The 115,343-nt window shown below is 72.2% G+C and carries 102 protein-coding genes (2 of these 102 cut by a window edge); 65 read left to right on the top strand and 37 right to left on the bottom strand.

The features are described from left to right. Positions 1-249: the 3' portion of a sigma-70 family RNA polymerase sigma factor gene (locus AAH991_RS10610; RefSeq protein WP_169985453.1), read on the top strand. 378 nt of this gene lie to the left of the window's left edge; only the last 249 of its 627 coding nucleotides appear in the window; its start codon lies off the left edge, out of view; the stop codon is at positions 247-249. Continuing rightward, positions 246-461 (top strand): anti-sigma-D factor RsdA, encoded by a 216-nt coding sequence (locus tag AAH991_RS10605; protein WP_346225596.1) that lies wholly within the window; start codon positions 246-248, stop codon positions 459-461. The genes AAH991_RS10610 and AAH991_RS10605 overlap by 4 nt, the downstream gene beginning before the upstream one ends. Here the strand turns inward: AAH991_RS10605 and AAH991_RS10600 are convergent. Further along, on the bottom strand, positions 422-799 hold the full coding sequence (locus AAH991_RS10600; protein WP_169951881.1) for a DUF5319 domain-containing protein: 378 nt from the start codon (positions 797-799) through the stop codon (positions 422-424). The two genes, AAH991_RS10605 and AAH991_RS10600, sit on opposite strands and share 40 nt — an antisense overlap. A 187-nt stretch (positions 800-986) precedes the next feature. Continuing rightward, positions 987-1,991 carry a helix-turn-helix transcriptional regulator gene (locus tag AAH991_RS10595; protein WP_346225595.1) on the bottom strand — a complete coding sequence of 335 codons (1,005 nt, stop codon included), beginning with the start codon at positions 1,989-1,991 and terminating at the stop codon, positions 987-989. Positions 1,992-2,593: 602 nt separating this feature from the next. Between AAH991_RS10595 and guaB the strand changes: the two genes are divergently transcribed. Continuing rightward, a complete protein-coding gene (gene guaB, locus AAH991_RS10590; protein ID WP_169985234.1) occupies positions 2,594-4,075 on the top strand; it encodes an IMP dehydrogenase in 1,482 nt (493 codons plus the stop codon). 32 nt (positions 4,076-4,107) lie between these two features. Next, the gene (locus AAH991_RS10585; RefSeq protein WP_346225594.1) at positions 4,108-5,226 is read left to right on the top strand and encodes a GuaB3 family IMP dehydrogenase-related protein; all 1,119 of its coding nucleotides are present in this window, start codon (positions 4,108-4,110) and stop codon (positions 5,224-5,226) included. A gap of 147 nt (positions 5,227-5,373) precedes the next feature. Here the strand turns inward: AAH991_RS10585 and AAH991_RS10580 are convergent, their stop codons facing one another. Both AAH991_RS10580 and AAH991_RS10575 read right to left on the bottom strand, forming a co-directional pair. Next, on the bottom strand, positions 5,374-6,036 hold the full coding sequence (locus AAH991_RS10580; protein WP_346225593.1) for a response regulator: 663 nt from the start codon (positions 6,034-6,036) through the stop codon (positions 5,374-5,376). Continuing rightward, a complete protein-coding gene (locus tag AAH991_RS10575; RefSeq protein WP_346225592.1) occupies positions 6,033-7,148 on the bottom strand; it encodes a sensor histidine kinase in 1,116 nt (371 codons plus the stop codon). Before AAH991_RS10575 ends, AAH991_RS10580 begins: the two co-directional genes overlap by 4 nt. A gap of 219 nt (positions 7,149-7,367) precedes the next feature. Between AAH991_RS10575 and AAH991_RS10570 the strand changes: the two genes are divergently transcribed. Then, a complete protein-coding gene (locus AAH991_RS10570) occupies positions 7,368-7,790 on the top strand; it encodes a DUF6223 family protein (protein WP_346225591.1) in 423 nt (140 codons plus the stop codon). 26 nt (positions 7,791-7,816) lie between these two features. Here the strand turns inward: AAH991_RS10570 and AAH991_RS10565 are convergent, their stop codons facing one another. Then, positions 7,817-8,800, bottom strand: coding sequence for a LysR family transcriptional regulator (locus tag AAH991_RS10565; protein WP_346225590.1), 984 nt, complete (start codon positions 8,798-8,800; stop codon positions 7,817-7,819). Between the two features lie 71 nt (positions 8,801-8,871). On the opposite strand from AAH991_RS10565, the gene AAH991_RS10560 reads away from it, so the two are divergent. After that, positions 8,872-9,930 carry an SDR family oxidoreductase gene (locus AAH991_RS10560; RefSeq protein WP_346225589.1) on the top strand — a complete coding sequence of 353 codons (1,059 nt, stop codon included), beginning with the start codon at positions 8,872-8,874 and terminating at the stop codon, positions 9,928-9,930. 57 nt (positions 9,931-9,987) lie between these two features. Here AAH991_RS10560 and nagA read toward each other — a convergent pair whose 3' ends face one another. Beyond that, a complete protein-coding gene (nagA, locus tag AAH991_RS10555) occupies positions 9,988-11,121 on the bottom strand; it encodes an N-acetylglucosamine-6-phosphate deacetylase (protein ID WP_346225588.1) in 1,134 nt (377 codons plus the stop codon). A 174-nt stretch (positions 11,122-11,295) separates the two neighbouring features. On the opposite strand from nagA, the gene AAH991_RS10550 reads away from it, so the two are divergent. Then, on the top strand, positions 11,296-12,063 hold the full coding sequence (locus AAH991_RS10550; RefSeq protein WP_346225587.1) for a class I SAM-dependent methyltransferase: 768 nt from the start codon (positions 11,296-11,298) through the stop codon (positions 12,061-12,063). Positions 12,064-12,286: 223 nt separating this feature from the next. After that, positions 12,287-14,047 carry a glycerol-3-phosphate dehydrogenase/oxidase gene (locus tag AAH991_RS10545; protein WP_346225586.1) on the top strand — a complete coding sequence of 587 codons (1,761 nt, stop codon included), beginning with the start codon at positions 12,287-12,289 and terminating at the stop codon, positions 14,045-14,047. A gap of 335 nt (positions 14,048-14,382) precedes the next feature. Here AAH991_RS10545 and AAH991_RS10540 read toward each other — a convergent pair whose 3' ends face one another. Beyond that, a complete protein-coding gene (locus AAH991_RS10540; RefSeq protein WP_346225585.1) occupies positions 14,383-16,329 on the bottom strand; it encodes a beta-propeller domain-containing protein in 1,947 nt (648 codons plus the stop codon). Positions 16,330-16,446: 117 nt separating this feature from the next. Between AAH991_RS10540 and AAH991_RS10535 the strand changes: the two genes are divergently transcribed. The 7 genes from AAH991_RS10535 to AAH991_RS10505 all read left to right on the top strand — a co-directional run bounded on the left by AAH991_RS10535 (position 16,447) and on the right by AAH991_RS10505 (position 25,056). Next, complete coding sequence (locus AAH991_RS10535; RefSeq protein WP_346225584.1) at positions 16,447-17,040, top strand: TetR/AcrR family transcriptional regulator; 594 nt, start codon at positions 16,447-16,449, stop codon at positions 17,038-17,040. Continuing rightward, a complete protein-coding gene (locus tag AAH991_RS10530) occupies positions 17,037-17,873 on the top strand; it encodes an alpha/beta fold hydrolase (protein WP_346225583.1) in 837 nt (278 codons plus the stop codon). The genes AAH991_RS10535 and AAH991_RS10530 overlap by 4 nt, the downstream gene beginning before the upstream one ends. 63 nt (positions 17,874-17,936) lie before the next feature. Further along, positions 17,937-19,493 carry a succinic semialdehyde dehydrogenase gene (locus AAH991_RS10525; RefSeq protein WP_346225582.1) on the top strand — a complete coding sequence of 519 codons (1,557 nt, stop codon included), beginning with the start codon at positions 17,937-17,939 and terminating at the stop codon, positions 19,491-19,493. A gap of 16 nt (positions 19,494-19,509) precedes the next feature. Next, the gene (locus AAH991_RS10520; RefSeq protein WP_346225581.1) at positions 19,510-21,231 is read left to right on the top strand and encodes an FAD-dependent oxidoreductase; all 1,722 of its coding nucleotides are present in this window, start codon (positions 19,510-19,512) and stop codon (positions 21,229-21,231) included. Between the two features lie 55 nt (positions 21,232-21,286). Continuing rightward, positions 21,287-22,183, top strand: a complete 897-nt coding sequence (locus tag AAH991_RS10515) for a class I SAM-dependent methyltransferase (protein WP_346225580.1) — start codon at positions 21,287-21,289, stop codon at positions 22,181-22,183. 42 nt (positions 22,184-22,225) lie between these two features. Next, positions 22,226-23,773 (top strand): glutamine-hydrolyzing GMP synthase, encoded by a 1,548-nt coding sequence (gene guaA / locus AAH991_RS10510; RefSeq protein WP_346225579.1) that lies wholly within the window; start codon positions 22,226-22,228, stop codon positions 23,771-23,773. A gap of 62 nt (positions 23,774-23,835) precedes the next feature. Beyond that, a complete protein-coding gene (locus AAH991_RS10505) occupies positions 23,836-25,056 on the top strand; it encodes an acyltransferase family protein (protein WP_346225578.1) in 1,221 nt (406 codons plus the stop codon). On the opposite strand, the gene AAH991_RS10500 is transcribed toward AAH991_RS10505, so the two are convergent. Continuing rightward, on the bottom strand, positions 24,995-25,732 hold the full coding sequence (locus AAH991_RS10500; RefSeq protein WP_346225577.1) for a polysaccharide deacetylase family protein: 738 nt from the start codon (positions 25,730-25,732) through the stop codon (positions 24,995-24,997). The two genes, AAH991_RS10505 and AAH991_RS10500, sit on opposite strands and share 62 nt — an antisense overlap. A 219-nt stretch (positions 25,733-25,951) precedes the next feature. On the opposite strand from AAH991_RS10500, the gene AAH991_RS10495 reads away from it, so the two are divergent. From AAH991_RS10495 to AAH991_RS10485, 3 genes are read left to right on the top strand one after another with little or no spacing between them, the layout of a single operon-like run. Further along, positions 25,952-27,985 (top strand): glycosyltransferase family 2 protein, encoded by a 2,034-nt coding sequence (locus tag AAH991_RS10495; protein WP_346225576.1) that lies wholly within the window; start codon positions 25,952-25,954, stop codon positions 27,983-27,985. Further along, positions 27,982-29,667, top strand: coding sequence for a glycosyltransferase family 2 protein (locus tag AAH991_RS10490; protein ID WP_346225575.1), 1,686 nt, complete (start codon positions 27,982-27,984; stop codon positions 29,665-29,667). The genes AAH991_RS10495 and AAH991_RS10490 overlap by 4 nt, the downstream gene beginning before the upstream one ends. Then, positions 29,555-33,127 carry a bifunctional glycosyltransferase/CDP-glycerol:glycerophosphate glycerophosphotransferase gene (locus AAH991_RS10485; RefSeq protein ID WP_507185142.1) on the top strand — a complete coding sequence of 1,191 codons (3,573 nt, stop codon included), beginning with the start codon at positions 29,555-29,557 and terminating at the stop codon, positions 33,125-33,127. Before AAH991_RS10490 ends, AAH991_RS10485 begins: the two co-directional genes overlap by 113 nt. A 193-nt stretch (positions 33,128-33,320) precedes the next feature. Here the strand turns inward: AAH991_RS10485 and AAH991_RS10480 are convergent, their stop codons facing one another. Further along, complete coding sequence (locus tag AAH991_RS10480) at positions 33,321-33,569, bottom strand: RICIN domain-containing protein (RefSeq protein WP_346225573.1); 249 nt, start codon at positions 33,567-33,569, stop codon at positions 33,321-33,323. Between the two features lie 200 nt (positions 33,570-33,769). On the opposite strand from AAH991_RS10480, the gene AAH991_RS10475 reads away from it, so the two are divergent. Next, a complete protein-coding gene (locus AAH991_RS10475; RefSeq protein ID WP_346225572.1) occupies positions 33,770-36,691 on the top strand; it encodes a bifunctional glycosyltransferase/CDP-glycerol:glycerophosphate glycerophosphotransferase in 2,922 nt (973 codons plus the stop codon). Continuing rightward, the gene (locus tag AAH991_RS10470) at positions 36,688-38,301 is read left to right on the top strand and encodes a glycosyltransferase family 39 protein (RefSeq protein ID WP_346225571.1); all 1,614 of its coding nucleotides are present in this window, start codon (positions 36,688-36,690) and stop codon (positions 38,299-38,301) included. The genes AAH991_RS10475 and AAH991_RS10470 overlap by 4 nt, the downstream gene beginning before the upstream one ends. Here the strand turns inward: AAH991_RS10470 and AAH991_RS10465 are convergent, their stop codons facing one another. From AAH991_RS10465 to AAH991_RS10450, 4 genes are all read right to left on the bottom strand, one after another. Beyond that, positions 38,302-38,949 (bottom strand): hypothetical protein, encoded by a 648-nt coding sequence (locus AAH991_RS10465; RefSeq protein ID WP_346225570.1) that lies wholly within the window; start codon positions 38,947-38,949, stop codon positions 38,302-38,304. Positions 38,950-38,956: 7 nt separating this feature from the next. Continuing rightward, positions 38,957-40,921 carry a M48 family metalloprotease gene (locus tag AAH991_RS10460; protein WP_346225569.1) on the bottom strand — a complete coding sequence of 655 codons (1,965 nt, stop codon included), beginning with the start codon at positions 40,919-40,921 and terminating at the stop codon, positions 38,957-38,959. 3 nt (positions 40,922-40,924) lie between these two features. Then, on the bottom strand, positions 40,925-41,419 hold the full coding sequence (locus AAH991_RS10455; protein ID WP_346225568.1) for a hypothetical protein: 495 nt from the start codon (positions 41,417-41,419) through the stop codon (positions 40,925-40,927). Between the two features lie 146 nt (positions 41,420-41,565). Next, positions 41,566-43,149 carry a stealth family protein gene (locus tag AAH991_RS10450; RefSeq protein WP_346225567.1) on the bottom strand — a complete coding sequence of 528 codons (1,584 nt, stop codon included), beginning with the start codon at positions 43,147-43,149 and terminating at the stop codon, positions 41,566-41,568. Between the two features lie 155 nt (positions 43,150-43,304). On the opposite strand from AAH991_RS10450, the gene AAH991_RS10445 reads away from it, so the two are divergent. Together AAH991_RS10445 and AAH991_RS10440 are read left to right on the top strand one after the other, a co-directional pair. Then, on the top strand, positions 43,305-44,195 hold the full coding sequence (locus AAH991_RS10445) for a CDP-alcohol phosphatidyltransferase family protein (protein WP_346225566.1): 891 nt from the start codon (positions 43,305-43,307) through the stop codon (positions 44,193-44,195). Between the two features lie 125 nt (positions 44,196-44,320). After that, a complete protein-coding gene (locus AAH991_RS10440) occupies positions 44,321-45,361 on the top strand; it encodes a sulfotransferase family protein (protein ID WP_346225565.1) in 1,041 nt (346 codons plus the stop codon). Between the two features lie 12 nt (positions 45,362-45,373). Here the strand turns inward: AAH991_RS10440 and AAH991_RS10435 are convergent, their stop codons facing one another. The 3 genes from AAH991_RS10435 to AAH991_RS10425 all read right to left on the bottom strand — a co-directional run bounded on the left by AAH991_RS10435 (position 45,374) and on the right by AAH991_RS10425 (position 48,486). Further along, positions 45,374-46,468, bottom strand: coding sequence for a LacI family DNA-binding transcriptional regulator (locus AAH991_RS10435; protein WP_346225564.1), 1,095 nt, complete (start codon positions 46,466-46,468; stop codon positions 45,374-45,376). A 12-nt stretch (positions 46,469-46,480) separates the two neighbouring features. Then, positions 46,481-47,380: a PfkB family carbohydrate kinase gene (locus AAH991_RS10430; RefSeq protein ID WP_346225563.1), complete on the bottom strand. Its 900-nt coding sequence runs from the start codon at positions 47,378-47,380 to the stop codon at positions 46,481-46,483. Positions 47,381-47,481: 101 nt separating this feature from the next. Next, positions 47,482-48,486, bottom strand: coding sequence for an SIS domain-containing protein (locus tag AAH991_RS10425; protein ID WP_346225562.1), 1,005 nt, complete (start codon positions 48,484-48,486; stop codon positions 47,482-47,484). Between the two features lie 331 nt (positions 48,487-48,817). Here AAH991_RS10425 and AAH991_RS10420 point away from each other — a divergent pair, with 331 nt between their 5' ends. The 4 genes from AAH991_RS10420 (at position 48,818) to AAH991_RS10405 (ending at position 52,827) form a co-directional block, all read left to right on the top strand. Continuing rightward, positions 48,818-50,143 carry an ABC transporter substrate-binding protein gene (locus AAH991_RS10420; RefSeq protein WP_346225561.1) on the top strand — a complete coding sequence of 442 codons (1,326 nt, stop codon included), beginning with the start codon at positions 48,818-48,820 and terminating at the stop codon, positions 50,141-50,143. Positions 50,144-50,168: 25 nt separating this feature from the next. Next, positions 50,169-51,047, top strand: a complete 879-nt coding sequence (locus tag AAH991_RS10415) for a carbohydrate ABC transporter permease (protein ID WP_346225560.1) — start codon at positions 50,169-50,171, stop codon at positions 51,045-51,047. Continuing rightward, entirely contained in the window at positions 51,041-51,877 is an 837-nt protein-coding gene (locus tag AAH991_RS10410; protein WP_346225559.1) for a carbohydrate ABC transporter permease, read from the top strand. The genes AAH991_RS10415 and AAH991_RS10410 overlap by 7 nt, the downstream gene beginning before the upstream one ends. A gap of 110 nt (positions 51,878-51,987) precedes the next feature. Next, positions 51,988-52,827: a sugar phosphate isomerase/epimerase family protein gene (locus tag AAH991_RS10405; RefSeq protein ID WP_346225558.1), complete on the top strand. Its 840-nt coding sequence runs from the start codon at positions 51,988-51,990 to the stop codon at positions 52,825-52,827. Positions 52,828-52,867: 40 nt separating this feature from the next. Here AAH991_RS10405 and AAH991_RS10400 read toward each other — a convergent pair whose 3' ends face one another. From AAH991_RS10400 to AAH991_RS10380, 5 genes are all read right to left on the bottom strand, one after another. Next, complete coding sequence (locus AAH991_RS10400; RefSeq protein ID WP_346225557.1) at positions 52,868-55,480, bottom strand: FtsX-like permease family protein; 2,613 nt, start codon at positions 55,478-55,480, stop codon at positions 52,868-52,870. Further along, a complete protein-coding gene (locus tag AAH991_RS10395; protein WP_346225556.1) occupies positions 55,477-56,262 on the bottom strand; it encodes an ABC transporter ATP-binding protein in 786 nt (261 codons plus the stop codon). The genes AAH991_RS10400 and AAH991_RS10395 overlap by 4 nt, the downstream gene beginning before the upstream one ends. Then, positions 56,259-56,795: a PadR family transcriptional regulator gene (locus AAH991_RS10390; RefSeq protein WP_346225555.1), complete on the bottom strand. Its 537-nt coding sequence runs from the start codon at positions 56,793-56,795 to the stop codon at positions 56,259-56,261. Before AAH991_RS10390 ends, AAH991_RS10395 begins: the two co-directional genes overlap by 4 nt. 117 nt (positions 56,796-56,912) lie before the next feature. Continuing rightward, positions 56,913-57,119: a hypothetical protein gene (locus AAH991_RS10385; protein WP_346225554.1), complete on the bottom strand. Its 207-nt coding sequence runs from the start codon at positions 57,117-57,119 to the stop codon at positions 56,913-56,915. After that, entirely contained in the window at positions 57,109-59,082 is a 1,974-nt protein-coding gene (locus AAH991_RS10380; protein ID WP_346225553.1) for a PspC domain-containing protein, read from the bottom strand. Before AAH991_RS10380 ends, AAH991_RS10385 begins: the two co-directional genes overlap by 11 nt. A 143-nt stretch (positions 59,083-59,225) precedes the next feature. On the opposite strand from AAH991_RS10380, the gene AAH991_RS10375 reads away from it, so the two are divergent. The 5 genes from AAH991_RS10375 to AAH991_RS10355 all read left to right on the top strand — a co-directional run bounded on the left by AAH991_RS10375 (position 59,226) and on the right by AAH991_RS10355 (position 64,153). Continuing rightward, positions 59,226-60,401 (top strand): ATP-binding protein, encoded by a 1,176-nt coding sequence (locus AAH991_RS10375; protein ID WP_428833969.1) that lies wholly within the window; start codon positions 59,226-59,228, stop codon positions 60,399-60,401. After that, positions 60,398-61,036 carry a response regulator gene (locus tag AAH991_RS10370; protein ID WP_169985309.1) on the top strand — a complete coding sequence of 213 codons (639 nt, stop codon included), beginning with the start codon at positions 60,398-60,400 and terminating at the stop codon, positions 61,034-61,036. Before AAH991_RS10375 ends, AAH991_RS10370 begins: the two co-directional genes overlap by 4 nt. A gap of 43 nt (positions 61,037-61,079) precedes the next feature. Further along, the gene (locus tag AAH991_RS10365; protein WP_346225551.1) at positions 61,080-62,540 is read left to right on the top strand and encodes a glutamate-cysteine ligase family protein; all 1,461 of its coding nucleotides are present in this window, start codon (positions 61,080-61,082) and stop codon (positions 62,538-62,540) included. 71 nt (positions 62,541-62,611) lie between these two features. Then, on the top strand, positions 62,612-63,301 hold the full coding sequence (locus tag AAH991_RS10360; protein ID WP_346225550.1) for a neutral zinc metallopeptidase: 690 nt from the start codon (positions 62,612-62,614) through the stop codon (positions 63,299-63,301). A gap of 51 nt (positions 63,302-63,352) precedes the next feature. Continuing rightward, on the top strand, positions 63,353-64,153 hold the full coding sequence (locus tag AAH991_RS10355) for a CPBP family glutamic-type intramembrane protease (RefSeq protein ID WP_346225549.1): 801 nt from the start codon (positions 63,353-63,355) through the stop codon (positions 64,151-64,153). Here the strand turns inward: AAH991_RS10355 and AAH991_RS10350 are convergent. The 4 genes from AAH991_RS10350 to AAH991_RS10335 form a co-directional block, all read right to left on the bottom strand. Next, a complete protein-coding gene (locus tag AAH991_RS10350; RefSeq protein WP_346225548.1) occupies positions 64,117-64,794 on the bottom strand; it encodes a response regulator transcription factor in 678 nt (225 codons plus the stop codon). The genes AAH991_RS10355 and AAH991_RS10350 overlap by 37 nt on opposite strands. Next, a complete protein-coding gene (locus tag AAH991_RS10345) occupies positions 64,791-65,981 on the bottom strand; it encodes a sensor histidine kinase (protein ID WP_346225547.1) in 1,191 nt (396 codons plus the stop codon). The genes AAH991_RS10350 and AAH991_RS10345 overlap by 4 nt, the downstream gene beginning before the upstream one ends. 9 nt (positions 65,982-65,990) lie before the next feature. Continuing rightward, a complete protein-coding gene (locus AAH991_RS10340; protein ID WP_346225546.1) occupies positions 65,991-66,485 on the bottom strand; it encodes a hypothetical protein in 495 nt (164 codons plus the stop codon). Between the two features lie 152 nt (positions 66,486-66,637). After that, positions 66,638-67,372: a PIG-L deacetylase family protein gene (locus AAH991_RS10335; protein ID WP_346225545.1), complete on the bottom strand. Its 735-nt coding sequence runs from the start codon at positions 67,370-67,372 to the stop codon at positions 66,638-66,640. A 49-nt stretch (positions 67,373-67,421) separates the two neighbouring features. On the opposite strand from AAH991_RS10335, the gene pcrA reads away from it, so the two are divergent. Beyond that, positions 67,422-69,695, top strand: a complete 2,274-nt coding sequence (gene pcrA / locus AAH991_RS10330; RefSeq protein WP_346225544.1) for a DNA helicase PcrA — start codon at positions 67,422-67,424, stop codon at positions 69,693-69,695. 239 nt (positions 69,696-69,934) lie between these two features. Here pcrA and AAH991_RS10325 read toward each other — a convergent pair whose 3' ends face one another. Beyond that, positions 69,935-70,837 carry a hypothetical protein gene (locus AAH991_RS10325; protein WP_346225543.1) on the bottom strand — a complete coding sequence of 301 codons (903 nt, stop codon included), beginning with the start codon at positions 70,835-70,837 and terminating at the stop codon, positions 69,935-69,937. A 173-nt stretch (positions 70,838-71,010) separates the two neighbouring features. On the opposite strand from AAH991_RS10325, the gene AAH991_RS10320 reads away from it, so the two are divergent. From AAH991_RS10320 to AAH991_RS10300, 5 genes are all read left to right on the top strand, one after another. Next, positions 71,011-71,454, top strand: a complete 444-nt coding sequence (locus tag AAH991_RS10320; RefSeq protein WP_346225542.1) for a MarR family transcriptional regulator — start codon at positions 71,011-71,013, stop codon at positions 71,452-71,454. A gap of 88 nt (positions 71,455-71,542) precedes the next feature. Beyond that, positions 71,543-71,944, top strand: a complete 402-nt coding sequence (gene icmB, locus AAH991_RS10315; RefSeq protein ID WP_346225541.1) for a coenzyme B12-dependent isobutyryl CoA mutase small subunit — start codon at positions 71,543-71,545, stop codon at positions 71,942-71,944. Between the two features lie 157 nt (positions 71,945-72,101). Beyond that, a complete protein-coding gene (gene sucC, locus AAH991_RS10310) occupies positions 72,102-73,283 on the top strand; it encodes an ADP-forming succinate--CoA ligase subunit beta (protein ID WP_346225540.1) in 1,182 nt (393 codons plus the stop codon). Continuing rightward, positions 73,283-74,158: a succinate--CoA ligase subunit alpha gene (gene sucD, locus AAH991_RS10305; RefSeq protein ID WP_346225539.1), complete on the top strand. Its 876-nt coding sequence runs from the start codon at positions 73,283-73,285 to the stop codon at positions 74,156-74,158. Before sucC ends, sucD begins: the two co-directional genes overlap by 1 nt. A 189-nt stretch (positions 74,159-74,347) precedes the next feature. Further along, positions 74,348-75,988 (top strand): cell division protein PerM, encoded by a 1,641-nt coding sequence (locus tag AAH991_RS10300; RefSeq protein WP_346225538.1) that lies wholly within the window; start codon positions 74,348-74,350, stop codon positions 75,986-75,988. Positions 75,989-76,115: 127 nt separating this feature from the next. Here AAH991_RS10300 and AAH991_RS10295 read toward each other — a convergent pair whose 3' ends face one another. Further along, on the bottom strand, positions 76,116-76,520 hold the full coding sequence (locus tag AAH991_RS10295; protein WP_346225537.1) for a hypothetical protein: 405 nt from the start codon (positions 76,518-76,520) through the stop codon (positions 76,116-76,118). A gap of 167 nt (positions 76,521-76,687) precedes the next feature. Between AAH991_RS10295 and purN the strand changes: the two genes are divergently transcribed. The 4 genes from purN (at position 76,688) to AAH991_RS10275 (ending at position 80,047) form a co-directional block, all read left to right on the top strand. Further along, positions 76,688-77,344: a phosphoribosylglycinamide formyltransferase gene (gene purN / locus AAH991_RS10290; RefSeq protein WP_346225649.1), complete on the top strand. Its 657-nt coding sequence runs from the start codon at positions 76,688-76,690 to the stop codon at positions 77,342-77,344. Beyond that, on the top strand, positions 77,341-78,882 hold the full coding sequence (gene purH, locus AAH991_RS10285; RefSeq protein ID WP_346225536.1) for a bifunctional phosphoribosylaminoimidazolecarboxamide formyltransferase/IMP cyclohydrolase: 1,542 nt from the start codon (positions 77,341-77,343) through the stop codon (positions 78,880-78,882). Before purN ends, purH begins: the two co-directional genes overlap by 4 nt. A 144-nt stretch (positions 78,883-79,026) precedes the next feature. Continuing rightward, a complete protein-coding gene (locus AAH991_RS10280; RefSeq protein ID WP_346225535.1) occupies positions 79,027-79,176 on the top strand; it encodes a hypothetical protein in 150 nt (49 codons plus the stop codon). Between the two features lie 25 nt (positions 79,177-79,201). Next, entirely contained in the window at positions 79,202-80,047 is an 846-nt protein-coding gene (locus tag AAH991_RS10275; RefSeq protein ID WP_346225534.1) for a bifunctional methylenetetrahydrofolate dehydrogenase/methenyltetrahydrofolate cyclohydrolase, read from the top strand. A gap of 72 nt (positions 80,048-80,119) precedes the next feature. On the opposite strand, the gene AAH991_RS10270 is transcribed toward AAH991_RS10275, so the two are convergent. After that, positions 80,120-80,368 carry a hypothetical protein gene (locus AAH991_RS10270; RefSeq protein ID WP_346225533.1) on the bottom strand — a complete coding sequence of 83 codons (249 nt, stop codon included), beginning with the start codon at positions 80,366-80,368 and terminating at the stop codon, positions 80,120-80,122. Between the two features lie 220 nt (positions 80,369-80,588). On the opposite strand from AAH991_RS10270, the gene AAH991_RS10265 reads away from it, so the two are divergent. Further along, positions 80,589-82,427, top strand: coding sequence for a phosphatidylglycerol lysyltransferase domain-containing protein (locus AAH991_RS10265; protein WP_346225532.1), 1,839 nt, complete (start codon positions 80,589-80,591; stop codon positions 82,425-82,427). Between the two features lie 61 nt (positions 82,428-82,488). Here AAH991_RS10265 and AAH991_RS10260 read toward each other — a convergent pair whose 3' ends face one another. Together AAH991_RS10260 and AAH991_RS10255 are read right to left on the bottom strand one after the other, a co-directional pair. Further along, positions 82,489-83,145: a hypothetical protein gene (locus AAH991_RS10260; RefSeq protein WP_346225531.1), complete on the bottom strand. Its 657-nt coding sequence runs from the start codon at positions 83,143-83,145 to the stop codon at positions 82,489-82,491. A gap of 87 nt (positions 83,146-83,232) precedes the next feature. Further along, on the bottom strand, positions 83,233-83,487 hold the full coding sequence (locus tag AAH991_RS10255) for a hypothetical protein (RefSeq protein WP_346225530.1): 255 nt from the start codon (positions 83,485-83,487) through the stop codon (positions 83,233-83,235). A 56-nt stretch (positions 83,488-83,543) separates the two neighbouring features. On the opposite strand from AAH991_RS10255, the gene AAH991_RS10250 reads away from it, so the two are divergent. Genes AAH991_RS10250 through AAH991_RS10235 form a run of 4 tightly spaced genes read left to right on the top strand, consistent with a single transcriptional unit; the run spans position 83,544 to position 86,761 of the window. Next, on the top strand, positions 83,544-84,881 hold the full coding sequence (locus AAH991_RS10250; RefSeq protein WP_346225529.1) for a hypothetical protein: 1,338 nt from the start codon (positions 83,544-83,546) through the stop codon (positions 84,879-84,881). Between the two features lie 17 nt (positions 84,882-84,898). Further along, a complete protein-coding gene (locus AAH991_RS10245) occupies positions 84,899-85,729 on the top strand; it encodes a hypothetical protein (protein ID WP_346225528.1) in 831 nt (276 codons plus the stop codon). Next, entirely contained in the window at positions 85,726-86,307 is a 582-nt protein-coding gene (locus tag AAH991_RS10240) for a hypothetical protein (protein WP_346225527.1), read from the top strand. The genes AAH991_RS10245 and AAH991_RS10240 overlap by 4 nt, the downstream gene beginning before the upstream one ends. Further along, a complete protein-coding gene (locus tag AAH991_RS10235; RefSeq protein ID WP_346225526.1) occupies positions 86,300-86,761 on the top strand; it encodes a hypothetical protein in 462 nt (153 codons plus the stop codon). The genes AAH991_RS10240 and AAH991_RS10235 overlap by 8 nt, the downstream gene beginning before the upstream one ends. A 99-nt stretch (positions 86,762-86,860) precedes the next feature. Here the strand turns inward: AAH991_RS10235 and AAH991_RS10230 are convergent, their stop codons facing one another. Then, positions 86,861-87,529, bottom strand: coding sequence for an FHA domain-containing protein (locus tag AAH991_RS10230; protein WP_346225525.1), 669 nt, complete (start codon positions 87,527-87,529; stop codon positions 86,861-86,863). Between the two features lie 181 nt (positions 87,530-87,710). On the opposite strand from AAH991_RS10230, the gene AAH991_RS10225 reads away from it, so the two are divergent. The 4 genes from AAH991_RS10225 (at position 87,711) to AAH991_RS10210 (ending at position 92,778) form a co-directional block, all read left to right on the top strand. Further along, complete coding sequence (locus tag AAH991_RS10225) at positions 87,711-88,832, top strand: citrate/2-methylcitrate synthase (RefSeq protein WP_346225524.1); 1,122 nt, start codon at positions 87,711-87,713, stop codon at positions 88,830-88,832. Positions 88,833-88,874: 42 nt separating this feature from the next. Further along, on the top strand, positions 88,875-89,159 hold the full coding sequence (locus AAH991_RS10220; RefSeq protein ID WP_346225523.1) for a DUF3017 domain-containing protein: 285 nt from the start codon (positions 88,875-88,877) through the stop codon (positions 89,157-89,159). A gap of 108 nt (positions 89,160-89,267) precedes the next feature. After that, positions 89,268-90,485 (top strand): NADP-dependent isocitrate dehydrogenase, encoded by a 1,218-nt coding sequence (locus AAH991_RS10215; RefSeq protein WP_346225522.1) that lies wholly within the window; start codon positions 89,268-89,270, stop codon positions 90,483-90,485. Between the two features lie 190 nt (positions 90,486-90,675). Next, positions 90,676-92,778 (top strand): protein kinase domain-containing protein, encoded by a 2,103-nt coding sequence (locus AAH991_RS10210; RefSeq protein WP_346225521.1) that lies wholly within the window; start codon positions 90,676-90,678, stop codon positions 92,776-92,778. Between the two features lie 24 nt (positions 92,779-92,802). Here the strand turns inward: AAH991_RS10210 and AAH991_RS10205 are convergent, their stop codons facing one another. Then, positions 92,803-93,339: a PadR family transcriptional regulator gene (locus AAH991_RS10205; RefSeq protein ID WP_346225520.1), complete on the bottom strand. Its 537-nt coding sequence runs from the start codon at positions 93,337-93,339 to the stop codon at positions 92,803-92,805. A 55-nt stretch (positions 93,340-93,394) separates the two neighbouring features. On the opposite strand from AAH991_RS10205, the gene AAH991_RS10200 reads away from it, so the two are divergent. Together AAH991_RS10200 and AAH991_RS10195 are read left to right on the top strand one after the other, a co-directional pair. Further along, entirely contained in the window at positions 93,395-94,822 is a 1,428-nt protein-coding gene (locus AAH991_RS10200; RefSeq protein WP_346225519.1) for an MDR family MFS transporter, read from the top strand. A 141-nt stretch (positions 94,823-94,963) separates the two neighbouring features. Then, on the top strand, positions 94,964-95,839 hold the full coding sequence (locus AAH991_RS10195; protein ID WP_346225518.1) for a CARDB domain-containing protein: 876 nt from the start codon (positions 94,964-94,966) through the stop codon (positions 95,837-95,839). A 39-nt stretch (positions 95,840-95,878) separates the two neighbouring features. Here AAH991_RS10195 and galE read toward each other — a convergent pair whose 3' ends face one another. Further along, complete coding sequence (gene galE, locus AAH991_RS10190) at positions 95,879-96,832, bottom strand: UDP-glucose 4-epimerase GalE (RefSeq protein ID WP_346225517.1); 954 nt, start codon at positions 96,830-96,832, stop codon at positions 95,879-95,881. Between the two features lie 156 nt (positions 96,833-96,988). Here galE and AAH991_RS10185 point away from each other — a divergent pair, with 156 nt between their 5' ends. After that, the gene (locus tag AAH991_RS10185) at positions 96,989-98,305 is read left to right on the top strand and encodes a hemolysin family protein (RefSeq protein ID WP_346225516.1); all 1,317 of its coding nucleotides are present in this window, start codon (positions 96,989-96,991) and stop codon (positions 98,303-98,305) included. A gap of 40 nt (positions 98,306-98,345) precedes the next feature. Here AAH991_RS10185 and AAH991_RS10180 read toward each other — a convergent pair whose 3' ends face one another. Together AAH991_RS10180 and AAH991_RS10175 are read right to left on the bottom strand one after the other, a co-directional pair. Further along, positions 98,346-99,281 carry a CU044_5270 family protein gene (locus AAH991_RS10180; protein WP_346225515.1) on the bottom strand — a complete coding sequence of 312 codons (936 nt, stop codon included), beginning with the start codon at positions 99,279-99,281 and terminating at the stop codon, positions 98,346-98,348. Further along, on the bottom strand, positions 99,278-99,856 hold the full coding sequence (locus tag AAH991_RS10175; protein WP_346225514.1) for an RNA polymerase sigma factor: 579 nt from the start codon (positions 99,854-99,856) through the stop codon (positions 99,278-99,280). The genes AAH991_RS10180 and AAH991_RS10175 overlap by 4 nt, the downstream gene beginning before the upstream one ends. A 132-nt stretch (positions 99,857-99,988) precedes the next feature. Here AAH991_RS10175 and trpS point away from each other — a divergent pair, with 132 nt between their 5' ends. Further along, on the top strand, positions 99,989-101,002 hold the full coding sequence (trpS, locus tag AAH991_RS10170; RefSeq protein ID WP_346225513.1) for a tryptophan--tRNA ligase: 1,014 nt from the start codon (positions 99,989-99,991) through the stop codon (positions 101,000-101,002). 79 nt (positions 101,003-101,081) lie between these two features. Next, entirely contained in the window at positions 101,082-102,044 is a 963-nt protein-coding gene (locus AAH991_RS10165) for a YihY/virulence factor BrkB family protein (protein WP_346225512.1), read from the top strand. A gap of 30 nt (positions 102,045-102,074) precedes the next feature. Here the strand turns inward: AAH991_RS10165 and AAH991_RS10160 are convergent, their stop codons facing one another. Continuing rightward, entirely contained in the window at positions 102,075-102,680 is a 606-nt protein-coding gene (locus AAH991_RS10160; RefSeq protein WP_346225511.1) for a TetR/AcrR family transcriptional regulator, read from the bottom strand. Positions 102,681-102,799: 119 nt separating this feature from the next. Here AAH991_RS10160 and AAH991_RS10155 point away from each other — a divergent pair, with 119 nt between their 5' ends. Next, a complete protein-coding gene (locus tag AAH991_RS10155) occupies positions 102,800-103,663 on the top strand; it encodes an SDR family oxidoreductase (RefSeq protein WP_346225510.1) in 864 nt (287 codons plus the stop codon). 34 nt (positions 103,664-103,697) lie between these two features. Here AAH991_RS10155 and AAH991_RS10150 read toward each other — a convergent pair whose 3' ends face one another. Beyond that, positions 103,698-104,963, bottom strand: coding sequence for a D-alanyl-D-alanine carboxypeptidase (locus tag AAH991_RS10150; RefSeq protein WP_346225509.1), 1,266 nt, complete (start codon positions 104,961-104,963; stop codon positions 103,698-103,700). Positions 104,964-105,056: 93 nt separating this feature from the next. On the opposite strand from AAH991_RS10150, the gene AAH991_RS10145 reads away from it, so the two are divergent. The 9 genes from AAH991_RS10145 to AAH991_RS10105 all read left to right on the top strand — a co-directional run. After that, positions 105,057-105,257 carry an SCO4848 family membrane protein gene (locus AAH991_RS10145; RefSeq protein ID WP_169985388.1) on the top strand — a complete coding sequence of 67 codons (201 nt, stop codon included), beginning with the start codon at positions 105,057-105,059 and terminating at the stop codon, positions 105,255-105,257. A gap of 66 nt (positions 105,258-105,323) precedes the next feature. Then, positions 105,324-106,496, top strand: a complete 1,173-nt coding sequence (locus tag AAH991_RS10140; RefSeq protein ID WP_346225508.1) for a glutamate--cysteine ligase — start codon at positions 105,324-105,326, stop codon at positions 106,494-106,496. 238 nt (positions 106,497-106,734) lie between these two features. After that, positions 106,735-107,976, top strand: a complete 1,242-nt coding sequence (locus tag AAH991_RS10135) for an amidohydrolase (RefSeq protein ID WP_428833967.1) — start codon at positions 106,735-106,737, stop codon at positions 107,974-107,976. Positions 107,977-108,022: 46 nt separating this feature from the next. Then, positions 108,023-109,519 carry a serine/threonine-protein kinase gene (locus AAH991_RS10130; protein ID WP_346225507.1) on the top strand — a complete coding sequence of 499 codons (1,497 nt, stop codon included), beginning with the start codon at positions 108,023-108,025 and terminating at the stop codon, positions 109,517-109,519. A 95-nt stretch (positions 109,520-109,614) separates the two neighbouring features. After that, the gene (locus AAH991_RS10125) at positions 109,615-110,643 is read left to right on the top strand and encodes a BMP family lipoprotein (RefSeq protein ID WP_346225506.1); all 1,029 of its coding nucleotides are present in this window, start codon (positions 109,615-109,617) and stop codon (positions 110,641-110,643) included. A gap of 168 nt (positions 110,644-110,811) precedes the next feature. Continuing rightward, positions 110,812-111,879, top strand: a complete 1,068-nt coding sequence (locus AAH991_RS10120) for a BMP family lipoprotein (protein WP_346225505.1) — start codon at positions 110,812-110,814, stop codon at positions 111,877-111,879. A gap of 101 nt (positions 111,880-111,980) precedes the next feature. Next, the gene (locus AAH991_RS10115; protein ID WP_346225647.1) at positions 111,981-113,519 is read left to right on the top strand and encodes an ABC transporter ATP-binding protein; all 1,539 of its coding nucleotides are present in this window, start codon (positions 111,981-111,983) and stop codon (positions 113,517-113,519) included. After that, entirely contained in the window at positions 113,516-114,646 is a 1,131-nt protein-coding gene (locus AAH991_RS10110; protein ID WP_346225504.1) for an ABC transporter permease, read from the top strand. Before AAH991_RS10115 ends, AAH991_RS10110 begins: the two co-directional genes overlap by 4 nt. Before the next feature lie 49 nt (positions 114,647-114,695). Continuing rightward, on the top strand, positions 114,696-115,343 hold the 5' portion of the coding sequence (locus AAH991_RS10105) for an ABC transporter permease (protein WP_346225503.1). It continues 624 nt past the right edge of the window; the window shows 648 of its 1,272 coding nt (coding positions 1-648); the start codon lies at positions 114,696-114,698; its stop codon lies off the right edge, out of view.

Genomic DNA, 115,343 nt, shown 5'->3' with positions numbered 1-115,343 from the left:
GACGGGCCGGACGAGGGCCCCGGGCCGGAGGAGACGGTGGTGCGCTACATCGAGGCGCAGCACGCCAGGGATCTGCTGTCCCGGCTTCCGGACACCCAGCGCGAGCTCCTCATTCTGCGGGTGGTCTCGGGCCTGTCCGCCGAGGAGACGGGTAATGTACTCGGCATGTCACCGGGTGCCGTCCGGGTCGCGCAGCATCGCGCGCTCGCGAGGCTCCGGCAACTGGCCGAGTTGGAGTCGATTGCGTGACCACGAAACGTCGTCGTACGGCGCGCCACCTGCGGTCGTACGGCGATGCCGACGTGGAGGGCGACGTAATGCGGACGGACGCCGTCCTCGACGCGCTCGCCCGCCGCGAGCCGGTCGGCGGCACGGACGCCGCCGTCCGGTTGCTGGGCGCGCTCGTGGCCGACGTGGACAGTCAGCGGCTCTCCTCGGTGTCGATCACGCCGTCCACGTAGCCCCGGGCGTACTCCCAGCTGACGTAGTCGGCCGGATCGGGCTGGTAGGCCGGCTCGTGGACCTGCGGCCGGCCGTTGTCGATCATCTGGCGCAGGTTGCCGCGCAGCAGGTCCCAGTCGAAGTAGTGCTGCTCGCCGCATTCCGGGCAGTCGAGAACGAGCCCGAGCACACCCTGGGGTTCGAGCAGGGAACGGAAGACCTCCACGTCGGCGAGATCGGTCAGCGCCTCGTCGCGCTCGGCGAGCGTCAGCGGCTCCACGTCGTCGGGCGTGCCAAGCTCCGCCGCGGGGTCGTTGGGGTCATCCGCGAACGGGTCGCGGGGGACGTCTTCCAGCACGCATCCCACCTTATGACCACCGCCCCCTCCACGAGGATAAGTGCGCTCCATCTGCTCGTCGGGCCGCGGCCCGGGACTCCGGTGTCCCATCCTCGGCGACGCTGACCTGGCGACACAGACCTCGTCGTCGCAGCCTTGACGTGCCCCGCGCCCCGCGTCACAGCGGGCCCCGTCACAGTCGGCCGCGTCACAGCCAGCCCCGGCGGGCGGCCTCCACCCCCGCCTGGAAGCGGGACTGCGCCCCGAGCTCCGACATCGCCTCGGCGAATCTGGCCCGCACCGTGCGCACGGACACCCCGAGGTGGCGGGCCACGGCGTCGTCGGACAGGCCGTGGGCGGCCAGCCGCAGCACCTGCAGCACGTTGTTGTGCGGGGAGATCGGCGCGGCCCGGGCCCACAGCTCCTCGAACAGCGCCCGCAGCGCCCCCACCGCCACCGGAGCGTGGACCAGGTAGCAGTTGTAGGAGTGCTCGGGCAGCGGGACGCCCCACTCGGCGGGCAGCCCCGCGGCGCCGTCGCCGAGCGCGAAGAACCAGCTCGGCACCGCGTCGAGGGCGCGCAGCCTCGCGCCCGCCGTGGACAGACGCCCGCACGTCTCCCGTACGGCGGGTGAGGACAGGGCGTCGAGCGCCACGACGATCCGCAGGCGCAGGATGCCGTCGGCGGCGGCCTGGAGCCACTGGCCGCCGTACCCGTCGGCGAACCGGGCCATGGTGCGGCGGTCCGGCACGGCCATGACCAGCTCGGCGGGGGGCGCCTGCAGCGCGAGGCCGATCACGCTCTCGCACAGCTCGTCCGCACCGCTCATCGGCTCGACCGTGAACCGGCCGCTGCGCCAGTCGCGGCCGGCGTCGTAGTGATGGGCCAGGCGTCCGGCCGCGGCCAGCACCTCGTCGATCTGGCGGGTCTCCCTGGCCATGCGGTCCAGCCTCTCGGCCACCAGCCGTCCGATCGCCGCGGCCGGATGCCGCGCGAGGAACTCCTCCCGCCGCCGGTTCACCGCGCCGAGCCGTACGAGCCCGTCCAGGGCGTCGAGCACGTCCTCGGCGGGCCGGCCGACCGCCTCGGCCAGCTCCGTGAGCGTGGCGCGGTGCAGCCGCAGCATGGCCGTGTAGAGGGCCGCCTGGCCGGGGGACAGGCCCAGGCTTTCGAGGGGGCCGGTTCGAGAATCGGCGTTGCGCGTCGTACTCATGCTCGCTCCGTCGGTGGTCGCGCCGGTCTCAGGGCGCTGATCGCGTCGCACTGATCACGTCGCACTGATCACAACGCGCTGGTCGCATTGGCCGGACCGGTCGCATTGGCCGCACCGGTCCATCGGTCGAAAACGTCTCCCGGCGTCCGGCGCTCCGACTTCGGTCCTCATCTCGCCTCGCTCCGCGTGACAATAGCGTGGCTTTTCCCTGTTGTCCGTCCTGTTCGCACATTCGGCACGGTTGGAACGTGGCGGCTTTTGTATGGATGTGAGTGATCGCATTTTGTTTCGGTCGCAGTTTCGAAGCGCGAAATGCATCTTTGTGCAGTTGCACGTTACGCCATTGCGCATGGACGCTGTGTGACGCATCCTTGACCCAGCGTTAGCCGGGAACGCCGCGTCTGCCGGGCGCGGAGGGGGGCTCGACGGGCGTGGCAGGCGCGACGCGGGGAAGTGGGGGGACCGGGAGCCGGTCCCCCCACTTTTTGTGCCATCCCTCTTGACAGGTCTGCCGGATGCGGTTTGGGGCGCCCACTAGACTGACCTCGGGTCTGGCGAGGGACCCACGCGCGAGGGACCCACGGCGCAGGAGGGTGCAGCAGATGGCCAAGTTCACCGAACCGGGACTCACGTTCGACGACGTGCTCCTGGTTCCCGCCTATTCGGACCTGCAGCCGGGGGAGGCCGACACGGCGACGCGGCTGTCCCGGAGCATCACCCTGCGGATCCCGCTGGTGTCGGCCGCGATGGACACGGTCACCGAGGCGCGCATGGCGGTCGCCATGGCACGGCAGGGCGGCATCGGCATCCTGCACCGCAACCTCTCGATCGAGGAGCAGGCGCAGCAGGTCGATCTGGTCAAGCGGTCCGAGGCGGGGATGGTCACCAACCCCGTGACCTGCTCACCCGAGGACACCCTCGCCGACGTCGAGCGGCTGTGCGCGACCTACCGGATCTCCGGGGTTCCGGTCACCGACGCGGACGGCGTGCTCGTGGGCATCGTCACCAACCGCGACATGCGGTTCGAGAGCGACCAGAGCCGGGCCGTGCGCGACGTCATGACCCCCATGCCGTTGGTCACCGCGCCGGTGGGCGTCGACCGCGACGAGGCCTTCCGGCTGCTGCGGCAGAACAAGGTCGAGAAGCTTCCGCTCGTGGACGAGGCCGGTCGCCTGCAGGGGCTCATCACGGTCAAGGACTTCACCAAGAGCGAGCAGTACCCGATCGCGACCAAGGACGCCGACGGCCGCCTCATGGTCGGCGCGGCCGTGGGCGTCGCCGGCGACGCCGAGGAGCGCGCCATGACGCTGATCGAGGCGGGCGCGGACGTCATCATCGTCGACACCGCGCACGGGCACTCGCGGGGTGTGTGCGACATGATCGCCAAGATCAAGGCCAACGGCCGGGTCGACGTCATCGGCGGCAACGTCGCCACCCGCGCCGGCGCGCAGGCGCTGGTCGACGCCGGCGCCGACGCGGTCAAGGTGGGCGTCGGGCCCGGCTCCATCTGCACCACCCGGGTCGTCGCGGGCGTGGGCGCCCCCCAGCTCACCGCCATCTACGAGGCGGCGCTGGCGTGCGGCCCCGCGGGCGTCCCGGTCATCGGCGACGGCGGCCTGCAGTACTCGGGCGACATCGCCAAGGCGCTGGCCGCCGGGGCCGACACGGTCATGCTGGGCTCGCTGCTGGCCGGCTGCGAGGAGTCGCCCGGCGAGCTGATCTTCATCAACGGCAAGCAGTTTAAGTCGTACCGGGGCATGGGCTCGCTGGGCGCGGTGCGCAACCGCGAGCGCGGCGGCGCGTCGTTCAGCAAGGACAGGTACGCGCAGGCCGAGGTGTCCGGGGAGGACAAGTACATCCCCGAGGGCATCGAGGGTCAGGTGCCCTACCGCGGCCCGGTCGCGGCGGTGGCCCATCAGCTGGTCGGCGGCCTCCGGCAGGGCATGTGGTACACCGGCTCCCGGACGATCCAGGAACTGCACGAGAAGGCGCAGCTCATGCCGATCACGGCGGCCGGGCTCAAGGAGAGCCACCCGCATGACATCCAGATGACGGTCGAGGCCCCGAACTACCACGGGCGATAGTCGTACCGGAAGAAACGGAAAGAACAGGCGATATGACACAGGTGGAGATCGGGCGCGGCAAGAGCGGACGGCGTGCCTACGCGCTGGACGAGATCGGCATCGTGCCCTCCCGGCGCACCCGCGACCCGGAGGAGGTGTCGATCTCCTGGCAGATCGACGCCTACCGGTTCGACTCTCCGCTCGTCGCGAGCCCGATGGACAGCGTCGTGTCGCCGCAGACGGCCATCGAGATCGGGCGCCTGGGCGGCCTCGGCGTGCTCGACCTCGAAGGGCTCTGGACCCGTTACGAGGACCCCGCGCCGCTGCTGGAGGAGGTGGCCACCCTCGACCGGGAGGCCGCGACCCGGCGGCTGCAGGAGATCTACACCGCGCCGATCAAGGACGAGCTGATCGGCCGGCGCATCGAGGAGATCCGCGCCGCCGGCGTCACGACCGCCGTACGGCTGTCGCCGCAGCGCACCGTGCAGCACCACAAGGCCGTGATCGACGCGGGCGTGGACATCTTCGTGATCCGCGGCACGACGGTCTCCGCGGAGCACGTGTCGGGCCGGGCCGAGCCGCTCAACCTCAAGCAGTTCATCTACGAGCTCGACGTCCCGGTCATCGTGGGCGGCTGCGCGACGTACACGGCGGCGCTGCACCTCATGCGGACCGGCGCGGCCGGCGTGCTGGTCGGCTTCGGCGGCGGCGCCTCGCACACCACCCGCAACGTGCTGGGCGTGGTCGTGCCGATGGCCACCGCGATCTCCGACGTGGCCGCGGCCCGCCGCGACTACATGGACGAGTCGGGCGGCCGGTACGTCCACGTCATCGCCGACGGCGGCATGGGCGGCTCCGGCGACATCGCCAAGGCGATCGCCTGCGGCGCGGACGCCGTCATGGTGGGCTCGCCGCTCGCGCGGGCCAGCGAGGCCCCGGGCCGCGGGTTCCACTGGGGGTCCGAGGCGCACCACCCCGAGCTGCCGCGCGGCAAGCGGGTCGAGTTCGGCACCATCGGCACGCTGAAGGAGATCCTGCACGGCCCGTCGTCGCTGGCCGACGGCTCGATGAACCTGCTCGGCGCGCTGCGCCGCACGATGGCCACGGCCGGATACTCCGACCTCAAGGAGTTCCAGCGCGTCGAGGTGGTCGTCGCCCCGCCGCAGCGCTGAGCCGTCACCCGGAGCGGGGCCCGGCCCCGCTCCGGGCGCCCCGGCCCCGCTCCGGGCGCCCCGGCCCCCGCTCCGCGCCTTCGGCGCTGCTCAGAACGCCCGGCCCCGGCCTCGGGGCGCGGGCTCCCCTCGAACTCGGGCGCCGCGTCAGCGCCCGCGCGGGGTCACCAGGCCGGACTCGTAGGCGAAGACCACGAGCTGCGCGCGGTCACGGGCGTGGAGCTTGGCCATGGCCCGGTTGACGTGGGTCTTCGCGGTCATCGGGCTGATCATCATGCGGTCGGCGATCTGGTCGTTGGACAGGCCGTGGGCGACCAGGGCGACGGCCTCGCGTTCGCGGTTGGTCAGCTCCGCCGGTTCCGGGCCGGCGCCCGTGTGGAGCGGCTGGGTGACGTACCGGTCGATCAGCTTGCGGGTGATCGACGGCGCGAGCAGGGCGTCGCCGCGCGCGGCGACGCGCACGGCGTGCAGGAAGTCTTCCGGCAGGATGTCCTTGACGAGGAAGCCGGCCGCGCCGGCCCGCAACGCGTTGAAGACGTACTCGTCCAGGCCGTAGTTGGTCAGGATCACGACGTGCACCCCGGCCAGCGCCGGGTCCGCGGCGATACGCCGGGTCGCCTCGATGCCGTCGACGCCCGGCATCTGGATGTCGATGAGAGCGACGTCGGGCAGGTGCCGCCTGACCAGAGCCAGGCCCTCCCTCCCGTCGCCGGCCTCGGCGACCACCTCGATGTCGTCTTCGAGGTCGAGAAGCGCGCGGAATCCGCCGCGCAGGAGCGGCTGGTCGTCGACCAGCAGGACCCGGATCACGGCGTCCGCTCCACCGGGAGCTCGGCGTGGACGGTGAAGCCGCCCTCGCCGCGCGGCTCCGCGCGCAGCCGACCGCCGAGGGCGGTGACGCGTTCGCGCATCCCGAGCAGTCCGACGCCGGGCACGGGCGCGGTGCCGGGGGTGGCCTTTCCGTCGTCGTCGACCCGTACGACCAGGGCGTCCGGACGGTAGTCGATCCGGACCGCCGCGCTGGTGGCGGCGGCGTGCCTGGCGATGTTGGTCAGTGACTCCTGGACGATTCGGTAGACCGTCCGGTCCACCGCGGCCGGCACGTCGTCGCGGTGTCCCTCGATCGTCAGCGTCGCGTCGAGGCCGGTCGTCCGGGCCCGTCGCACCAGGTCCGGCACGTGGTCGAGCCCGCGCGCCGGGTTGTCGCCGTCGTCACGCAGCGCCTCGAGGGTCGCCCGCAGTTCGCGGGCCGCCTCACGGCCGGCCTCCCGGATCGCCAGCAGGGCCTCCGGCACCTGTTCACCCCGCTTGCGCGCCACGTGCACGGCGACCTCCGCCTGCACCTTGATGACCGAGATCTGGTGGGTCAGCGAGTCGTGCAGCTCCCGCGCGATGTGCAGCCGCTCCTCGTCGGCGCGGCGCCGCGCGGTCTCCTCACGGGTGCGCTCGGCCTCCTCCGCCCGGCGCTCGGCCTGCCGCAGCGCCTCGCCCGCCGCGCCGGCCGCGATCAGCCAGGCCAGTTCGAGGGCGCCACGGGCGTGCGCGAGCGCCGCGCCCGCGTCGTGCAGGCCCGACGCCAGGGCCGCGAGGGGGAGAGCGGCCAGCGTCGTCACGCTCGCCGCCACCGTGATGGCGCGGTGTCCCGCCCGCATCGCGGCGTACACCGCGAACAGGTACGCGACGGCGGGCACGTCGAAACCGGCCGCCTGGTAACCCACCGCGCACAGCCCCGTGACGGCCAGGACGGGAACCGGCGCCCTGCGGCTCGCGGCCAGTGCCAGGCCACCGGCCACCAGCAGCGTGTAGCCGACCGGATCGAGGCCGGTCGCCTGGTGTTGCTTGGACAGCCCGGTCACGAGCAGCGCCGCCGCCACGCAGACGGCGATCGCCCAGTCTCTGACATCGGACCGGACTGACCTCATGCGCGCACCCTAGCCTGATGCCGGCGCGGGAGGCTCCTCCGCGCGGATGATCGGCCGCCTACCGCGTCCGCGGTACTTCCACCGCTGCTGCGGCGCCCGCGGCAGCCGGGTGCGGCACCGGCGGCAGCGCCGATCGCCCGCTCGCGGCGGACGACCGGCGGCGGGTCCGGCGGACATGCTCGGGTGAGGTTCCGTCGTACGAGGAGAAAGAGCACCCTCATGTCCGTCCGTCACCTGTTTTCCGCCGCCCCGACCGTCCTGCTCCGACACGCCGGGCGTGCCACGCCGTCGGCGGCGCTTCTCCTGGTCCAGCCGGCCGGCGTCGGCGCCTACGCCATGACCGCCGGACGTCTCTGGTCCTTGGTGGCCATAGTGCTGGGGCTGGCCGGCGTGGTCGTCGGCGGGCTGGCCCTGGCCCGCTCCGCGGGCCGTATCGGCATCGGCGACGCGAGAAGCGGGGCCGTCGTCGCCCTGGTGGCCGCGCTGGCCTGCACGGTCATCGGCGGGCTGGTCGTGGCCGCCGCCGAGGGTGGTCCCGGCACCGGCTACGGAATCGTCGGGGGCTGGGTCGCCCTGGTGGTGGGGCCGGCCGGCGTGGTCGTCGGCTGGCTCGCCCTGACCCGCGCCCGGCGCGCCGGCTGACCGGCCGCGGCCGTCCGCCGGGTTCCTCAGCGGAGGGCGCGTACGTGGGCGGGCACCAGGCACGCCGCATGCCCGAGCGTCGCGATGAAGGCGGCGGCGAGAGGATCGGGGCGGCCCCGCGTGTAGGCCGTCATGAGGCGCTCCACGGGCGGCCGGGGCCACAGCACGCGTCCGTCGAAATGGGGAGGGATGACGTTGGCGGGCACCAGGGTGGGACCCAGCCCGGCGGCGGCGAGGACGGGCGCGGCGGCGGTCTGCTCGGTGCGCACGGCGGCCCGCGGCTGGAAACCGGCGGCCGCGCACGCCTGGTCGAGGATCTCGCCGAGCCCGTTGCCCGGCGCGAAGTGCACCCAGTCGCGGTCGGCCAGCGCCGTCAGGTCCACAGTCTGCGCGCCGTCCGAAGCGTCCGCGCCGTCCGGACCGTGTGCGCCGTGCGTGCTGTCCGCTCCCCGCACACCGTCGGCGCCGTCGCCCGGGCGGCCCGCCGGGTCGTCGGCGGGCAGCACGACGAGGAACGGTTCGGTGCCGAGCGGCGTGACGGGGCCGTCCCAGTCGCGCGGGGCCGGCCCGATGGCGAGGTCCGCCTGGCCGGCGACCATCGCCTCGCGCAACTGCTCGGCGTGCGAATGCTCGAACAGCCTGACCCGTACGCCGGGATGCGAGCGCCGCCAGGCACGCAGCGCGGGCGGCAGCACGCCGAGGCTCACCGAATAGAGGGTCGCGACCTGGAGCTCCCCGGTCTCCAGGCCGCCGGCCTGTCGTGCCGCGCACCGCGCCCGCTCCGCGTCGGCCAGCGCGGCCCGGGCGTGCGGCAGCATCGCCCGGCCCATCGCGGTGAGCCGTACCGCCCGGGGAAGACGTTCGAGGAGCGGGCCGCCGACTTCGCGTTCGAGCGCCCGCACCTGGTGGGACAGCGCGGGCTGGGACACGTGGAGGAGCTCGGCCGCCCTGGTGAACGACCCCTCCTCCACGATCGTGACCAGGTACTCGAGCTGCCGCAGGCTTGCCATGAACATATGTTATGGGACATGTGAAAGACATGTCTTGGACTTATCACTGGTGCTTGCCCGAAGCTTGAGCCATGAACACGGACAACAAGGTCGCCCTTGTCGTCGGGGCGAACGGCGTCATCGGCCGCAACCTGATCGACCACCTCGTGGAGCTCGGAGACTGGGACGTGATCGGCCTGTCCCGCCGGGGCGGGACCGACGCGGGCCGGATCCGGCACATCGCCGTGGACCTGCTGAACGCCGAGGACTGCCGGGAGCGGCTGCGCGGCCTCGACCGCGTCACACACGTCTTCTACGCCGCCTACCAGGACCGGCCGACCTGGGCGGAGCTGGTGCCGCCCAACCTCGCCATGCTGGTCAACGTCGTCGAGGCCGTGGAGGCCGCCTCGCCCGTCCTGCGCCACGTCAGCCTGATGCAGGGCTACAAGGTGTACGGCGCGCACCTCGGGCCGTTCAAGACACCGGCGCGGGAGGACGACCCCCACCACATGCCGCCGGAGTTCAACGTGGACCAGCAGAACTTCCTCGAAGAACGCCAGAAGGGCAAGGCCTGGACCTGGTCCGCGCTGCGCCCCTCGGTGGTCTGCGGTTTCGCCCTCGGCAACCCGATGAACCTCGCCATGGTGATCGCGGTGTACGCGGCGATCTCCAAGGAACTGGGCCTGCCGCTGCGGTTCCCCGGCAAGCCCGGGGCGTACCGCACGCTGCTGGAGATGACCGATGCGACGCTGCTGGCCAAGGCCACGGTGTGGGCGGCGACCAGCGAGGCGTGCGCCAACCAGGCGTTCAACATCAACAACGGCGATCTGTTCCGGTGGGAGGAGATGTGGCCGGAGATCGCCCGCTTCTTCGACCTGGAGGTGGCGCCGCCGCTGCACATGTCGCTGGCGGAGGTCATGGCGGACAAGGAGCCGCTGTGGGACGCGATGGTCGAGCGGCACGGCCTGGCGAAGCACTCCTACCAGGAGGTGTCCTCGTGGGCCTTCGGCGACGCGGTCTTCTCCTGGGACTACGACTTCATCGCCGACGGCTCGAAGGCGCGGCGGTTCGGTTTCCACGAGTTCGCCGACACCCGGCAGATGTTCCTGGACATCTTCGCCGGCTTCCGCCACCGCCGGATCATCCCCTGAGCGCGCCGCGCCCCCACCGGGAGGCACGGCACGGCGAACGGTCTCGCGGCCGCCGGATCAGGGGTGGCGAACCCAGGCGCCCCGCCGCATCACGCCGGCGACGTTCAGATCGTCGTCGAGCACGACCAGATCGGCGTACTTGCCGACCGTGATCGAGCCGGCCTCGCCGTCCAGGCCGAGGACACGGGCCGGGGTCAGAGAGGCCATGCGGGCGGCGTCCACCAGCGAGCGCCCGACCTCCCGCACCGTGCGGCGGAAGGCCACGTCCATCGTGAGCGTGCTGCCGGCGATCGAACCACCCTCGGCGAGGCGGGCCACGCCGTCCTTCACGTCCACCGTCATCGGGCCGAGCGGGTAGCGCCCGTCGCCCATGCCCGCGGCCGCCATGGCGTCGGTGATCAGCGCCGTACGGTCCGCGCCCGCCGCGTCCATGGCCAGGCGCAGCATGGCCGGGTGGACGTGGACCCCGTCGTTGATGAGCTCGACCGTCACCCGCTCGTCCTGTAGCAGGGCGGCGATCGGCCCCGGCGCGCGGTGGCCCAGCGAGGGCATCGCGTTGTAGAGGTGGGTCGCCACGCTCGCCCCCGCCTCGATGCCCTCGAGCGTCTGCTCGTAGGTGGCGTCGCTGTGACCGAGGGCGGCGACGATCCCCTCGGCGGCGGCGTCCCTGATCACGTCGAGCGCGTTCGGCAGTTCCGGGGCGATCGTCAGCATCCGCACATGCCCGCGCCCGGCCTTGACCAGCGCACGGAACTCCGCCCGGTCCGGTTCGCGCAGCAGCGTGGGCTCGTGCGCGCCGCACCGGGACCGGGCGATGTACGGCCCCTCGAAATGAATGCCGGCGATGAGGCCCTGCTCGCACAGGTCGGCGAGCGTGGCCGCGGCCCGCGTGAGCGTGTCGGGCGCGGCGGTGACCAAACTGGCCACGAGAGTGGTCGTGCCGCATCCGAGGTGGAAGGCGGCGACCTCGGCGGCGCTCGCGGGGTCGCCGTCGGGGAAGCTTCCGCCGGCTCCGCCGTGGCTGTGGATGTCGACGAAGCCGGGGACGACCGTACGCCCGCCCAGGCCGAACCCGTCGCGTGGCGCCCGCCCGCGCCCGATGTGGGTGATCCTGCCGTCCTCGATGGTCAGCCAGCCGTCGTGGACGCCGTCGGGAGTGACGACGCGGGCATCGGAGAGAGTCACGCTCATGCCGCCATCCTCGCGTGTGCGGCCCGCGCTCGCCGCTCCGGGTCCGGGCGCTCCCGCCGTACGGGAACGTCCCGATTCCCGGGAAAAAGCAGTCATTAGTGCAATAAGTCCTCTTAACAGCGCGAAATGCCAACCCTGTACACAGGGATGAGCCGGAGGTAAAACCTTACGGTGGTGAATCCGCGTGCGAACTACGGTGTGGACGCTCCCGGCGTGCTGGCCGGGCTGGCCCTGGGCGGTATCGCCGAGCTGGCACTCGCCGCCGTGCTGTTCGGGATCGGCCTGCCCGTTCCGGCCGTCGTGCTCCTCGTGGGCGGGATCGTGCTCGCCGCCGGTGCGGCGTTGTTCGCGCACACCACTTCGCGCGGGAAGTCCAGGGTGTGGGACGCCGAACTCGACCGGCTCGGGCTGAAGGGGGACGAGCAGGTCCTCGACCTGGGCTGCGGCCGGGGGCTGGTGCTGCTGAAGGCCGCCGCGCGGCTTTCCGGCGCCGGCCGGGCCACCGGCGTCGACCTGTGGGTGACGAAGGACCAGTCGGGCAACAGCCAGGACGCCACCCTGGCCAACGCGCGCGCGGAAGGGGTCGCCGACCGGGTGGACCTGGTCACCGGCGACATGCGCGACCTGCCGTTCGACGACGCCGCGTTCGACCTGGTCGTCTCCAGCCTCGCCGTGCACAACATCGTGCAGGAGGAGGGCCGTGCGGAGGCGGTGCGCGAGGCCTTCCGCGTGCTCAAACCGGGCGGCCTGCTGCGGATCGCCGACTTCCGCAACGCACGCCGGTACGCGGAGGTGCTGACCGAGTGCGGCGCCGCCGACGTCGAGGTCTACGACCTCGGCTGGCGGTTCTGGTACGGCGGGCCGCACGCCCGGACGTCGATGGTCGCCTGCAGGCGCCCCGGTGACCCGGACGAGGGGCGGTCCGCCGAGCCGGCCGCGTAGGGCGGCGTAGAGGTCATCGACGTCACGGCGGCGCGAGGAGCGCGGCGGGGCCGCGGCGTTCCGCCCCGGGGCGTGCCGCGGCCGTGGCGTGTCGGTGTGTGGGGAAGAGTTCACCGACATTTCCGGAGATCATTGGGAAAGGCGGCAGAAAGGATGGATTCCCGGGTAGCTACTCGTGGGTAGATTTACTCGACAGAGGTGAAAGCGGTACAGAAGGAGCCCTATGACGGCGAGGATGGGCACGGCACGACTCGGCCCGGCGGAGCGCACCGCCGCCCTGGCGCGGATGGAGGCGCAGGAACTCGACGTGGTCGTGATCGGCGGTGGCGTGGTCGGCGCCGGCGTCGCGCTCGACGCCGCGACCCGGGGGCTCTCGGTGGGGCTCGTCGAGGCGCGCGACTTCGCCTCCGGCACGTCGTCCCGGTCGTCCAAGCTGATCCACGGGGGGCTGCGCTATCTGGAGCAGCTCAACTTCGACCTGGTCAGAGAGGCCCTGCGGGAGCGGGCCCTGCTGCTCAAGCGGATCGCGCCGCACCTGGTCAGGCCGGTGCCGTTCCTGTATCCGCTCACCCACACGGGCTGGGAGCGGCCGTACATCGGGGCGGGGCTCGTGCTCTACGACACGCTCGGGCTGTCCTTCGGCCTCACCCGGGGCGTGCCGGGGCACCGCCACCTGACCCGCCGCCAGGCCCTCCGGGTGGTCCCGTCGCTGCGGCGGTCGGCGTTCACCGGCGCCGTGCAGTACTGGGACGCCCAGGTGGACGACGCCCGCTACGTGATGACCACGCTGCGCACCGCCGCGACGTACGGCGCGCACGTCGCCTCGCGGGTGCAGGCGATCGGCTTCCTCCGGGAGGGGGAGCGGGTCACCGGCGTGCGCGTGTGCGACCTGGAGACGGGCGCGGAGCTGGACGTGCGGGCCCGGCAGGTCGTCAACGCGACCGGCGTGTGGACCGACGACATCCAGCAGCTCGTCGGCGGCCGGGGGCAGATCCACGTGCGGGCGTCCAAGGGCATCCACCTCGTGGTGCCGCGCGACCGCATCCACTCCCGCAGCGGCCTGATCATGCGCACCGAGAAGTCCGTGCTGTTCGTCATCCCCTGGGGGCGGCACTGGATCATCGGCACCACCGACACCCGCTGGAACCTGGACAAGGCCCACCCCGCCGCCTCCCGGGCGGACATCGACTACCTGCTCGACCGGGTCAACTCGGTGCTGTCGGTGCCGCTGACCAGGGACGACGTCGAGGGCGTGTACGCCGGGCTGCGACCGCTGCTGGCCGGGGAGTCGGAGGAGACCTCCAAGCTCTCGCGCGAGCACGTCGTCGCCCACCCCGTGCCGGGGCTGGTCATGGTGGCCGGCGGCAAGTTCACGACGTACCGGGTCATGGCGGCCGACGCCGTCGACGCGGTCGCGCTCGGCCTCGACCAGCGCGTGCCGCCGTCGTGCACCGACCAGGTGCCGCTCGCCGGCGCCGAGGGCTACCAGGCCCTGTGGAACTCCCGCCATCGGATGGCGCGCGCCTCCGGGCTGCACGTGGCCAGGATCGAGCACCTGCTGGAGCGGTACGGCTCGCTCATCGACGAGGTGCTCGCGATCATCGAGCGCGACCCCTCGCTCGGCCGGCCCCTCGACGGCGCCGACGACTACCTGCGCGCCGAGATCGTGTACGCCGCGACACACGAGGGCGCCCGGCACCTCAACGACGCGCTGACCCGGCGCACCCGCATCTCGATCGAGACCTTCCACCGGGGCACGGCGGTCGCCCGGGAGGCCGCCGAGCTCATGGCCGGCCCGCTCGGCTGGGACGGCGAGCAGGTCAAGCGGGAGGTCGAGTACTACACCAAGCGGGTCGAGGCGGAGCGGGCCTCCCAAGAGCAGGACACCGACCAGGAGGCCGACGCGATCCGCCTCGGCGCGCCGGAGATCGTCCCCGTCGCGCCCCCGCGCGACCTCGCGAAGGCACGTGGGGAGGCGGGCTGACCCTCGCCGATCAGGCGCGACCGTACAGCGCCGGCAGGTCCACGAGGAGGACGGCGGGCTCCCGCGCGGCCTCGGCCCGCAGGTCGTCGTCGAAACCGGCTCCGCCGAAGTAGAACCGCCGAGAGTCTCGGCCAGGTTCTTGAGCAGGAAGGCCTTTCCCCGCCTGCGGCGGCCGCTGACGACGCCGAAGGCCACCTCCGGCTGCGTGCCGGTCGCGAAGGAGGCGAGCGCCTCCCACTCCCAGTCCCGAGCGAAGATGGGTGCCGGCTTGGTCACCACAAGCGATCACCTCGCTACTGAAATCGCTTGACCGTATTTCAGTAGCGGGTGCGTCGTCAGGCGAAGGGGATCCACGCCCGATCGGTCAGCGTGCCCGCGTCGCTGACCTTGAGGCCGGCGTCGGACAGGGTCCACAGGTCGTCGCCGATGACGAGGGATCGGCGGATGCCCTGGTCGGCGGGGGCGAAGTCGCTCCTGGCGGGCTGCCGCGGGTGGCTGACGACGCCCAGCTTGGTGATCTCATGGTCGCCCACCCGCAGGGCGAGGGCGGCGCTCCCCGCGATCCCGCCGTCGGCCCAGTTCGCGAGCGGGAGCACGGCCAGCCCGGTGGCGGGCCAGTAGAGGAAGGCGTGCGGGTCCCACTCGGCCTCGGAACCGGACTGCTCCTGGTGGAACCGCGACAGCACGGCGGGCGCGGCCGGGTCGGCGACGTCGAACAGCGAGATCTGCGTGCCGAGCATGCGGCCCTCCCCGCTCGCCTCCTGCCCGACGCCGATCAGCCGCCCCTCGCCCGCCGGGTGGAGATAGGCGGAGAAGCCGGTGATCTTCAACTCGCCGGTGACCTTCGGCGCGGCCGGGTCCCGCAGGTCCAGCGCGTAGAGGGGGTCGGTCTGGCGGAACGTCACCACGTAGCCGAGGCCGTCCATGAACCGCACCGAGTGGATCCGCTCGCCCCTGCCGAGGCCCGTCACCGAGCCGGTCTGTGCGAGCGTGCCGGCGTCGAGCACGTACACGCCGCTCTCGCTGCCGCCCGGGCTCGCCCCGAACACCTCCGCGCCGCTGGTCGTCGCCACCCGCAGATGGCCGTCGTACTCCGACAGGGAGTACTGGTTCAGCAGGCGGCCCGGCACAGAGCCGGAGGTGACGTAGCGGGGGGCGCCGGGGGCGGAGACGTCGAAGCGGTGCACCTCCGTGCGCTCGGGCGGCGCCTGCGGCGTCGACATGGCGGCCGAAGTCTCGGGGATCGGCACCACGTCGACCGGGCGGGCCGCCCACCACCGGGGATTGCTGGTGACATAGAGGCTGCCCGCCGTGCCGTACACCGTGTCGCCGTCGGCCGCGACCGCGATCGGGGTGAGTGCGCCGAACGGCGTGGCGGCGGCCAGGTCGATCGTGTGGATGGTCAGCATCGAGGTGCCGGTGAACTGCTCGGGGTGGCTGACCCGGTCGCAGCCGACCCGCCCGGTGCGGCTCGCGCCGCCGGACTCGACGTCGTACGACGGCAGCCACGCGTCGGCGGGGGCGGACAGCACGGCCTGGCGGTTGGCTTCGAGCAGATCCTTCTCCGGCTCGTTCCCCTTCGGCGCCGGGAAGGCGATCGCCGGCTGGGACCGGACGACGAGCCGCACCGTGGAGCCGGTCTGCCGGGCGTCGACGTGCTGTCCGGTCACGGTAATCGCGCCGAGGACGCGCGGCTCGCCGGACAGGTCCACGAGGACGTATCTCGGGCCGCCGGCGCCGGCCCTGGTCTTGGCCGTCGCCCCGAACGGGATGATCCCGCCGCCCTGGAACAGCACGAGCGCGCGGTCGCCCTGGACCAGCAGGTCGGCCTGGGCCCACGACTGGTCCTCGGCGACGAGCCGCAGCGTTCCGGTGACCTTCCGGCTTTTGGCGTCCACGACGCGCAGCACGCCCCTCGTGACCGTGATCACCCGGTTGCCGTCGGTCTTGACCAGGTCGGGCTCGTCCACGCCCGCCTCGTGCGTGTTCGTGGTCGAGTGCGACGGCTGCCCGGCCGTCGTCTCCTTGGCGGCGGCGACGTCCGAACGGGCGGCGAAGAGCATGTTCTCCCCGAATCCCCAGGGGGTCACGTTCCGCGCGGCCGCCTGCCGCAGCCCTTCGGTCAGCTCGTCACAGTCGCTGTAGGCGACGAGCCGCACCCTGCCGGTCAGGTCGGCCGGGGAGGGCGGGAAGTCCTGTGCCGTACGGCCACCCGCGCAGCCCGTGGCTCCCGTGGCCAGCAGCGCGGCGAGAACGCCCGCCGTACGAATCGATGTCCTCATGCCCCCAAGACGGATCGGATCCCGCACCGGTTCGACGTTCCCGGGTGCCTTGGAACCCAAGCTACAATCTAGGGCTATTAGGAAATAGCTAATTGCCTTAGGAAGAGGAGCGGGCGGATGGGGCGGGCCGGGTTGACGGCGGATCGGGTGACGCTCGCCGGCGCCGAGCTGGCGGACGAGGTCGGGCTCGACCACGTGACCATGTCGGCGGTGGCGCGCCGGCTCGGGGTGAAGGACGCCAGCCTCTACGCGCACGTACGCAACCTCGAGGACCTGCGCGGGCGGATCGCGCTGCTGGCGGCGGACGAGAAGACCCTCCGTATCGCGGAGGCGATCGCCGGGCGGGCCGGGAAGGACGCGCTGGTGGCGTACGCGAACGCCTGGCGGCAGTACGCCCACGACCACCCGGGCCGATACATGGCGACGCAGATCCCGATACAGATCGATCCCGAGCTCGTGGCCCGGGCGCCCGGACCACGACGCGCCGTCGAGCTGACCTACGGCATGCTGCGCGCCTACGCGCTGGCGGAACCCGACCTGACCGACGCGGTCCGGCTGATGCGCAGCACACTGCACGGCTTCACCAGCCTCGAGGCCGCGGGCGGGTTCGCGCACGCGCGCCCGGCGGAGGACTCCTGGGTCCGCTGCCTCGACGCCCTGCACACCCTCCTCGAGCACTGGCCCCCGCACGACGAAGGAGACCCCGCATGACCAGCCCGACCACCGGCCGCCTGCGCGTGGACGGCGCCACCCTGCACTACGAGGTGCGCGGCACGGGCCCGCTCCTGCTGCTGATCCCCGGCGGCACGGGCGGCGCGGCCGCCTACGACGGGGTCGCCGACGACCTGGCCGCCGATTACACGGTCGCGTCCTACGATCCGCGCGGCCTCACCCGCAGCCCGCTGGACGACCCGGAGGCGGGGCAGTCGGTCGCGCGGCACGCCGACGACGCGGTGCGGCTGCTTGACCTGCTGTCCCCGGACGCGCCCGCCCTCGTGGCCGGCTGCAGCTCCGGCGCGATCGTCGCGCTGCACCTGCTCACCACCCACCCCGAGCGCGTCGAACGCGTCGTGGCGCACGAGCCGCCGGTGGTCGAGGTGCTGCCGGACGCCGCCGAGCACCGGGCGCTGCTCGCCCGCGTCCGGGACACGTTCCGCCGGGAGGGACTGATGCCCGCCGCCGCGGTGTTCGCGGCCGGTCTCAGGCGGCCCGGTGACCCCGTCGAGCCCCCGGCGGCCGCCGAGCTGCCGCCGCAGGCGGCGGCCCGAGCCGAGCGGACGATGGCGGATATGTCCTACTTTCTCGGGCGAATCGTGCCGAGCTTCATGGCGTACACGCCGGACGTGGACCGCCTGGAGACCCTGTCGGACCGGCTCGTGCTCGCGGCCGGAGCGGACTCGCGCGGTGAGCTGCCCTACCGTCCCGCCGCCTTCCTGGCCGAACGCTTCGGCACGGAGCTCGTCCACTTCCCCGGCGGCCACGTGGGGCTCACCACGCATCCCGCGGAGTTCGGGAAGACGCTCCGCGCGGTGCTGAGCGCGTAACCGCGGCGCGAGGGTCGTTACCTACCGGTAGCCACGAGCGGAGCTCCGGAATATTCTTCCGCCATGGGTGCCATGAATCGGACGCTCGACGCGGCCATGGTCGACCGGATCCTCACGCACGTCTCCTCGGAGGGCAAGACGCGGGAGATCCTCGCGCCGTTCACCGGCGAGGTCCTGGCCGAGGTTCCGATCTCCACGCCCGAGGACGTGCGGGCGGCGTACGCCAGGGCCAGGCAGGCGCAGGAGGCCTGGGCGGCGCTGCCGGTCCGTGAGCGGATCAGGCCCTTCCTGCGGCTCCACGACGCGATGCTCGACCGGCGCCGGGAGCTGCTCGACGTGGTGCAGTGGGAGACGGGCAAGGCGCGCCGCCACGCGTACGAGGAGCTCGCGGACGTGGTGGGCTGCACGCTCTACTACGCGCGGCGGGCGTCCGGGCTGCTGGAACCGCAGCGCAGGCAGGGCATCTTCCCGATCGCCACCCGCACGACCGAGCTGCGCCACCCCAAGGGCACGGTCGCGGTGATCAGCCCGTGGAACTACCCGCTGGCCCTCGGTGTCACCGACGTGGTCCCCGCCCTGATCGCGGGCAACGCCGTCGTGCACAAGCCGGACACCCAGACCCCGCTGTCCACGCTGTGGACGATCGACCTGCTGGTCGAGCTGGGCATGCCGCGCGACATCTGGCAGGTCGTGCTCGGCGATCCGGAGGACATCGGCGACCCGCTGATGGACGGCGCCGACTACGTCGCGTTCACCGGCTCGACGCGCGGCGGGCGCAGGATCGCCGAGGAGGCGGCCAAGCGGCTCATCGGCTGCTCGCTGGAGCTCGGCGGCAAGAACCCGATGATCGTGCTCGACGACGCCGACCTCGACGTCGCCGCGCAGGGCGCGATCCGGGCCTGCTTCACCAACGCCGGGCAGCTGTGCATCTCGATCGAGCGTCTCTACGTGCACGAGGCCGTCGCCGGCGCCTTCCGCGACAAGTTCGTGCGGGCGGTGCAGAACATGAAGATCGGCCCCGGGCTCGACTGGGACCCGCAGATGGGCTCGCTCACCTCGCAGCGGCAGCTCGACGGCGTCGCCGCGCACGTCGAGGACGCGGTCGCCAAGGGCGCCACGGTGCTGACGGGCGGCCGCCCGCGTCCCGACCTCGGCCCGTTCTTCTACGAGCCGACCGTCCTCGACGGTGTCGGCGAGGACATGGCCGTCTGCCGGGACGAGACGTTCGGGCCGGTCGTGTCGCTCTACCGCTTCAGGGACGAGGACGAGGCGGTCCGCGCGGCCAACGACACGGCGTACGGGCTGAACGCCTCGATCTGGACCGGGGACGTCGCGCGGGGCCGCCGCCTCGCCGCCCGGATCAAGGCGGGCACCGTCAACATCAACGAGGGGTACGGCTCGGCGTACGCGTCCTACGACGCGCCGATGGGCGGGATGAAGTCGTCCGGGCTCGGCCGCCGCCACGGGACCGAGGGCCTGCTGAAGTACACGGAGGTCCAGACGGTGGCGAGCCAGGCCACGTGGCTGGGCTTCGAGCCGATCCTCGGCATGACCTACGACAGGTACGCCGACACGCTCGCGGGGCTGCTCAAGACCATGAAGCGGCTGCACCTCAAGTGAGAAGGAAGGCGGGACGTTGGACTACGACGTCGCGGTGATCGGGTCGGGGTTCGGCGGGAGCGTGACCGCGCTGCGGCTCACCGAGAAGGGCTACTCGGTCGGCGTCCTCGAGGCCGGCCGACGGTTCGACGAAAAGACCCTGCCGAAGACCTCGTGGCGGGCCAGGGACTTCCTGTGGGCCCCCGCGCTCGGCCTGAAGGGCATCCAGCGCATCCACGTCCTGCGCGGCTCCAACGGCGTGATGGTGCTGGCCGGCGCGGGCGTGGGCGGCGGCTCGCTCGTCTACGCCAACACGCTCTACGAGCCCCTCGACCCGTTCTTCCAGGACCCCCAGTGGTGCCACATCACCGACTGGAAGGCGGAGCTCGCGCCCTACTACGACCAGGCCAAGCGGATGCTGGGCGTGGTGGAGAACCCCACGGTGACCGCCGCCGACGAGGTGATGAAGAAGGTCGCCGAGCGGATGGGCGTCGGCCACACCTTCCACCTCGCCCCGGTCGGGGTGTTCTTCGGCGAGCCCGGCGTCGAGGTCGACGACCCCTTCTTCGGCGGCGTGGGGCCGCGCCGCCGCGGCTGCGTCGAGTGCGGCGAGTGCATGACCGGCTGCCGGCACGGCGCCAAGAACATGCTGATCAAGAACTACCTCTACCTGGCCGAGAAGGCCGGGGCGAAGGTCCACCCCGAGACCACAGTGACCGGGGTGCGGCCCGTCGAGGGCGGTTACGAGATCACGGTGAAGCGCACCGGGGCCCTCTTCGGCCCCACCCGCACGCTGACCGCCGCCCAGGTGGTCTTCGCCGCAGGCACGTACGGCACGCAGCACTTGCTCCACCGGCTCAGGGCGACCACGCTGCCCCGGATCTCGCCCCGGCTCGGCGCGCTGACCAGGACGAACTCCGAAGCGCTGCTCGGCTTCGAGCGGCCGACGGCGAAGGGCGGCAAGCTCAACCACGGCGTGGCGATCACCTCCTCGATCCATCCGGACGCGGAGACGCACATCGAGCCGGTCCGGTACGGCGACGGCTCCAACGCCATGGGCCTGCTGCGCACGCTGCTCGTGGACGGCGGCGGCCGGGCCCCGCGCTGGCTGAAGTTCCTCGGCGCCGCGCTGCGGCGGCCGCACCTGCTGCCCCGGCTGTTCAACCACCGCAGGTGGTCCGAGCGCACGGTCATCGCCCTGGTCATGCAGGCCAAGGACAACTCGATCACGCTGTCCCTGAAGGGCGGCAGGCTGCGGGCGGGACCGGGCCACGGCGAGCCGAACCCCACCTGGATCCCCGCCGGGCACGAGGCCGTCCGCCTGGCGGCCGAGGAGATCGGCGGCCTTCCCGGCGGCTCCTGGCTCGACCTGTTCGACGTACCGGCGACGGCGCACTTCCTCGGCGGCTGCGCGATCGGCGACTCGCCCGAGACCGGCGTGATCGACCCCTACCACCGGGTCTACGGATACGAGGGCCTGCACGTCGTGGACGGCTCGGCCGTGTCGGCCAACCTCGGCGTGAACCCCTCCCTCACGATCACCGCGCAGGCCGAGCGGGCGATGGCGCTGTGGCCCAACAATGGTGAGCCCGATCTTCGGCCCGCCCTCGGCTCGCCGTACGCGCGGCTCACGCCGGTCGCGCCCGTGCGGCCGGTCGTCCCGCCGTCCGCCCCGGCCGCGCTCCGCCTGCCCATCGTGGAGATCACCCACCGCGAGGCCCCCGGCTCCCCACCCCCGGCGGAGCCCGCGCCCTCCTGATCCGGCAGCCGACCGGCCCATCGTAAAGATCTTCACGGCGGTTTACGCTCGACGCGTGCAGGCCGAGGGACCCAGCGGGACGGCGCTTCACGCGGCGGCGGCGCGCGCCGCGCACCTGATCGTCGACGGCGAGCCGGTCGTCTTCCGTGATCCGCTGGCATACCCCCTGCTCGGGGAGTGCGCGGAGGAGCTGGTGGGCCTTCATCGCGCGACGGGCGCTCATCCCGTGCTCGCCGGGCTGCGCGCGGCCGTCGTCACCCGGAGCCGCTACACCGAGGACCGCCTGGCCGGCGCCGTACGGCGCGGCGTCCGCCAGTACGTGATCCTCGGCGCGGGACTGGACACCTACGCCTGCCGGTCGGCCTCGGGTCCCGTGCGGGTCTTCGAAGTGGACCACCCGGCCACCCAGCGCTGGAAACTGGAGGCGATGGAGCGCGCCGGTCTCCCGGCGCCGCCCCGCCTCACGTACGTCCCCGCGGACCTGGAGGCCGACCGCGCGGCCGACCGGCTGGCCGCGCACGGCTTCGATCTCGCCCGGCCCGCGTTCGTGAGCTGGCTCGGCGTCACCGCGTATCTCACCCGTGAGGCCGTCGCCCGTACGCTGGCCGGGCTCGGCCGCCTCGCCCCCGGCAGCGAGATCGTCGTCGACCACCTGCTGCCCGAGGCCTCGCGCGGCCCGCGCGCCCGGGCGTACGCCGAGACCCTGATGCCGCTGGTGGCCGGGCACGGCGAGCCCTGGCTGACGTTCCTGAGCCCGGCGGAGGCGGCGGACCTGCTGGAGGAGCACGGCTTCGAGGTGATCGAGCAGGCGCCGGAGCGCGACGCCGTCGATCCCGCGTTCTGGGCGCGCACCGACGCGCTGGCCTCCAGTGAGATCTCGGTGCTGACCCGCGCCCGCCCGCCCGGCCGCCCGCGTGGTGCGGCCGGGCGGGACGCGTCACCGCGCCGATAGACTGGCGTTACCGCCTCGCTGCCTTCATGGGGGTCCTTTCCAGTGTCTGAGTTCGACACGGTCCTCGTCGTGGACTTCGGCGCGCAGTACGCGCAGCTGATCGCACGACGGGTGCGTGAGTGCCACGTCTACTCCGAGATCGTCCCGTCGACCATGCCGGTCTCCGAGATGCTGGAGAAGAAGCCGAAGGCGATCATCCTGTCCGGCGGTCCGTCGTCGGTGTACGCCGAGGGCGCCCCGCCGGTCCCGGACGGCCTGTTCGAGACCGGGGTGCCGACCTTCGGCATCTGCTACGGCTTCCAGGCGATGGCCCGGGCGCTCGGCGGCGAGGTCGCCAGGACCGACTCCGCCGAGTTCGGCGGGACCGCGCTCCAGGTCCTCAAGGAGGGCCTGCTGTTCGCCGGGCTGCCCGTGGCGCAGACCGTCTGGATGTCGCACGGGGACTCCGTGGTCGGCGCCCCGGCCGGGTTCGCCGTCACGGCCGCCACCGACGCCACCCCGGTCGCCGCGATGGAGGACCCCTCCCGCGGCCTGTACGGCGTGCAGTTCCACCCCGAGGTGCTCCACTCCGAGCACGGGCAGCAGGTGCTCAAGCACTTCCTGGAGGCGGCCGGGTGCCGTCCCTCCTGGACCATGCTCAACATCGTCGAGGACGCCGTCGAGGCCGTGCGCGCCCAGGTGGGCGACGGCCGGGCGATCTGCGCGCTGTCGGGCGGGGTCGACTCCGCCGTCGCCGCCGCCATCGTGCAGCGGGCCATCGGCGACCGGCTCACCTGTGTCTTCGTCGACCACGGGCTGCTGCGCAAGGGCGAGGCCGAGCAGGTCGAGCGCGACTTCGTCGAGGCGACCGGCGTCAAGCTCCGCGTCGTGGACGCCGCCGAGCGCTTCCTCAAGGCGCTGTCGGGCGTCACCGACCCGGAGGAGAAGCGCAAGATCATCGGACGGGAGTTCATCCGGGTCTTCGAGGACGAGCAGCGCGCGATCCTCGCCGACGGGCCGGTGGACTTCCTCGTGCAGGGCACGCTCTACCCGGACGTGGTCGAGTCCGGCGGCGGCACCGGCACCGCGAACATCAAGTCGCACCACAACGTCGGCGGGCTGCCCGAGGATCTCAAGTTCGCGCTGGTCGAGCCGCTGCGCACGCTGTTCAAGGACGAGGTGCGGCGGGCCGGCGAGGAGCTCGGCCTGCCCCCGGCCATGGTCTGGCGCCAGCCGTTCCCCGGGCCCGGCCTCGGCATCCGGATCATCGGCGAGGTCACCCGCGAGCGCCTCGACCTGCTCCGCGAGGCCGACGCGATCGCCCGCGAGGAGCTCACCCGCGCCGGTCTCGACCGCGACATCTGGCAGTGCCCTGTCGTGCTGCTGGCCGACGTCCGCTCGGTCGGCGTGCAGGGAGACGGCCGCACCTACGGCCATCCCGTCGTCCTGCGGCCGGTGACCTCCGAGGACGCCATGACCGCCGACTGGTCGCGGGTGCCGTACGACGTGCTGTCGCGTATCTCCACCCGCATCACCAACGAGGTCCGCGAGGTCAACCGCGTGGTCCTCGACGTGACGAGCAAGCCGCCGGGCACCATCGAGTGGGAGTGATCCGGGATCGATGAGTGGAGATCAACCGGATTGATCCCGGCCGTGCCGGATAGGGTATCGCGGTGATTGCCACTCAGCCCGACACCGCTCGCTCCGGCGCCAAGGCCACCAGGCTCGCCTGGCTGGACGCCCTGCGGGGGATCGGCGCGATGGCGGTGGTCGCCGAGCACGCGCTGCCCTGGCTCATGCCGTCGTTGCGCCCCTACTGGTTCAGCCTCGGCATGTACGGCGTGCTGGTCTTCTTCCTGGTCAGCGGGTACATCATCCCCGCGTCCCTGGAGAACAGGGGCGACGTCGGGGCGTTCTGGGTCAGCCGGGTCTTCCGGCTGTACCCGCTGTATCTGCTGGTGATCGCCCTCGTGCTCGCGATGGCGTTCTGGGTTCCGGTGCGCCAGGAGGTGCCCCGGGACCCCTCGGCCGTGGCCGCGCACGTGACCATGCTGCTCGACGTCGTGCACACCGGCGCCCTCGCCGACCCCATGTGGACGCTGTCGTACGAGATGGTGTTCTACCTGCTGGTGACCGCGTTGTTCGTGGGCGGCGTGCACCGGCGCAGCGGGACGCTGGCGATCGCCTTCGGCGTCGTGGCGGTCGGCGCCGGGCTGGTGCTGTCGGCGCCGCTGCTGCCGGGGCCGTGGCCCGCCGTCGCCACCGGTGTGCTGTTCGTCGCGGGCCTGGCCTGCCTGATCACCGGCCGGTTCCGGACGGTCGCGGCGTACGCGCTGGGTCTGACGGCGCTCGTGCTGCTCGTGTTCGGCAGCTTCGTGCCGTGGTTCGGCGCGGCCATCCTCGCGGTGATGTTCACGGGGACGGCGCTGTACCGGTGGGAGCGGGGGACGGCCGGGCTCGGCCCGGTCGTGGCCGCGGCGGCCCTGGTGGCCGCCGCGCCGGTGTGGTCGATCCAGGCGGGCTGGTGGTGGGTGCAGCCCGACGTGTGGATCATCACGATGGTCCTCGCCGGCGGGACGTTCGCGCTCGGCATGGCGCTGCGCGGGCGGCGCGTCCCCGGCGTGCTGACCTGGCTCGGCCTGATCAGCTACTCGGTCTACCTGCTGCACCACCCGCTGCTCAAGTATCTGAACGTGCTCGCCGGCGACCTGCGGTCGCTCGCGCCGACCGGCCGGACGGCTCTCGCACTCGGCTATCTCGTGGCGCTGCTCACGCTGAGCTGGCTCACCTACCGCTTCGTCGAGGCGCCGGCCCAGGCGCTGGGCCGCAGGATCATTCGACGGCGGCGGTCGTCGCCGTCCCCGAGCGGTCGGGATATACCTGTCCCGGGGTGAGCTCCTCGCCCTCCAGCAGGGTGGACACCGTCACGAAGCTGTAGCCCTCGGCGGTCAGCGTCTGGAGCACCTCGGGCATCGACTGCACGGTCTCCTTGACGGTCTCGTGCATCAGCACGACCTCGCCCTCGCCGGCCACGTCGAGGGCCCGGCCGGTGAGCAGGTCCACGTGCCGGTAGTCCTTGATGTAGTCCTTCGTGGCGGTCGTGCCGGGCACCTGGAGGAGCCCGAACTTGGCGGTGATCTCCTGCACTCCGCCGTTGCGCAGCCCGCCGGGGGCGCGGAAGAGCTTCGGGGCCTTGCCCGTCGTCTTCTGGATCAGCCGCTGGGTGTCGCCGATCTTCTTGTTGATCTGGGCGTACGTGAGCTCGGTCAGGTAGCTGGCGTCCCACGAGTGGTTGCCGATCTCGTGGCCCGCCTTGGCGATCTGCTGAGTGAGCTTCGGATGCTTCTTCACCTCCGTCCCGATGACGAAGAACGTCGCCTTGGCCTTGTATTCGGCGAGGGTCTTCAGCAACGTCTGGGTGTACGGCCCCGGACCGTCGTCGAAGGTCAGGGCGATGCACTTGTGGGTCGCGCAGTACGGCTCATCGGTCCCGCGAGCCTGCGCGGGAGTGGCGGTGGCCGCCGCGAGGGCGCACGCGACGGCCACAGGGATCAGACGACGTACAGCCATGGGGATACTCCTCGGGAATCTATAACGCGGCATCGTAACGTGCTTCGCGGCACTTCCTCCTCGTCAGTCCGGTTCCGTACCGCCGGAAAACCCGCGCCCACCTGCGGCGGGGAGCGATTAAACCTTCGGCCAAGGAAGGGGCTAAGGCGGCCCCGTCCGGAGCGGGGTTCGCGATGCTGGGCCGGTCGGAAGAGGAACCGGGCAGTGTGAGGAGGGCGGGTGACGCGAGCCGCCTCCCGGTCGGCGTGGGGGACGTGGATCGGGTTCGAGTCCTGTCCCGCGCTGCTCGGCCGCCTCGTCGAGGACTTCACCGGTCCCTGGACACCGCTGGAAGACGTCCCCGTTCCCGTGCCGCCGCCGCTTGCGGCGGGCGACGCGGACGCGAGCCCCGGCGCCTACTCCGCCCTGCCGTGCGCGAACGGCACGAAGGGTGGGAAGGGCGCGGACGGCAGTGATGGCGCGAACAGCGGGGACGGCGCGGATCGTGCGGACCGGCCGCCGGACGGCACCGGTGCGATCGGATGCGTCGTGCTCGCCGTGCGGTCCCCGGCCGATCTGCGCAGGGCGGTGCCGCTGCGTGGCCTGCTGCCCACGGCGACACGGGTGCGGATCGCCGTCGCCGACGTGCCGCCCTGGGCGGCCCAGCCCCTGCCGGTCGCCACGCCGGGCGCCTGCTGGCGTCACCTGGCCGAGCTACGGGTCACCCGCCGCAGGCGCGGCTGGCACCTGGACGCCGCCTTCACCGAGCCCGTGCCGGCCGGCGACGTCGTGGCCCACGTGGCGCGCGGCCTGTTCGGCGCGTGCGGGGCGACGACTCCCGTCGCGGGCCTGGAGGGCGGCGGCACGGCCGACTGGCGGCCCGGCGACCCGAACGTGACGTTGTCGCCGCCCGGCGGGCCGGTGCCGGACCGCCGCGACGCCCCCGGCTGCGACCTGCCGCTGCGCCGGGCGCACGCGGACGGCCCGGTGGTCGTCGGCCCTCTGATCGACGGCCGGACGGATGGCGGCCCGGTGGTCGGTGGCCCGGTGGCCGGCGGGCCGGTGGAGGACGGTCTGGCGCCGCCGCTGGACGAGGCCGTGGTCAACCCCATCGGGTTCCGCCGGCAACCCTCGCGGGGGATGGCGGCGCTCGCCGCGCACCGGGACGGGTTCGCCGTCGCCCTCGGCGCGGACAGGCTCGTACGGATCCCGGCCGCGGGACGGGTCACGGATGTGGACGTCGCCCGGCTGCGGGACGTACGCGGGATCGAGGTGCCCGCGATCGGCCCCCATGCGGGGGAGGGGCGGGCGAGAGCGGTCGCCCGCGTCGTCGCCGCCCTCGCCGCCGCCGGGATCCCGGTGCTCGCCGCACCCGATCCCGCCCGCGACCGGGCGCTCGGCCCCTGCCTGTCCGCCGCGCTCGCGGCCGTGACCGGCGAGGCGATCGCGTCCGACCTGCGCCGTGAGGAGCTGAGCATCCGCCTGCGCAGGGCCGCGCTGCGCGAGCACGGGGCCGCCGCCCGCTGGCGGCGTCTCGCCCCGGCCGCCGGCCTGCCGGTGCCGCCGGAGCCGCGGGTCTCGATCCTGCTGTGCACGCGCCGCCCGGAGATGGTGCCGTTCGCGGTCGGGCAGATGGAGCGCCAGCGCGGCGTGAGCGCCGAGCTGATCGTGGGCCTCCACGGCTTCACGGCGAGGGAGACGGCGATCCCCCGCACGCGGCTGCCGCTCACCGTGATCGAGGCCCCGGCCACCACGCCGTTCGGCGAGGTCCTGAACCGGATGGCGGCCGCCGCGTCCGGGTCGTACCTGACGAAGGTGGACGACGACGACTGGTACGGCCCCGACCACCTCGCCGACCTCCTGCTCGCCCGGCACTACAGCGGCGCCGACCTCGTCGGGACGGCGGCGGAGTTCGTCTACCTGGAGTCGCTCGACGTGACGATCAGGAGATGCATCGGCACCGAGCGGTTCGCGCCGCTCGTGGCCGGGGGCACGATGCTGGTCACCCGGGCGGCGTTCGAGGCGGCCGGCGGGTTCCGGCCGCTGGCGAGGACCGTGGACGGCCAGCTCCTGCAGGCGGTGGAGGCCGTCGGCGGCCGGATCTACCGCACCCACGGCCTCGGCTACGTGCTGCGCCGCCGCAGCGCGTACGGCCACACCTGGCGCCAGCCCGTGCAGTCGTTCCTCGCGGCCTATCAGGAGCAGTGGCGCGGGCTGGTCTTCAACGAGCTGATGGAGGACGGTGCCCCATGGCGGGCGGAGGTGAGGACGTGACGGGGGCTGTGCGCATCCCGCTCAACGACTACGGGGTGCTCGGGGAGCCGCCCGCGCCCGGGGAGTGGACCCCCACGCGGACGGTGAGCGTGGTGATCCCCGCCTCCCGCGCGGAGCGCACGCTGCCGCTCACGCTGGCCGGCCTGGCCCGGCAGACCTACCCGGCCCACCTCATGGAGGTCCTGGTGGTGGACGACGGCGACCGGCCCATGGCGCCGCTGCCCGACTCGTCGGCCGGGCCGCTGCCGGAGCGGCTGCGGGTGGTCCGCCCGCGCGGCGGGGCGTGGGGCAGGGCGAGCGCCTGCGCGGCGGGGGCCGAGGCGGCACAGGGGGAGGTGATCCTCTACCTGGACGCCGACCTCGTGCTGTTCCCCAAGCACGTGGAGGCCCAGATGCGCTGGCATCACCTGGCCGACTACCTGGTCGTGCTCGGGCACCTGCGGTTCGTGCCCGGTCTGGACGAGGTCCCGGCGAGCGAGGTGCTCGCGGCCGTCGAGGCGGGCGCGGTGCACAAGCTCTACGCAGAGGAGGACGCCACGCCGCAGTGGACCGAGCGGCGCTGGGACCAGACCGACGACCTGCGGGCGGCCGGGTTCAACGCCTTCTCCGTCATGGTCGGGGCCACCGCGTCGCTGCCGGCCCGCCTGCTGCGCGCCGCCGGCGGGCTGGACGCCTCGCTGGTCCTCGGCGAGGACACCGAGCTCGGCTACCGGCTGGCCCAGGCGGGGGCCGTGTTCGTGCCCGACCGGCACAGCCGGTGCTGGCACCTCGGCCGGTCCACCGTCATGCGCAGGGAGGCCGACGTGAAGCGGCACAACTGGCCCCACCTCGCCGAACGCGTCCCGAGCTTCCGCTGGCTGCGCAGGCACCCCCACCGCTCCTATCTGGTGCCGTACGTCGACGTCGTGGTCGAGGTGGGGGACGCGTCGTTCGAGGAGGTCAGGGCGACCGTCGACGCCGTGCTCGCCGGGCGCCTGCCCGACGTGCGGGTGACCGTCGTCGGGCCCTGGGGGCGGCTCGGCGGCGGACGGCGCGACCCGCTCGGCGATCCCTCCCTCGACCTCCGGCTGGTGCTCGCGTGTTACCGGGGCGAGCCGCGCGTGCGGTTCCTCGAGGCCGTGCCGGACGACTGTTTCCCCGTGCCGTTCCGCTTCCACTGCCCGGCGGGCTGGGTGCCCTCGCGGGGCACCATCGGGTCGGTCGTGAAGCACGCCGACCGGCAGCGGCTGGGCATCGTCTCGCTGGCGCTGGACGAGCGGAAGGACGGCCGCGTGGTCAGCGCCCGGCTGGAGCGCACCGCCGCGATGAGCCGCGCCCGGCGGTGCGCCGGGCCGGGGGACGACCTCGACGACCTGGTCCACGAGATGTACGGCACGGTGTGGGACGCGGGTTCCACGTGGGGCTTCCTGCCCGCCGCGCTCGCCGCGGCCACGGTGCCGCCGCTGCCCGGCCGCGCGTCGGCGAAGGCTTCGGGCGAGGCGGGTGCTCCGCGTGCGGCCCGCTCAGTGCCGTCGCTCCGCTCGGTTTCTGAATCGCTTCGCTCGATGCCGAAATCGCTCCGCATGGTGCGTGGATCGCTTCGCTTGGCGCCCAAACCGCTCACCCGCTCGGTGCCCAGGCCGCTGCGCCGCACCGCGCGGGTGCTCCGCAGGCGCCTGCGTGCGCTCGTGCGCCCGGCCTGAGCCGGGCCGACCACCGAAATCCGACCACCGAACTCCGACCACCGAACTCCGACCTCCGACCTCCGATCGCCGTTCCGCCGACTCGCAAGGACCAGCCATGTCCCGCCTGAGCGTGATCGTCCCCATCTACGACGTGGAACCGTACCTCGCCGGATGCCTGGCCTCGGTCGCCGCGCAGACCTGGCAGGACGTCGAGGTCGTCATGGTCGACGACGGCTCACCGGACGGCAGCGCCGAAATCGCCGCCGCCTTCGCGGCGCGGGACCGCCGGTTCCGGCTGGTCCGCCAGGCCAACGCGGGGCTCGGCGCGGCACGCAACACGGGGGTGCGGCACGCCACCGGGGACTACCTGATGTTCCTCGACAGCGACGACCTGCTGCCGGCGCACGCCCTCGAATACCTCCTGGCGTCCCTGGAGCGTACGGGCTCGGATCTCGCCACGGGCAACGTGCTGCGCCTCGACGGGCGCGGCGCCCGTCAGTCGGCCATGCACCGGGCCGTGTTCGCCGACGCCGCCGCGGCGACCCACATCACCCGGACGCGCACGCTCCTGCGGGACCGCCTGGTGACCAACAAGCTGTGGCGCCGCTCGTTCTGGGACGCCCACGGGTTCGCCTTCCCCGAAGGCGTGCTGTACGAGGACATCGCCGTGGCCCTGCGCGCCCACTTCCTGGCGCGGGCCGTGGACGTGCTGCCCGCGCCGGTCTACCTGTGGCGGCGGCGCGAGGGCGGCGGCCGTTCGATCACGCAGGACAAGACGCGCGCGGCGCATCTGGAGGACCGGTTCGCCGCCGTCACCGAGGTCCGCCGCTTCCTCAGCGAGCACCACTTCACCGCGCACATCCACGCCTGGGACCACGCGGTCCTCGACGGCGACCTCACGAACTTCCTCGACGTGCTCGACCAGGGGTCCCCGGCGTTCCGGGAGCGCTTCCTCGACCTCGCCGCCCTCTACCTGGAGGACGTGGCGCCCCCCGTGCTCGACGGGCTGCCCGCCCTGCGGCGTCTGCAGTGGCATCTGGTGCGGCTGCGCCGCCAGGCCGACCTGCTGGAGGTCCTCGCCTGGGACCGGGAGGTGCACCCCGACCGGCGGCTCGTCCGCAGGATGGGCGGTCACCACCTGAACGTGCCCCTCGCGCGCTCCGCCGAGATCCCCGCCGCCGTCACCAGGGCCAGGGACGAGCTCGTCCCGCGGCACCGGATCGACGCGATCCGGTGGGAGGACGGCGTGCTCGTGGTGGAGGGCCGCGCCGCCGCGCCGTTCCTGCGGCCCACCCGGCGCGTGCACCAGCAGGTCTTCGCCGCCCTCGTCCACGAGCGGACCGGGCGGCGCGTCCGGGTGCCGGCCTCGGTCGTCAGGACCCGGATCTCCGCGAAGTCGAAGGAGCGCGACTGGGGCGGCTTCCGGTTGACGATCGACCCCGCGGAGCTGGCCAGGCCGGGCCGCCTCGGGCGGTGGCACGTGGAACTGCGTGTGCTCCACCGGGGCGTCCTGCGGCGCGGACGGCTGACCGACCCGCGCGCCGCCGCCTCGATCGCCGAGCAGGCGGGATACCGCGCCGTGGGCTCCGACCACTACGTCGCGCCGCTGCTCGGGGAGACCGGCGACCTCGTGCTCCGGGCCGGACGGGAGACCGCCCGGGTCGTCACCCACGAGGTGCGAGACGACCGGCTGCGCCTGGTGGGCCACGTCGTCAACGACCTCGGACCGAATCCGCTGCTCGAGGTCACCCGGCGTCCCGGCGGCGTCCCCCGCGCCTGTCCCGTGCACGTGGACCGGCGGACGTTCGAGGCCGTCGTCGACCTGCGCGACCTGCTGCCCGCGGGCCGGACCACCGCGTTCCGGGAGGCCGCGCCGGCGGAGGTCGCCGCGCCCGAGGTCTGGTGGGAGGTCGCGGTGCGGGCCGCCGACGGCACGGTCACGCCGGTGACCCTCGCCGAGGACGTGCCCATCGGCCGCTACGGCCTGGCCGGCCGGGAGATGGTCGTGTCGCGGGACCGCACCGGCGGCCTGATCCTGCGAGACCAGCCCGTCGCGGCGTACGCCGACCTCGCCGAGTGGCTGCCGGGCGGCGAGCTGCTCGTCGAGGGCGGCCTCGCCGTGCCGTACGAGATGTCGGCGCTGGTGGTGACCGCACTGAAGCCCGTTCCGGGGCGCGGGGAGTGGCTGCTGCCGATCGAGGGCGCGGGAACCCGCTTCCGGGCACGGCTGACGCCCGAGCGGGTGGGTTCGCCCGCCGGGCCGCTGCCGCTGCCGCGCGGCCGGTACGCCCTGTCGATCCGGGCACGCGCCGCCGAGGGAAGCTGGGCCGACCTGCCGCTGGAGTTCGACACGGACGTTCCGGCCGCTCACCAGACGGCCCGCCGTACGTTCGGGATCGTCACGACGGGCCCCGGCCGGGCCCTGCTGACCGTGAGCGGCGACCTGACCGCCGACGAGCGCGGCAGGAAGGCGCAGCGGGCGCTGCGCACGACGGCCTATCCCCAGATGAGGGACAGGCCGCTGCGGGACGCCGTCCTGTTCGACGGCGGCGCGGGCACCCGCTTCGGCGGCAGCCCGAGGGCCGTCTGCGAGGAGCTGCGCCGCCGGGGGTTCGACCTGCCGCTGCTGTGGAACGTACGGGACGGCCAGGTCGCCCTGCCGGGCGACGTCGAACCGGTGCGCACGCTGGGACGGGAGCACTACGAGGCCCTCGCGCGGTGCCGGTACGTCGTCACCGACGCGCCGCTGCCGCCGTGGTTCGAGCGCAGGCCCGGTCAGGCGGTGGTGCAGACCTGGCAGGGGCCCGTGTATCCGGGCAAGGACGCCTCCGGCGGCTTCGGGGCGGGTCAGTGGACCCATCTCGTCTCTCCGGGCCCGTGGTGGACGCCGCTGCTGCGGCGGACGCTCGGCTTCGACGGGGAGGTGCGGGAGACCGGACTGCCGTGCGACGACCTGCTGACCGGGCCCGGCGCCCGCGAGCGCGCCGGCGAGGTGCGGCGCCGCCTCGGCCTGCCGGAGCCCGCCCGCGTCCTGCTGTACGTCGCGGGGGAGCACGACACGCTCGACGCCGGGCGCCTGGCGGCCGGGCTCCCTGAGGACCACGTGCTGCTGGTCCGCCGTCCCTCGGCAGCCGGGCCGGACGACGCCCGGCTCCGCGACCTCACCGGCCATCCGGACCCGCACGAGCTGTACCTCGCCGCGGACGTCCTGGTCGCCGGGGAGGTGACGGCGGTGTTCGACTTCGCCGTGACGGGGCGGCCGGTGCTCCTGCACGCCGGCCGGCCGCGGGACCTGTGGCTCCTGCCCGAGGCGCCGGGGCCGGCGCTGCTGCGGGAGGCGGAGGTGCTCGACGCGGTCGCGCACCTCGACGAGGTCGCCGACAAGCACCGGGACGCGTACGCCGCGTTCCTGGCGAGGTACCGCCCGCTGGCCGACGGGCAGGCCGCCCGCCGGGTGGTGGACGGCCTGTTCGGCTGACCGCGGCGCCCGCGCCCTCCACGAGAAGTGGGCGGCCTGGGGAGCATCGGTCCGAGTGGTGGCACGACCAGGGACTGTGAGCGGAAGAGAGGCCCGGCAGTCGTACGACTGCCGGGCCTCCTTCACAGGTCCTGCACGTCGCCCCCCCGAACGCCGGGCTGCCGAGCCGGGGCGCGCCGTCACCTTCCGCGGGTCAGGCGAGCCGCCACTCCTGGTTGGGCCATCCGTTGCCGCAGGTCCACTGCACGATCCTCGCCTCGTCGGCGGTGCTCCGGCCGTAGACGTCCAGGCACTTGCCGCTGTGCCGGGCGACCAGATTGGCGACGAACTTCGCCTTGAGCCGGTCACCGCCGGCGGCGGTGGCGGCCGGCGCCAGGGTGAGCGAGCCGGCGAGCAGACAGGCGGCCACCGCGAGTGTCCGACCGGTCAGCGTGAATGCCATCGAGCCTCCTGAACTCGTGGGAGATCATGGAAGCTCTTGCCTACCACGCGTTATTACTCACTGTAACGTCGTTCTTTACTGTCCGTAGTCAAAGTGCGGGGCGGGTTACGGAGGGCTCGTGGGTCAAGAGGCGGCCAAGGGAGGGTAAGACGGTGTGGATCGGCCGGGTGCCGCCCGCCGCGCGTCGGCATGCTGACGGCGTGACGGTGCCTCCCAGCCTCTCGGTGGTCGTCCCCCTGCACGGCGGGGAGGAGCACGCCGAGGAGTGCCTCGAATCCCTGCGCGACCAGACCCTGGACGACCTGGAGGTGATCCTGGTCGGGCGCCCGCGGGGCCTGCGTCCGCCCGACCACAGGTTCACGCTCCTCACGCTCGGCGACGGCGGCGACGACCCCGGTGTCACGCGCAACGCGGGCGCGGCCTTCGCCACCGGGCGCTACCTGACCTTCGCCGACCCCGGCTCGGTCGTCCCCGCGGACGCCTACCGCACGCTGGTCGGCGCCCTCGACCACACCGGCTCCGACCTCGCCTGCGGCCGCATCCGCAGCTGGACGCCGAACGCGCAGGACACGGCTCAGAAGGCCAAGGAGTTCCTGCGTACGCACATCACCCGGCATCCGAAGCTGCTGGACGACCCGAGGGCGGGCGGCACGGTGTTCCGCCGGGAGTTCTGGAACCGGCACGACTTCGCCTTCCCCGCGGGACTGGGCGAGGACTTCCCGGTGACGATCCCCGCGCACGTGCTGTCCACCTCGGCCGACGTGCTCGGCAGCGTGGTCTGCCGCACGCGCGGGTCCCGGCCGCCCGCCGATCCCCTGTGCCGCCTGCGGGCGATGCTGGAGGTGTCGGACCTGCTCGGCCGGCACGCGCCCGCGTTGCGCGCGGCGTACGACCTGCGCCTGGCCGAGGGGCCCGACCTCGAGGCGGTGCTGGACGCCGTACGCGACCGCGTCCCGGACGGGCTCGCCGAGACCCTGGGCCGCCTGGACCCCGGTGCGGTCGAGCGGCTGCCGGTTCTCAGGCGGCTCCAGATCCACTTCGCCGTGCACGGGATGACCGGCGAGCTGGCGGAGCTGCGGATGTTCGCGGCATCGGAGATCAGGCACCGGGGCGTGCTCCGGCGGGGGCTGCGGCGCCGCCGCTGGTATCTCGACTACCCCTTCCGGCGCGACCCCCGGCTTCCGCGCTCGCTGTTCGACGCCACCCGAGACCTGCGGCTCGTGGCCCGCGTGGACGACGTCCGCCACACGGACGACAGGCTCGTCCTGGCCGGTCACGCGTACATCGCCTATCTGGACAGCGGGCGCAGCCGGATCGAGCTGTGGCTCCAGCGGGGGGAGGAGCGGATCACCCTGCCGGTACGGCGGACCCGCAGGCCCGACGTGACCGCCGACTCCCGCCAGTCGGCCGCCTGCCACGACGACTCCGGCTTTGAGACCGTGGTCGCCCTCGACGCGCTGCCTCCCGGCCGGTGGGCGCTGCACGCGCGGGTCCGGGCGCGGGGCGTGACCCGGGCCGGGCGGGCGGCCGGGGGCGCGAGCGAGCGCGTCTTCGACGCCGGGGACGTGCGCGTCTGCCTCACCCGAGACCGCGGGCTCACGCTGGGCCCGACCGCCGTGGGCGGCCCCGGTCGCGATCCGGTCAGCGTGAGCGCGATCCGGTGGACGGACTCCGGCGAGCCGGTCCTGGAGGGGACGGGACGGTGCCCGTCCGGCCCAATCGTCCTCGAGTGCGGCACGGAGCGGCACGCGTGGCCCGTCCGCCAGGACGAGGCGGGGTGGACCGCCGCCGTCGGCACGACGGCCGAGGGACTTCCGCTCCGCAGCGGGACCTGGCGCGTGCTCGCCGTGACACCGGAGGGCGGGCAGGAGCGGGTGCGCCTGAGCTCCGCGCTGATCGCCGACCCGCCGCGGCCGCGTGTCACCGGGTTCCACGAGGTCTCCGTCCGCACCTCCCGCGACGGCGACCTGAGCCTCGCGGTGCGGCCCGCGCTCGGCCCGCACGAGCGCGGGCCGTACGCGACGCGCAGACGCAGGGCCGCCGCACGGTCCTGGCCAAGGGGACGCGCCGCTCTGCGGAACGCCGCGCTGTTCGACAGTTACGGCGGCGGGCAGTACTCGTGCAACCCCCGGGCGGTCTCGGAGGAACTGGCCCGCCGCCACCCGGACGTGGAGATCGTCTGGGTCACCCGCGACGGGCAGTTCGCGGTCCCGCCGGGCGTGCGCCTGGTCCTGTTCGGCTCGCGCGAGCACGAGGAGGCGCTGCACACCAGCCGCTTCGTCGTCGCCAACCGGCGCACCCAGCCGGGGTGGTACCGCAAGCCGCGGGGACAGACGTTCGTGCAGACCTGGCACGGCACGCCGCTCAAGCGCCTGGGGCTCGACCTGGAGGGCATGCCGTACGCGCAGCGGGTGCCGCGCGGGGAGCTGGCGCGGCAGGTGGCGGCCTGGGACCTGCTGCTGTCGCCGAGCCCGTTCGCCACCGCGGCGCTGCGGGGGGCGTTCGGCTACGAGGGGGAGATCCTGGAGTCGGGCTACCCGCGCAACGACGTGCTCTTCGACCCCGCGCGGGCCCGCGCGGCGCGGCGGCGGCTGGGCCTGACCGGCGACCGGCGGGTCGTCCTGTACGCGCCGACGTGGCGGGACGACGAGGCCACCGGGCGGTTGGCGCTGGACCCGGTCCGGGCGGCCGGGGCGCTGGGCGACGACGACGTGCTGCTCGTGCGGGCGCACTACCTGGTGGCGCGGGACATGACGATCCCGGCCGGAGACCGCATCCACGATGTCTCGAATTTTCCGGATATGGCGGATCTCCTGGCCGCCGCGGACGTGCTCGTCACCGACTACTCGTCGGCCATGTTCGACTTCGCGTGCACCGGGAGGCCCATGGTGTTCCTCGCCCACGACCTGGAGCGCTACCGGGACGAGGTGCGCGGCTTCTACTTCGACTTCGAGGCCGAGGCTCCCGGGCCCGTCCTGCGGACCGGCGACGACGTGCTCGACGTGCTGCGCGGCGGCGACCTCGGACGGTTCGCGGAGCGCTACGAGCGCTTCGCCCGCAGGTACTGCCCCTGGGACGACGGGCACGCCTCGGCGCGCGTGGTCGCGCGCATGCGGTCATGACCCGCGCCTCCCGGCGCACCGCGCCGCAAGCGCCGCAGCCACCCCGGCGGCCCGCGTCGGGCCCGGCCGAGGCGCCCGGACGGCCCGGGTGGCGGGACCGGCCGCTTGTCGTGACCGTCGTGCCCGCTCTCGTCGCGCTGGCCGCCGGGCTGTGGGACCTCGGCGGGCCGCCGCCATGGCGGGACGAGGCGGCCACCGTCAGCGCGGCCGGCCGGACCCTTCCCCAGCTGGCACACCTGCTGCAGTCGGTCGACGCCGTGCACGGCCTGTACTACGCGTTGGCGCACGTCGTCGCGGACCTGTCCGGCACCGCCGAGGTGGCGCTGCGGATGCCGTCGGTCGTCGCGGGGGCGCTCGCCGCGGCCGGGACCGGCGCGCTCGGTCGCGCGCTCGGCTCCCCCCGGGCGGGCCTGTACGGCGGCGTGCTGCTGGCCCTCATGCCCATCTTCTCCAGGTACGTCCAGGAGGCCCGGCCGTACCCGATGGCGGCCGCGGCGGCCGTCGGGGTGACCCTGCTGTTCCTGCGCCTGCGACGGTCGCCGACGTCGGGGGTCCTTGCGGCGTACGCCGCGGCGCTGACCGTGCTGGCCTATCTCAACCTGTTCGCGTTCCTGGTCGCGGGGGCACACGGCGTCACCCTGATCCTGTCCAGGGGACCGCTGCTCCGGTGGGCGTGCGCGGCGACGCCGGCACTGGCGGCCGTGGCGCCGCTGGCCTGGCTCGGCTCCCGGCAGAGCGCGCAGGTGGGCTGGATTCCCCGGCCGGAGGCGGCCGACGTGGGCAGGCTGGCCGTCCAGTTGTCCGGCGACCTCGGTGGGGCGACGGGCCCGGGGGTGGCCCCGCTGACCTGGGCGCTCGCGATCTTCGGCCTCGCGAGTGCCGCGGTCGCGGGCGTGCGCCGGGCTCGCGCCGGGCGCGGCGTGGAGGAGCCCGCGACACGTCACGCGGAAAGGTCCTGCGCGGCGGACTCGGCTCCCTTGGCCGGCGGACACGGGGCGCTCGTGCGGCTGACGCTGCCGTGGCTGCTGGTGCCCGCGCTGGTGCTGCTCACGGTCTCCTGGACGCTCCATCCGGTGTACGTGTTCCGGTACGTCTTCTGTTGCGTCCCGGCCGCGGCGCTGCTCGCCGGGGCGGGCCTGGCCGCGCTGCCCCCCGGGCTCGCCGCCGCCGTGCTGGCCGCCTGGCTCGGCCTGTCGGTGCCCGGGCAGCTCGCCACGCGCGGGCCGGACGGCAGGCAGGACGATCCCCGGCCGGTCATGGCGCTGCTCGCGGCCGAGGCGAGACCCGGGGACGGGGTGCTGTTCGTCCCCGCCAAGGTCAGGAAATACGCCGTGGTCTACCCCTCGGTCTTTGGCAGGCTCGACGACGTGGCGCTGGCCCGGTCACCCGAGCGGGACGGCAGCTTCCCTGGCCGCGAGGTGGGCCCCCGGGCGCTCGCCGCCCGGCTCGACGGGCTGCGCACGCTCTGGGTGGTCGGCCATACCGGCAAGAACGCGATGCCGGCCCGTCGGCGCGCCCTGGTCGACCGTTCGTTCGCCCCGGCCGGCCGCTGGACCTTCCGCGGCCTGTTCGTCGCCCATTACCTGCCACGGAGCCGGCCGGCACCGTGATCAGTCCGCCACCGCGCCCATCTTCCGGGCGGCGCGGGCGGCGATCCCGTCCGCGGTCTGCGGGCTGGGCGCCTTGAAGGCGAGCTGACCGAGGATCATCATCACGTCGCCGGTCCTGGCCAGCACCAGCACCTCGCCGTACGCCCACGACCCGTCGCTGACGGTGATCCACACTGCCCTGCTCTGCCCGCCCACCTTCGGCATCGCGATGGGCTGGATCGTCATCGTGATCTCGGCCGGCTTCTTGCCGGAGTACGCGATGCGGAACGACGAACACCCGGACAGGGTCTTCAGGGCTCCGTCCAGGTCCTTCTTCGCGGCGTGCGCGCTGGGGTAGCGTCGCAGGGTCTCCGTGATCCACGGGCCGAACTGCCCCTTGGTGAACGCCGTGGACGCGTACTCGACGCCCTTCCGCCGGGGTTTGCTGAAGTCCAGCTCGTCGAGCAGCGCGGCGCACCGCGGGCTGCTCGCCTTGTCGTACGGCTTGTGGGTGGGCCGGAAGGCGACATATCCCTTCGGCAGGTCCGCGGTGGTGAGCAGTCCGTAGGAGAGCGCGGGGCGGGCGGACGCGCGGGCCGCGCCGGGAAGGAACGCGGCGACGAGGGTGAGCGCGGCCACCGGACAACCGAGGGCTCGGGTGAGGCGCATATGGAGATCACCAGCTTTCGACGGGGAAGGGCGGGGTGGGCCGGGGCACCGGACCGGTCGGATACCGCCTGATCTGGTCGCACCGCCGGACGAAGGCGGTCCACGCCACGGCGGCCAGGTCGGTGGAGCGGCGGTCCGCGCTGTCCAGGAACAGGCCCCCGACCTGCCGCAGCAGCGCGTCGTCGGAACCGCGCAGCAGCGCGCCCATCCGTGCCCGTGCGGGATGGTCCGCGGGATCGCCGTAGGCCGCGGTTCCCGTGGTGAACAGGCCCAGGCAGATCACGCCCGCCTGCGCGGAGTCGGGCAGCGCGGCCGCGGGAGGCGGCGCGGCCTCGCGGGCCGCCGGCTCGGGGAGCGACGCCATCCCGGCCAGGGCCGTGACGAGCAGCACGGCCGGCACCATGACGACGGCCGGCCGCGATCTGCGGCCTCGCAGCGGCCGCAGGGCGAGCGCGCACAGCAGTACGAGGACGGCCAGGACGACCGCCACCTGCGGTGTGACGACGAGCCAGGCGAGGCGCCCCGCCGGCACTTCCTCCCCGGCCGCCAGCCGGACGGCGACGAACCAGGTGCCGGACACGACCGCGATCACGGCCACGGCGACGGGCGCGGCGTACCGCCACGCGGACGGGCCGCGCGCCGGCAGCCAGGCCCGGGCCGCGAGGGCCAGCCAGCAGGTGATCGCGGTGCTCAGCAGGAGGACGGCGGCGAGGAGCCATGCCGTGGTGCCGAGCGGGATCCGGCCGGGCGTCAGGTTCGCCGCGGCTTCGGGCGCGGTCGTGAGCCAGAGGATCCACTCGGCGCTCGCCCGCGGGGACAGGACGGCGCCGGCCGCGAACCCGGCCCCGAGCGCGAGCCCGGTGGCGGCGACGCGGGGCCGTACTGCCGGTTTCGCGGGCTCGGCCAGGACCGCCCGCCAGACCCCCAGCCCGACGACCTGGACGACCGGCACCGCGACCAGCAGCCCGGCGATCCAGTAGGCGGTGATCGGCGGTATGGGCAGCGCCGTCTGCAGGGGCACTCCCAGTTCGGTGACCACGATGCCGGCGGCGACGCCGGCGGTCAGGGCCTCGCCGGGTGACGCGCGCATGTGCGGTGCGGGATCGAGCAGGACCCGCAGACGGGACGCGAGGGAAGGGTGGATCGGCACCGGCCACGGCCGCTCCTGCCGCCCGGTGGACAGCCAGGCGCGCACCTCGTCGGGGTGGGATCGGGCGGCGCGCAGGTCGGCGTCGTGTTCGCGGGCCCGGACGACCGCCGCGAAGGTGCCGGCGACCAGCAGCGTGACGACCGCGGTCCGCCAGGCGACCGCCCGTGCGGGCGTGCCGTCCATCGTGAGAGCGGCCGACAGGCACAACGGCACGGCCGCCACCAGGACGAAGCAGACGGTGGCGAACACGGCGAGGTAGGACCGGTCGGCGTCCCGGTTGCGCAGGTGACCGAGCTCGTGCGCGAGCATCGCGACGGCGGCGGGCTTGGCCTGCTTGCCGGACAGGGAGAACCCGGCGGCCGCGGAGAGCATGACCCGGTGCCGGGGGTGGCGGCCGTACACGAACATGCGGTCGCGCAGGAGGTCGCGCGCGCTCTGCATGAGCACGGGCCGCCGGGTCAGTCCCGCCGCCCGCACGGCCGCCTCGACGACCTCGGGCCAGTCGGCGAACGGCGCCGCCCGGTGCCGCCGGGTGATGACCAGGGGCGCCAGGGCATGGGCCAGGGTCATCAGGGCCGCCACCAGCAGGGGGCCGGACCACGGCGCCAGAGACCGCACCACCATGACCCTGGTCGAGCAGCCGAGGAAGGCCGGGACGTCGGCGAGCCGGCCGCAGGCGAGGGTCCGGTCGCGCCAGACGTCCCCCGCCAGCACCAGGAACCAGTGACCGGCGAAGAACGACCCGGCCGCGACGGTGAGGAAGAGCAGGCGCAGCCGAGCGGTGCTCGGCGGGGGCAGGGCGAACGGGTCGGCCGCGCCCACGGGTCACCCCTCCAGGGGAGGGGTAGTGCTCTCACGGAGCAGTTCGCCCGTCACCGCGTCGGCGAGAAGCTGGGCCTTGTCCTCCGGCAGCCCCAACGCGAGTGCCTTGGAGCGGACGGACCGGGCGATGCGGGCCTGTTCGGCGTCGTCGAAGGGCGGCAGCGGTTCGGCGAGCACCTCCCGCATCGCCTGGCGTCGCCGCCGGCGCCAGGCGAACAACGTCCGGATGCCGTCCCGGCTGCGTTCGGTGATCTCTTCTTTCAGTGCGTCCAGCACGGCGGCGCCGACGAACGCGACGACGAGCGGGGCCCAGGCGGAGATCTCCGTCAGGACGCCCGAGCCGAGCAGATGCTCCCTGTCGCGCTCCCGGCCGTCGGGGTGCCGGGTGTACGCGTCCCAGAGCCGGGGAAGCTGCGGCAGTTCGTCCTGGTCGAGCCGGGCGACGACCGCCTCGACGAGCTGATAGGTGGTGCGCTGTCGCGACGCTGGCACTGACACTGGCACTCCCGGGCAGAGCACGGGTGACGGATGAGCCGCAGTCAATCAGAACCGATGCGCGAAACGGCGCCGGGCGAAATCACAATTCGTGCACAGTGATTTCGGCTGAAGGTGTTATTTGATTTCCGGTGCGATTCAAATTGTTTTCAGTGCCGCTCGAACGGCGCCGGGGTGGGGAAGTATGCCTCCAGGAAGCGCCCCAGCAGGGCGTCCTGCTCGACGGTGGTGGGCGCGGTGTCGTTGAGGCAGAACACGTCGTGCCTGCGCCGGGCGAGCATGCGGCGGAGCTTGGCGGGCGTCTTCGGCAGCGACAAGTCGACGTAGGTGTAGTCGACGGTGCCGGGGACCGCCCGCCCGCTCAGGTAGCCGTAGTAGTGCGCGAGCGAGGAGACCACGGAGATGTCCCGCGACGTGCGGAACCTGCTGCGGGCGGTCGCCGCGAACTCCGCCGCGAACCGCTGCTCCAGCTCGTACATCAGCGACCGGCGCAGCGCGTACGGCACGTGCTTGAGTTTCTGCGTGATCGTGCGGCCGGTCAGGTCCTCCAGGATGCGCCGGTTGTTCATGCCGGCGGCGTGCACCGGCGACTCCTCGGTCTCCGGCGCCCCGAAGGGCACGTGGACCGTGCTGGGGAAGAACCGGGTGATCCCGTTGCCCTCGAAGAAGGTCCGGGGAGGCAGCGGCCGTCCCAGGAAGAAGTCGTCGTTGAAGTACAGGAAATGCTCGCTGAGCCCGTCGATGTGGTGCAGCTGCGTCTCGATGGCGTGGGAGTTGAACACCGGCAGCACCGACGGGTCGGTGAAGATCTCCTTGTGGTCGACCACCGCGACCATGGGGTGGGTGGTGTCGAGCCACGGCGGCGTCTGACCGTCGGTGACGATCCACACCCGGTTGATCCAGGGCGCGTACATCAGCAGCGAGCGCAGTGAATAGCGCAGCTCGTCCCTGCTGGTGAACCGCGCCTCCGTGGTCGCCATCTCGCTCAGCGGGCCGCCGGAGCGCAGCGCCTCGCCGCGTTCGGCCTGGTCGCGGCGCGCCCGCCAGGCCGGGTCGGCGCCGTCCACCCAGGTGTAGACGGCGTCGATCGGGAAGTCGATGTCGTCCAGCAGCCGCCGTACGAACTCGGGCCGGGTGCGGTAGGAGCGGGCCCGGCGGGCGGCGCACGCCAGAGGGGTGAACAGCTCCTCGCCGCCGTCCACCGAAGGGCCGTCGGCGGGCACGCGGTCGCAGGCGGGGTTCGGCCTGGGCGCGACCAGCTCGTCACCCTCCCGGGCCCAGAACTCCAGGTCGCAGCCGTTCTCCGGGCCGAGTGTCAGCGTGCGCGAGGGGCTGGCGAAGTACATGGCCACCCGCACGACCCTGGCGTCGCCGAGCAGCGCCGCCGCCCGCCGCAGCGGGCGCATCCGGCCCGCGTCCGCCTGGCGCGCCCGCGACCCCTGCCTGCCGTACGGCTGCCGCGCCGCGAACAGCGGGTGGTCGCCGGCCGCGAGCGCGGCGAGCGCGCGCGTGCGCGAGTCCTCGGGCACGGCGACGACGGGCGGCCGGTTCGGCAGCGGGCGGACGCAGAAGTACGGCACGCCCGCCCGGGTCAGCAGGGCGCACACCACGTCCAGCGTCTCGCGCTGGGCCTGCAGCGGACCCGCGTGCGGCCGGATGAGCGCGGCCCGTGGTGCGGGCTCCCATGACGGCAGCCGCCCCTGCAGCCGCCGGTACAACGTGACAACGGGCATGGTCTCCCCCTCGACCACGGACTGTAACCGATCGGCGACCGGATTGGCGGATGGTTTACGTAGATGAGGGAGACGGTCAAGAACCGGCAATGAGATGCCCTGCCTGTTACCGAAGAGCAGGCCAACGGCTACCGGTTGTAGTCATTGTTGCCTGCATGGGGGGCTTCACGCTGGACGACATACTCGCGACGCGCAAGCCGAGGGACTCGTGGTGGACCGTCTTCATGGTCGATCCACTCGCCTGCCGGCTCGCGCTGCTCGTGGCTAACCACACATCGATCACACCGAACGGGCTGACCAGACTGTCCATGCTGATCGGCTTCGCCTCGGCGGCCGCCTTCGCGGAGGGCATGCTCGTCGCCGGTGCGGCGCTGTTCTATCTCAGTTTCACGGTCGACTGCATGGACGGGAAGATCGCCAGGCTCAAGGGCACGGGGACGCCCTTCGGTCTGTGGCTCGACTACGTCGGCGACCGGCTGCGGGTGGTCTGCTGCGCCTTCGGGCTGGGGTTCGGGGAGTACGCCCGGACGGGCGACGCCGATGTGGTGCTCGCCGCCGTCGGCGTCGTCGTGCTCGACCTGTTCCGCTACATCAACGGCCCGCAGCTGAAGCGGGTCAAGGACGCCACCCGCGCGCTGGTGGAGGCGCGGATGGAGGGGCAGTGCGTCCTCGCCGAGAGCGTCCTGCGGGCCAGGCCGCGGACCGAGCTGGGGCAGGCCGCCGCGGAGTTCGGCCAGGTCGCCGACGACACCGGCGCCACCGTGGTCGACCTGCAGAAGGCGTTCCACGCCCGCTTTCCCTGGTACGACAGGTTCCGCGTCTTCCTGGTGCGGCGGCGGGTGCGCACCCACGTCATGAGCGGCATCGAGTTCCACGCCGCGGTCTTCGTCGTGGCCCCGCTCCTCGGGCCCGCGGCCCTGGTGCCGGTCTCGGCCGTGGCCGGCGCGCTCCTGCTGGCGTTCGAGATGAGCCTGGTCTACCGCGTCTGGCTGGCCTCGCGCCAGGTGCCCCGCACCGCCGCCGAGAGAGAGAAGATCCTCGTCTGACCGGCCGTTCCCGGCCCGATCCACCAGCTCGTACGGCATGACGCCGTAGGACCCGCGTCACGAGCCGCGCCCGGGGGAGGGCGGCGGCCTGGCGTCCGGAAATTTCACCACGGGGGATAGAACTCATGCATACGGACAGACCTGTCTTCGTCGTCGGCTGCCCGCGCTCCGGCACCACCATGCTGCAGCTCATGCTGCACTCGCATCCGCGCATCGCGGTTCCGCCCGAGACGCGGTTCCTCGTCCCGGCCTACTTCTCCCGCCGGGCGTACGGCGACATGCGGCTGGCCGACAACAGGCGCAAGCTGGCGACCTGGATCGCCGAGGGCCGCACCACGAAGTTCCACGAGCTCGGGCTGAGCCGCCCCGATTTCGTCCAGGCGGCCATGCTCGGCCCCGGCAGCTTCGGCTCGGTCATCGGCATGGTCTTCAAGAGCTACGCCGAGCGCTTCGGCAAGCCGCGCTGGGGCGACAAGCGGCCCAGCTACTACCGGCACGTCGAGATGCTGATGCGGATGTTCCCCGACGCGCAGTTCGTCCACCTCGTCAGGGACGGCCGCGACTGCGTGGCCTCGCTCAAGCAGATGCCCTGGTACAAGGCGGACGCCGTGCACGCCATGGCCAACTGGGCCGAGGCGATCGACTTCGGCCGGCGGCACGCCCGCAAGCTGCCCGCCGACAGCTTCTACGAGCTGCGGTACGAGGACCTCACCGCCGATCCGGAGACCGAGCTGAAGAAGCTGTGCGTGTTCATCGGCGAGGACTACGACCCGGGGATGTGCGAGCCCCGCCACATGGCCGAGCTCGCCGTGCCCAAGCACAAGGTGTGGCACAGCAACACCCACGAGGAGGTGACCACCGCCCACTCGGGCAAGTGGGCCTCCCGGCTGGAGCCCTGGGAGATCTCGCTGTGCGAGGAGGTGCTCGGCGAGCGGCTCACGGCGTACGGCTACGAGCTGAGCGGCGCGCGCAAGGCCGACCGCGAGCACGTCGCGGCGTTCAAGGCGGCGGCGGCCAAGCGCCGCGCGGCGCGGCTGCGCAAGTACAACCGCGACCGGCTCACCCGGCTGCGCGAGCCCGGCCCGATCGCGGCGCTGCTCACCGAGGGCCAGCGGCGCCTCGCCGGCCTCCCTCAGCAGCGCTCCGCCGAGCTGATCCCCCGCTGACCGCCCCGCCGCCTACGCGGGTGGAGGGGCGACCGAGGAGCGCTCGATGAGACGGGAGCGCAGCGTGTGGATCCGCCTGCCGGGCTCGGCCCCCCGGACGATGTCGAGGAGCACCTCGGCGGCCTTGGCGCCGAGCTCGTGCACCGGCTGCTCGATCATCGTCAGCGGCGGGTCCATGACCGCCGCCCAGGCGCTGTCGTCGAAGCCGATGAGGGCGACGTCGCGCGGGTAGGACAGCCCGGCGGCCCGCAGCGCGCGCAGGGCTCCCGTCACCGCCTCGGTCTCGGTGCAGAACAGCGCGGTGATGCGGTCCGGCAGGGCGAGCATGCGGGCGACCTCCTCGGTCACCCGCTCCTCGACCTTCCGCCCGACCATCACCAGCTCGGGATCGAAGGGGATCCGCGCGTCGTCGAGCGCGTCGAGGTAGCCGCGCAGGCGCTCGCCGTCGGTCCACAGGTTGCGGGACGCCGCCGCCAGCAGCTCGCGCCGGGTCGCCGGCGGCTCCGGCACGGGCGGCCCCCACACGAAGCCGATCCGCCGGTGCCCGGCCGCGATGAGCCGCTCGACCGCCTCGCGGGCGGCGTCGCGGTTGTCGATGACCACCGCGTCGAGGTCGAGCGAGGGGACCGCCCGGTCGACGAGGACGACCGGGACGCCCCGCTTCAGCGCCTCCTTGACGTGACCGACGTCCCGGCCGCTCAGCGCGGCCGAGGCGACGACGACGCCGTCGACGCGCTTGTCGATCAGCACGTTCATCGCCGCGATCTCCTCGTCGAGCTCCTCGTAGGTGCTCAGGACGATCGTGTCGAAGCCGCGGGCGCGGGAGGCGTCGCAGATTCCGCGCACCACCCCCGCGAAGAAGGGGTTGCCGATGTCGGCGACGATCACGCCGATGGTGTGGCTGACCCCGGTCGACATGCTGCGGGCCAGCGCGTTGGCGCGGTAGCCGAGCTTCTCGGCCGCCTCCAGCACGCGCTTGCGCAGCTCCGGGCTGACGTGCCCGTACCCGCCCAGCGTGCGGGCGGCGGTCGCCCGCCCGACGCCCGCCTCGGCCGCCACCTCGGAGATCGTGGCCCGCCCGGCGGTCTGGCCCCGGTCAGCTGGCATGGGTGGCGTCCCTCACTTCTCGAGATCGCGGGATGGCGACATGCTAGCGACCACCGGCCGCCCGTGACCGAAAGCGCCTTCCACCAGGCACTGGTCGTGGGCCGACCGCGCGCCGTCGCGCAGGGCGGTCTCGATCATGTCGCCGTCCGGCGCGGCGCCCGCGCGCCAGCCCGCGCGCAGCAGGGACACCGCGAACCCCGCGAGGAAGGCGTCGCCGCAGCCCATCGTGTCCACCATCAGCCGGGAGTCCTCCACGCGCACCGCCGCCGTGGTGAGGGTGACGCGGCCGTCGTGGGCGATCGCCCCTTCCTCGCCCCGGGTGGCCAGCGCGAGCGCCGCACCCCGCCGTACGACGTCGGCCAGGAGGGCCCGCGTGGCGTCCTCGCCGAGGTGCGAGCACGACAGCAGGACGAGATCGGCGTGCGGGCAGACCCGGTCGAGGTAGGCCGGCGTGCGGTACTCGTCCTCGCTGGACAGGTCGTAGCTCACCAGCGTGTCCAGCCGGGCCAGCTTCGGCAGCTCGCTCTCGCTGCCCGAGTACACGCTGGAGTGCACCAGGTCGAACGAGGCGGCGTATCGGAGGAGGCCGTCGTCGAGGACGATCGGCTCCCTGGTGGTGACGCCGCCGCCGTTCCAGCCGAGAAAGACCCGGTCGCCGTCGTCGACGCGCAGGGTGGAGACGCCGCTCTCACCGGCCCGTACGGCGCAGCGGTCGACGGCGACCCCCTGCGCGGCGATCGACGCGCGGATGAAGCCGCCGAGGTCGTCGTCGCCGAACACGCCGAGGTAGGCGGCGTCGGCGCCGAGGCGCCGGGCGTAGACGGCCACGTTGACGCTGTTGCCGCCGGGGTACTCGATGCCGCGGTCGAGGAACCGGTCGACGATGTTGTCGCCGAAGCCGAGGACTCTCATGGACTCTCCTTCAAGGCGGGCCCCCGCGTGGGGAACGCGGGGGCCCTGGGGGCGCGCGGCCGGTGCGGCGCCGTGAGCGGGGGATCAGCGACGGACGACCGTCAGTAGTCCATGACGCGGTAGTAGCGGCGCAGTTCGAGGGAGTGGTCGCGCACCCGCTCCAGGTGCTTGCTCAGCCGGCCGGTCGCCACGTCCATGACCAGCGGCCCGAGCAGGCCGCGGAACTCGGGGCTGATCCCCTCGAGCGGGTAGTCCTTGGTGTCGAGGACCGTGACGTCCTTGGAGATGCGCTTGGCGAAGGCCGCCGCGCGGTCGGTCAGCGGGCGCCCCTCGTCCTCACCCTGGAAGACGATGACGCTGGTGTCCTCCTCCAGCAGTTCGAGCGAGCCGTGGAAGAACTCGGCGCTGTGCACCCGCGTGGTGTGCAGCCACTGCATCTCCTCGAGGATGCACATGGAGTACAGGTAGGTGTACGACCACAGGTTGCCGCCGCCGATGAGGAAGTAGTAGCCGGTGTCCTTGTGCTCGTCGGCGAACTTCTCGGCGACGGGCTCGGTCTGCCTGGCGACCTCCAGCAGGATCCGCGGCAGGCCGTCGAGCTCGCCGGCGAGCTTCTCGTAGCCGTCGAACTCGCCCCGCCGGGACAGCAGCCGGGTCGTGAGGAGCAGCATCTGCGGGTCGAACGGCCACGCCTTGGGCTCGGTGATCAGCGCGGTGTCCACGTTCTGGGCCACGGGCGACTCGGGGTAGCCGGTGATGCCGATCGTGTGGGCGCCCTTGGCCTTGCAGTACTCGATGGCCCGCACGGTGTCGTCGGTGGTGCCGGAGGCGGAGGTGAAGACCGCGACCGACCGCTCGCCCAGCGCCGCCTCGCCCGCGGCGATCAGCTCGGCCGCGATCACCGCGCGCACGTCGAAGGTGGAGCGCTGCCGGGCCAGCCGCTCGTACGGCCACATCTGGGCGTAGGTGCCGCCGGCGCCGACCAGGTAGAGGTTGTCGAATCCCTCGTCCACGAGCCGATCGACCAGTTCCTCGATCTGCGGCCGCAGCGCCACCGCGCTCGCCATCTGGGAGAGGAATTCCGGCTCGTTGAATCCGAGCATCATCGCGTCCTTTCGGGGATTGCCTGCGGACCGGGGCGCCCTGCTGCCTGATACCGGTATCACGCGGTGGTCACGCTGGCACACCTGACGGGCGGGCGTCAACAGGGAGACGTATTTCGGTCACCGATACCCCTGTGACATGCTGTTTCGTCGTGACGGGCGGTCCTGGGGAGCCGCCGGAGGAAAAATTCTTGTGAACAGGTCTGGTACCGGTATCACATGCTCTGTACAGTCACCCGTCATCAAGTGGGTCGTGCCGGCGGCGCGTCCCCGCGGATCCGAGGTGCTCCCGCACCGGCGGTCCCTCCTCCCCCCTGAGAGAGAAAGGAAGCCCATGCGCCCTCGCGCACTGACGACGTTCGCGGCCCTCGCCGGAACGTCGGTGCTCGCCCTGGCCGGATGCACCGGCGGCGGCCAGGCGGACAAGGCTCCCGCGGCAGACGCCGCCGCCAGCCCCGACTACTCGGGCACGTTGAGCATCCTCACGAAGTTCGCCGGTGAGCCCCTCGAGCCGTACTTCGAGGACCTGGCCGCGGAGTACGAGAAGCTCCATCCCGGGGTGAAGGTCGAGCTCATCCAGGAGACCGACCAGAGCATCAAGGACAAGACCAAGACGCTGACGGCGTCGAACGCCCTGCCGGACGTCTACTTCACGTGGACCGGCACCTGGGCGGAGAACTTCGTCCGCGGCGGCCGCGCGGCGGACCTGACCAAGGTGATCGGGCCCGGCACGGAGTGGGGCAAGACCTTCAGCGAGGGGGCGCTGTCGGCCTTCGCCTACGACGGGAAGTACTACGGGATCCCGCTGTACGGCAACGGCAAGTTCATGGGCTACAACAAGGCCGCGTTCGCCAAGGCCGGGGTCGAGGTGCCCAAGACGTTCGAGGAGCTGATCGACAGCTGCACGGCGCTGCGCAAGGCCGGGTACGAGCCGATCTCCTTCGGCAACAAGGACGGCTGGCCGGCCCTCCACTACATGCAGCAGCTCTTCGCGTACGACGTGCCGACGGCCACCTTCGAGGCCGACCTCAAGCCTGCGACGGCCAAGCTCGACGACCCCGGCTACGTGAAGGCCCTCACGCGCTTCAAGACCCTCGTCGACACCTGCACCGACACCAAAACCGGCACCAACGGCGTGCTGTACTCCTCGGCGCAGGAGGCGTTCGCCGACGGCAAGTCCGCGATGTACTACCAGGAGATCCTGGAGTTCGACAACGAGACCGCCGAGGGCAAGCTCCCCGTCGGCGACTTCGGCATCTTCCAGCTTCCGGCGCCGCAGGGCGCGGCCGGCGACGCGACCATCGTCGAGGGGTCTCCCGAGGGATATCTCATCAACGCCGCGTCGCCGCGCATCCCGCTCGCCGTCGACTTCATGAAGTTCGTCACGAGCACGAAGAACGCCCAGACGCTCTCGGCGCCGCCGTACGGCCAGCCCAGCACGGTCATCGGCGCGGTCACGCCCGAGACCTCCAGCAAGGCGGTCTACGAGGGCATCGAGCTGGTCAACAAGGCGCCGAAGCTGGCCGCGTGGCTCGACACGGTCACCGTCCCCGAGGTCGCCGACGCGTGGCTGTCCGGCGGCGAGGCGCTGATCACCGGGAGCAAGACACCCGAGCAGGTGCTCGAGAGCGTGCGCCAGGCCTCGGCCGCGGCGAAGTAGCCGGGAGGGCAGGCCGGTGCGCGCCATGAGCAGACGGGCCGCCGGGCTCGCGTGGGTGGTCCCCGCCCTCGCGCTGGTCGGGGTGTTCGTGTACTTCCCGCTGGTGGAGAACTTCGGGTTCAGCACGCTCAAGTGGGACATCTTCAGCGGGAGTCAGGAGTACGTCGGGCTCGGCAACTACGCCAAGCTCGTCGACGATCCGGTCTTCTGGACCTCGCTGCGCAACAACGTGCTGTTCGCGGTGGTGTCGATCGTCTTCCAGGTGTTCGGCTCGCTCGTGCTGGCCGCGCTCATCGAGGGCGTGCGCAGCGAGCGGTGGCAGCGCGCCCTGCGGGCGATCTACTTCATTCCCTGCGCGATCTCGCTGACCGTCGCCGGCCTGCTCTTCTACTTCATCTACGAGCCCAACCTCGGGCTGCTCAACCACCTGCTGGAGGCGGTCGGCCTCGACGGGCTCCGGCACGCGTGGCTGGGCGAGGAGGGCACGGCCATGCCGGCGGTCATGGCGATGAGCCAGTGGCAGGGCTTCGGCTACTCGACCCTGCTGTTCGCCGTCGCCATCCAGCGCATCCCCCGCGAGATCTACCAGGCCGCGGCGCTGGACGGCACCGGCCCGATCCGCCGCTTCTTCCACGTGACCGTCCCCCTGGTCCGCGAGATGACCGGCGTGCTGATCATGCTCACGATCTCGGGGGCGTTCCAGGTGTTCAACGAGGTCATGGTGATGACCAGCGGCGGGCCGAACAACTCCACCCAGGTGCTGGGCACCTGGCTGTACCGCAGCGGCTTCGTCCGCAACGACTTCGGCTACGCGGCCGCGATCGCGACGGTCATCTTCGTGGTCACGCTCGCCATCGCCGTCGCGCAACTGTGGGTCGCGCGCAGGAGAAGGGTGGAGTGGTGACGCGTCTCGGCTTCCTCGGGGTGATCGCCCGGCTGCTCCTGTGGGCGTTCCTGCTCTGTCTCGCGGTGGTGGTGATCTATCCGCTGCTGTGGATGCTGCTCAACGGTTTCAAGACCAACGCGGAGATCTTCGGGAACCCCTTCGCGCTGCCCTCCCACTGGGGCTTCGACAGCTACCAGAAGGCATGGAACCGCGGGGTGAGCAACTACCTCACCACCAGCGTCCTGGTCACGGTCACGTCGACCGTCGCGACCGTGTTCGTCAGCGCGTGGGCGGCGTACGGCCTCGCCCGGGTGGACATCCCGTTCGGCAAGGTGGTCACCGGGGTGATCCTCGGCGGGCTGATGCTCGCCCCGAGCGTGGCGCTGGTGCCGCTGGTGAAGATGTTCCAGTCCATGGGCCTGTACAACAGCTTCTGGGCGCTGCTGATCCTGTACACGGCGTTCCGGGTGCCCTTCACCACGTTCCTCATCCGGGCGTACATGCTGGACCTGCCGCGCGAGGTGGACGAGGCGGCGGAGATGGACGGCTGCGGGCGCTGGACGGCGTTCTGGCGGATCACCCTCCCGATGTGCAAGCCGATCATCGTCTCGACGGTCCTGCTGCACATCCTGTTCGCCTGGAACGAGTACCTGTTCGCCATGGTGTTCACCAGCGGCGCGGGCGTGCAGACTCTTCCCGTCGGCCTGATGAGCCTGATGAGCAAACACGGCACCGAGTTCCCCGTCGTGTTCGCCGGCATGACGATCGCCGCCGTCCCGGTGGTGCTGCTGTTCTTCTTCGGCCAGCGGTACATCGTCAGGGGCCTCGCCGACGGAGTCGGCAAGTGAGCATGGCCGACGGAGTCGGCAAGTGAGCATGGCCGACGGAGTCGGCAAGTGAGCACGGCGGACGGGGTCGGAAAATGACAGCAGAGCCTTCGCGTACGACGGGAGCGCCGATGTCCTTCCCCCGGATCACCGGATCGAACTTCTCCTACCAGCACCTGCCGTTCGACCGGTTCCTGGACGACGCGGCCGGCCTCGGCCGCGAGGAGGTGGAGCTGTGGGGCATCGCCCCCCACTTCCACGTGCCGCAGGTGAGCGACGCCGAGGCCCGTGCCGTACGCCGCCGGGCCGCCTCCCGCGGCCTGCGGGTGCGCTGCCTCACCCCGGAGCAGGTGATGTATCCGGTCAACATCGCCTCGCCCGACACCCGGCTGCGCGCCTCCAGCATCGCGATGTTCCGCCGGGCGGCCGAGCTGTGCGCGGAGCTCGGCGCCGAGCTCCTGCTGCTGACGCCCGGCCGGGGGTATGAGGACGAGCCGCCGGAGGCGGGGTGGCGCCGCTCCGCCGACGCGCTCGGCGAGATCGCCGCGCACGCCGCGGCCCTCGGGGTGACGTGCGTGCTCGAACCCCTGCAGCGGGTCGAGTCGAACCTCCTCAACGATTCGCGGGCGCTCGCGCGGATGCTGGACGAGGTCGCCGCGCCGAACCTCGCCGCCGTGCTCGACACGGTCGGCATGGCGGTCGCGGGCGAGAGCGTGGACGACTACTTCGACGTGCTCGGCGACCGCGTCCGCCACGTGCACCTGATCGACGGCCGCCCGGCCGGGCACCTGGCGTGGGGCGAAGGGGAACTGCCCCTGGCCGACTACCTCGCCGCCTTCTCCCGGCGCGGATACGACGGGTTCATGACCTTCGAGCTGTTCGGCGACGGCACCTACGCCTTCGCCCCCCGGCCCGTCGTGGAACGCTGCCTGTCCGCCGTACGGGCCGCCTCGGGCCCGGCCGACGGCTGAGCACGGCGCGCGAGCACGGCGGGCCGGCCCCGGCGCGGGGTCAGGTCACCCTGCGCCGGGGGAGCGGCAGGCGCGACCGCGTGAACGCGGCACCGCCGAGCGCGGCCAGCAGGGGAAGCGCCACGAGGAGCAGGCCGACGAGCGGCCACGGAATCGCGATCACGGAGGCGTCGGCCATCGGCGTGGTCGTCAGCATGCCGTCGGGACGCAGGAACATCGCCGGGTGGGAGACGGACTGCCGGGCCACGGCGATGCCCGGAGCGAAACCGGCGACCACGCCCGTGACCGAGCCCAGCAGCGCGATCACCAGGGCCTGCCCGGCGACGACCGCGCGTTTCACGCGGGGGGCCGCCCCCACGGCCGACATGGTTTCCAGGTCGGGCCGGGCCTCGACGGCGGCCAGCGCGGTCGCGACGAACGTCATCCCCAGCACGAGCACGGCCGCGGCGATGCCCAGCACGAGCAGGAGCATCGTGTCGTCGGGAGCCTCCGGCACTTCGAGCCGCGCGGCCGCCTTACCGGTGATGCGCTCCACCTTCTCGACGATCCGGTCCGCCGTCGCCTTGGGGACGCGGAAGTCCGCGGGATCCACCACGAGCATGGCGGTCGCGGTGGCGTACCCGTTCTTCGCGGCCACCTCGGGCGCGACGACCGCGCGGGCCCAGCCCTGCCCGGTGGCCCGCACGCCGACGGCGGGCAGCGTGAGCGCCGGGGATTCGCCGGACTGGTGTCCCACGCTGATGCGCAGCTGTCCCTGCCGGACGACGGCCGGGTTGAGCACGACGGCCTTCCCCTCGCGGAGCGCCGCCACCGCCCCGGGGTCGTCGCGCCGCAGCACGTAGCGGAGCAGGTCCTCGTTCCCCACCAGCAGGTCGCCGGCTCTGGTCGGACTCGACCACTCCACCCTGTTCACGTCCGGATCGTCGTCCGGCACTGAGGCGTACACCGGGGTGCCTGACCTCGTCGCGAGCACCCGTGCCTCCACCAGCGGCACACCGGTGGGCAGTTCCTCGCGCACGGCGGAGCGGACCCGATTCCACAGCCCGGGAGTGAGGTCCGGTCCGGCGATCCACAGCGCTCCGGTGGGAGCCTGGGGGTAGCCCTGCGCGTACGCCGGCCTCTGCGCGAGCCGGCTCTGCCATGTCACGCCCACCGCCGTCAGCGCCACGACCGCGGTCATCACCGCCGCGACGGCGGGTGCCGTACGGCCCCTGTTGCGTACGGCGTCCCTGGCGGCGAAGCGGAGCGGCAGGGGAAGCCGGGCGGCGCGCCGGGCCACCGCCGCGAGGAACACCGGCACCAGGGCGACCAGGCCGAGCTGGGTGACCAGGGCCGATGTCGCGGTCCAGGCGATGTCGTGACCCGCGCTCGCGATGGTCGCCGTCGTACCCGCGACGACGAGCACGATTCCGAGCAGCGGACGGCCCGTCCGCTCACGGCCCCGCTCGAGCCGGCCCGACAGCACGGCGATGGGGTTCGCACGGCTCGCCGCGACGGCCGGGGCGAGCGCGGCCAGCAGCCCCGCGACGACGCCCAGCACCGCGATCATCGCGACCTCGGCCCAGGGGACGTGGCGTGGACCCAGCAGGACTCCGGCCAGCCACTCCAGCAGCGGCGTCGCGAGCCGGGCCGCGACGACGCCCAGCGCCGCGCCGAGCGCGGAGGCGACGACGCCGAACAGCAGGCCGTCGGCGAGCGCGATCGTCCGCAGGTGTGCGGGGGAGCCGCCCTGAACGGCGACCAGCGCGAACTCGCGCGACCTGCGCAGCCGCCCGACGGCGAAGGCCGGCCCGGCCAGCAGGACGACCTCCAGCAGCATGATCGCGACCCACGGCACCGCCCGCACGAGGTCGGACACACGCGAGTGCGGCTCGTCCGCCGGGAGCCCGTCGATGACGGCCCGGCTGACGACCACGAGGCCCTGCGCGTTCAGCCGCCGCACGTCCGCCCACGTCACCGGCCGTGGAGAGTCCACGAGCCAGGCGCGTGACATCAGCTCGGAGTCGACCGGCCCGAAGGCGTCGGCCGGCAGGCTGCCGGGGAACGTCGCGAGCGTGGGCTCGACTGCCGCCAAGGTGAACAGGGCCACACCGACGACCCGCACCGGACGGCGTTCCTCGCCTACGAGGAGCGTCACTCCCGGAGTCACGGCCGGAGCGTCGTCCCTGTTCAGCCGCTCGGCGGACACCACCGCCTCGCCGGGAGCGGTGGGCAGCCTGCCCTCGGTCAGCCGGAAGGTGCCCCGGGACATCGGATCGCGGAGATCGACCTGGCGGATCTCTCCCGTTTCGTATCCCTGCGGGGTCAGGTAGCGGAACCTCCCCCGCGCCACCGGGATGACCCGGCTGCCGGGCGCGAGCAGCGCCGTGACCTCGTCCTGCGTGAACGGCACGTCGTCGGGCTGTGCGGAGATGCCGTTGCCCCAGGCGTCCTGGGTGAGGCCCGCCCACCCGTGGGCGCCGGTCACCACCGCGTCGGCCTGTCCGATCGGGTAGTGCTGGCGGTCGGTTCCCGCCGAAGCGAAGAGGGCGGTCAGCGCGAAGACGGCGAGGGCGACCGGAAGCCCGATCATCGCGAGGATCAGCGCGCTGCGCCACTTCGACCGCAGGGCGTTGCGGCGGGAGATCCGCAGCGCCGCGCGCAGGCCCCTCATCGAGCGCTCACCGCGCCCAAGCCGCCCGCGTCTGTGCCGTCCGTGCCGTCCACGTCGTCCGTGCCGGACGAATCGATGATCCGCCCGTCCTTGAGGAAGACGACGCGGTCGGCCCAGGCCGCGTAGCGGGGCTCGTGCGTGACAAGCAGCACGGCGGCCCCCGCGTCGGCGCGCTGCCGGAGCACCTGGACGATCTCGTCGCCGGTCCGGGTGTCGAGGGCGCCGGTCGGCTCGTCCGCGAGGAGCAGGCGGCGCTCGCCGACGAGCGCCCGGGCGATGGCGGCCCGCTGCCGCTGCCCGCCCGACAGGTCGTCGGGGAACCGGTCGCCCAGGTCCGCGAGGCCGATCTCCTCCAGCACCTCCAGGGCTTCCCGCCTCGCCGTACCGGCACGGACGCCGTCCAGCTCGCGCGGCAGCGCGACGTTCTCGGCGACCGTCAGCGACGGGATGAGGTTGAGGTCCTGGAAGACGTAGCCGGCGCTCCGGCGGCGCAGCTCAGCCAGCCGCTTGGGTGACAGCGTGCGCAGTTCGCGGCCTTCGAGGAGCACGGACCCTTCCATCAGGCGGTCGAGCCCGCCCGCGAGGTTGAGCAGGGTGGACTTGCCTGACCCGGACGGACCCATGACCGCGACCAGCTCGCCGGAGTGGACGTCCAGGCTGACGCCCCGCAGCGCGTGGACGGCCCCGGCCCCCTCGCCGTGGACACGTACGACACCGGTCAGGCGGACGACCGGGTGGCCGTCCGGTTCGGGTAACCGGTCCGGAGAGCGGTTCTCGGTCACGGATTCTCCTCGGAGGGACGGGCGAGGACGGCTTCGCAGTGGTCGAGCCAGCGCTGCTCGGCCTCGGCATGGAAGATCATCGAGTCGACGACCAGGCGTTGTGCGGCCTCGGCGGAGGTGTCGAGGCTCCGCTTGGCGCGGGTGAGCTCCTGCAGGGCCCGCATCGTCGCGGACCGCTGGGCCCGGATGACCGCCGCCACGTCCACGCCGGGCGCGGTGACGGCCATCGCGAGCTTGATGACGAGCTCGTCGCGGGGCCGGTCGGCCCGGGCGACGGGTCTGGCGAACCACCGGCCGAGCTCGTCGCGGCCTTCGGGGGTGATGGCGTACCGGACCCGGCCCTGCTCGTCCCGGTCGCCCTGGTCGTCGCGGGCCACCAAACCGTCGCGTTCGAGGCGGGACAGCGTCGTGTAGACCTGCCCGATGTTCAGCGGCCAGGTCGTCGCCGTGGACGCCTCGAATTCGGCCCTGAGCTGGTAGCCGTAGCGCGGGCCCCGGGTCAGCAGGGCGAGCAGGCCGTGTCGTACTGACATGAATACTCAGTATGCATACTCAGTATGCTTCTGTCAGCCGGATCGCCGGGAAACGACGAACGGCCGGCACCGCGCGGACGCGGCACCGGCCGGAAGCGAGATCAGCGAATCAGCGGATCAGCGGCGGATGACCTTGGCGAGGATGGCGACGAAGGCCGCGAAGCCCAGCCCTCCGACGAGGATAGGCGCCATGACCACCGCGTCGGGGTCGGGCCCGGTCAGATAGCGGATGCCCATTCCGATGAACAGCAGGCCGCACAGCAGGGACATCCAGTCCGTACGGTGCACCCGGCGCGGGCGCTCGGGCCGGGGCTCACGCGGCACGGCGCACCTCCACGTCGCCGAGTCCGGCCTTGACGTGCAGCTCGATCGTGGGCGCGTCGCCCTCGACGGGCGTCTCCGGCTCCAGGATGCGGTCGAACCGCACGTCGGTGCCGTCCTCGACCTTGTGGTCGATCTTCACCTCGCCCAGCTTGGCCATGCCGTGCACCTCGACGCGGGCGGACGTCGGGACGATCACCGTCAGCTGTCCCAGCGACACCGAGGCGTCGAACCTGACCCGGCCGCCCGGCTTGAGCGTGACGTCGCTGAGGTCGAGCTTGCCCTCGCCGATCCCCAGCTCGTACGTGCCGGGCGACTGGACGGCGCCGACGGGGTGCCAGACGAAGCTGCCGATCTTGCGGGGGATGCCGTTCATGGTCGAGCTCCCCACCAGTACGAGGGCCACGATCGTCCCGGCGGCGACAAGCCCCGCGCCCCGGCCGAACCACGTCGCCACCAGCAGGCCCGCCCCGATCGTGACGAGGACCGCCCCGCCGACGACCGGTAGGCCGACCGTGCCTGAGCCGGTCCGCTCCATGGTGACCAAGATCCCTCCAACGATCAGGGCGAGGCAGATGGTGAGGCCGCCGATGAACGACCGGGGACGCCTGGGCTTCGGCGGCCGCGGCGGCGGCGTCGACGGCATGTAGGGGCCCGGCGCGTAGGGCGAGCCGTAGGGCTGGTGCGGCTCCCGCATCGTGTAGGGGCCGTGCGGGGCGAAGGGCTCTCCCGATCCGTACCCGTGGCCCCCGGCACCGTGGCCCCCGGCACCGTGTCCCCGGGCACCGTGCCGGACGTTCCGGGCGCCGCCGGGGCCGTACGTGCCCTCCCGAGCCTCGCGGGCCAGGTCGGACAGCCGCCGGTAGCCGCCCCCGGCCGCAGGTGCGGAGGCGGAGGGTCCCGATGCTCCGGGCGCCCATCCGGCCGGCGCCCCGTCGCGGTCCTGGGCTGCCTGGCCGGGAACGTCCGCACCGGGAACGTCCGCACCGGGAACCTCCGCACCGGGGGCGATCGGGCCGGGCGCGGGCTCCGCGGCCAGGCGGGCGACGGATTGGAAGGGCCGGGTCGGCGGGTCGCCGTCGGCACGCCCCGCCGCGTCCTCGGGGACGGCATCCTGGACGAGCGTGTCGTCCACGGCCGCCTTCAGCACGGTCGTGTCCTGCGTCGCTGGGTCCTGCACAGTGCTGTCCTGCACAGTGCTGTCCGGCACAGCGGGGTCCTGCACAGCGGGGTCCTGCACAGCGGGGTCCACCGGGTCCCGGACGATCGGGTCGTGGATCGCCGTGTCGTCCGCGGCCGCGGCGGGGGCGGCCTGGCCGGGCTCCGCGGCGTCCGGCGCGGGCGTCTGCCCGGCGGCGCCGGGCCGTGCCGGCGCGGGCGTCTCCGGCATCGGCGCTCCCGCCCCGGGCACGCCGGCCCCGTACGGCTCCCGCGCGGGCGGCGGAGTGAAGGGCGCGAACGGCGCGACGTGCGGGGCGGCGCGGGTCATGCCGCGCCGTCCGGTGGCCCGGTCGGGCATCGACTTGGCCATGGTCAGCAGGTCGACGCCGCGCGCGTGGGCGGCCATCAGCACGATGGCCAGCAGCGTGCCGACCACGATCGTGCCGCGGTTGATCCCCCCGGATGCGACGTTGATGATCAGGCCGAACGCGAAGACCGCGGCGAGCAGCGCGAGCACGGTCTCGGCGTCGAACAGCCGCCGGGTCCACTGCTCCAGGTGGCCGGGGCCGCCGTCCGGCTGGCGCATCAGCAGGAACGCCGCGATGTACAGCAGGACGCCGGTGCCGGAGGCGAGGACCAGCACCGCGAAACCGACCCGGAAGAGCACGGGGTCCATGCCCGTGAACCTGCCGAGGCCCGCGCAGACGCCCGTGATCATGCGACCGTCCCGGGAGCGGCTCAGCACCTTCTCGGGCTCGGGCGGGCCGGCGGGGTCGGAAGCGGGGGTCGATGGTGCCTCGGTCATGGTCCCATCCTGGCGTCGCCCGCCATACCCCTGCCATCGGGGGAACCCCTGACTCGTCCCCGACCCCTCAGGGACGGCGTCAGGGCATGCCCTGATGCGCTCATGGCCGGTGACGTGTGACGATGCTTCCCGAGATGTCTGAGATGCCTAACGCCCCAGCGGCGTACCCCCGGATGGTCCGGCCCCTTCCCGGCCGGGTGGTCGCGGGCGTCGCGCAGGGCGCCGCCGCCCAGCTGCGACTCGACCCCGTCGTGCTGCGTCTCGCGTTCGTGCTGCTCACCGTCGTCGACGGGCTGGGCCTCGTGGCGTACGCCGCGCTGTGGATGTTCACCCCCAAGGAGGAGGTGAAGGGCCGCGAGCCGACCCGCGACTGGGGCCAGCTCGCCGCGTACGGAGTGCTCTGGCTGGCCCTGGCGAGCTTCGCCTGGCTGACGGGCGCCTCCAGCGGCGGGTTCGGCATGTGGCCGATCGCGGTCGGCGGCATCGGCGCGCTGATCCTGTGGCAGCAGGCCGACCCGGGACGGCGGCAGCGCTGGATGTCGGGCGCGGTCAAGCAGGTCAGCACGACCTGGGTGCGCACCGGCATCGGGGCGCTGCTCGTCGTCGTGGGTGCGATCGGCTTCCTGGCCGCGAGCGGCGAGCTGGCCAAGGCCAGGACAGGGCTCGTGTTCACCGCGGTCGTCGTCGGCGGCATGCTGATGATCGCCGCGCCCTGGCTGGCCTCGCTGGTCAAGGAGCTCCAGCGCGAGCGCACCGAGCGCATCAGGCAGGAGGAGCGGGCCGAGGTGGCCGCCCACGTCCACGACTCGGTGCTGCACACGCTCACTCTGATCCAGCGCAACGCCCACGACGCGCGGGAGGTCGCCCGGCTCGCCCGGTCGCAAGAGCGCGAGCTGCGCAACTGGCTGTACCAGCCCAAGCAGGACGCCGACGCCACCCTCGCCGCGGCCGTGCGCCGGGTCGCGGCCGAGGAGGAGGACGCCCACGGCGTGCAGATCGAGGTGGTCTGCGTGGGCGACTGCGAGCTGGACGAGGGCCTGGTGGCCCTGCTGCACGCCGCCCGGCAGGCGATGGTCAACGCGTGCAAATACAGTGGGGCTCCGACCGTCTCCGTCTACGCCGAGGTCGAGCCCGACGAGGTGACGGTGTTCGTCCGGGACCGGGGCAAGGGCTTCGTGCTCGACGACGTCCCCGGGGACCGGATGGGCATCCGCCAGTCGATCATCGGCAGGATGGAGCGCAACGGGGGAAGCGCCCGGGTCAGGACCGAGCCCGGCGACGGAACCGAGGTCATGCTGACCATGAAGAGGGAAAAATGAAGACCGTACGCGTGCTCATCGTCGACGACCACCGGCTGTTCCGCTCCGGCGTACGGGCCGAGCTCGGGCCCTCGATCCAGGTGATCGGTGAGGCCGAGGACGTGGAGTCGGCCGTGAAGGCGATCGCCGAGCTGGAGCCCGACGTGGTGCTGCTCGACGTGCACATGCCGGGCGGCGGCGGCCAGGAGGTGCTGCGGCGCGTGCTCGGCTCGGGCTCCCAGGTGCGTTTCCTCGCCCTGTCGGTGTCGGACGCGGCCGAGGACGTGATCGGGGTCATCCGGGGCGGCGCCCGTGGGTACGTGACCAAGACGATCAGCGGCACCGAGCTCACCGACGCGATCATCCGCGTGTCCGAGGGCGACGCGGTGTTCTCGCCGCGACTGGCCGGCTTCGTCCTCGACGCGTTCGCCTCGACGGAGGCCCCGCCCATCGACCCGGAGCTCGACTCGCTCACCCAGCGGGAGCGTGAGGTGCTGCGGCTGATCGCCCGGGGCTACGCCTACAAGGAGATCGCCAAGGAGCTGTTCATCTCGGTGAAGACCGTCGAGACGCACGTGTCGAGCGTGCTGCGCAAGCTGCAGCTGTCCAACCGCCACGAGCTGTCGCGCTGGGCCACCGCACGACGTCTGGTCTGAACCCGTCTGGTGCGATCGCCCTCCGGCGTGCGACGCTCGATGAATGGGCCGTGACGTACCCTCCGTCTCCTTCACCCGGGAGGACCGCCGTCGCTACCGGGACAAGGTGAAGCTGTCGCTGGACGTCCTGGACGAGATGCTGCGGGAGTCGCGGTTCGGGTTCGACCGGCCCCAGATGGGCCTGGAGATCGAGCTGAACCTGGTCGACTCCCGGGGCGAGCCGGCGATGAAGAACGCCGAGGTCCTGGCCGCCATCGCGGAGCCCGACTGGGCGACGGAGCTGGGGCAGTTCAACGTCGAGATCAACATTCCGCCGCAGGTGCTGTCCGGCGAGGGCAGCCGCCTGCTGGAGGAGTCCGTACGGCGGCGCCTCAACCGGGCGCAGGAGCGGGCGGCGCGGGTCGGCGGGCAGCTCATGCTGGTGGGCATCCTGCCGACGCTGCGCGAGACCGACGTCAGTGAGGGGACGCTGTCGGCCAACCCCCGCTACAAGCTGCTCAACGAGCAGATCTTCGCCGCCCGGGGCGAGGACCTGCACCTCATGATCGAGGGGGTCGACCGGCTCGACACCTACGCCGACAGCATCACCCCCGAGGCGGCGTGCACGAGCGTCCAGCTCCACCTGCAGGTCAGCCCCGAGACGTTCCCCGACCACTGGAACGCGGCCCAGGTCATCGCGGGTCCGCAGGTCGCGGTGGCGGCCAACTCGCCGTACCTGTTCGGCAAGGAGCTGTGGCGCGAGACCAGGATCAGCCTGTTCGAGCAGGCCACCGACACCCGGCCCGAGGAGCTGAAGGCCCAGGGCGTGCGGCCGCGCGTGTGGTTCGGGGAACGGTGGATCACGTCGGTCTTCGATCTGTTCGAGGAGAACGTCCGCTACTTCCCCGCGCTCCTGCCCCTCTGCGAGGAGGAGGACCCGAGGCAGGTGCTGGACGAGGGCGGGGTGCCCGAGCTGCACGAACTGCGGCTGCACAACGGCACCGTCTACCGCTGGAACCGGCCCGTCTACGACGTATCGGACGGCGTCCCGCACCTGCGGGTGGAGAACCGGGTGCTGCCGGCCGGGCCGACGGTGGTCGACATCGCGGCCAACGCCGCCTTCTACTACGGGCTCATGCGGGTGCTTCCCTCGGCCGAGCGGCCCGTGTGGACGCGCATGTCCTTCGCCGCCGCGGAGGACAACCTCCGCAACGCCGCGAGGTACGGCCTCGACGCCCGCCTCTACTGGCCGGGCCTGGGGGAGGTGCCCGCCGCCGAGCTGATCCTGCGCAGGCTGCTGCCGATGGCCTACCACGGGCTCGACCTGTGGGAGGTCGACCCGGTCCAGCGCGACCGGCTGCTCGGCATCATCGAGCGGCGCTGCGTGACCGGCCGTACGGGGGCGGACTGGCAGGTCAGGACGGCCCGCGCGTTCGGCGGGGACCACGAGGCGCTGCGCCGCATGACCCTGCGCTACCTGCAGCACATGCACACCAACGAGCCCGTCCATACCTGGGGTATGTGAAGTCCCCGTATCTGTGACCGGCATCGGCGACGGCGCAAATTTTCGTCGTCTAAATGGGTATTCAGACGGAAATGACCCGCCGAGTACTCGCCGCCTTCCTGCTCGCAGTGACCCTGGTCGCCTCCTGCGGCACGCTCACCGGCGCCCCGCCCGACCGGGCGCAGCCGGGGGGCGCGGCGTCCGGGGGAAGGACGCCCTGCGACGGCGTCGGCGACGACTTCCCCGGCGACGTGAAGCTCGCCCGCTGCCTCACCGAGTGGTTCTGGTCGCGCCGATTCCAGGAGAGCGGGGAGACGTACCGCCCGATCACCCGCTTCGTCGCCTACCGGGGGAGCGGCGGGCCCGACTGCGGTGGTCAGCCGGCCGTGCCCGAGAACGCCTTCTACTGCCCGTACGGCCACTTCATCGCCTACGACGCGGCCTGGCTGGAGGCGATGTACGACCGGATGGGCGACGGGGCGGTCTACGTCGTTATCCCGCACGAACTGGGGCACGCCGTGCAGGCCCAGCTCGTCGAGGACTTCCGCTTCAACGTGGAGCGGGAGCTTCAGGCCGACTGCTACGCGGGCGCCTCGCTGAGCGGCCTGATCCGCGTGGGGGCGCTGAGCGCGGAGCAGGGCGACGAGGAGGAACTGCTCACCAACATCCGGGCGGCGGGCGACCCCACCGACGTCTGGTGGGCGCCGGACGCCCACGGATCGCCCGAGCTGCGCCAGCAGTACTTCGCCCACGGCTACAACGAGGGTGTGGGGACCTGCTGAGGCGTCGTACGGCATGCTGACGGGGGCGTCGAGGGTGGGGACGGAGGACGGGTGAAGCCTGCGCTGGTGGGATGTCTCGGGGTGCTCGCGGCGGCGAACGTGCTCAACAACCGGGTCGCCAGGCGGTGGGCGCCGGTGACCTCGGCGGTCGCGACGGGGGCGCTGCTGGCGCTGGCCCGGCGCGAGGGGCTGGCCTGGCACGAGCTGGGCTTCCGGGACGCCCGCGCGGGCGCCGTGACCGGGGGCGCGCTCGCCGCGGGCGTCGCCGCCGTCTACGCGGCCGGCGTGGCGCTGCCCGGCACCCGCGCGCTGTTCCGGGACGAGCGCGCGCTGGCGCTGTCGCGCCGCCGGGTGCTGGAGGAGGCCCTGGTGCAGGTGCCGTTCGGGACCGTGCTGCTGGAGGAGGCGGGCTTCCGCGGGGTGCTGCCCGCCGTGCTCGGCCGCTCGCTCCCGGCCGGCACGGCGGTCGCCGCCTCGGCCGCGCTGTTCGGGCTGTGGCACGTGCTGCCCGCGATGGACATGGCCCGGGCCAATCCCGCCCTCGGCCGCCTGGCCACCGGGGAGGCCCCGGACGGGGCCTCTTCGGGGTCCGGCCCGGCACCCGGGGCCTCTTCGGAACCCGGCCCGGCGGACGGGCGGCGGGACGGCCGGGCGGAGACGGGACGGCTGGTGGCGGGGACGGTGGTGTCCACCGCGCTCGCCGGGCTCGTGTTCCACGGGCTGCGCCACCGCGCCGGGCTGCTCGCGCCCGCGCTGCTCCACCTCGCGACGAACTCCCTCGGCTACGCCGCCGCCCGGGTGGCCCGCCGGCTCGATCAGCCCTCGCGGGGGTCGGCCAGGCCGGTCCGGTAGGCGTACGCGACCGCCTGGGCCCGGTCCCGGAGACGGGCCTTGGCGAAGAGGTTGTTGATGTGCGTCTTGACCGTGGCCTCGCTGATGAACAGACCGGCGGCGATCTCGGCGTTCGACAGGCCACGGGCGATGAGCCGCAGAACCTCCGCCTCGCGCGGCGTCAGCCCGTCCGGCGGCGGGGGAGCCGGTGCGGCGGCCGGTCCGGGCGGTTCCGGGGGCGGGGCGGTGACGGTGTTCAGGAGACGGCGCTGCACGCCGGGGTCGAGCTGGGCGTCGCCGTTCATCACCGTGGTGACGGCGCGGGCGATCTCCTCGGCGTCCGCGCTCTTGGTGAGGAAGCCGCGCGCCCCGGCCCGCAGCGCGGCGAAGACCGACTCGTCGTCGGTGTACGTCGTGAGCACCACGACCTGGGTGTCCGGGAAGCCGGCCCGGATCCTGCGGGTGGCCTCCACACCGTCCATGCGGGGCATGCGCAGGTCCATGAGCACCACGTCGGGCCGTTCGTCCGCGACCAGGCGGAGCGCGGCCTCGCCGTCGGCCGCCGACCCCACCACCGCTATCTCCGGCAGCAGGCCGAGCAGCAGCACGAGCCCGTCGCGGACGACGGCCTGGTCGTCCACCACCAGCACGCGGGCGGTCACGCCGGCACCCGCAGCCTGACCCGGAAACCGTCCTCCACCTCGCCGGCCTCCAGGGTGCCCCCGAGAAGCTCGGCCCGTTCGCGCATGCCCACGAGACCGTATCCTCCACCCGGCGTTCCCGGAGTGTCACTCGGGGGGTTGACCACCTCCAGCTCGCACTCTCCGCCGCGGAAGTCCAGCCGTACGGCGGCGGGGGAGCCGGGCGCGTGCCGCCGCACGTTGGTGACGGCCTCCTGCGCGGTACGGATCATCGCGAGCTCGATCTCCGGGGGCAGGCGGCGTCGCGGGCCACGGATGTCGAGCGTGCACTCCCTGCCCGTGGCCTCCCGGAACTCCTCCGCGAGCGCGTCCAGCGCGGCGGGGAGCGGCGGGGCGTCGTCCCGTAGCGCCGCGACGGCCCTGCGGGCCTCCTCCAGGCCGTTCTTGGCCAGCTCGCGGGCGCGTTCGACCCGGTCGAGCGCCTCCTCGGACCGCTCGGCTCGCAGCAGCAGCCGGGCGCCCTCCAGATGCACGATCTGCGCGGACAGGGAGTGCGCGAGGATGTCGTGGATCTCCCTGGCGATCCTGGCGCGTTCGGCCAGCACGGCCTCGCCCGCCTGCGCGGCGGTCGCGGCCCTGCGCTGCCTGATCGCGTAGGCGACCGTGAAGACCACGCAGAGCGACACGCCCAGGCTGACGCCGCGATCGGCCGGTCCGGCGGGAGCCACGGGTGACATGACGCCCATGGTGACCGCCCCGAGCCCCGCCAGGGCGAGCAGCAGGATCGGCAGCGACCGGCTGAGCGGATGCCGCACAGCCGCCGCTCCGGTCGCGAACATGACCACGGCGACGGCCGGGCTGCCACCCTTCGAGATCGCGTCGAGGACGAGGGCCGGCACGATGACGAGGCCGAGAAGAACGGCCTGCACGCGACCCGTGTCCCGGCGGCGCGGGAGCACGGCCGGCCACAGCCGGAGCACGATCATCGTGGCCAGGACGACGGCGATGGCGGCGGTCAGCACGGTGACGGCGAGCCGCTCGCCCGTCGGGCCGAATCCCGGCGCGGTGGTCGCCTGCCCGCCGATCAGCATCGCGGTGACCGCCGCCAGCAGGCACCCGCCGGCGATCGCGTTCCTGCGGTGGGCCTCCGAGCCTCCCCGGCTCCCGTCCGGGTGGCCGGGAGGGTGTGAGCGGTCACGTCTGAGCACGTCCCGACGTTAGCGGGCCGCCTGGAGACCGGGGACGGCGGTGCCGGGCAGGGCGCTCGCCCGGCGGGCGACCATGAGGAACTGCACGCCGAGGGTCACCCCGATGAACAGGAGCACGGAGCCCTGGGACGAGGCCACGCCGAGGACGGCGGTCAGGAAGATCATCGCGACCCGGACGGCGATGGAACCCACCCACGCGAGCAGCGTCATGACGGTGCCCTGCGACCACGCCACGCCGTGCTGGTCGAGCCAGACGCGGGTGGTCGCCGCCCGCAGCGCGCCGAGACCCGCGGCCACGAGGAGCCCCGCGGCGAGCAGGGCGACGGCGAGCACCGGGTGGAGGGGGTCGATGAGCTTGTCCCCGTCGGCGGCGAGCCCGGCCAGGACCATGGCCGCGGCGATGATCAGGCCGGCGCGCCTGGCGGCGGGGCGCGGCGTCATCTGCCGATAGATCACGAGGGCGACCGCGGCGAGGGCGATGACGATGATCTGGGCTGTCTGCATGCGTAAGACGGTAGGAAGAGCGGCCGCGGAGCGGATCGGCGCCAGGGTGGAAAGCGGGGGTGGAAAGCGGGGGTGGAGAGCAGGGCGGGCAGGACCGGAAAAGCGGCCGATCTCCACCCCCGGGTGGACGCGGGGCGCCGGGGTGAGGGTGTTCAGGCGGTGACGACCCGCTGGAACGCCTCCGCGTACGAGCCCTCGGGGAGGCCCGCGGCGGCGGCGTGGCCGGCGAGCCAGCCCTTGACCATGCCGTCGAGGTCGGGGATGTGCGCGGTCTGGCTCTCGTGCGCGCGCAGCGCCGCGATTTTGCGGTCCACGGTGGAGGTGACGTCGACGTAGTGGTTGACGGTCATCCCGCCGGTGAGCCACACCTCGCGGACGGTCCAGGCCTCGAGCCCCTCGTCGGCCAGCAGTTCGGGGAAGGCGTACGGGTTGCGCGCGTCGGGGTAGACCGCGTCGAGGGTGGCGCCGCCGACCGCGCGGTGGTCGGGATGGCTGGGGCCGAGCCGTTCGTAGTTCCGGTCGGGGCTCGAGGTGACGACCAGGTCGGGCCGCACCTGGCGGATCACCCGGGTGATGTCCCGCCGCAGACCGAGCGTCTGCTCGACCGTGCCGTCCTGGTAGCCCAGGAAGCGCAGGTCGCCGACGCCCACGCACTTGGCCGCGGCGGTCTGCTCGGCGCGGCGCAGCGCCGCCATGCCGCCGTTGTCCACCGCCCGGTCGAATCCGCCCGCGTCGCCATCCGTGACCAGGCAGTACACGACCTCCGCGCCGGAGTCGGTCAGTCTGGCGACCGTTCCCGCGCCACCGAAGTCGATGTCGTCGGGGTGCGCGACGACCACCAGGACCTTCTTGATTTCCGCCTCGTCCAGCACGAGCAGCCTCCTCATGGTGTGGCACATCACCTTAAACGTGACTTGCCGGGCGAGTGGGCCCCGGATGTCGGTGCGCGGCCATAACCTAAGGAGGGTGTCCACCCGAGCCGCCACTCATCCATTGCTCGACGGCCTCAACCCGCAGCAGCGGGACGCCGTCACCCACCAGGGCAGTCCGCTGCTGATCGTCGCCGGGGCCGGCTCCGGGAAGACCAGGGTGCTGACGCACCGCGTCGCGTACCTGCTGGCGGAGCGCGGCGTCCAGCCGGGGGAGATCCTCGCGATCACCTTCACCAACAAGGCCGCCCGCGAGATGAAGGAGCGGGTCGACAAGCTCGTCGGGCCGCGGTCCAGGGCCATGTGGGTCATGACGTTCCACAGCGCCTGCGTGCGGATCCTGCGGCGCGAGGCGAAGCGGCTGGGCTTCACCTCCAGCTTCTCGATCTACGACCAGGCCGACTCCCAGCGGCTCATGGCGATGGTGTGCCGCGAGCTCGACCTCGACCCCAAGCGCTACCCGCCGCGCTCCTTCTCCGCGCAGGTCAGCAACTTCAAGAACGAGCTGATCGACTACGAGACGGCGGCCGACCGGGCCTCGACCCATCTGGAGCGCACGCTCGCGGAGGCGTACCGCACCTACCAGCGGCGGCTCACCGAGGCCGGCGCGATGGACTTCGACGACCTGATCATGCTGACGGTCACGCTGTTCCAGCTCTTCCCCGAGGTGGCCGAGCACTACCGGCGGCGGTTCCGGCACGTGATGGTCGACGAGTACCAGGACACCAACCACGCGCAGTACATGCTGATCCGCGAGCTGGTCGGGCGGCCCGAGGTGCGCACCGCCGACGGCGACGTGGTGCGGGAGGGCGTCGAGCCCTCGGAGCTGGTGGTCGTCGGCGACGCCGATCAGTCGATCTACGCCTTCCGCGGTGCGACGATCCGCAACATCCTGGAGTTCGAGCGCGACTACCCGGACGCGCGGACGATCCTGCTGGAGCAGAACTACCGCTCCACGCAGACGATCCTGAACGCCGCCAACTCGGTCATCTCCCGCAACGAGGGCCGCAAGCCGAAGAACCTGTGGTCCGACCAGGGCGCGGGGCCGAAGATCATCGGATACGTCGCCGACAACGAGCACGACGAGGCCATGTTCGTCGCGCAGGAGGTCGACCGGCTGAGCGACGACCACGGGGTCACCCCCGGCGACGTGGCGATCTTCTACCGCACCAACGCCGCGTCCCGGGTGTTCGAGGAGATCTTCATCCGCACCGGCCTGCCGTACAAGGTCGTGGGCGGGGTGCGGTTCTACGAGCGCAAGGAGGTCAAGGACCTGCTCGCCTACCTGCGGGTCCTGGCCAACCCGAACGACACGGTGTCGCTGCGGCGCATCCTCAACGTGCCCAAGCGCGGCATCGGCGACCGCGCCGAGGCGATGGTGGAGGCGTTCGCCAACCGCGAGCGCATCGGCTTCTGGGAGGCGCTGCGCCGGGCCGACGAGGCGCCGGGGGTGGCCACCCGCTCGCTCAACGCGATCCGCGACTTCGTCACCCTGCTGGACGAGCTGCGCGCCAAGGAGCTTCCGCTGTCGGACCTGGCGGAGGAGGTGCTGAGCGCCACCGGCTACCGGACGGAGCTGGAGACCTCGGGCGACCCGCAGGACGAGAGCCGGCTGGAGAACCTCAACGAGCTGATCTCGGTGGCCGCCGAGTTCGAGGAGGCCAACCCGGAGGGCACGCTCGTCGACTTCCTGGAGCAGGTCTCGCTGGTCGCCGACGCCGACCAGATCCCCGACGGCGACGACCACGGCGGGGTGGTCACGCTGATGACCCTGCACACCGCCAAGGGCCTGGAGTTCCCCGTGGTGTTCCTCACGGGCATGGAGGACGGGGTCTTCCCGCACATGCGCTCGCTGAACGACCCGAAGGAGCTGGAGGAGGAGCGCAGGCTGGCGTACGTCGGCATCACCCGGGCCAAGCAGCGGCTCTACCTGTCGAGGTCCGCGGTCCGCTCGGCGTGGGGCGCGCCGTCGTTCAACCCCGCCTCGCGCTTCCTGTCGGAGGTGCCGGGCGACCTGGTCGACTGGCGCGGCGACCCGGGCAAGACCGCCTGGTCCGCCGCGACCTCCCGCCCGGCCGCCCGTACGGCTCCCGCGCAGAAGACCGGCGGCCGGCAGGTGCCGAACCTGTCGCCGGGCGACCGGGTCACCCACGACACCTTCGGGCTCGGCACGGTGGTGGCGGTGGACGGCCAGGCCGAGAAGACGCGCGTGAAGATCGATTTCGGTAGCGAGGGCGAGAAGACCCTGCTGCTCGCCTACGCCCCGATCGACAAGCTCTGATCATGCGCTGACCTGTTTTCCGCGCTCGCCGCGGGCGCTGCCGGAGTCCCCGGCGGTCGCCGCCTGACCGGTGGACGCGTCGCCGGCGGTCGCCGCCCGGAAGACGTGGGCGGCGGGGCGGAAACGGAACGGCCGGCCCCGGGTGTGATCACTGTGTCATCACCCGGGACCGGCCGCCTCTGACCTTCGCCTCGCGGGGGTCGGTCCGCGCGGCGGTCACCCGTGCCCGATCGTGCGGATCAGTTGGGCAGGATGACCGGGCCCTGCGTGTCCGGCAGCTCGCTGTCGAGGTCGCTCAGGTTGGCCACCTGGCTCCTCGGCGGCGCCTTGACCGTGACCTTCTTGCCCCAACCGGCGAACGTGGTGACGTCGGACAGGGTGAAGGTGACGGACTTGCCCTCGGTCTTCGCCTTCAGGTCGGCGGTGGCCGAGACGCGGCGGACGAGCTGGTCGGAGCCGACCCACAGCTTCCAGGACACCACGGTCTTGGAGGGGTTGGTCCCCAGGCCGGCGAGGCCGTACTTCAGGCCCGGGCTGACCTTCATCAGCTGCCCCAGGGTGATGGTGCCGCGGTAGAGCGTGGTCTTCGCGCCGTTGACGCTGCCGCCCGGCCCCTTGGCCTTGGTGGTCGCGAGGACCGTCTTGAGGCTGCGCCAGTCCGCGGCGTTGAAGTACCCGCCCCCGCTCAGCGTGGGGTCCAGCCGCACACCGGGCACCCGCAGCCAGGTCTTGCCCTCCGGGAGCAGGTCCGCGTAGATGCCGCCGGAGTAGTAGGCGGTCCTGCCGATGACGACCGTGCGGACGGGGTCCTCCGCGCCCTTCAGGTCCTCGTCCTCGTCCTTCAGCAGGTCGCTGTACTTGACCTTCTGCGTGCTGTCGGCCGCGGCGATGCCGGACCGGCCGAAGGCGTAGCCGCCGTTCGAGGTGACCTTGATGGCCGGGATGCCGAGGACGCTCATCGTGCTCGTGGAGACGTACCGCACGCCGTGTCCGGCGACGAACTGCTTGCGGAGCGCCGCGACCGGGTCTGCGGCGGGGGTCGGCGCCTGCGCCGAGGTCTGAGCCTGCGCGGGGGCGGCGACGGCGGGCGCCACGAGGGCGGCCGTCGCGGCGCACGCCAGCGCCATGATTGCTCGCTTCAAAGTGATTCCTCCCGTAAGTGCCCTCAAGATCGAGAGGGCAGCCCGGAAATCTTCGCGGCTCGTGATCACAAAAGAGTTACGAAAATCCACATTTCCTGTGAGTTTTCAGCTAGTGGGCCGGTATGCGGGCTGATTATTATTTCGCCGCGAAATGTTCGTAGCGAAAGGACACCATGGAGGAGAACACGGCGGTCGAGGAGATATCCCGGCTCTACCCCGCCGTCCACCGGCGTCTGCGCACGTCCGGTCGCCTGCTTCCGGGCCGTGACCTGACCGCCCGGATGGTGTCGGTCCTGCGTCACCTGGTGTCGTACGGGCCGCTCACCGTGGGCGACCTGGCGGGGCGGCTGCGCCTGTCGCGGGCCGCGACCACCGAACTCCTCGACCGCGTCGAGACCCGGGGGCTGGTCGCGCGGACGCGCGACCAGCGTGACCGGCGGCGCGTCTACGTGCGGGTCACCGAGGCGGGGCGTGCCGCCGCCGGCGGCGAGGGCCGCGACGACGCCGGCCGCGACGACCCGCTCACGGCGGCCGTGCGCACGATGACCCCGCAGGAGAGGCAGGGGCTCGTGGACGGCCTGCGCGCGCTGCTCCGGGAGCGTCCGGGAGGCGGCTGACCGGCTCCGGAGACGGGGGCCGTTCCACGGGGAGGCGGCGCGCGGCGGTTACGCTTCGGGCAGCGGGCACCATCTGCGGGAGGTCTTCATGGCAGGCAGGATTCGGGTCGTCGTCGCGAAGCCGGGGCTCGACGGGCACGACCGCGGGGTGAAGGTGGTGGCGCGGGCGCTGCGCGACGCGGGCATGGAAGTCATCTACACGGGGCTGCACCAGACCCCGGAGCAGATCGTCCGTACGGCGATCCAGGAGGACGCGGCGGCCATCGGGCTGTCCATCCTGTCCGGCGCCCACATGACGCTGTTCGCCCGGCTCTTCGAGGTGCTGCGCGAGGAGGGGGCCGAGGACATCGTGGTGTTCGGCGGCGGAATCATTCCCGATGCCGACATCCCGGAACTGACCACGATGGGCGTTGCGCGGATCTTCACACCCGGGTCCACGACGCAGGAGATTGTGGAATGGGTCCGTTCGGCGGTTCCAGCCACCGTTTAGGCATTTTGCCCAACCTTGCCGTACTTGAGGGTTGTTGGCAAGGCTCCAGTGGGACCCGATGACGTGGTCACGCCGTCACGGGGACTAGGCTTCATGCGCGGAAACGCCGGGCGGGACGACGGCGCCCGGCCTCGGACATCAAAAGGGACGGACCCTCGTGGACCTGTTCGAACATCAGGCGAAGGAGCTCTTCGCGGAGTACGGCATCCCGGTGCCGCGCGGAATCGTCGCGCACACCGCGGAGGAGGCGCGGGCGGCTGCCGAGCAGCTCACCGGACGCGTTGTCGTCAAGGCCCAGGTCAAGACCGGCGGGCGCGGCAAGGCCGGCGGCGTGAAGGTGGCCGACGACGCCGCCGACGCGCAGGCGAAGGCGGCGCAGATCCTCGGCATGGACATCAAGGGCCACACGGTCCACAAGGTCCTGATCGAGGAGGCCAGCCAGATCGCGGAGGAGTACTACTTCTCCTTCCTCCTCGACCGCGCCAACCGCACCTTCCTCGCCATCTGCTCCGCCTCGGGCGGCATGGACATCGAGGAGGTCGCGCACACCGCGCCGGAGAAGGTGGCGAAGGTGCCGGTCAGCCCGCTGACGGGCGTCGACCGCGCCAAGGCCCGCGAGATCGCGGTGGCCGGCGGCCTGCCGCAGCAGGCGCTGGACGGCGCCGCCGAGCTGATCGAGAAGCTCTGGGCGGTTTTCGTCGACGAGGACGCCTCGCTCGTCGAGGTCAACCCGATGATCCTGTCGGCCGACGGCCAGGTGAAGGCGCTCGACGGCAAGGTCACCCTCGACGACAACGCGAACTTCCGCCAGGCGGAGCACGTCGCGTACGTCGACAAGGCCGCGGAGGACCCGCTGGAGGCCCGGGCCAAGGAGAAGCACCTCAACTACGTCAAGCTGGACGGCAACGTCGGCATCATCGGCAACGGCGCGGGCCTGGTCATGTCCACGCTCGACGTCGTGGCGTACGCGGGGGAGGAGTTCCCCGGACAGCCCAAGCCGGCCAACTTCCTCGACATCGGCGGCGGCGCCTCGGCCGAGGTCATGGCGAACGGCCTGGAGATCATCTTGTCCGACCCGTCGGTGAAGTCGGTCTTCGTGAACGTCTTCGGCGGCATCACCGCCTGCGACGCGGTCGCCAACGGCATCGTCTCGGCCTTCGAGCTCCTGCAGAGCCGGGGCGAGGAAGTGACCCACCCGCTGGTCGTCCGCCTGGACGGCAACAACGCCGCCCTCGGGCGGCAGATCCTGGCCGACGCCGCGCTGCCGCGGGTCGAGCTGGTCGACACCATGGACGAAGCGGCCAAGCGCGCCGCACAGCTCGCCGCGGTAGGTGCGTAATGGCTATCTGGCTCACCGAGAACAGCAAGATCATCGTTCAGGGCATGACCGGTGGTGAGGGCACCAAGCACACCCGCCGCATGCTCGCCGCCGGCGTCAAGGTCGTGGGCGGCGTGAACGCCCGCAAGGCCGGCATCACGCACGAGGGCCTGCCGGTCTTCGGCACGGTCAAGGAGGCCATGGAGCAGACGGGCGCCGACGTGTCCGTCGTCTTCGTGCCCCCGGCCGCCACCAAGGCCGCCGTCCGCGAGGCCATCGACGCCGAGATCCCGCTGTGCGTGGTCATCACCGAGGGCGTGCCGGTCCACGACACGACCGAGTTCTGGGCGTACGCCGTCTCCAAGGGCAACAAGACCCGCATCATCGGCCCGAACTGCCCCGGCATCGCCTCGCCCGGCGTGTCCAACGCGGGCATCATTCCGGCCGACATCACCACCAAGGGCCGCGTCGGCCTGGTGTCGAAGTCGGGCACGCTGACCTACCAGCTCATGTACGAGCTGCGCGACATCGGCTTCTCCACCTGCGTCGGCATCGGCGGCGACCCGGTCATCGGCACGACGCACATCGACGCCCTCCAGGCGTTCCAGGAGGACCCGGAGACCGACGCGATCGTGATGATCGGCGAGATCGGCGGCGACGCCGAGGAGCGCGCGGCGGCCTACATCGACGAGCACGTGACCAAGCCGGTCGTCGCCTACGTGGCCGGGTTCACCGCGCCCGAGGGCAAGACCATGGGCCACGCCGGCGCGATCGTGTCCGGCTCCGCCGGCACCGCCCAGGCCAAGAAGGAGGCCCTGGAGAAGGTCGGCGTCCGCGTCGGCCGCACGCCCAGCGAGACCGCCCGCCTGATGCGCGAGATCATGTCCAGCCGCTGACCGCGCACACGTCCGGCTGTCGTCCGCGACCTTGGTCGACTCCCTTGCACTCCCACCGCTCCGGCGGTGCGAGTGCAAGGTCGCGGTCGTCTCCGGCCCCTGCCGCTACGCGCGCCGATGCGTCCGGATTGCGTACTCCTCGGCGTGGCGTCGTGGAGGAGAGCGGCGGGGCTGGGATGATGCGGTAGCGTGACGGGCCTTCTCGATCAATTCAGGACCGCTCCCCGTGCCGTGCTCGGCCGGGGCGGCGACGACGAGGAGACCCGCCGTCCGCTCCCCGTCTCCGGCATGCTGGCAGCGGTCGGGACGCTCGGCGTCGGCCTCGCCGTGCTCACCACGGTCACGCTCATCGGCTGGATGGCCGCGCCTCGCGGGCCGTTCGGCGAGGGCCTGCCCGGCGTCTTCCGTACGGCCTGCCAGCTCTGGCTCGCCGCTCACCACGCCGGTTTCGCGATCCCCGGTGGCCGGGTGGGCCTGCTGCCCATCGGGCTGATGATCCTGCCCGGGGCGCTGCTCTACCGGGCCGGCCTGTGGATGGCGCGCGACGCCGACCTGCGGCTGCGGATGCCGGCCCGGCTGCCCAAGGGCACGCCCCGCGACGTCGAGAACGCCCGCCGCCGCGCCCAGCTCGTGCTCATCGCCCAGGCCGGCATCTCGCTGGCCGCGCCGTACGCGCTGCTCGCCGGGGTGATCGCCCTGGTCTCCGGCAACGAGATCATGCGGCCGTTCCTGGGGGAGGCGCTGGTCAGCCACCTGCTGCTGGCCTTCGTCACCGGCTCCGTGGCCACCGCCCGCACGATCGGGCCGTGGCGGTCGATGCTGCGCCTGCTGCCCGAGCGGCCACGGTCGCTCGTCTCCGGCACGGCCGTCGCGATCTCGGTGATGCTCCTGGCCGGGGCCGTGCTGGTCCTCGGGGCCGTGGTGGTCAACTTCGCCAGGATCGAGCAGATGTCGGAGGTCCTCAGCCCCGGAGTGGTCGGCGGCCTGCTGCTCCTGCTCCTGGAGGTCCTCTACTTCTTCAACGCGGTGATCTGGGGCATGGCCTACATCTCGGGGCCGGGTTTCGCGGTGGGCGCCGGAACGCTGGTCGCGCCCACCGGGGTCAAGCTGAGCGCGGTGCCCATGCTGCCGCTGCTGGGCGCCCTGCCGTCGTCCGGCGCGGCGCCCGCCTGGGTCATGGGCGTGATCGCGGTGCCGTTCGCGGCCGGGGCCGTCGCCGGCGTGGTGACGGCCCGTGTCGCGCCGACCCCGTCGTTCGAGGCCGCGCCCCTGTGGGGGTTCGTCTGCGGCGTCACCACCGGCCTCGTCGCCGGGACGCTCGCCGCGCTGTCGGGCGGCCCGCTCGGCGGGGCGGGCCTGGCCGCAGTAGGGCCGTCTCCCTGGGAGGTGGCGCTGTCGGTCGCGCTCGAGGTCGGCGTGGCCGCCGGCATCTCGGCCGGCATCGCCAACTGGTGGCTGATCTCCCGGAGGCCGGCCACCCCGCCCGAGCCGGTGCGGAAGGCCGGCGCCGTGATCGCCAAGGCGGCCGGCCGGGTGCGGCCCGCCCGCGGCGCCCACCTGCCGGGCCACTGGCTGGACGCCACCGAGGCGGATACGCAGCCGATCCCGGTGATCAGGGACGACTGGACCGACGAGCACGCCGCCGCGGCGGCCGAGACGTTCGACGACATGAGCGCGCGGCGGCCCGGGGGCACCTCCCGTGATCCCGGCGCGCCGCGCAAGCCCGCGGCGAGTCCTCCGCCGGAGCCGCGCAAGGACATCGTCGACGAGACCGACGACCGCGGGGGTCACGTTATCTACGTCGATCCCTACGCCTGGGACCGCGACTGATCCCTCCCCCGGCCACTCGGCGACGGACGCGGCGAGGACGACCTCGCCGACGGCGGGGCCGGACAACGTGTCCCCGGGACGCGGCGGAGGGAAGGGCGCGCCCGGCACGCCGCAGCGGGCAGGCGTCTCAGGCGGGGGCGGGGACGCCGGCGGGCCAGGCCACCCCGAGCTTGCGCTCGAACGCCCGCATGAGCTGGTCGGAGCACTCCTGCTGGGCGGTCACCGTCCCCGCACCCTTGCGGCACTCGGTGTAGGCGTTGAGCTCGTCGGAGAAGTAGAGCTGGAATCCCGTCGTCACCAGCCCCAGGACGAACGCGAGTGACGAGAGCACGACGGCTCCGGTCGCCATGCCGATCCCGCGTCGTTCACGGTTCAGCAGACGCAGGTCGTGGATCGCGATGACGATCGCGAAGATGGACAGCGCCAGCCCGGCGGCCGGCAGCATCAGGGTGAACACCAGCGCCATGAGGGCGAGGACGAGAGCCCTGCGTCCTCCGGTCGCAGGGGCCGGCGTCTTTAGGGGTGTAGTCACGGTCTCCTCGCCTCGCGTTCCGCATAGCCCGTCGTCAGTCGTGATGGCCGGCGCCCGATACGCTTTAGCTGCGTTGAGGGACGGCCCTCCACGCTCGACCACTCTCTAAGGAACCATCTCCCGGCAATCACCTGCAAAACGAAGGCAGCTCACGAAGGAGTTCCGCCCTGTCGTTCCGGCTCGTCGTCCTCGTCTCGGGTTCGGGGACCAACCTGCAAGCGTTGCTGGATGCGGCCACAGACCACGCGTTCGGCGCGACCGTCGTGGCCGTCGGGGCCGACCGTACCGGCATCGAGGGCCTGATCCGGGCCGAGCGTGCCGGCGTCCCCACGTTCGTCGAGAGGGTGGGCGACCACCCCGACCGGGAGAAGTGGGACGAGAGTCTGGCCGAGCGCATCGCCGAGCACAAGCCCGACCTGGTGGTCTCCGCCGGGTTCATGAAGATCCTCGGTCCTCGCGTGCTCGGCGCGTTCCCGGTCGTCAACACCCACCCGGCGCTGCTTCCCGCCTTCCCCGGCGCGCACGCGGTGCGCGACGCCCTCGCGTACGGCGTCCGCGTCACCGGCTGCACGGTCCACCTCGTCGACGCGGGCGTGGACACCGGCCCGGTGATCGCCCAGGAGGCGGTGGCCGTACGGGAGGGGGACGACGAGGAGTCGCTGCACGAGCGCATCAAGGGCGTCGAGCGCGGCCTCCTCGTCGAGACGGTGGGCCGCATGGCCCGTGAGGGCTGGACCCTGACCGGGCGGACCGTCCGCCTCGGGCCGGGGCGAGTCGCAGGAGAGGCCGGACACGGCCCGACACCAGGAAGGACGACGAAGTGACCCGCATCGCCATCCGCCGTGCGCTGATCACCGTTTACGACAAGACGGGTCTCGAAGACCTGGCGCGGGGGCTCGAGGCCGCGGGCGTGGAGATCGTGTCGACCGGCGGCACCGCCGCCGCGATCGCCTCCTACGGCGTGCCGGTCACGAAGGTGGAGTCGCTCACCGGATTCCCCGAGTGCCTGGACGGACGGGTCAAGACCCTCCACCCGCGGGTCCACGCCGGGCTGCTCGCCGACGGCGACAACCCCGCCCACGTCAAGCAACTGGAGGAGCTGGAGATCGAGGCGTTCCAGCTCGCGGTGGTGAACCTGTATCCCTTCGCCGCCACGGTCGCCTCCGGCGCCTCCGACGCCGAGTGCGTCGAGCAGATCGACATCGGCGGGCCCGCGATGATCCGCGCCGCCGCCAAGAACCACGGCACGGTGGCCGTGGTCGTCGACCCCGCGGCGTACGGCGAGGTCCTGGCCGCGGTCGCCGAGGGCGGCTTCACGCTGACCGAGCGCAGGAGGCTGGCCGCCACGGCGTACGCCCACACCGCCGCCTACGACGTCGCGGTCGCGTCCTGGTTCGCCAACGTGTACGCGCCCGAGGGCGACTGGCCGTCCTTCATGGGCGCGGCGTGGAAGCGCAAGGCAGCGCTGCGGTACGGCGAGAACCCGCACCAGGGAGCGGCCCTCTACACCGGCGGCGAGGACGGCCTGGCCAACGCCGAGCAGCTGCACGGCAAGGAGATGTCCTACAACAACTACGTCGACGCCGACGCGGCCTGGCGGGCCGCCTGGGACTTCGACGAGCCGTGCGTGGCCATCATCAAGCACGCCAACCCCTGCGGCATCGCGGTGGGCGCCGACGTGGCCGAGGCGCACCGCAAGGCGCACGAGTGCGACCCGGTCTCCGCGTACGGCGGAGTGATCGCGGTGAACCGCGAGGTGACCCGCGCGCTGGCCGAGCAGATCGCGCCGATCTTCACCGAGGTGGTGGTCGCGCCGTCCTTCGCGGCCGACGCGCTCGAGGTGCTCAGGGAGAAGAAGAACATCCGCCTGCTCGCCTGCCCGCAGGGGCCGTCGAACGCCGCCGAGTATCGCCGTATCGACGGCGGCCTGCTCGTGCAGACGGTCGACCGGGTGGACGCGCCCGGCGACGACCCCTCCACGTGGGAGCTCAAGGCCGGCGAGGCGGCCTCGCCCGAGGTGCTCGCCGACCTGGCCTTCGCCTGGCGGGCCTGCCGTTCGGTGAAGTCCAACGCGATCCTGCTCGCCTCCGGCGGCGCGACCGTCGGCGTCGGCATGGGCCAGGTCAACCGGGTCGACTCGGCCCGGCTGGCGGTGTCCCGGGCGGGTGAGCGCGCGGCCGGGTCGGTCGGCGCCTCCGACGCGTACTTCCCCTTCCCGGACGGCCTGCAGGTGCTGGCCGAGGCCGGGGTGAAGGCGATCGTCGAGCCGGGCGGCTCGATCCGCGACGACGCGGTCATCGAGGCGGCCAAGGAGGCGGGCATCACGCTCTACTTCACCGGGACCCGGCACTTCTTCCACTGATCGGGAAGTCCGGACGTACCGCCAGGGAGGGGCGGCCGCTGGGATGGATGGGGCGAAAACGGCACGATCACCCCTGTGGGGCGGTTAGCCTGAAGCGCTCACCCCACCTCTCCCCGGAGCCCCTCCATGCCCCTTGATATGATCATGAGCTCCTTCGCGACGATGAACGGCATATGGAACAGCCCCATCGCGCTGCTGCCCATCGCCGCCCTGGCCGCCTACTTCGGCTGGCGGATCGTGGAGTTCATCCCCTTCACCCGGCGGATCATCGAGCGCCGGGAGGGGGGACAGTAACGCATTCGGAAGGACGGGAAGTGCCATGACCGCGCAGGTTCTCGACGGCAAGGCGACCGCCGCCAAGATCAAGAATGAGCTGGCGGAGCGGGTGAAGGCCCTGGCGGCCCGGGGGATCACCCCCGGTCTGGGCACGATCCTGGTCGGTGACGACCCGGGCAGCCAAATCTACGTCGGGGGCAAGCACCGCGACTGCGCGGAGGTCGGCATCACCTCCATCCGCAAGGACCTGCCGGAAAGCGCCACGCAGGCGGACGTGGAGGCAGCGGTCGACGAGCTGAACGCCGACCCGGCCTGCACGGGCTACATCGTCCAGCTGCCGCTGCCGCGTCACCTGGACACGCAGGCGCTCATCGAGCGCATGGACCCGGCCAAGGACGCCGACGGTCTCCACCCCGTCAACCTGGGCCGGCTCGTGCACATGGTCGACGCCCCGCTGCCGTGCACCCCGCGCGGGATCGTGGTCCTCCTCCAGGAGTACGGCGTGCCGCTGAAGGGCGCCGAGGTCGTCGTGGTCGGCCGGGGCATCACGGTGGGCCGGCCGCTGGGCCTGCTCCTCACCCGCCGGACGGAGAACGCCACCGTGACGCTCTGCCACACCGGCACCCAGGACCTGGCGTCCCACGTGCGCCGGGCGGACATCGTCGTCGCGGCGGCCGGGGTGCCCCACCTCGTCACCGCCGAGATGGTCAAGCCCGGCGCGGCCGTGCTCGACGTGGGCGTCTCCAGGGTCGACGGGAAGCTCACCGGCGACGTCGCCCCCGACGTACGCGAGGTCGCGGGCTTCGTCGCCCCCAACCCCGGCGGGGTGGGGCCGATGACCCGGGCCATGCTGCTGGCCAACGTCGTCGAGGCCGCCGAACAGCGCTGATCCACCGGACCTGCCCGGCCGGTCCTCCCGCGGCTCCTGTCGCGGGGGTGGCGGCCGGGCCGAGTCCGCCGATCACGGGATGTACAGGTACCAGCGGCCGTTCCGCAGGAAGCAGTACGAGCCGGGGTACACCTCCATCTGGGGCACGCAGTAGCGCAGGTCCCAATAGGGGCCGTAGACGCCCGAAGTGGTGCTGGAAGCGGCGGCGGACGCCGGCGGTGTCGCCGCCTGCGCGGCGGTGGCGGGGACGACGGCGAGAGCGGACAGGACGAGAGCGGCGCCCGCGGCCGCGCGGCGGAACGTGTTCGTGGTGAAAATCATGGATCGAACAGTAGGAACGGCGTCCCCGCGCGGTCGTCAACGCTGTCCTTGATCCGGCGTCCGCCGCCGGGTGGATTCCGCGGCGCCGCCATGTCCTCTTCTCGGCGCAGCGGCCGTCGATCCGGCAGAGGCCGGATGCCGCCGGGCCCGCGTCAAGCGCGATCCAAGAATCGGAATTCCGGCTGCTGACCCGATAAATCATGACATATCGTCACTGTGTGTGAGCTATCGGACGCGAAGCGCGCATGATCTGCGGTCTCGGGTCCCGGGGCTGGCGGCCTGGGCCGCGCTGCTGATCGGCATCCTGGACATCGTCAGGGGCCTGGTGCCGAGCCTGCGCGCGAGCAGGATCGGCGAGATCGCGAGCGTCCTGCCGGGCGCCGTCACGACGCTCGCCGAGACGGCGTCGCTGCTGGTCGGAATCCTGCTGATCATGCTTGCCCACGCCCTCAGACGACGTAAGGCACGGGCCTGGCGTGCGGTCGTGGTGCTGCTTCCGGTGGACGCCGCGCTGGAGGGGCTGCGCTGGCGGCACCCCGTCGCGGCATCGGTGTCGCTGCTCCTGTTCGCGGTGCTGGTCGCCGCCAAGGGGGAGTTCTACGCGCTGTCCGACCCGCGCTCCCGCTGGCGGGCCCTGTGGAACCTGCTGGCGCTCGGTGCGTTCGACGTCGTGATCGGCTGGATCCTCGTCGCCTCCCACCACCGTACGGTCGCCGGTCACCCGGGCTTCGGCGACCAGGTCCGGCACGTCGTGCTCGGTCTGTTCGGCGTCGAGGGGCCGGTCGTGTTCACGTCCGAGCGCGCCGGCGACCTCGTCTACTTCTCGCTCGCCGGGCTCGGCGCGCTCACCGCCGTCACCACGATCTACCTGGCCCTGCGGCCGGAACGGCCGGTCGCGGCGCTCAGCGAGGACGACGAACGGCGCCTGCGCGCCCTGCTCGACCGGTACGGCAGGCAGGACTCGCTCGGATACTTCGCGCTCCGCCGGGACAAGAGCGTGATCTTCTCGCCCAGCGGCAAGGCCGCCGTCGCCTACCGCGTCGTCGCGGGGGTGATGCTGGCCGGCGGCGACCCGATCGGCGACCCGGAGGCCTGGCCCGGCGCGATCAGGCGGTTTCTGGAGGAGGCCGGGCGGCACGCGTGGGTCCCGGCCGTCGTGGGGTGCGGCGAGGCGGGCGGCGAGGCGTGGACGAGGGAGGGCGGCCTCGACGCGCTGGAGATCGGGGACGAGGCCGTCGTGGACGTGGCCGGCTTCACGCTGGAAGGCCGGGCCCTGCGCAACGTACGTCAGATGGTCAAGCGGGTGGAGCGCCTCGGCTACACCTGCCGCGTGCGGCGGGCCGGGGACCTGAGCGAGGCGGAGCGCGAGCATATCGGCGACGTGGCCGACCTCTGGCGCGGCACCGAGACCGAGCGGGGCTTCTCGATGGCGCTCGGCCGGTTCGGCGACCCCGCCGACGGCGGCTGCCTGGTGGTCACGGCCCACCGGACGGCCGCGCCGGGGGAGGAACAGACCCCGGGCGGGGACATCCGGGCCGTCCTGCGTTTCGTGCCCTGGGGGGCCGACGGCATCTCCCTCGACCTCATGCGGCGCGACCGCGAGGCCGACCCCGGGCTCAACGAGCTGCTGATCGTGCGGGCCCTGCAGGCCGCGCCGGACTTCGGTGTGACCAGGGTGTCGCTGAACTTCGCGATGTTCCGCTCCGCGCTGGCGCGGGGGGAGCGGCTGGGGGCGGGACCGGTGCTGCGCGCCTGGCGCGGCGTCCTCGTCTTCCTGTCCCGCTGGTTCCAGATCGAGTCGTTGTACCGCTTCAACGCCAAGTTCCGGCCCGTGTGGGAGCCGCGCTTCCTCGTCTATCCGGCCGCCCGGGATCTGCCGCGCATCGGCGTCGCAACGCTCATGGCGGAGGCGTTCCTCGCACCCCCGGGCCTCCGGTGGGCGCGTGGCCTGCTGCGGCGGCGCCGCCGTCAGGCCCCCGTTCTCCGCCCCCTCCCCGACGCTGTCGCCGGCGGTGACAGCGGCCCGGACGGCGCACCGGAAAGCCGCAGAACGGCCTGACCGCACTCGTGACGGCGAGAAGTGAGCCGGCGCCCGTCCGTCCGATGCACGGCCGCCGGGTCTACCCGCAGACGCCGGGAAGGTCGCAGAGCTTGGCGGCCATCGTGCGGGCGTCCTTGATCAGCGGGCGGAACTGGGAGACCGGGAGGCTCTTGGTCACCAGGCCGGTCCTGACGTAGACCGCCACCGCGCTGCCCCTGCGGACGATGACCGAGCGGGACCGGTTCTCGAAGAAGAAGCCGCCGATCCGGAGGGCCTCGTCGCCGATGCCGGTGCTCTTCCAGCGGTACGAGTAGCGGTCGTGGCCGCGGCCCCCCGTGCCGCACCTGGCCAGGTCGGCGCGTACGGATCGCATCGCCGCCTTCGCGGCCCGCTCCGACGGGTAGAGCACGACCTGCTCACTTCGGTAGATGGTCTCCGCCAGGTAGGTGAACGTACGGCTCGCGCCGCGCCCGTCGTCGGCGGTCCTGCGGCCGCACGGGTTCACCTCGAGGGGCTTCGTCAGGCTGTCGGTGAGCTTCAGGTGCTCCCACGGCCTGCGCGGACCGTCCACCTTGGCCTCGTCCAGCAGGAACCCCTTGGGCAGCTTCGCCGTCGCCTGGCCCGCGCTCGGCGCCGTGGCCGTCGCCCGCGCCGCCACCGCCTGGCCGGCGCCCAGCACCATCGCCGTCACTGTCACCGCGGCGGCCGCCGCCGCCGACGTCATAACCCTGCGCATCCCGCACTCCTTGCCTTCAGGTTGACGTCCCGTTCGACGGGGCCTTCGCGGATTTTGTTCGGCAGTTCGTTGGGTTTCGTGGGCCCGTCAGTGCTTGTTCGCCAGGTCGCGGGCCTCGCGCTGCAGCCGATCGGCCTCGTCGAGGAGACGAGCCGCCACCGTGCCGCAGCGTGTCTTCCAGGTTCCGATCTCGCCGCGTACGCGGTCGGTCAACGGGCCCGACCACTCCATGGTGGCCGCCATGCCGTTCACGCGGTCGACCAGTTTCTCCACATCACCGGCTAATTCCCGAAGTTTGGCGGCTCTGTTCTCGAGTTCCCGCACCTCGGGCGGAGATGCCACGTTTTCCCCTCTCAATCGCTTTATAGGAGGATAAGTTACAGGTAAGCTCCCGCCGCATGGGGGAAGGCGTCACGCGGAGCTTCAGACCCGAGGACCTCGAACGCTTAGCCGGCCTTATGGACGACCTGAATCGGTCGGCAGATGAGGTTTTTAAGCGGGCCTGGCCCCTGCAGGCCTCTCAAATCGTCGGTTCGCTCCGGGAAATGCCCGGCTGGGGGAGCGACACGGCCAAGGACCTGAGGCGCCGGGCCGCGATTGGACGACTGCAGACCGGTGACCCGTTCGCCGGGCTCGTGTGGGCGGGCTTTCCGCCGCTGGAAATCGTCGCGAACGGCGACAAGATCGACCCCGCGACTCTCATTTCCGTCAATTCGGTCGCGGATTGGGCGAACAGAACTGGAAATACGGATTTCCATCGCAAGTCCGGTGAGTCGCTGGACGACTACCTCACGCGGCTGAAGGCCGCCGCGATCAGCAAGGCCATCCCGGCCCTCGAACCGCACGAGGCGACCGTCGCCAATGTCCTCAAGACCATGGGTGATGCCAAAGGAGTCGCCGCCACCGTCCCGATCGTCACCACCCAGGCCATGTCACTCAACCGCCTGCTGCTGAACAACCACGTCTCGCGTCCGCTCATCGGCAAACTGACAGGGGGCGCGTGGACGTTGCCGACGAGGTCGGCGACCGCGCCGGGCACCGGAGTCGCGAGCCTCACCCGCCGGCTGTTCATGAAAAGCGGTCTCTACCGCGACTACGTGTCCATGCTCCCCGAGTACGCGGAGATGGACCAGGTCAACCGAGTCGTGAGTGCGGGGCGGGCGCTCGCCGGCGCGAGGGTGAACAACTTCCTCAACCTGGCCTTCGGAAACAATGAGCTGGCCGCTCTGCTTGGTGGTACCACCCACTCGGGCGAGGCCGTGAGTGTCTCCAGTCAGGCCAGCCTGCTCAAGGTCTGGTCGGCCACCGCGGACCCGAAAAAGATGGAGGCCGCCGCCGCGGTCCTGAAGGTCGAGCCCACCGCTCTCACCCGGCTGGGAACGGTGGCCCGGACGGCCGGGGCTTTCCGGGCGCTGGGCGTCGTGGGCGGGGTCGTCTCCACCGGGTACAGCGCGGCGAACGTCATCTCGCAGGGTGATCCGGTCGACGCGTTCAAGCGCAACGGCGCCGGTTATGTCGCGGATATCGCCGAGGTGGGTTTCAACGCCTCTCTTACCGCCGCGATGATCTGCCCTAATCCCGTCACCATCGGCGCTACCGTCATCACGGGTGCCGTTTACGTCGGTGCCAAGGTCGTCGAACACTGGGACGACATCGAGGCCGGTGCGGAAAAGGTGAGCAAGGCGATCGGCGACGGCGCCAAAAAGGTCTTCAGCAGCCTCAACCCCTTCGACTAGCGCAGGGAGATCGACTGATGCCGTCCTTCGACAGCGCACGTGAGCGATTCCGGCTCGGCCCCGCCCATCTGGGGGTCCTTGGCTGTTTTCACCAGGAGATGCCGGTCACGGCCGACCTGATCAACGGCAGGAAGGAGTTGCGGGACGCCGGCTTGATCGGTGACGACGACGCCGTCATCCCCGAGCTCGCCGACCTGACGCATGCCCTCGCCGAACCGATCGTGCTCGTCCACATCGAGATGACCGGAGGTCAGGGCACCACGAACCACGGCGCGGTCATCGGCAACGACGCGTGTTACGTGTACGAGGGGTGGCCGGGCGAACCGGAGTCGGAGTACGTCCCGACCGATCTCAGCACTCTGGTGTGGTCATTGGCGCGAGCGGTGGGCCTGCGTGACAGGGGCGCCAAGCCACCCGCGGCCGCGGTCATCACCACGACGATCGGTGCCATGGATGCCGGATTCGTGGCGCTTGCCGACGTAGGCACCGACGACGTGGAGAAGGCCGCCGAGCGGTTGCGCGCGGCGCTGGCCGCCGAGGGCGGGCTCGCCGATCCCGAACTGACGGTTTTCACCCGTCTTCTGTTGCAGCTCAACGGCAACTGGCGGATGACCGCGGCGTGGAAGAACCGGGAAGGCAGGGGAACCGACATTCGCGGTATCACGGTGCTCGATTGCGGACCACTCGGCTACTGGCTGCGTGAGCACCCCGCCGAGCCGATCCTGCCGGGGACGGTGACACCCGACAGCGAGCTCCGGCTGGTGTTCACCGAGGTGCCACGCGTCTGGGAGCTGATCACCGGACTCCTCCCCAGGCTCGATCGACTGCCCGCTGCGACGAAACGGTGAACGACGTGCACGAGTTCAATTTCGATCTCGTACGGCGGATGCCCTTCCGCTCCGCCGAGCGGCAGACCACCTACCTCTCCCTGACAGGTACGGCGGGGCGATACGGAGAAGTGGCCGTCACAGTGGGGACGGTTCCCCGGCAGGCCACGCTCACCGCACCGGGGCTACCCGAGGCGTCGGTCACCCATCCGGACGATCTGAAGCGGGGGCTCATCCTCATCGATGAGCGGACACGGCTCAGCGTGGGCGGGCTCCGGGCGACCCTCACGTGGAACCGGCGCTCTCTCGGTAAGAAAGGCCGTGGCATCTCCATAGGGCTGGGAGACCGCGGCTACACATACCTCCGGATCGGTGCGGGCGAGGAGGAACTGCGTGACGCCGAACGCGGCCCGCTCGTGCGTCAGCGCAACCGCTTCGGCAGCTCGACGGTCGGTGTGACCGTACTGCCGGCCGCCGAACCCGCCGACCTCGCTCTGGCCCTTGTCCTGCAAGGCGCCGACAGGACCGGGTTGACCATCACACAGACGGCGGTCTTCGGCGTTCTTTCATACCTTCACCCGGGACACGGCGATGTCTGACGCCGAGATCGTCTACGTGGAACGGCCCGGTAAGCCGAAGCTGTGGCTCGGTGTGCCCTGGGCGCTGTGCGCCGCGCTCCTGATCTGGTCCTGCTGGGACTACTGGACGGAGCATCATGAGATCCCGCTCGATGCCGTGCTCGTCCTGACCCCGCTGTTCTTCGGCATCGCCTCCATCCCCGGGCTGGTCTCGCTGAGCAAACGCCGTTACAACGCCATCACCCTGACGTCCCGGACCTTGCGCGTGGGCCGTCACACGCTGCCCGTCGCCGACATCACGCTCCATCCGCCCGCGACCGGCCGGAGACCCCGCCTGCTCGGCGGTGGGTACGACGTCCCGGTGGGCATGCAGGCCGTCGAATTCGGCGGGCGGGGCGGTGAGCACTACCTGGTGGCGGTGATGAACCCGCAGGCCTTTCTCGCCGCGTTGACCCAAGTGATCGCCGAGGCATGACGGCGATCGGCAGACGTACGTCGGCGCGGGTCCTGGGAACGCTCCAGCGGCCGCCGGGGGTGGGACGGATTTCATCCCCGGCGGCCGGTGGGCGTGGCCTCAGGACGCCCGCCGGCCCGCGGGGGTCCGCGGCTGCGGCTGCGGCTGCGGGTCCGGCTCGGCCGGACCGCCGGCCCGTTGCGGCGGCACGACCGGCGTGGGCCGCACGAGGCCGAGGGCGACGACCTCGTTGGCGAGCCGGGTGCGCCGGTTGGTGCCCTCCGGGATGCGGAACTTCTGGTACAGCCGCAGCAGGTGCTGCTTGACCGCCGCCTCGGTCACCACGAGGTCGTCGGCGATCTCCCGGGCCGTCGCGGGCGCGACGAACGCCTCGTCGGACAGCGCGGGGCGGCACAGCGACGTGAGCACGTCGACCTCCCGGCGGGTGAGCTCCGGCGCGGCGGCGCGGCGCAGCTCGACCTCGGGGGCGAGGTCCTCCCGCGGGATCCCGCCGACCCGGGCCCGGGCGGCCCCGAAGGAGACGACATCGCCGTCGTCCAGGACCCTCCTGGCGATCGGCCTGCCGTTCACTCGTGTGCCGTTGCGGGACAGGCCCAGGTCCACGACGTACAGGTAGGGCCCGCGACGGACGAATTCGGCGTGCAGCCGTGACACGCTCGGATCCGTCAGCCGGATGTCCACGCCCCGGCCGCGGCCGATCGTGGTGACGTCGGGGCGCAGCGGCACCACCTCGCCGCTGTCCTCGATCCGTATGAACGGCCCCTCCACGGCAGTTCCTCCCCAGGTAGCCCGCCGTTACTTTCCCTATAGCTGCGGCTTACCCACCCGTGGCGAGGGGGAATCGCCTTTGCCGTGAGCAGAATCAATCCTGAAATTGGTCTGGACCTTTGAGAGGTGCTTTACCTGCTCACGGGTAGACTTCGCACGGAGATAAGCGGAGGAAACACCCATGGCGGACAAGCCCACCAAAGGCCTCGCCGATGTCGTCGCCGCATCCACCGCGATCAGCGACATCGACGGCAAAGCCGGTCGTCTCTTCTACCGGGGATACGACATCCACGACCTGGCCGGCCACGCGACGTTCGAAGAGGTGGCCCACCTGCTGCAGCGTGGCACTCTGCCGACCCGCGAGCAGCTCGCCGGCTACGGCGAGGAACTGGTCGCAGGCCGCACCCTGGGCGCGCTCGCCGAGAGCAACATCTCCGAAATCGCGGCGAAACAGGCGCCCATGGAGGCGCTGCGCACGCTGGTCTCCCTGGCCGGCGCCGACGACCCGGACAAGGATTCCAACGCCGCCGACGCCAACCGCCGCAAGGCCGCCAGGCTCACGGCCCAGCAGCCCGTCCTCGTCGCCCGCTATCACGCGGCCAGGACGGGGGCGGACCTGCCGGAGCCCGATCCCGAGCTGAGCACGGCCGCGAACTTCCTGCTGCAGATCACCGGCCGCCGCCCCGAGCGGCGCGAGGTCGAGATCTTCGACACCTGCCTGGTGCTGCACGCCGACCACACGATGAACGCCTCCACCTTCGCCGCCCGCGTGTGCGCCGCGACGCTCTCCGACATGCACTCGGCGATCGTCGCCGCCATCGGCACGCTCAAGGGCCCCCTCCACGGAGGCGCGAACGAGCAGGTCATGCGTACGCTGGAAGCGCTGGACCCTCGCGGCGTCGCCCAGGCCGTGCGGGACAAGCTGGCGGCGGGCGAGAAGATCATGGGATTCGGGCACCGCGTCTACAAGACCGAGGACCCCCGGGCGACGCACCTGCGGCGGATGTCGCAGGAGCTGGCCGAGGCCTCGGGCGACGATACCTACTACCGGATGTCCCGGGAGATGGAAGAGGTCGTCTTCGCGGACAAGCACCTGTATCCGAACGTGGACTTCTACGCGGCGACCGTCTACCACTATCTCGGCATCCCGACGGACCTGTTCACGCCCGTGTTCTCGGTCAGCCGGATGTCCGGGTGGACCGCCCACGTGATCGAGCAGCACGCCGACAACCGCCTGATCCGGCCGGACAGCGAGTACATCGGCGAGCGCGACCGGAAGTGGGCGCCCATCGACGAGCGGTGACAGGGAGGCGCCGAGGACCACAGTGGCAGGCATGGGAGAGACGTGAGAACGAGTGAGAGCACGGCCTGGGGGCCGTGGCTGCTGGTGGCGGCGGGTGCCGCCGCCGGGCTGGGCGCGATCGGCCTGGGTGCGCCGGCGCCCGCGGGTGGTGCGATCATGGGATTCGGCTTTCTCTTCGGATCCCTGATCCGGGTGACGGTCTCCGACCGCCGGGCGGGCGCGCTCGCGGTGCGCGGCCGGCGGATGGACGCGCTCACACTGGCGGCGTTCGGCGCGGCGCTCGTCATCGGCTCGCTGCTCATGCTGCTGCGGCTGCACGACTCGTAGGGACACGACCTCGTCGCGGACTTACCCACACCCGTCCGATAGCCTCAACGGCCAGTGAGCCTCAAAAAGGACGTGCTGGCCAGTTAATTCAGAAGGGGAACCCCACGCATGCCCAAGATCAAGGTAGCGGGCCCGGTCGTCGAGCTCGACGGCGACGAGATGACCCGGATCATCTGGCAGTTCATCAAGGACCAGCTGATCCTTCCCTACCTCGACGTCGACCTGAAGTACTACGACCTCGGCATTGAGCACCGCGACGCCACCGACGACCAGGTCACGATCGACGCCGCCAACGCCATCAAGCAGTACGGCGTGGGCGTGAAGTGCGCGACCATCACGCCGGACGAGGCGCGGGTCGAGGAGTTCGGCCTGAAGAAGATGTGGAAGTCCCCGAACGGGACCATCCGCAACATCCTCGGCGGTGTCATCTTCCGCGAGCCGATCATCATGTCGAACATCCCGCGGCTCGTGCCCGGCTGGACCAAGCCGATCGTTGTCGGCCGTCACGCCTTCGGCGACCAGTACCGCGCCACCGACCTGAAGATTCCCGGCGAGGGCACGCTGACGCTGACGTTCACGCCGAAGGACGGCAGCGAGCCGATCGAGCTCAACGTCTTCGACTTCCCCGGCTCCGGCGTCGCCCTGGCGATGTACAACCTGGACGAGTCGATCCGCGACTTCGCCCGCGCCTCGATGCGGTACGGCCTCAACCGCGGCTACCCGGTCTACCTGTCGACCAAGAACACGATCCTCAAGGCGTACGACGGCCGGTTCAAGGACATCTTCGCCGAGGTCTACGAGACCGAGTTCAAGGCCGACTTCGAGGCCGCCGGGATCACCTACGAGCACCGCCTGATCGACGACATGGTGGCCGCCTCCCTGAAGTGGGAGGGCGGGTACGTGTGGGCCTGCAAGAACTACGACGGCGACGTGCAGTCGGACACGGTGGCGCAGGGCTTCGGCTCGCTCGGCCTCATGACCAGCGTGCTCATGACCCCCGACGGCCGCACCGTCGAGGCCGAGGCGGCGCACGGCACGGTGACCCGGCACTACCGCCAGCACCAGCAGGGCAAGCCGACCTCCACCAACCCGATCGCCTCGATCTTCGCGTGGACCCGTGGCCTGCAGCACCGCGGCAAGCTCGACAACCAGCCCGAGGTCATCGACTTCGCCGAGAAGCTGGAGCAGGTCTGCGTCGAGACCGTCGAGGGCGGTCAGATGACCAAGGACCTCGCGCTCCTGGTCGGCGGCGACGCCGAGTGGCTGACCACGCAGGACTTCCTCGCGGCGCTCGACGAGAACCTCAAGAAGAAGATGGCGCAGTAAGGCCTCTTCGTCGGCGGGGGCCGTCCGGAGTCGTTCCGGGCGGCCCCTTTCCCGTTACCTTCGGGTACGGACCGCTCGCCGCTTTGTCACGACTTCCTGACGTCACGGCGCGGTATCAGGCCGCGGAAGCGTCGCGCCGGGGCCGTAAAGTTCTGCTGGCCGGTACTTTGCCGAATCGTGGGGAACGGGGATGCCGCAGATCGCGCCGCTACAACCGGGGGATCCGACCAGGCTCGGTCCCTTCGTGCTGTCCGGCCGTCTGGGCGAGGGCGGGCAGGGCGTGGTCTACCACGGCCAGGACCAGGCCGGCGGACGGGCGGCGGTCAAGCTGCTGCACGTCAAGTTCTCCGGTGACGCGACCGCCAGGTCCCGCTTCGCGCGGGAACTGCGCGCGGCCCAGCGGGTGGCGAGCTTCTGCACCGCCCGGGTGCTGGCGGCCGACCTCGAGGGCGACACGCCGTACATCGCGAGCGAGTTCATCGACGGGCGGTCGCTGCGCGAGACCGTCGAGGCGGACGGGCCGCTGACCGGCTCTGGTCTGGAGCGCCTGGCGGTCGGCACGGCCACCGCGCTCACCGCCATCCACCAGGCGGGCATCGTCCACCGTGACTTCAAACCGGACAACGTGCTGCTGGCCGTGGACGGCCCCCGGGTGGTGGACTTCGGCATCGCCCGCATCCTCGACTCGACCGCCACGATCACCAGCCGGGCGATCGGCACGCCGGCGTACATGGCGCCCGAGCAGATCTCCGGCGGCAAGGTCGGGCCCCCGGCCGACGTGTTCTCCTGGGCCGCCACGATCGCGTTCGCCGCGACCGGGGACGTCGTGTTCGGCGGGACCTCGATCGCGGTCGTGCTCAACCGCATCCTCAACCACGACATCGACACCCGCATGCTGCCCGAGCCGCTCGGCGGGGTGGTCCGGGCGTGCCTGCGCAAGTCGCCGGACGAGCGGCCGACGGCCGACCAGATCCTGCTCAGCCTGCTGGGCCGTGCGGCGTCGGGCGACGCGTCGGCGGTCGTGCTGTCGGAGGGCGCCGCCCACGCGGCCGACCCCGACGCCACGCGGTTCGCGCGCACCGGTCCGGGCCGCGTCACGCCGACCGGCGCGGGCCCGTTGCCGCCCGGCGGCGTACGGACCGGGAGCGGCGCACCGGCCGGGAACGCCGCGTGGACCGGCGCCGGCGCGTGGACCGGGACGGCCGGGCAGGCGGGCACCACCGGGAACGACGTGCCGACCGGGGCGTCCCCGGCGTTCCGCGCGTCTCCCGGCCCCACCGACCCGAGGCCCGCCGGGTCCGGCGGGGCGGGCGCCGTGCCGGTCGGGGCCGGGCGCAGCGGGATCGGGCCTGCCGGGGCCGGGCCGGCGCGGCGCCGCCGGAAGGGCCCTCTCATCGGCGCGATCGCGGCCGCGCTCGCCGTCGTGGCCGCCGCGGGCGCCATCCTGGCCGCCAAGACCGGCTTCGCGTTCGGCGGCGAGCCCGCGCAGAGCGGCACCGGCGACGCCACCGTCGCGTCGCGGTCCCCGCGCCCGAGCGCGACGTACGCCTCGGTGTACGAGAAGGCGCTGAAGACCAGGCGGCTGACGATCGGCGTGCGGGGAGACGTGCCCGGGGTCGCGCTGCAGCAGTCGAACGGGTTCAGCGGGTTCGACGTGGACGTCGCCACGTCGATCGCCAGAAGCCTCAAGGTCCCCGCGAAGGGGATCACCTTCCGCAGGGTGGGCGTCGGCGACCGGGTGCGGTCGCTGGCCGACGGCAGCGTCGACATGGTCGTGGCGACCTACTCCTACGACGACAACCGCGGCGACGCCGTCACCTTCGCCGGGCCGTACTACACGGCCCACGCCGACCTGCTCGTGCTCGCGGGCTCGCGCATCAAGAAGCTGGAGGACCTGGCCGGACGCCGGATGTGCGCGCCCGCCGGCAGCAGCATCGCCCGGCTCGTCGCGGACAAGGCGGGCGTCGAGCAGGTCCCGGTGGGCGACTACGCAGAGTGCATGAACCTGCTGACGCGCGGCGAGGTCGACGCGGTCCCCGGCGACGACCTGATCATCGCCGGCTTCGGCAACCGGGTGGCGAGCCTGAAGCTGTCGGTGCTCGGCCTGCGGCTCACCGACCAGCGCTACGCCGTCGGCCTGCCCAGGAAGGACGTGCGCACCTGCAAGGCCGTGGCGGACGCGATCACCCGGATGTACGACGACGGCACGATGCGCGCGCTGCTGCGCAAGCACTTCGGCAACGTCGACTTCGACCCCGAGCGGGACGCGCCGCCCATGCTGGCCTGCCGCTGAGCCCTCCGGCCGGCAAGGGAGAGGTCAGGCCCGGCGCCCGATCGCGGCGATGGCGTCGTTCGCCCACGCGAGGGTCGTGCGGGTCTGCCGGATGCCGAGGTCCAGGGCGAGGTTGCCGAACCTGACCCCGGTCGTCCCCTCGGGGACGGGTGAGGAGTGCTTGATCGCCCAGAGGGCCTCCAGCTCGGCCAGCTTGTGCTCCACGTACGCCTTCAGCCGTTCGAGGACGGCCAGCGCCTCCCCGGGGTCGAGCAGCGGGAGCAGGAACGCCTGGAGCGCGACCTCGTTGCGCGCCGGGCCCGTGGGGTCGTGCCCGACCAGCCAGGCGCGCAGCTCCGCGCGGCCCTCCGGCGTGATCGCGTAGATCTTGCGCCCCCGTGCGCCCTCCGCCTCGACCGTCACCAGCCCGTCCGCGGTCATCTTCGCCAGCTCGGGATAGATCTGGCTGTGCCCGGCCTGCCAGACATGGGCCACCGACTTCTCGAACGCCTTGGTCAGGTCGTAGCCGCTCGCCGAGCCGTATGCCGTCAGGAGACCGAGAAGAGCGATGCGCAGGGACATGCCCCCACTATATATCTGGGTTGACATGTCTATTCTTACATGTCACCTTCGACACATGCGATCCAGAAACGGACTCCTCCTGTTCGCCGTGCTCGGCGGCATGTTCCTGGCGATGCTCGACCAGACGATCGTCGGCACCGCGCTGCCGAGGATCACCGCCGAGCTGGGCGGCACCGGCCTGTACACCTGGGTGGTGACCGCCTATCTCCTCACCTCGACCGTCACGGTCCCGTTGTACGGCCGGCTGTCCGACGCGTACGGGCGCAAGCCGCTTCTGCTGATCGGGGTGGTCCTGTTCCTGCTCGGCTCGATCCTGTCCGGGATGGCGCAGAGCATGGGGCAGCTCATCGCCTTCCGCGGCGTGCAGGGGCTCGGCGCGGGCGCGCTGCTGCCGCTTTCGCTGGCACTGGTGATCGACCTGTTCCCGCCGGAGCGCAGCGGGCGGGTGCAGGGCGCGCTCGGCGGCGTGATGGCGCTGAGCTACATCGCCGGGCCGTTCCTCGGCGGGCTGTTCACCGACCACGCGAGCTGGCGCTGGGCCTTCTACGTGAACGTCCCGATCGGCGCCGTCCTGGTGGCCATCATCGTGTGGCGGCTGCCGTACCGGCCGGGCCACGGCGGGGCGCGGCCCGACTACCTGGGCATCGCCGTCTTCAGCGCCGCGATCAGCGCGCTGCTCGTCGGGCTGACCGAGAAGGGGATCGACGGCCACACCTGGACGAGCGGGCCGGTCGCCGGGCCGATCGGCGTGTCCCTGGCGCTGCTCGTGGTGTTCGTCCTCGTCGAGCGGCGGGCCGCCGAGCCGATCGTGCCGCTCCACCTGTTCGCGAACGGCACGTACTCGCTGGTCAACGTCGCGTCGTTCTTCACGGCGTTCTGCATGTACGCCGGGGTGGTGTTCCTGCCGCGCTACTTCCAGGAGGCGCACGGCCTGAGCGCAACATCCTCCGGGCTGCACATCTACCCGCTGATGCTGGCGATGGTCGTGGGCAGCGCGGTCACCGGCGCCCTGATCTCGCGTACGCGCCGCTACAAGCCGTGGCTGGTGATCGCGCCGTTCTTCCTGGTCGCGGGCACGGCGCTGTGCGCGAACCTCGCGGTCGGCACCTCGACCCCGATGCTCGTCGCGTGGATGGCGCTGATCGGGCTCGGGATGGGGCCCATGCTGTCCGGACTCACCGTAGCGATCCAGTCGGCCGTGCCGCCCCGGTACATCGGCACGGCCAGTGCGAACCTGACCTTCTTCCGCCAGATCGGCGGCTCGGTCGCGCTGGCCCTCGCCGGCACGGCGTACACGTCGGTGGTCACGCGGGAGGCGCCGGGGCACGGCCTGCCGGCGGCCCACGCCGCCGCGACCGCGACCGTCATCCCCTGGCTCGGGGTCGTGGGGGCGGTCGTCGCCCTCCTCGCGCTCGCGCTGCTGCCGCGGGGCGGGGTGCGGCTCGGCAGGCCCGCACCCCAGCAGGACCTCGTCGCCGCCTGAGACGGGCCCCTGACGAGCGTGTGAGGGGCGTGGGACGGACGCGTGGGACTCCAGCTCAGCGGCGCTGTGCGCGGCGTGTCGGACGGTGCGCGGGGCACGTCCGGCACGGTTGAATTGATCTCAAGCGTTCGGGGGAGCGGCATGGGTCGTAGGGTCGTCACGGGTTTGGTCTGTGTGTTCGTCGCCGGAGCGCCGCAGCCGGCGCTCGCCTTCTCCGGGGAGGCGCCCCGGCCGGTGCCGGTGAAGGAGCCGTTGCAGAATCCGTGGGGCGCGGCCGACCTCGAGGTCGGCATCACCGCCTCGCCGAAGGTGGCGCAGCCGGGGCAGCCGTTGACCTACCACGTCACCGTCCACAACAAGGGCCCGGGGGACGCCGTGCTGCCGACCCTGCGGGTGCGGCTGCCCAAAGACTTCCAGGTCGTCAACGTCGGCGTGGCCGAGTGCGAGCCGGGCGAGGCGCGCAACCGGGTCGTCTGCCGCTCGTCCGACGACGTCCTGTCCGGCGGCTCGGGCGACATGACGATCACGGGAGTGATCGCGCCGGGCGCGCACGGCCCGTTGCGGGCACGGGCCGACCTGACCTCCGAGGTGATCGACCAGGACGAGACCGACAACACGGCCGAGGCCGTGACCAGGGTCGACGAGGGAGCCGACCTGGCGATGCGGTTCCGCTCCTCGACCCGGTTCATCCGCCCGGGCCACTGGTTCTCCGTGCGGGCGGAGGTGCGCAACCGCGGGCCGCGCGTGGTGCGGGACGCGTACGTGTTCTTCCAGCCGCGCGAGGCCCGGCTGCTGTCCGCGAGGGGCGGGCGCTGCCGGGGGAACCGCCAGTTCGTGGGGTGCTCGCTGCCGCCGATCAGGTCGGGGTCGCGGGGGCTGCTCGAACTGGTCTTCCGGGTGCCGTCCCGGGCCTCGCACGCCGTGGCCACGATGGCCACCGTCTATTCGCGTCGCTACGGCGACCGCCGTCCGGCCAACAACAAGGCGAGCGTACGGGTGGCCCTGCGCCGCGCCTGAATGCCGCCGAAACAGGCCGACACCAGGGGCGTCGGGGGTTCAGGCGGGCTTCGTGGAGGCGGTCCAGGCGTCGGCGACCATGTCCCGCAGCGTCGTGTGGACCGGCTTCCAGCCCAGCTCCCGCCGGATCTTCTCCGACGACGCCACCAGGACGGCCGGGTCGCCGGGACGGCGCGGCGCGACGGTCGTCGGGATGGGGTGCCCGGTCACCTCGCGGCAGACGTCCACGACCTCCTTGACCGAGAAGCCCGTGCCGCTGCCGAGGTTGTAGATCCGGTGCTCGCCGGGAGTGCAGGCGTCGAGGGCGAGCAGGTGCGCCCGGGCGAGGTCGGCGACGTGGACGTAGTCGCGGACGCAGGTGCCGTCGGGCGTGGGGTAGTCGGTGCCGAAGACGCCGACCGACTCGCGCTCGCCGAGCGCCACCTTGAGGATGTTGGGGATCAGATGGGTCTCGACCGTGTGCCGCTCGCGGAACTCGCCGTACGCTCCCGCCACGTTGAAGTACCGCAGGCTGACCGCGCCCAGGCCGTACAGCCCGGCGAAGGCGGTGAGCGCGGTGTCCACGGCGAGCTTGGACGCGCCGTAGGGGTTGCCCGGGCGGGTCGGGTCGGTCTCCAGGATGGGCGTGCGCTCCGGCTCGCCGTAGGTGGCGGCCGTGGAGGAGAACACGATCCGGTTCACCCCGGCCTGCCGCATCGCGTCGAGCAGCGCCAGCGTGCCGCCGAGGTTGTGCGACCAGTACAGCCCCGGCTTCTCGACCGACTCGCCCACCAGCGACTTCGCCGCGAAGTGCAGCACGGCGTCGTACCCGTCGGCGAGCACGCCGCCGGCCTCGGTGATCGACGCCTGCACGAACGAGGCCCCGGACGGCACCGCGTCGGCATGCCCGGTGGACAGGTCGTCGAGCACCGTGACCTCGTGCCCCTCCTCAAGGAGTTGCGCCGCCACGACGCTGCCGATGTACCCGGCTCCACCAGTAACCAGCAGCTTCACTGTTTGCTCCTGTTCGAGCGTGTTGGATTATGTACGTACAGGGCCTAGCTTACGCGCTTCCCATGAGGAGCGGGTTAAATGCCACCAGTACCGCAATCTCAGCAAGTCGGGGGGTTGCGACGACCGGTCTGGCACGCCTGACACCCGAACGGACTGATGACGTTGAGCAGCGTCGCGGTGACCATCGCCCTGGTTCTGATATTCATCCTGATCGGCGGATTCTTCGCCGCGGCCGAGATGGCGATGGTCTCGCTGCGGGAGAGCCAGATCCGCCGCCTGAGCCGCGAGGGACGCCGCGGCGCGCGGGTGCAGAAGCTCGCCCGCGACCCCAACCGCTTCCTGTCCGCCATCCAGGTCGGGGTGACCGTGGCGACCGTGCTGTCGGCCGCGCTGGGCGCCGACGCGCTGGGCCCGCGGTTCGCCCCGGTCCTGGAGGCGTGGGGCCTGCGCAAGAGCGTGGCCGCACCGGTCGCGTTCGTGGCCGTGACGCTGTCCATCTCGTACGTGACGCTGGTGCTCGGCGAGCTGGCGCCCAAGCGGCTCGGCCGGCAGCGGGCGGAGAGCCTGTCGCTCATGACCGCCCCGCTGCTCGACCGGATCGCCATGCTGTCGAGGCCGGTGATCTGGCTGCTGTCCAAGTCGACCAACGGCATCGTGCGGCTGCTCGGCGGCAACCCGTCCGCCGACAGGGCGGCCATGACCACCGAGGAGCTGCGTGACATGGTGGTGGGCCACGCGGAGCTCACCCAGGACGAGCGCGACGTGATCGCCGAGGTGTTCGCGGCGGGCAAGCGGCAGCTCAGGGAGGTCATGCTGCCCCGTACGGAGGTCGAGTTCATGGCCGCGGACACCCCGCTCGCCGAGGCGGCCGTGCTCGCCGCCGCCATGCCGCACTCCCGGTTCCCCGTTTACCGCGACACCTACGACGACGTCATCGGGTTCGTCCACGTACGCGACCTGCTCGACCCGGTCCGCACCGGACGGCTGGAGCCGATCAGCGAGGTCGTGCCGATCCGCCCGGTCAAGCTCGTGCCGGCGAGCAAGCGGGTCCTCGCCACGCTCGCCGAGATGCGCGACGAGGGCCACCACCTCGCCATCGTGGTGGACGAGTACGGCGGCACCGACGGCATCGTGACGCTGGAGGACCTGGTCGAGGAGCTCGTGGGCGACATCCGCGACGAGTACGACGAGAGCGGCGACGCCGTCCGGATGATCGCCGGAGACGTGGAGGTCGAGGGGCTGGTCAACCTGGACGAGTTCCACGCGCAGACGGGCGTGCGGCTGCCCAGCGGGCCGTACGAGACCCTGGGCGGGTACGTCATGGCCGCCCTCGGCCACCTGCCCCAGCGCGGCGAGGTCGCCGAGGCGCCGGGCGTCAGGCTGACCGTGACCGAGATGGACGGCCGCCGCGTCTCCCGCGTCCGCGTCACCCGCAATCCCCCCGAGGACGCGGCGCCGGCGGCGGCCGGCTGACCGGCGGGCGTGCCCGGGGGGCGCTCCGGGGAGCGCGGGCTCAGGCGCACCCTCTCCGCCTCACCGAAGCGGACCAGGCCGGGAGTACGTCGGTGATCCGCGGACGGGTCACGGACCAGAGTTCGCGCCCTCGCCCCGGCGCGAGTTCCTGGCCTCCGAGGAAGGCATAAGAGGTCTTGTCGAAGATGAGCGATTCGCGGCCCCGGTCGTCCGCTCGGGTCACGGCGATGCCCGATTTGCCGGTGGCGTCCTTCAGTTCTTCCATCTCGATGCCCGGCAGGGTCGCGGTGATCTCGAAGACGGCCGCCTGCAGCTTGGGCGGGACCGGGCTGCCGAGGATGCTGACGGCGCCGTACCAGGTGCGGGTCGCGGCGTCCTTGCCGAGGACCATCTCGTCACCGCGTTCGGCCAGCTTGTGCCGGAGCCGCTCCTGGTCGGTCGGCCACCCGCGGAGGTCGGCGTAGGTTCGGCCGTGCTGGAAGGGGCACCGGGTCAGGAGTTCCTTGTACTCGTCGCCCCGGGGGCTGGACCTCGCCGGCTTGTGCCACAGGAGTCCCGGGCGGGAGCCGTCGACGGATGCCCAGACCTCGCCCGTGATGTGGCGCGGACCGACGTTGGGCACCCCGTCCTCGCTGCGCGTATACGCGATCAGCTCGTAGTGGAGGTACTGGTCGTCCCGGGGTTCCGGCCATGAGACGGCGGTCGCGGCCTCGGCCGCCAGTCTCAGGACCTCGGCGGCGCTCGCGGGCGCGGACGGGGTGAGCGTCTGGACGGCGATCGTTCCCGCTGCCATCGCCGCGACCAGGCCGCCTGCCGGCATCAGACGCCGCAGACCGGCCGCGCGGGCCCGAGGCCGCCGCTTCGCGCGGGCTTCGGCCAGGAGGGCGGTACGGGCGGGAGCGAGACGGTCCGCCGTGGGGTGCGGCTTGTCGGCGAACAGGTCACGGAGCTCGGTCAGGTCGGTCAGCTCGTTCATGAGGTCTGCTCCGTCGTGGGGTCGATGCTGCCGAGGGCGTCGCGGACGGTGGCCCGCGCGCGATTGAGGCGGGAACGGACTGTTCCGATCGGGATGGACAGGGCGCCCGCGACCTCCTCGTAGGTGAGATCGGCCCAGGCCACGAGTAAGAGCACGTCACGGTCGCGGGCCTTCAGCGAGGCGAGGGCCCGGGCGAGAGGCCGGCGTACGGCATGCGCGCTCGCCCGATCGAGAGCGTGATCCGCGGCGTCGTCCGCATCGGGAAGGACGCCCACCTTCGCGTACGCCTTGTAGCGGTGTGTCTCGGCGCGTTGATGCCGGCGGATGAGGTTGGTCGCGATGCCGTACAACCAGGGGAGGGCCTCCGGACGTGCGGTGTCGTAGTCGCGGCGCTGCCTGAACGCGGCGAGGAACGTCTCGGAGACGACGTCGTCGGCCGTGTCGTCGCCGAGCCGGCGGGCCACATAACGGTGGATGTGTCCCGCATGCCGGTCGAACAGCACGGCGAAATCCTCGGGATCTCGCCACGACCGTTCGATGAGGGCGGCGTCAGACAGGGTCGTACTGAGCGGCATGTGGGTGGGCCTTCCCAAGGAAGCAGTGTCGCCCGTCTTTCACACGAGTCGGCAAACGGGTTCACGGGACGCCGCGCCCGCTCCGCGCCGCGTCTGTCGCGGGCAGCCCGCGACTGCTGACAGAATTGGCGCATGGCTCTCGCTCGCGTCCTGTCCGGTATCCAGCCCACCGCAGACTCGTTCCACCTGGGCAACTATCTCGGCGCCATCCGCCAGTACGTCGCGCTGCAGGACACCCATGAGGCCTTCTTCTTCATCGCCGACCTGCACGCGCTGACCGTCGCGCCCAAGCCCGAGGAGCTGCGCCGGCGCACCAGGATCGCCGCCGCCCAGCTGTTCGGCGCGGGGCTCGACCCGGAGCGCGCCGCGGTCTTCGCGCAGAGCCACGTGCGCGAGCACAGCGAGCTCGCCTGGTACCTGATCTGCCAGACCGGCATGGGCGAGGCCGGGCGGATGACGCAGTTCAAGGACAAGTCCGCGCGGTACGGCGAGAGCTCCGCCAGCGTCGGCCTGTTCACCTACCCCATCCTCCAGGCGGCCGACATCCTGATCTACCAGGCCGACCAGGTGCCGGTCGGGGTGGACCAGAAGCAGCACCTGGAGCTCAGCCGCGACCTCGCGCAGCGCTTCAACAGCCGCTACGGCCAGACGTTCAAGGTGCCGAGCCCGTACATCCTCAAGGAGGTCGAGAAGATCACCGACCTCCAGGACCCGACCGCGAAGATGTCCAAGTCGTCGTCGAGCCCGCAGGGCATCCTCGACGTGCTCGAGGAGCCGAACGTCCTGCGCAAGAAGGTCATGCGCGCGGTGACCGACACCGGCAGCGAGGTCGTGGCCGACGAGGAGAACAAGCCGGGCGTCACCAATCTGCTGCGGATCCTGTCCGCGCTGACCGGCACGCCGATCCCCGAGCTGGAGACGCGGTTCGCCGGGCAGGGATACGGCGCCTTCAAGAAGGAGGTCGCCGAGGCCGTCATCGAGACGTTCTCCCCGATCCGGGAGCGTACGGAGAAGCTGCTGGCCGACGAGGCCGAGCTCGACCGGCTGCTGGTCGCGGGCGCCGCCCGTGCCCGCGCGGTGGCCCGCGAGACGATGGAGCAGGTCCGCGAGCGCCTCGGCCTTCTCCCCGCGCCGCACTTCGAGTAGACCGCGACCGAGCGCGGCCGCCGACGCGGGCCGCGTCCGCCGCAGGCATCGACACGCCTTCTCCGGGTAGACAAAGCCGATGGGGATGGCGTTGGTCGACCAGGTCACGCGGCGCGTCGACGCGGTCCGCGCGTGGGGCCGGATGCGGATCGAGCGTGACCGGATCCGCTTCCCCTGGCTCGACCACCTCATCCGGACCGTGCAGCGTTACCAGGTGCAGTCGGGGGACCGGCTGGCGGGCGCGATCACCTACTTCGCGTTCCTGTCGTTCTTCCCCGTGATCGCGCTGGCGTTCGCCCTGTTCGGGTACGTCGTGACGGTCCGCCCGGACGCGCTCGCCACGCTCACCGAGGCGATCAACAGCCAGCTTCCCGGGCTCGCGGATCAGCTCCACATCGACCAGCTCGCCGGGGCCCGGGCCCGGGCCGGGATCATCGGCCTGCTCGGCCTGCTGTACGCCGGGCTGGGCGCCATGGACGCGCTGCGCGGGGCCCTGCGCACCGTCTGGATGACCTGCGAGCCGCCGCTCAACTACTTCCTGGGCAAGCTCCGCGACCTCGTCGCGCTCGTGCTCATGGGCCTCGTCATGCTGATCTCGGTGATCGTGAGCGGGTTCGCCACCGGGGCCACGAGCACGGTCGCCGGGTGGCTGGGCCTGGGCTCCTCGCCGCTGGCCGGCGCCGGGGTCTGGATCGCCGGGATCGCCGCGAGCCTCCTCGCCGACCTGCTGCTCTTCCTGGTCATCCTCGGCTGGGTGGCCAAGCCGTCGCAGCCGTTCCTCGTCGTGCTCAAGGGCGCGCTGCTGGGCGCGGCCGGCTTCGGGGTGCTCAAGCAGCTCGCGGCGCTGATCCTGGCCGCCACCCTGCGCAACCCGGTGTACGGCACGTTCGCGGTCGTCGTGGGGCTGCTGCTGTGGATCAACCTGTCGGCCCGGGTCATCCTCTACGCCGCCGCGTGGACGGCGACGGCCACGCTCGGCCCGCCGCCCGAGCCGACTCCGCTTCCTTCGCCCGCGATCACGCCCACCGCCGGTCCCGCCTGACCGCGCTCCTCGGCGCGTCCCCACCGCGCTTCAGCGCGGACGCAACCCGTCGAGCGCGGTCTCCACGACGCTGTCGGCGTACTCGGGGGTGAGCGGGCCGCCGCGCTGGAGCCACCGGTTGAGCAGCGGTCCCCACAGCATCTCGACGGCGACGTCCAGGTCGAGGTCGCGGGACAGCTGCCCGGCCCGTTGCGCGCTGCGCAGCCGCTGTTTCTTCAGCTCCTTCATCGGCCGGTCGAGCCGTTCGGCATAGGCCGCGGCGAGCGCGGGGTCGTGCAGGATCTCGGTGGTGAGCGCGCGCATCGGCTCGTCGTAGCGCGGGTCGTTCAGCTCGGCCACGGTGGCGCGCAGGACCGTCTTCAGGTCGGCTTCCAGGTCGCCGGTGTCGGGCAGGGCCGCCGAGTCGTCCTCCCCCTCGGAGAGCATGAGGAACGCGTCGAAGAGCACCGCGCCCTTGGAGGGCCACCATCGGTAGATGGTCTGCTTGCCGACCCCGGCCCGGGCGGCGATCCCCTCGATGCTCAGCTTCGCGTAACCGACCTCGCCGACGAGTTCGAACGCCGCGGTGAGGATGGCCCGCCGCGAGGCCTCGCTGCGGCGTCTGGTGCCGGGGGCCGTGCCGTGCTGTGCCGTCATGGCCACGAACCTACCAGAGGCGAGACGAGACGATCCGTCTTGACAAGTTCCCGTGAGTGACATGAGGATCGACAGAGCCAAGACGAACCGTATCGTCTACTTTCGGGAATGGAGCCGCCATGCGTACGCCGACGACCGCAGGTCCGGGACGGGTCTGGTTCATCACCGGGGCGGGGCGGGGCCTCGGCCGCGCCTTCGCCCGGGCCGCGCTGGAGACCGGGGACCGGGTGGTCGCCGCGACCAGGACCGTGGCACCGCTGGGGGACCTGGCCGCCGCATACGAGGACAGGCTGCTCGTGCTCCCGCTGGACGTCACCGACCGCGCCGCGGTCTTCGCCGCGGTCGCCCGGGCGACCGAGCGCTTCGGCCGGCTCGACGTCGTGGTCAACAACGCCGGCGTCCTGTCCATGGGAATGGTCGAGGAGTTCACCGAGGCCGAGGCCCGGGCGCAGATGGAGACGAACTTCTTCGGCGCGCTGTGGGTCGGTCAGGCCGTCCTGCCCTGCCTGCGCGCCCAGGGGTCCGGGCACATCGTGCAGATCTCCAGCATCGGGGCGCTCGGCGGCTTCCCCACCACGGGGCTGTACAGCGCGAGCAAGTTCGCCCTGGAGGGCATGAGCGAGGCGCTGGCGATGGAGGCCGCGCAGTTCGGGGTCAAGCTCACCATCGTCGAGCCCGGCGGCTACTGGACCGGCCTGTACGCCGGCATGACCACGGCCACGCCGCTGCCGGACTACGCCCCTCTGCGGGCCGAGCTGGAGAAACAGTGGGCCGAGGGGTCGGTGGACAGCGATCCCCGGCTGGCCGCCGCGGCCGTGCTGAAGCTCGTCGGCAGTGACGACCCCCCGCTGCGGCTGCTGCTGGGCGGCACGGCCTACGACCTGGCCTTCGACGTCTCACGCCGCCGCATGGAGACGTGGGCCCGCTGGGAGGAGGTCAGCCGCGCCGCCGAGCACGCCATCCCCGCCCCTCCCGATCTCTAGTGCCGCGACGGGGCGGGCATCGGCGGGGGAGGCATCAGCCGGCCGCGTCGCCGGGCGTCCTGCGGCGCCGGCGCAGGCCGTACGCGCCGGCGGCGAGGACCACGAGGGCGCCGCCGCCGATCAGCAGGGGAGTGGCCACGCCGGAACCCTTCGACGCGGGGTCCTCGCCGCGTGCCCGGGCCGCGCCCGCGGTCCCCGGCGTCGGAGAGGCGGGCCGTACGGCCAGGGGGGAGGACGAGGGCTTGGGGTCGGGCACGGGCGCGACCAGCTCGCCCACCGGGGTCACCTTGCCCCTCGCGGCGAAGCCCCAGTCGAGCAGCTTGGAGACCTCCTCCCAGAAGCCGCCGGGGTGATGCATGATCGCGACGATGACGGTGTGGCCGTCGCGCCTGGCCGCGCCCACGAAGCTGCCCAGGGCCTTGGACGTCCAGCCGTTCTTGACGCCGAGCATGCCCTTGTAGCGCCCCAGCAGCCTGTTGTGGTTGGCCATCTCGTAGTAGGCGGGCCGGGGGGACTCGCTGGCCTCGGCGTCGTCGCGGCGCTTCTTCTTCTTGTCCTTCTTGAGGTAGTCCTTGGGCGCGGGGAACTTGGCGACCTTCGTGCCGACGTACTCGCGGAAGTCCGGCATCGCCAGCCCGGCCCGGGCGATCAGCGCGAGGTCGTAGGCCGAGCTGCGCTGGCCCGGCTGGTCCAGGCCGTTCGGCGTCTTGGCCACCGTGTCGTACGCCTGGAGCCTGCGGGCCTCCTTGTTCATGTCGGCGAGCGTCTTCTTCAGGCCGCCGTTGGCCTCGGCGAGCGCGACCGCCGCGTCGTTGCCGGAAACCATGAGCAGCGCCCGCATGAGGTCGTCGATCTTGTAGATCGGCTCGGGGACGATGCCGACGGCGCTGCCCTCCACGTTGCAGGCCTCCTCGCTCGGCTTGACCTTGCGGTTCTTGTCGAGCTTGGGGATCAGCGTGACGGCCGTCAGCGTCTTGAGCGTGCTCGCCGGCAGGTAGTGCCCGTGCGGGTCCTTGGCCGCGAGCACCTGGCCGGTCTCGGCGTCGGCGATGACGTACGACGAGGCCTCGGTCTTCGGCGGCGCCTTGACGCCCGCGGGGGCGATGATCCCGTGGCCGGCGAGCAGGTCCCCGCCGACGGTGCCGTTTCCCGTGCCGTTCTCCGCCACGGCCGTGCCGGTCTCCCGCGACGCCAGGTCCGGCACGGCCGGCGCGCCCGCGGCGGGAGGGGCGCCGAGCAGCGCCGTCGTCAGCACCCCCGCCGTCGTCACGGCGGCGAGGACACGATGGTTCGTCCGCATAGATGGCTCAGCCTAGCCTCGACTGCCTTCGCATGAAGCGACATATGCCCCATATGCCACAGGGCCACGCGGGGGCCGCCGATACTGTGAGTCATGACGAGACGTGTATCGGTCTTTCTCGTGGCACTCGCCGCCTTCATGATCTTCGAATGGATCAACCTCGCCTTCAATCTCGCCGACGGGCATGAGACGTCCTTCTACGTCGTCCACGGCGTGCTCGTCGCGGTGAACATCCTCCTGGCACTGGCGCTCGGTGCCGTCGGCGTGCGGGGATGGATGAGGGGTAGGGCCTGACCTGGAAACGACCTTGTCCGATGTGACCTGAGTGTCCACAGGGACCGAACGTGATGGAGGCAAGCTTTGGCGATCGACTTCAATCCCTCGCGTGGCGCGACGCTCGGCGTGGAGTGGGAGCTTCAGCTCGTCGACAGGCACACGCGTCATCTCCGCCAGGACGCCAAAGAGGTGCTCGCCGCGGTGCCCGACCTCAGCGAGGGGCAGCGGCCCAAGGCCATGCACGAGCTCATGCAGTCGCAGATCGAGATCGTCACGGACGTCTGCCACACCGTGGCGGAGGCGGTGCAGGACCTGAAGAAGAGCCTCGAGCGGCTGACCGAGGCCGTCGAGCCGCGCGGCATGGGACTCGCCTGCACGGGGACCCACGCGATCAGCGACTGGCGTGACGCGGTCTACGCGCCCAGTCAGCGCTACGTGGAGCTGGTCGAGGAGATGCAGTGGCTCGCCTGGCGGATCCAGACGTTCGGCGTGCACGTCCACGTGGGGGTCAAGGAGCGGGACAAGGTCATCCCGATCGTCAACGCCCTCGCGGCGTACCTGCCGCACTTCCTCGCGCTCACCTCCTCCAGCCCCTACTGGGGCGGGCAGGACACCGGGCTGGCGTCGAGCCGGGCCATCGTCTTCGGCTCGCTGCCCACGGCCGGGCCGCCGCACCTGCTCGCGGACTGGGCCGAGTTCGAGGAGTACATGGACACACTGCTGCGGGCGGGTACGATCCGCAGCATCAAGGAGGTGTGGTGGGACATCCGGCCGCATCCCGACTTCGGCACCATCGAGATCAGGATGTTCGACGGGATCCCGACGCCGCGCGAGGTGGGCATGGTGACCGCGCTGTCCCAGTGCCTCGTGCAGCAGTTCGACCAGCAGCTCGACCGGGGGTACAAGCTGCCGCATCCGGCGGCGTGGGTGGTGCGCGACAACAAGTGGCGCGCCACGCGGTACGGCCTCGACGCGGACGTCATCACCGATGACCATGGCTCCACGGCGCCGGTGCGCGACGTATTGTATGAACTTCAGCGCGAACTCGAACCGGTCGCCGAGCGGCTCGGCTGCGTCGACGAACTGGCGGTCGTGACCGAGGTGCTGGAGCAGGGCAGCTCATCCGAGCGCCAGCGGGCGATCCTCGCCGACGGAGGGACCCTCCAGGACGTGGTCGACGCCACGCTCATCGAGCTCGCGGAGGACAGGTTCGTGACCTCGAACCCCAACCGCGAGATCGGACAATCGGGCAGCTGACTGGGTAGGGCCTGACATGTCCGGCAACAGTGCCTCAGTTCTGACAACGTGCGGAGGCCGGTGTAAATACTGGGCAATCCGCCGTATCGGAGGGTCGCGGCGTGAAAGGATTGTGAATGAAGGGTCGGTGGAGGCGAGGCGCCCGCTCGACCCTTTTGGGCTTTTTTTGTGACTTTGCATGATCATATGGTGATCCGGCGACCCGTGGCGGGACGGCTCGCCGGAGAAGGGAAGTTCCGTGGCCACCTCATCGAAGCTCGCAGCGCCGGACGCGGCCGTGCCGGGAAGTAGCGACCTGGCCGGGCAACTGGCGGAATTCCTTCGCGGGCACAACGATGAGCTGATCGAGTTCCGGCGCGACGTACACGCGCACCCGGAGATCGCCTTCAGCGAGCATCGCACGACCGAGAAGATCGCTGAGCGGCTGACGGACGCCGGGCTCACCCCGCACCCGCTGTCGCGCGGCACCGGCCTGTGGGTGGACCTCGGCCGGGACGAGGGCCCCACGGTCGCCCTGCGCGCGGACATCGACGCGCTGCCCATGGAGGACGAGAAGGACGTCCCCTACCGCTCCACGAACTCGAACGCGTGCCACGCCTGCGGTCACGACGTGCACACGGCGGTCGTCCTCGGCGCGGGGCTGTTCCTGGCGTCGCAGGCCGACGCGGGAGCCCTCCCCGGCCGGGTGCGGCTGATCTTCCAGCCCGCCGAGGAGGTCGCGGGCGGCGCACTGGAGGTCATGCGCGACGGCGGCCTGAACGAGGTCGACCGGATCTTCGCGGTGCACTGCGACCCGCGTCTCGACGTCGGTCACGTCGGCCTGCGGACCGGCCCGATCACCGGGTCCTGCGACAGCCTGCGCATCCGGGTCGCGGGTCCGGGCGGGCACACCGCCCGGCCGCACCTGACCGTGGACCTGGTCTACGCGCTCAGCAAGATCGTCACCGAGCTGCCGGCCGCGCTGTCGCGCCGCGTGGACCCCCGCTCCAGCCTCAGCCTCGTTTGGGGGCAGATCTCCGCGGGCTCGGTGGCCAACGCGATCCCGGACGTCGGGGTGGCCCAGGGCACGGTCAGGTCGCTCGACGAGGAGGCCTGGCACCAGGCCCCCGACATGGTCAAGACCCTGCTCGACTCGGTCGCGGGCGCGTACGGCGTGGACGCCGAGATCGACTACCGGCGCGGCACTCCGCCCACGGTGAACGAGGCCACCAGCATCCAGATGCTGCACGACGCGGTGAACCAGATCGTCGGCGACGGGGCGGCCGTGCCCACGCCGCAGAGCCTCGGCGGCGAGGACTTCTCCTGGTACCTCGAGTCGGTGCCCGGCGCGCTCGCCCGGCTGGGCACCCGGCCGGTGGGGGCCGTCGACGAGGTCGACCTCCACAGGCCGCAGTTCGACGTCGACGAGCGGGCGATCGGGATCGGCGTCAAGGTGCTCGCCGCCACGGCGCTGACCGCGCTGTGGGGCGGCGCCCGCTGACCCCCGTCCGTCGAACCGGCCGACCCCGCCGAGCCGTACGCCGCCCATGCCCGACGCATCCCCCCTGCGCCCGGAAGATCCCCGGCACCTCGGGGACTACCGCCTCACCGGCCGCCTCGGCGTAGGCGGCCAGGGAGTCGTCTTCCTCGGTGCGGCAGGCGCGGCAGGCGCGTCGGGCGGGCCGGTGGCCGTGAAGCTCCTGCACGCGCGGCTCGACGACGCCTCCGCCCGGCGCGCGTTCGCCCGGGAGATCGAGGCGGTGCGCCGGGTGGCGCCCTTCTGCACCGCACAGGTCCTCGACGCCGACCTGGACGGCGACCGGCCGTACATCGTGAGCGAGTACGTCGACGGCCCGTCCCTGCGGGAGCACGTGCGGGCGGCGGGCCCGCGGACGGGCGGGGACCTCGACCGCATCGCCGTGGGGACGGCCACCGCTCTGGCCGCGATCCACCGGGCGGGGGTCGTCCACCGCGACTTCAAGCCGGGCAACGTGCTCCTCGGCTCCGACGGGCTGCGGGTCGTCGACTTCGGCATCTCCCGCCTCGCCGACGCCACCGCGACGACGGGAGACCCGGTCGGCACCCCGGCCTACATCGCCCCCGAACAGCTTCAGGGGCGGCCCGCGGGGCCGGCGGCGGACATGTTCTGCTGGGCGCTCACGCTCGTCTACGCGGCGAGCGGCAGGCAGGCCTACACCGGCGAGACGCACGCGGCCGTGATGGCCCGCATCCTGTACGGCGCCCCGGACCTCGGGCCGCTCACCGGCCTGCTGAAAGACCTCGTCGTGGCGTGCCTGGCTGCGGAGCCGGCCGACCGGCCGGACGCGGGGCAGGTGCTGAGCGCCCTGCTCGGCCGGGCCCCGGGGCGACCGGGTCCTTCCGTGCCGGGTCCTCCGGGGCCGAATCCTCCCGTGCCCACTGCCACCGGGCCGTATCCGGCCGGACCCGAGCGGACGGTGCCCGACCGGGAGGGGCCCGACCGGGAGGCGCCCGAGCGGACGGTGGCTGAGCGGACCGAGCCCGAGCGGACGGAGAACGACCGGACGGAGAACGACCGGACGGAGAACGACCGGACGGAGAACGACCGGACGGAGAACGAGCGGGTGGCGCACGGCGGGACCGGCGGACGGCGTCCCGGGCGGGCGCGCGTGGTGGCACTGGCCGCCTCGATCGCGGCCGTCGCCGTCCTCGCCGCGCTGGGCGTCGCGTGGGCGCTGACGGACCACGGGCCCGCGCACCCGGACGGGACGTGGACAGGCGTCGCCACCCACCCCTCGGCCGGCCGGGTCTTCCCGGTCGAGATCCGTCTCGCCGAACCGGCGCGGATGCGGTGGGGCGCCGACCTGCACTGCTCCGGCCGCCTCACCCCCGCGGGCGGGTCGGACGCGGTGCTCGTGCTGACCCTCGACCGGGTGAAAGGCGACGCCTGTCATCCGGGAAAGGTCACGATCACATGGCGGGGCGAGAGCGCCGCCGGCTTCGAGGTGACGCGCGAAGGCGAAGAGGCCGCCCGCTATTCCGGATCCATTACCCGCACAAACTAACTCAAATGGAATAAACCTGTCAGAGGCGCGGCGCGTTCTCCGCCCTCGTCGAGGGGTATCGCGGACAGTGGGACCACCCTGGTTAGGAGGTCCGATTGCGGGCGATCCGGGCGGTGACGGCGGGCGCCGTCGCCCTCGCCGTCGCCGCCGCGGCGGGATGCCGCGGCGGGGCGGACGCCGCGCCGCCACACACCGGCCCGCTGCGGGTCGGGCTCGCGTACGACATCGGCGGACGGGGCGACAAGTCGTACAACGACGCCGCGGCCGCCGGGATCGACGAGGCCAAGCGCAATCTGAGCGGAATGCGGGTGAAGGAGGTGGCGGCCGCGCGGGGCGAGCCCGCCCGCCGCAAGGTGGAGCGGGTGCGGGCGCTCGCCGAGGCCGGGTACGACCCGATCATCGCCGTCGGCTACTCGTACGCACCGGCGCTGAGGCGCATCGCTCCGCGGTTCCCCCGGACACGTTTCGCCATCCTGGACGAGCCGTCCGTGTCGGGTCCCAACATCACGAACCTGCTGTTCGCCGAGGAGCAGGGCTCGTTCCTGATGGGCGCGGCGGCGGCCATGAAGTCGCGCACCGGCGACGTCGGCTTCGTCGGGGGCAACCGCTCCCCGCTGGTCAGGAAGTTCGAGGTCGGCTACGTCCAGGGTGTGAAGCACGTGAACCCGCGGGCGCGGATCAGGATCGTCCATCTCACCGGCCCCCACGACCTCCGCGGATTCGAGAGCCCGGCGAAGGCGCGCAGGGCCGCCCGGCGCATGTACCGCGCGGGAGCCGACGTGATCTACCAGGTGGCCGGGGCCTCGGGGGCCGGGGTGTTCCGCGCGGCGAAGTGCGCGGGGGCATGGGCGATCGGCGTCGACTACGACCAGGCCAAGAGCGCCGATCCCGCCGTTCGCGACGTGATCCTGACCTCGATGATCAAAAGGATCGACGTCGCGGTCTACGACTACCTCGCCGACGTCGCCGATCGGACCGTCACCAGCGGTCGGGTGGTGTACGACCTGAAGCTCGGCGGTGTCGACTACAGCCTCACCGGCGGCCACATCACGGACATCCAGCCGCGGCTGGAACAGCTCAAGCAGGAGATCATCCACGGCAGGGTCAAGGTTTCCCCAGGCTGACGCCCCGGTCACGGTGCGGACTGGGCTCAATAACGGACATGTTGCGGACTGGTGTGCGGGTTTGGTCTATGCAGGTCAAACAACTATCTTCCGTGCAGGGTTGCCGTGCGTTCCTGCGTGCGTGCGACGAGAGTCAGACGGGCGGGGAACGGAAGGGGAGTCACGACCTTGCTCCACAATCGAATCAGCAGACTGGCCGCCGCCACCGCGGGCGGTGCCTTGCTCATGGCCGCCGCCGCGTGTGGAGGTGGCAGCGAGAGCACCACGACCGAGGCCTCGGCCGGCGCGTCCTCCGCGCCCGCCGCCGCGCAGACCAAGGTCGGCCTGGCGTACGACATCGGCGGCCGTGGCGACGGTTCCTTCAACGACGCGGCCGCGGCCGGCCTGGACAAGGCCGCGTCGGAGCTCAAGGTCGAGAAGAAGGAGCTGGAGGCGACCGCGGGCGAGACCGACGCCCAGAAGGAGGAGCGGCTGCGGCTGCTCGCCTCCGGGGGTTACAACCCGGTCATCGCGGTGGGCTTCGCCTACTCCGGCTCCGTGGCGAAGGTCGCCAAGGAGTTCCCCGACGTCAAGTTCGCCATCGTGGACGACGACGCCGCGAAGGGCGACAACATCACGAACCTGATGTTCGCCGAGGAGCAGGGGTCGTTCCTGGTCGGCGTCGCGGCGGCGCTCAAGTCCGAGAAGGGCAACGTCGGCTTCGTGGGCGGCGTCGACGTGCCGCTGATCCACAAGTTCGAGGCGGGCTTCGCGGCCGGCGCGAAGGCCGTCAAGCCGGACATCAAGATCCAGAGCAAGTACCTCACCCAGCCCCCGGACTTCGGCGGCTTCGGTGACCCGGCCAAGGGCAAGACGGCCGCGCAGGGCATGTACGACGCCGGTGCGGACGTGGTCTACCAGGCGGCCGGCGGTTCCGGCGCGGGCGTCTTCGAGGCGGCCAAGGCCGCTAAGGCGACGGCCATCGGCGTCGACTCCGACCAGGCGGCGCTCCCGGCGTACGCCGACTTCAAGGACGTGATCATCACCTCGATGATCAAGAAGGTCGACGTGGCGGTCTTCGACTTCCTGAAGAACTACACCACCGGTGCGGTCAAGTCGGGCCCGTCGGTCTACGACCTCAAGGCGGGCGGCGTGGACTACTCCACGACCGGCGGCAAGATCGACGACATCAAGTCGAAGATCGACGAGTACAAGCAGAAGATCATCAACGGCGAGATCACGGTCCCGACGTCCTGACCTGCGTAAAAGAGGGGCCCGGAGGCACCCGCCCCGGGCCCTTTGCTCTACTCTCACTACCACTTGACCGTCACCGGGCACTCCGCCAGGAGGAGGCCGACATTACCGCCGCGACCGCTACGGAACCCGCAGTAGAGCTCACCGGGATCACCAAGAGGTTCCCGGGAGTCGTCGCCAACAGCGACATCCACCTCCGCGTCGCCAAAGGGCACATCCACGCCCTCGTCGGCGAGAACGGCGCGGGGAAGTCAACGCTGATGAAGATCCTGTACGGGATGCAGCGCCCCGACGAGGGAGAGATCCGCGTCGACGGGAAGCCCGTGGGCTTCCACACCCCCGCCGACGCGATCGACGCGGGCATCGGCATGGTCCACCAGCACTTCATGCTGGCCGACAACCTGACCGTGCTGGAGAACGTGGTCCTGGGCAGCGAGCCGCGCCGCGGCGGCGTCGCCCTCGACTTCGCCGCCGCGCGCAAGAAGATCAAGGAGATCTCCGACGCGTACGGGCTGGGCGTACGGCCCGATGTGCCGGTCGAGGACCTGGGCGTCGGGGACCGGCAGCGGGTGGAGATCCTGAAGGTGCTCTACCGGGGCGCCCGCATCCTGATCCTGGACGAGCCGACCGCCGTGCTCGTGCCCCACGAGGTCGAGGAGCTGTTCGACAACCTGCGCGGACTGGTCCGCGAGGGGCTGACGATCCTGTTCATCTCGCACAAGCTGGACGAGGTCCTGCGGGTCGCCGACGAGATCACCGTCATCCGGCGCGGGACCACCGTGGCGACCGTGGATCCCCGGGAGGTGACCTCCCGCAAGCTCGCCGAGCTCATGGTCGGCAGCGAGCTGCCCAGCCCCGAGACCCGCGAGTCGACCGTCACCGACGTCGTCGCCCTGTCCGTACGCGACCTGACCGTGCGCACCGGTGACGGGCGGCCGGTGGTCGAGCACGTGAGCTTCGACATCCGCAAGGGCGAGGTGCTCGGCATCGCGGGCGTCGAGGGCAACGGCCAGGCGGAACTGGTCGAGGCGATCATGGGCATGCGCCCGTGTGAGGTCGCCACGCTCACCCTCGGCGGCGCCGACATCTCCCAGTGGTCGACCCTCAGGCGGCGCGCGGGCGGCATCGGCTACATCCCCGAGGACCGCCACCGGCACGGCCTGCTGCTGGAGTCGCCGCTCTGGGAGAACCGCATCCTCGGTCACCAGACGCGCAAACCCAACGTCAAGGGCCCGTGGATCGACCGCGCCGGCGCGCGGGCCGACACCCGGCGCATCGTCGAGGAGTACGACGTGCGCACCCCCGGCATCGACGTGGACGCGGCCACGCTGTCCGGCGGCAACCAGCAGAAGCTGATCGTCGGGCGGGAGATGAGCGGCGACCCCGTGCTGCTGATCGCCAGCCACCCCACCCGGGGCGTGGACATCGGCGCGCAGGCGGCGATCTGGGACCACCTGCGCACCGCACGCGCCGCCGGCCTGGCCGTGCTGCTCATCTCCGCGGACCTCGACGAGCTGATCGGGCTGTCCGACACGCTCAAGGTGATCCTGCGCGGCAGGATCGTCGCCGACGTCGATCCCGCGAACGTGACGCCCGAGCAACTGGGCTCGGCGATGACCGGCGCCGGGGAGGAAGCGGTATGAACGGGTTTCTCGACCGGATGCTCGGCCGGGTGCGGCTGGGCGGCTGGCTCGCCGTGGCCGCGCCGATCATCGCGGTCGTCTTCGCGGTGCTGATCACCTCGGTGGTCCTGCTCATCGCGGGCAAGGCGCCCGTGGAGGCGTTCACCACGCTCGCGGACTACGGCACCCAGCCGCGGTCGATGGCCATGATCCTCAACACCGGGGTCATGTACTACATCTCCGCGCTCGCGGTGGCCGTCGGGTTCCGGATGAACCTCTTCAACATCGGCGTGGACGGTCAGTACCGCCTCGCGGCCGTGGTCGCCGCCGCCGTCGGCGGCGCCGCCGTGGTGCCCGGGGTGCTCAACATCGTCCTCGTGGTGGTCTCCGCGGTGGTCGTCGGCGCCCTGTGGGCCGCGATCGCCGGACTGCTCCGGGTTTACCGGGGCGTGAGCGAGGTCATCTCGACCATCATGCTGAACGCGATCGCCACCGGCCTCGGGTCGTGGCTGGTCAGCGAGCACTTCGGCGTGCTCACCGGCAACGACCTCGGCACCCGGCCGATCCCCGACGACGCGCACATGCCGGGCATCCCGCTCATCGCGGGCACACCGGTGCTGGTCAACGGGTTCATCGTGGTCGCGGTCCTGCTCGGCGTCGCGTACTGGGTCGTGCTCAACCGCACCCGGTTCGGCTTCGAGCTGCGGGCGACCGGCAAGTCCGAGTCCGCGGCGGTGGCCAGCGGCGTCAGCGTGAAGAGGATGATCGTCGTCACGATGGTCATGTCGGGGGCGGTCGCCGGTCTGATCGGGATGCCGGAGCTGCTCGGCGCCTCCTACAAGTACAGCAACAACTTCCCGACCGATCTCGGCTTCACCGGCATCGCGATCGCCCTGCTCGGGCGCAACAATCCGGTCGGCATGGCGATCGGCGCGCTGCTGTGGAGCTTCCTGTACAACTCCTCCAACCAGCTCCAGTTGCTCGACATCCCCAAGGAGATCGTCCAGATCATGCAGGGCGTGGTCGTGCTCTCCGTGATCATCGCGTACGAGCTGGTCCACCGATACCGGATGGTGGCGGAACAGCGCCGGGTCGGCCGCCAGCTGGCCACGCCGCAGGAGGCGCCGAAGGCGGAGGCGGCGGCATGAGCGAGCGAAGCGGCGAACGCGGCGGGCCGGACGGAATCGAGGAGACGGCATGACGGCGACGGACCTTCCGGTCGACCGCCCGGTCGAGACGCCCCCGGCGCGTCGCTTCCGGCTGTCGGCGCCGGTCCTCCTGCTCGGCCTGGCCGGGCTGGTGGTGCTGCTGTCGGTCGCGCGGCTGGTGACCGGGGCGAACGACATCACCTCGGCGGGCACGGTCAGCGCCGCGCTCGGTCTCGCCGTGCCGATCGGGCTCGCCGGTCTCGGCGGCCTGTGGTCGGAGCGGGCCGGCGTGGTCAACATCGGCCTCGAAGGCATGATGGTGCTCGGCACCTGGTTCGGCGCCTGGGGCGCCCTCCAGTTCCACAGCCCCTGGGCGGGAGTGGTCGCCGGCGCCGTCGGCGGGGCGCTGGGCGCGGTGATCCACGCCGTCGCCACCGTGACCTTCGGCGTCGACCACATCATCTCCGGCGTGGCGATCAACATCGTCGGCGTCGGCTTCACCCAGTACCTCTCCCAGCTCGTCTTCGACGGCATGCCGGGCGGCGGGACGAAGAACTCGCCGCCGCTGCCCAAGATGGGCACGGTGAGCCTGGGCTTCCTCGACGACCCGCTGCGGACCGTCGAGGCCAAGCACTGGTTCGTCCTGTCGGACTTCGCGGGCGTGCTGCGGGGCATCACCCAGGGCGTGTCCTGGTTC

Source organism: Microbispora sp. ZYX-F-249, assembly GCF_039649665.1.
Taxonomy (GTDB): domain Bacteria; phylum Actinomycetota; class Actinomycetes; order Streptosporangiales; family Streptosporangiaceae; genus Microbispora; species Microbispora maris.
The sequence above is the reverse complement of the archived record's forward strand: the minus strand, read 5'-3'. Positions and strand labels throughout refer to the sequence as shown.

Coding starts and splice junctions, on each gene's coding strand:
- AAH991_RS10595 (WP_346225595.1), bottom strand. CDS start 1,991: ATGAGTACGACGCGCAACGCCGATTCTCGAACCGGCCCCCTCGAAAGC.
- guaB (WP_169985234.1), top strand. CDS start 2,594: ATGGCCAAGTTCACCGAACCGGGACTCACGTTCGACGACGTGCTCCTG.
- AAH991_RS10585 (WP_346225594.1), top strand. CDS start 4,108: ATGACACAGGTGGAGATCGGGCGCGGCAAGAGCGGACGGCGTGCCTAC.
- AAH991_RS10575 (WP_346225592.1), bottom strand. CDS start 7,148: ATGAGGTCAGTCCGGTCCGATGTCAGAGACTGGGCGATCGCCGTCTGC.
- AAH991_RS10570 (WP_346225591.1), top strand. CDS start 7,368: ATGTCCGTCCGTCACCTGTTTTCCGCCGCCCCGACCGTCCTGCTCCGA.
- AAH991_RS10565 (WP_346225590.1), bottom strand. CDS start 8,800: ATGGCAAGCCTGCGGCAGCTCGAGTACCTGGTCACGATCGTGGAGGAG.
- AAH991_RS10560 (WP_346225589.1), top strand. CDS start 8,872: ATGAACACGGACAACAAGGTCGCCCTTGTCGTCGGGGCGAACGGCGTC.
- nagA (WP_346225588.1), bottom strand. CDS start 11,121: ATGAGCGTGACTCTCTCCGATGCCCGCGTCGTCACTCCCGACGGCGTC.
- AAH991_RS10545 (WP_346225586.1), top strand. CDS start 12,287: ATGACGGCGAGGATGGGCACGGCACGACTCGGCCCGGCGGAGCGCACC.
- AAH991_RS10540 (WP_346225585.1), bottom strand. CDS start 16,329: ATGAGGACATCGATTCGTACGGCGGGCGTTCTCGCCGCGCTGCTGGCC.
- AAH991_RS10535 (WP_346225584.1), top strand. CDS start 16,447: ATGGGGCGGGCCGGGTTGACGGCGGATCGGGTGACGCTCGCCGGCGCC.
- AAH991_RS10530 (WP_346225583.1), top strand. CDS start 17,037: ATGACCAGCCCGACCACCGGCCGCCTGCGCGTGGACGGCGCCACCCTG.
- AAH991_RS10525 (WP_346225582.1), top strand. CDS start 17,937: ATGGGTGCCATGAATCGGACGCTCGACGCGGCCATGGTCGACCGGATC.
- AAH991_RS10500 (WP_346225577.1), bottom strand. CDS start 25,732: ATGGCTGTACGTCGTCTGATCCCTGTGGCCGTCGCGTGCGCCCTCGCG.
- AAH991_RS10480 (WP_346225573.1), bottom strand. CDS start 33,569: ATGGCATTCACGCTGACCGGTCGGACACTCGCGGTGGCCGCCTGTCTG.
- AAH991_RS10470 (WP_346225571.1), top strand. CDS start 36,688: ATGACCCGCGCCTCCCGGCGCACCGCGCCGCAAGCGCCGCAGCCACCC.
- AAH991_RS10465 (WP_346225570.1), bottom strand. CDS start 38,949: ATGCGCCTCACCCGAGCCCTCGGTTGTCCGGTGGCCGCGCTCACCCTC.
- AAH991_RS10450 (WP_346225567.1), bottom strand. CDS start 43,149: ATGCCCGTTGTCACGTTGTACCGGCGGCTGCAGGGGCGGCTGCCGTCA.
- AAH991_RS10445 (WP_346225566.1), top strand. CDS start 43,305: ATGGGGGGCTTCACGCTGGACGACATACTCGCGACGCGCAAGCCGAGG.
- AAH991_RS10440 (WP_346225565.1), top strand. CDS start 44,321: ATGCATACGGACAGACCTGTCTTCGTCGTCGGCTGCCCGCGCTCCGGC.
- AAH991_RS10435 (WP_346225564.1), bottom strand. CDS start 46,468: ATGCCAGCTGACCGGGGCCAGACCGCCGGGCGGGCCACGATCTCCGAG.
- AAH991_RS10430 (WP_346225563.1), bottom strand. CDS start 47,380: ATGAGAGTCCTCGGCTTCGGCGACAACATCGTCGACCGGTTCCTCGAC.
- AAH991_RS10425 (WP_346225562.1), bottom strand. CDS start 48,486: ATGATGCTCGGATTCAACGAGCCGGAATTCCTCTCCCAGATGGCGAGC.
- AAH991_RS10420 (WP_346225561.1), top strand. CDS start 48,818: ATGCGCCCTCGCGCACTGACGACGTTCGCGGCCCTCGCCGGAACGTCG.
- AAH991_RS10415 (WP_346225560.1), top strand. CDS start 50,169: ATGAGCAGACGGGCCGCCGGGCTCGCGTGGGTGGTCCCCGCCCTCGCG.
- AAH991_RS10405 (WP_346225558.1), top strand. CDS start 51,988: ATGTCCTTCCCCCGGATCACCGGATCGAACTTCTCCTACCAGCACCTG.
- AAH991_RS10400 (WP_346225557.1), bottom strand. CDS start 55,480: ATGAGGGGCCTGCGCGCGGCGCTGCGGATCTCCCGCCGCAACGCCCTG.
- AAH991_RS10390 (WP_346225555.1), bottom strand. CDS start 56,795: ATGTCAGTACGACACGGCCTGCTCGCCCTGCTGACCCGGGGCCCGCGC.
- AAH991_RS10380 (WP_346225553.1), bottom strand. CDS start 59,082: ATGACCGAGGCACCATCGACCCCCGCTTCCGACCCCGCCGGCCCGCCC.
- AAH991_RS10375 (WP_428833969.1), top strand. CDS start 59,226: ATGCCTAACGCCCCAGCGGCGTACCCCCGGATGGTCCGGCCCCTTCCC.
- AAH991_RS10370 (WP_169985309.1), top strand. CDS start 60,398: ATGAAGACCGTACGCGTGCTCATCGTCGACGACCACCGGCTGTTCCGC.
- AAH991_RS10365 (WP_346225551.1), top strand. CDS start 61,080: ATGGGCCGTGACGTACCCTCCGTCTCCTTCACCCGGGAGGACCGCCGT.
- AAH991_RS10360 (WP_346225550.1), top strand. CDS start 62,612: ATGACCCGCCGAGTACTCGCCGCCTTCCTGCTCGCAGTGACCCTGGTC.
- AAH991_RS10340 (WP_346225546.1), bottom strand. CDS start 66,485: ATGCAGACAGCCCAGATCATCGTCATCGCCCTCGCCGCGGTCGCCCTC.
- AAH991_RS10335 (WP_346225545.1), bottom strand. CDS start 67,372: ATGAGGAGGCTGCTCGTGCTGGACGAGGCGGAAATCAAGAAGGTCCTG.
- pcrA (WP_346225544.1), top strand. CDS start 67,422: ATGTCGGTGCGCGGCCATAACCTAAGGAGGGTGTCCACCCGAGCCGCC.
- AAH991_RS10320 (WP_346225542.1), top strand. CDS start 71,011: ATGGAGGAGAACACGGCGGTCGAGGAGATATCCCGGCTCTACCCCGCC.
- icmB (WP_346225541.1), top strand. CDS start 71,543: ATGGCAGGCAGGATTCGGGTCGTCGTCGCGAAGCCGGGGCTCGACGGG.
- sucD (WP_346225539.1), top strand. CDS start 73,283: ATGGCTATCTGGCTCACCGAGAACAGCAAGATCATCGTTCAGGGCATG.
- AAH991_RS10280 (WP_346225535.1), top strand. CDS start 79,027: ATGAGCTCCTTCGCGACGATGAACGGCATATGGAACAGCCCCATCGCG.
- AAH991_RS10275 (WP_346225534.1), top strand. CDS start 79,202: ATGACCGCGCAGGTTCTCGACGGCAAGGCGACCGCCGCCAAGATCAAG.
- AAH991_RS10270 (WP_346225533.1), bottom strand. CDS start 80,368: ATGATTTTCACCACGAACACGTTCCGCCGCGCGGCCGCGGGCGCCGCT.
- AAH991_RS10260 (WP_346225531.1), bottom strand. CDS start 83,145: ATGCGCAGGGTTATGACGTCGGCGGCGGCGGCCGCCGCGGTGACAGTG.
- AAH991_RS10250 (WP_346225529.1), top strand. CDS start 83,544: ATGGGGGAAGGCGTCACGCGGAGCTTCAGACCCGAGGACCTCGAACGC.
- AAH991_RS10245 (WP_346225528.1), top strand. CDS start 84,899: ATGCCGTCCTTCGACAGCGCACGTGAGCGATTCCGGCTCGGCCCCGCC.
- AAH991_RS10235 (WP_346225526.1), top strand. CDS start 86,300: ATGTCTGACGCCGAGATCGTCTACGTGGAACGGCCCGGTAAGCCGAAG.
- AAH991_RS10225 (WP_346225524.1), top strand. CDS start 87,711: ATGGCGGACAAGCCCACCAAAGGCCTCGCCGATGTCGTCGCCGCATCC.
- AAH991_RS10215 (WP_346225522.1), top strand. CDS start 89,268: ATGCCCAAGATCAAGGTAGCGGGCCCGGTCGTCGAGCTCGACGGCGAC.
- AAH991_RS10210 (WP_346225521.1), top strand. CDS start 90,676: ATGCCGCAGATCGCGCCGCTACAACCGGGGGATCCGACCAGGCTCGGT.
- AAH991_RS10205 (WP_346225520.1), bottom strand. CDS start 93,339: ATGTCCCTGCGCATCGCTCTTCTCGGTCTCCTGACGGCATACGGCTCG.
- AAH991_RS10200 (WP_346225519.1), top strand. CDS start 93,395: ATGCGATCCAGAAACGGACTCCTCCTGTTCGCCGTGCTCGGCGGCATG.
- AAH991_RS10195 (WP_346225518.1), top strand. CDS start 94,964: ATGGGTCGTAGGGTCGTCACGGGTTTGGTCTGTGTGTTCGTCGCCGGA.
- AAH991_RS10185 (WP_346225516.1), top strand. CDS start 96,989: ATGACGTTGAGCAGCGTCGCGGTGACCATCGCCCTGGTTCTGATATTC.
- AAH991_RS10180 (WP_346225515.1), bottom strand. CDS start 99,281: ATGAACGAGCTGACCGACCTGACCGAGCTCCGTGACCTGTTCGCCGAC.
- AAH991_RS10175 (WP_346225514.1), bottom strand. CDS start 99,856: ATGCCGCTCAGTACGACCCTGTCTGACGCCGCCCTCATCGAACGGTCG.
- trpS (WP_346225513.1), top strand. CDS start 99,989: ATGGCTCTCGCTCGCGTCCTGTCCGGTATCCAGCCCACCGCAGACTCG.
- AAH991_RS10165 (WP_346225512.1), top strand. CDS start 101,082: ATGGGGATGGCGTTGGTCGACCAGGTCACGCGGCGCGTCGACGCGGTC.
- AAH991_RS10160 (WP_346225511.1), bottom strand. CDS start 102,680: ATGACGGCACAGCACGGCACGGCCCCCGGCACCAGACGCCGCAGCGAG.
- AAH991_RS10155 (WP_346225510.1), top strand. CDS start 102,800: ATGCGTACGCCGACGACCGCAGGTCCGGGACGGGTCTGGTTCATCACC.
- AAH991_RS10150 (WP_346225509.1), bottom strand. CDS start 104,963: ATGCGGACGAACCATCGTGTCCTCGCCGCCGTGACGACGGCGGGGGTG.
- AAH991_RS10145 (WP_169985388.1), top strand. CDS start 105,057: ATGACGAGACGTGTATCGGTCTTTCTCGTGGCACTCGCCGCCTTCATG.
- AAH991_RS10130 (WP_346225507.1), top strand. CDS start 108,023: ATGCCCGACGCATCCCCCCTGCGCCCGGAAGATCCCCGGCACCTCGGG.
- AAH991_RS10110 (WP_346225504.1), top strand. CDS start 113,516: ATGAACGGGTTTCTCGACCGGATGCTCGGCCGGGTGCGGCTGGGCGGC.